76 protein-coding genes and 10 pseudogenes are annotated in these 82,806 nt (G+C 67.0%); 41 read left to right on the forward strand and 45 right to left on the reverse strand.

The window, feature by feature from the left end; genetic code table 11:
• Together JWP83_RS18405 and JWP83_RS18410 are read right to left on the reverse strand one after the other, a co-directional pair.
• Window positions 1-1,165, reverse strand: a 1,165-nt coding sequence (locus JWP83_RS18405; RefSeq protein ID WP_297732876.1) for an NAD(P)/FAD-dependent oxidoreductase, incomplete at its 3' end; no start/stop codon positions are given.
• 173 nt (window positions 1,166-1,338) lie between these two features.
• Entirely contained in the window at window positions 1,339-2,217 is an 879-nt protein-coding gene (locus JWP83_RS18410) for an SDR family NAD(P)-dependent oxidoreductase (RefSeq protein WP_297732708.1), read from the reverse strand.
• Window positions 2,218-2,809: 592 nt separating this feature from the next.
• On the opposite strand from JWP83_RS18410, the gene JWP83_RS18415 reads away from it, so the two are divergent.
• The 3 genes from JWP83_RS18415 to JWP83_RS18425 all read left to right on the forward strand — a co-directional run bounded on the left by JWP83_RS18415 (window position 2,810) and on the right by JWP83_RS18425 (window position 4,892).
• Window positions 2,810-3,619, forward strand: coding sequence for a SigB/SigF/SigG family RNA polymerase sigma factor (locus tag JWP83_RS18415; RefSeq protein ID WP_297732710.1), 810 nt, complete (start codon window positions 2,810-2,812; stop codon window positions 3,617-3,619).
• Between the two features lie 117 nt (window positions 3,620-3,736).
• Window positions 3,737-4,366 carry a hypothetical protein gene (locus JWP83_RS18420; RefSeq protein WP_297732712.1) on the forward strand — a complete coding sequence of 210 codons (630 nt, stop codon included), beginning with the start codon at window positions 3,737-3,739 and terminating at the stop codon, window positions 4,364-4,366.
• A 34-nt stretch (window positions 4,367-4,400) separates the two neighbouring features.
• A complete protein-coding gene (locus tag JWP83_RS18425) occupies window positions 4,401-4,892 on the forward strand; it encodes a DUF2231 domain-containing protein (protein ID WP_297732714.1) in 492 nt (163 codons plus the stop codon).
• A 9-nt stretch (window positions 4,893-4,901) separates the two neighbouring features.
• Here the strand turns inward: JWP83_RS18425 and JWP83_RS18430 are convergent, their stop codons facing one another.
• Entirely contained in the window at window positions 4,902-6,014 is a 1,113-nt protein-coding gene (locus JWP83_RS18430; protein ID WP_297732880.1) for a sulfite oxidase, read from the reverse strand.
• A gap of 149 nt (window positions 6,015-6,163) precedes the next feature.
• On the opposite strand from JWP83_RS18430, the gene JWP83_RS18435 reads away from it, so the two are divergent.
• Window positions 6,164-7,105 carry a LysR family transcriptional regulator gene (locus tag JWP83_RS18435; protein WP_297732716.1) on the forward strand — a complete coding sequence of 314 codons (942 nt, stop codon included), beginning with the start codon at window positions 6,164-6,166 and terminating at the stop codon, window positions 7,103-7,105.
• Window positions 7,106-7,214: 109 nt separating this feature from the next.
• On the opposite strand, the gene JWP83_RS18440 is transcribed toward JWP83_RS18435, so the two are convergent.
• Window positions 7,215-7,691 (reverse strand): nitroreductase family deazaflavin-dependent oxidoreductase, encoded by a 477-nt coding sequence (locus JWP83_RS18440; RefSeq protein ID WP_297732718.1) that lies wholly within the window; start codon window positions 7,689-7,691, stop codon window positions 7,215-7,217.
• Between the two features lie 156 nt (window positions 7,692-7,847).
• Between JWP83_RS18440 and JWP83_RS18445 the strand changes: the two are divergent.
• The 4 genes and pseudogenes from JWP83_RS18445 to JWP83_RS18460 all read left to right on the forward strand — a co-directional run.
• Window positions 7,848-7,991: pseudogene (locus JWP83_RS18445) on the forward strand (TetR family transcriptional regulator); the annotation flags it as partial.
• A pseudogene (locus tag JWP83_RS18450) lies at window positions 7,986-8,141 on the forward strand (cytochrome P450); the annotation flags it as partial. The pseudogenes JWP83_RS18445 and JWP83_RS18450, both read left to right, overlap by 6 nt.
• Before the next feature lie 32 nt (window positions 8,142-8,173).
• Window positions 8,174-9,418, forward strand: a complete 1,245-nt coding sequence (locus tag JWP83_RS18455) for a Xaa-Pro peptidase family protein (protein ID WP_297732720.1) — start codon at window positions 8,174-8,176, stop codon at window positions 9,416-9,418.
• The gene (locus JWP83_RS18460) at window positions 9,408-10,550 is read left to right on the forward strand and encodes a Xaa-Pro peptidase family protein (RefSeq protein WP_297732722.1); all 1,143 of its coding nucleotides are present in this window, start codon (window positions 9,408-9,410) and stop codon (window positions 10,548-10,550) included. The genes JWP83_RS18455 and JWP83_RS18460 overlap by 11 nt, the downstream gene beginning before the upstream one ends.
• A 2-nt stretch (window positions 10,551-10,552) precedes the next feature.
• Here the strand turns inward: JWP83_RS18460 and JWP83_RS18465 are convergent, their stop codons facing one another.
• From JWP83_RS18465 to JWP83_RS18485, 5 genes and pseudogenes are all read right to left on the reverse strand, one after another.
• The gene (locus JWP83_RS18465) at window positions 10,553-11,914 is read right to left on the reverse strand and encodes an HNH endonuclease signature motif containing protein (RefSeq protein WP_297732724.1); all 1,362 of its coding nucleotides are present in this window, start codon (window positions 11,912-11,914) and stop codon (window positions 10,553-10,555) included.
• 149 nt (window positions 11,915-12,063) lie between these two features.
• On the reverse strand, window positions 12,064-13,035 hold the full coding sequence (locus JWP83_RS18470) for an enoyl-CoA hydratase/isomerase family protein (RefSeq protein WP_297732726.1): 972 nt from the start codon (window positions 13,033-13,035) through the stop codon (window positions 12,064-12,066).
• A 72-nt stretch (window positions 13,036-13,107) separates the two neighbouring features.
• A pseudogene (locus JWP83_RS18475) lies at window positions 13,108-13,284 on the reverse strand (SDR family mycofactocin-dependent oxidoreductase); the annotation flags it as partial.
• Window positions 13,281-14,486 (reverse strand): cytochrome P450, encoded by a 1,206-nt coding sequence (locus tag JWP83_RS18480; protein ID WP_297732728.1) that lies wholly within the window; start codon window positions 14,484-14,486, stop codon window positions 13,281-13,283. The gene JWP83_RS18480 and the pseudogene JWP83_RS18475, both read right to left, overlap by 4 nt.
• Window positions 14,487-14,635: 149 nt before the next feature.
• Window positions 14,636-15,328, reverse strand: coding sequence for a TetR family transcriptional regulator C-terminal domain-containing protein (locus JWP83_RS18485; RefSeq protein WP_297732730.1), 693 nt, complete (start codon window positions 15,326-15,328; stop codon window positions 14,636-14,638).
• Window positions 15,329-15,488: 160 nt separating this feature from the next.
• Between JWP83_RS18485 and JWP83_RS18490 the strand changes: the two genes are divergently transcribed.
• Window positions 15,489-16,088 carry a preprotein translocase subunit SecD gene (locus JWP83_RS18490; RefSeq protein ID WP_297732732.1) on the forward strand — a complete coding sequence of 200 codons (600 nt, stop codon included), beginning with the start codon at window positions 15,489-15,491 and terminating at the stop codon, window positions 16,086-16,088.
• A gap of 1 nt (window position 16,089) precedes the next feature.
• On the forward strand, window positions 16,090-16,902 hold the full coding sequence (locus tag JWP83_RS18495; RefSeq protein WP_297732735.1) for a TIM barrel protein: 813 nt from the start codon (window positions 16,090-16,092) through the stop codon (window positions 16,900-16,902).
• A gap of 33 nt (window positions 16,903-16,935) precedes the next feature.
• Here the strand turns inward: JWP83_RS18495 and JWP83_RS18500 are convergent, their stop codons facing one another.
• From JWP83_RS18500 to JWP83_RS18515, 4 genes and pseudogenes are all read right to left on the reverse strand, one after another.
• A complete protein-coding gene (locus tag JWP83_RS18500) occupies window positions 16,936-17,934 on the reverse strand; it encodes a Gfo/Idh/MocA family oxidoreductase (protein ID WP_297732737.1) in 999 nt (332 codons plus the stop codon).
• Window positions 17,935-18,012: 78 nt separating this feature from the next.
• Window positions 18,013-19,238, reverse strand: a pseudogene (locus tag JWP83_RS18505) (FAD-dependent oxidoreductase).
• 7 nt (window positions 19,239-19,245) lie between these two features.
• Window positions 19,246-20,856 (reverse strand): arylsulfatase, encoded by a 1,611-nt coding sequence (locus tag JWP83_RS18510; RefSeq protein ID WP_297732739.1) that lies wholly within the window; start codon window positions 20,854-20,856, stop codon window positions 19,246-19,248.
• Between the two features lie 102 nt (window positions 20,857-20,958).
• Entirely contained in the window at window positions 20,959-22,491 is a 1,533-nt protein-coding gene (locus JWP83_RS18515) for a D-alanyl-D-alanine carboxypeptidase (RefSeq protein ID WP_297732741.1), read from the reverse strand.
• Between the two features lie 190 nt (window positions 22,492-22,681).
• On the opposite strand from JWP83_RS18515, the gene JWP83_RS18520 reads away from it, so the two are divergent.
• Entirely contained in the window at window positions 22,682-23,701 is a 1,020-nt protein-coding gene (locus JWP83_RS18520) for a nitronate monooxygenase (RefSeq protein ID WP_297732743.1), read from the forward strand.
• Window positions 23,702-23,725: 24 nt separating this feature from the next.
• On the opposite strand, the gene JWP83_RS18525 is transcribed toward JWP83_RS18520, so the two are convergent.
• From JWP83_RS18525 to JWP83_RS18535, 3 genes are all read right to left on the reverse strand, one after another.
• Window positions 23,726-23,950, reverse strand: a complete 225-nt coding sequence (locus JWP83_RS18525; RefSeq protein WP_297732745.1) for a hypothetical protein — start codon at window positions 23,948-23,950, stop codon at window positions 23,726-23,728.
• 159 nt (window positions 23,951-24,109) lie between these two features.
• A complete protein-coding gene (locus JWP83_RS18530) occupies window positions 24,110-25,105 on the reverse strand; it encodes an alpha/beta fold hydrolase (RefSeq protein WP_297732747.1) in 996 nt (331 codons plus the stop codon).
• A 213-nt stretch (window positions 25,106-25,318) separates the two neighbouring features.
• A complete protein-coding gene (locus JWP83_RS18535) occupies window positions 25,319-26,500 on the reverse strand; it encodes a serine/threonine-protein kinase (protein WP_297732749.1) in 1,182 nt (393 codons plus the stop codon).
• 239 nt (window positions 26,501-26,739) lie between these two features.
• Here JWP83_RS18535 and JWP83_RS18540 point away from each other — a divergent pair, with 239 nt between their 5' ends.
• Complete coding sequence (locus JWP83_RS18540; RefSeq protein ID WP_297732751.1) at window positions 26,740-27,042, forward strand: hypothetical protein; 303 nt, start codon at window positions 26,740-26,742, stop codon at window positions 27,040-27,042.
• Here the strand turns inward: JWP83_RS18540 and JWP83_RS18545 are convergent.
• From JWP83_RS18545 to JWP83_RS18565, 5 genes are all read right to left on the reverse strand, one after another.
• Complete coding sequence (locus tag JWP83_RS18545; protein ID WP_297732753.1) at window positions 27,039-28,307, reverse strand: amidohydrolase family protein; 1,269 nt, start codon at window positions 28,305-28,307, stop codon at window positions 27,039-27,041. The genes JWP83_RS18540 and JWP83_RS18545 overlap by 4 nt on opposite strands.
• 109 nt (window positions 28,308-28,416) lie before the next feature.
• The gene (locus JWP83_RS18550) at window positions 28,417-29,190 is read right to left on the reverse strand and encodes a class II aldolase/adducin family protein (protein WP_297732755.1); all 774 of its coding nucleotides are present in this window, start codon (window positions 29,188-29,190) and stop codon (window positions 28,417-28,419) included.
• Window positions 29,177-30,799: a class I adenylate-forming enzyme family protein gene (locus JWP83_RS18555; RefSeq protein WP_297732757.1), complete on the reverse strand. Its 1,623-nt coding sequence runs from the start codon at window positions 30,797-30,799 to the stop codon at window positions 29,177-29,179. The genes JWP83_RS18550 and JWP83_RS18555 overlap by 14 nt, the downstream gene beginning before the upstream one ends.
• A 49-nt stretch (window positions 30,800-30,848) precedes the next feature.
• Complete coding sequence (locus tag JWP83_RS18560) at window positions 30,849-31,166, reverse strand: hypothetical protein (RefSeq protein WP_297732759.1); 318 nt, start codon at window positions 31,164-31,166, stop codon at window positions 30,849-30,851.
• 66 nt (window positions 31,167-31,232) lie between these two features.
• Window positions 31,233-32,714 (reverse strand): PLP-dependent aminotransferase family protein, encoded by a 1,482-nt coding sequence (locus tag JWP83_RS18565; protein ID WP_297732761.1) that lies wholly within the window; start codon window positions 32,712-32,714, stop codon window positions 31,233-31,235.
• A gap of 28 nt (window positions 32,715-32,742) precedes the next feature.
• Between JWP83_RS18565 and JWP83_RS18570 the strand changes: the two genes are divergently transcribed.
• The 3 genes from JWP83_RS18570 to JWP83_RS18580 all read left to right on the forward strand — a co-directional run bounded on the left by JWP83_RS18570 (window position 32,743) and on the right by JWP83_RS18580 (window position 34,575).
• Window positions 32,743-33,171, forward strand: coding sequence for a hypothetical protein (locus JWP83_RS18570; protein ID WP_297732764.1), 429 nt, complete (start codon window positions 32,743-32,745; stop codon window positions 33,169-33,171).
• 440 nt (window positions 33,172-33,611) lie between these two features.
• Window positions 33,612-34,115, forward strand: coding sequence for a hypothetical protein (locus JWP83_RS18575; RefSeq protein ID WP_297732766.1), 504 nt, complete (start codon window positions 33,612-33,614; stop codon window positions 34,113-34,115).
• A 94-nt stretch (window positions 34,116-34,209) separates the two neighbouring features.
• Window positions 34,210-34,575 carry a hypothetical protein gene (locus tag JWP83_RS18580; protein ID WP_297732768.1) on the forward strand — a complete coding sequence of 122 codons (366 nt, stop codon included), beginning with the start codon at window positions 34,210-34,212 and terminating at the stop codon, window positions 34,573-34,575.
• A 141-nt stretch (window positions 34,576-34,716) separates the two neighbouring features.
• On the opposite strand, the gene JWP83_RS18585 is transcribed toward JWP83_RS18580, so the two are convergent.
• On the reverse strand, window positions 34,717-35,457 hold the full coding sequence (locus JWP83_RS18585) for an SDR family oxidoreductase (protein WP_297732883.1): 741 nt from the start codon (window positions 35,455-35,457) through the stop codon (window positions 34,717-34,719).
• Here JWP83_RS18585 and JWP83_RS18590 point away from each other — a divergent pair.
• The 5 genes and pseudogenes from JWP83_RS18590 to JWP83_RS18610 all read left to right on the forward strand — a co-directional run bounded on the left by JWP83_RS18590 (window position 35,447) and on the right by JWP83_RS18610 (window position 38,938).
• Entirely contained in the window at window positions 35,447-36,358 is a 912-nt protein-coding gene (locus JWP83_RS18590) for a DMT family transporter (RefSeq protein ID WP_367185651.1), read from the forward strand. The two genes, JWP83_RS18585 and JWP83_RS18590, sit on opposite strands and share 11 nt — an antisense overlap.
• A 59-nt stretch (window positions 36,359-36,417) precedes the next feature.
• A pseudogene (locus JWP83_RS18595) lies at window positions 36,418-36,978 on the forward strand (hypothetical protein); the annotation flags it as partial.
• Between the two features lie 114 nt (window positions 36,979-37,092).
• The gene (locus tag JWP83_RS18600; protein ID WP_297732773.1) at window positions 37,093-37,662 is read left to right on the forward strand and encodes a carboxymuconolactone decarboxylase; all 570 of its coding nucleotides are present in this window, start codon (window positions 37,093-37,095) and stop codon (window positions 37,660-37,662) included.
• Between the two features lie 2 nt (window positions 37,663-37,664).
• A complete protein-coding gene (locus JWP83_RS18605; protein WP_297732775.1) occupies window positions 37,665-38,660 on the forward strand; it encodes a hypothetical protein in 996 nt (331 codons plus the stop codon).
• A 113-nt stretch (window positions 38,661-38,773) separates the two neighbouring features.
• A complete protein-coding gene (locus JWP83_RS18610; protein WP_297732778.1) occupies window positions 38,774-38,938 on the forward strand; it encodes a hypothetical protein in 165 nt (54 codons plus the stop codon).
• Between the two features lie 119 nt (window positions 38,939-39,057).
• Here the strand turns inward: JWP83_RS18610 and JWP83_RS18615 are convergent, their stop codons facing one another.
• The gene (locus JWP83_RS18615; protein ID WP_297732779.1) at window positions 39,058-41,706 is read right to left on the reverse strand and encodes an FHA domain-containing protein; all 2,649 of its coding nucleotides are present in this window, start codon (window positions 41,704-41,706) and stop codon (window positions 39,058-39,060) included.
• 111 nt (window positions 41,707-41,817) lie between these two features.
• On the opposite strand from JWP83_RS18615, the gene JWP83_RS18620 reads away from it, so the two are divergent.
• A complete protein-coding gene (locus JWP83_RS18620; RefSeq protein ID WP_297732782.1) occupies window positions 41,818-42,009 on the forward strand; it encodes a hypothetical protein in 192 nt (63 codons plus the stop codon).
• Between the two features lie 85 nt (window positions 42,010-42,094).
• Here JWP83_RS18620 and JWP83_RS18625 read toward each other — a convergent pair whose 3' ends face one another.
• Window positions 42,095-43,120, reverse strand: coding sequence for an alpha/beta hydrolase (locus JWP83_RS18625; protein WP_297732784.1), 1,026 nt, complete (start codon window positions 43,118-43,120; stop codon window positions 42,095-42,097).
• Between the two features lie 194 nt (window positions 43,121-43,314).
• Here JWP83_RS18625 and JWP83_RS18630 point away from each other — a divergent pair, with 194 nt between their 5' ends.
• A complete protein-coding gene (locus JWP83_RS18630) occupies window positions 43,315-44,160 on the forward strand; it encodes an SDR family NAD(P)-dependent oxidoreductase (protein WP_297732786.1) in 846 nt (281 codons plus the stop codon).
• Window positions 44,161-44,513: 353 nt separating this feature from the next.
• Here JWP83_RS18630 and JWP83_RS18635 read toward each other — a convergent pair whose 3' ends face one another.
• Both JWP83_RS18635 and JWP83_RS18640 read right to left on the reverse strand, forming a co-directional pair.
• A complete protein-coding gene (locus JWP83_RS18635) occupies window positions 44,514-46,760 on the reverse strand; it encodes a molybdopterin-dependent oxidoreductase (RefSeq protein ID WP_297732788.1) in 2,247 nt (748 codons plus the stop codon).
• 52 nt (window positions 46,761-46,812) lie between these two features.
• The gene (locus JWP83_RS18640) at window positions 46,813-47,238 is read right to left on the reverse strand and encodes a PPOX class F420-dependent oxidoreductase (protein ID WP_297732790.1); all 426 of its coding nucleotides are present in this window, start codon (window positions 47,236-47,238) and stop codon (window positions 46,813-46,815) included.
• A gap of 117 nt (window positions 47,239-47,355) precedes the next feature.
• On the opposite strand from JWP83_RS18640, the gene JWP83_RS18645 reads away from it, so the two are divergent.
• From JWP83_RS18645 to JWP83_RS18655, 3 genes are all read left to right on the forward strand, one after another.
• Entirely contained in the window at window positions 47,356-47,538 is a 183-nt protein-coding gene (locus JWP83_RS18645) for a hypothetical protein (RefSeq protein ID WP_297732792.1), read from the forward strand.
• A gap of 82 nt (window positions 47,539-47,620) precedes the next feature.
• Window positions 47,621-48,073: a nuclear transport factor 2 family protein gene (locus JWP83_RS18650; protein WP_297732794.1), complete on the forward strand. Its 453-nt coding sequence runs from the start codon at window positions 47,621-47,623 to the stop codon at window positions 48,071-48,073.
• Between the two features lie 264 nt (window positions 48,074-48,337).
• Window positions 48,338-49,726 carry a wax ester/triacylglycerol synthase family O-acyltransferase gene (locus JWP83_RS18655; RefSeq protein WP_297732796.1) on the forward strand — a complete coding sequence of 463 codons (1,389 nt, stop codon included), beginning with the start codon at window positions 48,338-48,340 and terminating at the stop codon, window positions 49,724-49,726.
• Between the two features lie 16 nt (window positions 49,727-49,742).
• On the opposite strand, the gene JWP83_RS18660 is transcribed toward JWP83_RS18655, so the two are convergent.
• Window positions 49,743-50,201 (reverse strand): cupin domain-containing protein, encoded by a 459-nt coding sequence (locus JWP83_RS18660; protein ID WP_297732798.1) that lies wholly within the window; start codon window positions 50,199-50,201, stop codon window positions 49,743-49,745.
• Window positions 50,202-50,275: 74 nt separating this feature from the next.
• Between JWP83_RS18660 and JWP83_RS18665 the strand changes: the two genes are divergently transcribed.
• The gene (locus tag JWP83_RS18665) at window positions 50,276-51,145 is read left to right on the forward strand and encodes an alpha/beta fold hydrolase (protein WP_297732800.1); all 870 of its coding nucleotides are present in this window, start codon (window positions 50,276-50,278) and stop codon (window positions 51,143-51,145) included.
• Between the two features lie 53 nt (window positions 51,146-51,198).
• On the opposite strand, the gene JWP83_RS18670 is transcribed toward JWP83_RS18665, so the two are convergent.
• Entirely contained in the window at window positions 51,199-51,684 is a 486-nt protein-coding gene (locus JWP83_RS18670; RefSeq protein WP_297732802.1) for a nuclear transport factor 2 family protein, read from the reverse strand.
• Window positions 51,685-51,796: 112 nt separating this feature from the next.
• On the opposite strand from JWP83_RS18670, the gene JWP83_RS18675 reads away from it, so the two are divergent.
• The 5 genes and pseudogenes from JWP83_RS18675 to JWP83_RS31295 form a co-directional block, all read left to right on the forward strand.
• Entirely contained in the window at window positions 51,797-52,990 is a 1,194-nt protein-coding gene (locus JWP83_RS18675) for an acyl-CoA dehydrogenase family protein (protein ID WP_297732804.1), read from the forward strand.
• A gap of 8 nt (window positions 52,991-52,998) precedes the next feature.
• Window positions 52,999-53,907, forward strand: coding sequence for a biphenyl-2,3-diol 1,2-dioxygenase (gene bphC / locus JWP83_RS18680; protein ID WP_297732806.1), 909 nt, complete (start codon window positions 52,999-53,001; stop codon window positions 53,905-53,907).
• Entirely contained in the window at window positions 53,907-55,379 is a 1,473-nt protein-coding gene (locus JWP83_RS18685; protein ID WP_297732808.1) for an FAD-dependent oxidoreductase, read from the forward strand. Before bphC ends, JWP83_RS18685 begins: the two co-directional genes overlap by 1 nt.
• Window positions 55,380-55,560: 181 nt before the next feature.
• A pseudogene (locus JWP83_RS18690) lies at window positions 55,561-56,379 on the forward strand (IclR family transcriptional regulator).
• Window positions 56,376-56,515, forward strand: a pseudogene (locus JWP83_RS31295) (oxidoreductase); the annotation flags it as partial. The pseudogenes JWP83_RS18690 and JWP83_RS31295, both read left to right, overlap by 4 nt.
• Here JWP83_RS31295 and JWP83_RS18695 read toward each other — a convergent pair.
• Window positions 56,511-56,801 (reverse strand): ferredoxin, encoded by a 291-nt coding sequence (locus JWP83_RS18695; RefSeq protein ID WP_297732810.1) that lies wholly within the window; start codon window positions 56,799-56,801, stop codon window positions 56,511-56,513. The pseudogene JWP83_RS31295 and the gene JWP83_RS18695 overlap by 5 nt on opposite strands.
• Window positions 56,801-57,937 carry a Rieske 2Fe-2S domain-containing protein gene (locus JWP83_RS18700; RefSeq protein WP_297732812.1) on the reverse strand — a complete coding sequence of 379 codons (1,137 nt, stop codon included), beginning with the start codon at window positions 57,935-57,937 and terminating at the stop codon, window positions 56,801-56,803. The genes JWP83_RS18695 and JWP83_RS18700 overlap by 1 nt, the downstream gene beginning before the upstream one ends.
• 102 nt (window positions 57,938-58,039) lie before the next feature.
• Between JWP83_RS18700 and JWP83_RS18705 the strand changes: the two genes are divergently transcribed.
• Window positions 58,040-59,752, forward strand: coding sequence for a 3-ketosteroid-delta-1-dehydrogenase (locus JWP83_RS18705; protein ID WP_297732815.1), 1,713 nt, complete (start codon window positions 58,040-58,042; stop codon window positions 59,750-59,752).
• Here JWP83_RS18705 and JWP83_RS18710 read toward each other — a convergent pair.
• From JWP83_RS18710 to JWP83_RS18735, 7 genes and pseudogenes are all read right to left on the reverse strand, one after another.
• A complete protein-coding gene (locus JWP83_RS18710; protein ID WP_297732818.1) occupies window positions 59,749-60,426 on the reverse strand; it encodes a PadR family transcriptional regulator in 678 nt (225 codons plus the stop codon). The genes JWP83_RS18705 and JWP83_RS18710 overlap by 4 nt on opposite strands.
• Window positions 60,427-60,505: 79 nt before the next feature.
• Window positions 60,506-60,979, reverse strand: coding sequence for a hypothetical protein (locus tag JWP83_RS18715; protein WP_297732821.1), 474 nt, complete (start codon window positions 60,977-60,979; stop codon window positions 60,506-60,508).
• A gap of 336 nt (window positions 60,980-61,315) precedes the next feature.
• Window positions 61,316-61,417: pseudogene (locus JWP83_RS31300) on the reverse strand (DUF2510 domain-containing protein); the annotation flags it as partial.
• Between the two features lie 58 nt (window positions 61,418-61,475).
• Window positions 61,476-61,946, reverse strand: coding sequence for an NINE protein (locus JWP83_RS18720; RefSeq protein ID WP_297732824.1), 471 nt, complete (start codon window positions 61,944-61,946; stop codon window positions 61,476-61,478).
• Between the two features lie 121 nt (window positions 61,947-62,067).
• On the reverse strand, window positions 62,068-62,958 hold the full coding sequence (locus JWP83_RS18725) for an alpha/beta hydrolase fold domain-containing protein (protein WP_297732827.1): 891 nt from the start codon (window positions 62,956-62,958) through the stop codon (window positions 62,068-62,070).
• Entirely contained in the window at window positions 62,955-63,809 is an 855-nt protein-coding gene (locus JWP83_RS18730; RefSeq protein WP_297732830.1) for a hypothetical protein, read from the reverse strand. Before JWP83_RS18730 ends, JWP83_RS18725 begins: the two co-directional genes overlap by 4 nt.
• 82 nt (window positions 63,810-63,891) lie before the next feature.
• Window positions 63,892-64,365 (reverse strand): DUF1003 domain-containing protein, encoded by a 474-nt coding sequence (locus JWP83_RS18735; RefSeq protein WP_297732832.1) that lies wholly within the window; start codon window positions 64,363-64,365, stop codon window positions 63,892-63,894.
• A 251-nt stretch (window positions 64,366-64,616) separates the two neighbouring features.
• Here JWP83_RS18735 and JWP83_RS18740 point away from each other — a divergent pair, with 251 nt between their 5' ends.
• Window positions 64,617-65,741 carry an FAD-dependent oxidoreductase gene (locus JWP83_RS18740; RefSeq protein ID WP_297732835.1) on the forward strand — a complete coding sequence of 375 codons (1,125 nt, stop codon included), beginning with the start codon at window positions 64,617-64,619 and terminating at the stop codon, window positions 65,739-65,741.
• 17 nt (window positions 65,742-65,758) lie between these two features.
• Here JWP83_RS18740 and JWP83_RS18745 read toward each other — a convergent pair whose 3' ends face one another.
• The 6 genes and pseudogenes from JWP83_RS18745 to JWP83_RS18765 all read right to left on the reverse strand — a co-directional run bounded on the left by JWP83_RS18745 (window position 65,759) and on the right by JWP83_RS18765 (window position 72,687).
• Window positions 65,759-66,157, reverse strand: coding sequence for a septum formation family protein (locus tag JWP83_RS18745; RefSeq protein WP_297732838.1), 399 nt, complete (start codon window positions 66,155-66,157; stop codon window positions 65,759-65,761).
• 50 nt (window positions 66,158-66,207) lie between these two features.
• A pseudogene (locus tag JWP83_RS31305) lies at window positions 66,208-66,477 on the reverse strand (peptidylprolyl isomerase); the annotation flags it as partial.
• A gap of 126 nt (window positions 66,478-66,603) precedes the next feature.
• Window positions 66,604-68,505: a serine/threonine-protein kinase gene (locus JWP83_RS18750; RefSeq protein ID WP_297732841.1), complete on the reverse strand. Its 1,902-nt coding sequence runs from the start codon at window positions 68,503-68,505 to the stop codon at window positions 66,604-66,606.
• Window positions 68,506-68,581: 76 nt separating this feature from the next.
• The gene (locus tag JWP83_RS18755) at window positions 68,582-70,405 is read right to left on the reverse strand and encodes a serine/threonine-protein kinase (protein ID WP_297732845.1); all 1,824 of its coding nucleotides are present in this window, start codon (window positions 70,403-70,405) and stop codon (window positions 68,582-68,584) included.
• Between the two features lie 30 nt (window positions 70,406-70,435).
• The gene (locus tag JWP83_RS18760; RefSeq protein ID WP_367185652.1) at window positions 70,436-71,923 is read right to left on the reverse strand and encodes a multicopper oxidase family protein; all 1,488 of its coding nucleotides are present in this window, start codon (window positions 71,921-71,923) and stop codon (window positions 70,436-70,438) included.
• Window positions 71,920-72,687 (reverse strand): helix-turn-helix domain-containing protein, encoded by a 768-nt coding sequence (locus JWP83_RS18765; RefSeq protein ID WP_297732852.1) that lies wholly within the window; start codon window positions 72,685-72,687, stop codon window positions 71,920-71,922. The genes JWP83_RS18760 and JWP83_RS18765 overlap by 4 nt, the downstream gene beginning before the upstream one ends.
• Before the next feature lie 58 nt (window positions 72,688-72,745).
• Here JWP83_RS18765 and JWP83_RS18770 point away from each other — a divergent pair, with 58 nt between their 5' ends.
• The 6 genes and pseudogenes from JWP83_RS18770 to JWP83_RS18795 all read left to right on the forward strand — a co-directional run bounded on the left by JWP83_RS18770 (window position 72,746) and on the right by JWP83_RS18795 (window position 77,614).
• Complete coding sequence (locus tag JWP83_RS18770; RefSeq protein WP_297732855.1) at window positions 72,746-74,026, forward strand: APC family permease; 1,281 nt, start codon at window positions 72,746-72,748, stop codon at window positions 74,024-74,026.
• Window positions 74,027-74,080: 54 nt separating this feature from the next.
• Complete coding sequence (locus JWP83_RS18775; protein WP_297732858.1) at window positions 74,081-74,446, forward strand: helix-turn-helix transcriptional regulator; 366 nt, start codon at window positions 74,081-74,083, stop codon at window positions 74,444-74,446.
• Window positions 74,443-75,934: pseudogene (arsB, locus tag JWP83_RS18780) on the forward strand (ACR3 family arsenite efflux transporter); the annotation flags it as partial. The gene JWP83_RS18775 and the pseudogene arsB, both read left to right, overlap by 4 nt.
• A 36-nt stretch (window positions 75,935-75,970) precedes the next feature.
• Window positions 75,971-76,387 carry an ArsI/CadI family heavy metal resistance metalloenzyme gene (locus JWP83_RS18785; RefSeq protein WP_297732887.1) on the forward strand — a complete coding sequence of 139 codons (417 nt, stop codon included), beginning with the start codon at window positions 75,971-75,973 and terminating at the stop codon, window positions 76,385-76,387.
• 98 nt (window positions 76,388-76,485) lie between these two features.
• On the forward strand, window positions 76,486-76,926 hold the full coding sequence (locus JWP83_RS18790) for a flavin reductase family protein (RefSeq protein WP_297732890.1): 441 nt from the start codon (window positions 76,486-76,488) through the stop codon (window positions 76,924-76,926).
• Window position 76,927: 1 nt separating this feature from the next.
• Window positions 76,928-77,614: a pyrimidine reductase family protein gene (locus tag JWP83_RS18795; RefSeq protein ID WP_297732861.1), complete on the forward strand. Its 687-nt coding sequence runs from the start codon at window positions 76,928-76,930 to the stop codon at window positions 77,612-77,614.
• A 7-nt stretch (window positions 77,615-77,621) separates the two neighbouring features.
• On the opposite strand, the gene JWP83_RS18800 is transcribed toward JWP83_RS18795, so the two are convergent.
• The gene (locus tag JWP83_RS18800; RefSeq protein WP_297732864.1) at window positions 77,622-78,107 is read right to left on the reverse strand and encodes an SRPBCC family protein; all 486 of its coding nucleotides are present in this window, start codon (window positions 78,105-78,107) and stop codon (window positions 77,622-77,624) included.
• 238 nt (window positions 78,108-78,345) lie between these two features.
• On the opposite strand from JWP83_RS18800, the gene JWP83_RS18805 reads away from it, so the two are divergent.
• Both JWP83_RS18805 and JWP83_RS18810 read left to right on the forward strand, forming a co-directional pair.
• Window positions 78,346-78,684 (forward strand): hypothetical protein, encoded by a 339-nt coding sequence (locus tag JWP83_RS18805; RefSeq protein ID WP_297732867.1) that lies wholly within the window; start codon window positions 78,346-78,348, stop codon window positions 78,682-78,684.
• A 209-nt stretch (window positions 78,685-78,893) separates the two neighbouring features.
• Window positions 78,894-80,726 (forward strand): protein kinase, encoded by a 1,833-nt coding sequence (locus JWP83_RS18810; protein WP_297732870.1) that lies wholly within the window; start codon window positions 78,894-78,896, stop codon window positions 80,724-80,726.
• A 78-nt stretch (window positions 80,727-80,804) separates the two neighbouring features.
• Here the strand turns inward: JWP83_RS18810 and JWP83_RS18815 are convergent, their stop codons facing one another.
• The gene (locus tag JWP83_RS18815; protein WP_297732873.1) at window positions 80,805-82,736 is read right to left on the reverse strand and encodes a serine/threonine-protein kinase; all 1,932 of its coding nucleotides are present in this window, start codon (window positions 82,734-82,736) and stop codon (window positions 80,805-80,807) included.
• Window positions 82,737-82,806: the final 70 nt, after the last annotated feature.

Below are 82,806 nucleotides of genomic sequence, written 5' to 3' on the forward strand. Positions count from 1 at the left end.
GATCGATCGCCGCCGACATCCGGCGGTGACTCGTCCACCGCAGAAACGTGGTCAGCATCCAGGTGTGTATCCGGTCGGGGATCATCGCCGCCGGTCGCAGCACGGGCTCACCGTGGGCCACCTGTAGCGATGCGATCCGGGACACGGCCCCGACCCGGTGTCGCCGGGCCTTCTCGTACCGGCGCAAGGCCGCGGATAGTTCTCTCGAGAGGTCGCCGGCGCCGGCGTTCACCCAGTCGCGGACATCCGAAAGCGCCCTGCACAACACCATGGTGTCGAGCAGCGCCTGGTTGGTTCCTTGCGCGAGGGTGGGCGGCATGGTGTGGGCGGCGTCGCCGAGCAGCGTCACCGGACCGGGGACCAGCGGGGGAAGCGTCGGATGCCGAAAGTGCGGGTAGGGCGAACCCGAGAGGTCCTCGTCCGTCAGTCTTGCCAGGACAAGGTCGACGCTGTCGGACCAGCCGGTGAAATTGGACCGGATCATGTCAATCGGGCGCCGCGGCCTGACGAAGTCGTAGGACCATGGCAGGTCGAACCACCACTGCACATCGGAACCTCCAGCCGGCCATACGCCGGCGTTGCCCCGCTCGCCGATGACGATCAGCGCCACGCGCGTGTCGGCGAGCCCGGGAAGGGTGGCGAGTCCCTGCCAGCTGCACCAGCCGGTCGGCTCCGCGCCGGGGGCGCCGACGACATCGCGAACGATCGAGTGCAGACCATCGGCGCCGATCACCAGGTCGCCCCGGGCCAGGCTGCCGTCTTCGAATTCGACGCGGACGCCGTCGGGGGTCGTCACGACCCCCACCGCGCGGGAGCTGCAGCGGATGCGATCGAGCGGGAAGCCGTCCAGCAGCCGTGCCAGCAGGACGCGGCGCGGGACCATCCGGACGGGTGCACCCAGCCGGTTCACCATCGCGGTCACGTCCAGCGTCGCCAGCTGGTGCCCCCGGGACGTCAGCACCCGCACGCCGGAAAGCAGTTGGCCCGCCCCGTTCATGCTGACACCCAGCTGCCGCAGCACCGTCTCGCCGTTGGACCAGATGGTCACCGCGCCACCTCCCGCGCGCGCATCTTTACGCTGGTCGAAGACGGTGACGTCATGGCCGTCTCGCAAAAGTCCGCGCGCAACGGAAATGCCGCTCACGCCGGCGCCGATGACGAGTATGCGAAGCGGGCGCGTTTCCGAATCTTTGCGGCCGGGGGTGTCTCGGTTCGACTCCAGGGCACTGCCGATATGCCCTCGGTGCGCGAGCGATCCGTCCGGTCGGTGACCGGACGCCTCCCTACGGCTCGTCACTTAATTGGATACGTACGCGCGCGCCCATCGGTTCAAGGATCTCAGCCTGGCAGGCCGATCATCTTGTGCAGGTCCTCGACCGACCACGGTTCGGCGCCATGGTGGTCGCGATAACCCAAAACGCGCGGCGCCGGCCGATCGAAGCCTCCGACGAATCCGCCCGCGCCGACGAAGATTTGACCCGTCACTTCGCGCGACAGGTCGCTGGCGAGATAGGCGTAAAGCGGCGCCACGAATGCCGGCGGGGCACTGTCCAGTGAGGCGCGCATCGTCATCTCGTCGAGCAGCCCGCGCTGGTAGAGGCCATCGATGTGCTTTTCGTACTCGGCGCCTGTGGACAGCCGCGTCCGGGCGCCCGGGCAAACCACGTTGGCCCGCACCCCGTAGGCCTTGAGCTCCGCCGCGATGGCCATTGTCAGTGCGTTGACGGCGCCCTTGCCCGCGGGGTAGCCGGTGCCGCCGTAGTCGCCCAGAAATGCGACCGAGCCGGTGTTGACGATCGCCCCGTGCCCTTGTGAGGCCATGACGCGGGCCGCGACCCGGCAGGTGTGAAAGGCCGTGCCGAGGTGTGCGCTTATCAGGCGGTCGAATTCCTGCGGCGAGATATTGAGGATCGACGAACCGGCGGGCTCGGCGATTCCGGCGCAATTGATCAGGGCGTCCAATCGCCCGAACGTGCTGATGCATTCGTCGATGAGCGCGCTCGCGGTGCGCTCATCGTCCGCGGCGCCGACCACCGCGGCGGCTCGTCCCCCGGCGCCCGATATCGCCGCGACGGCCTCCCCCACGACGTCGGCGTCGCGCCCGTTGACGACCACACCGGCGCCGAGATCGCACAGCAGTTCGCTGACCGCGCGTCCGACGCCGCGGCTGCCACCCGATACCACCACACCGCGCCCGTCCAGCAGCGGATGAGTCATCGGCATGCGCTTCGGAATGGTCGGAATGCCCTGTGCGCGCGGTCTTCTCGACGGCGATCAACAAGAACGCGTGTGGGGTCCACCAACATGAGCCGAACAGTACCCAGCCGGTACGAGAATGAGAAGGCCGTAACTGAGACGCATCCCGGCTATCCGCGCGGCCATTGCCGGCACCCGCACACCCAGCGATAAGGCTTTGTCGCGGGGCCGCCCAGCGAACTTCAAAAACTGAACAATGATTCGCTCCCGATGGCTCTGAGCGGAGCGATCGCGGGCTGGTCCCGATGGGGCGTATAGTCGCCACTGAAGTCCGTTTCTGGACGTGTCGCCGTTTAGCTCAAAGCGGTCAGTCAGCCGCACGGCTGCTGGATTGGCGTGGTTCCGGCGATAGCACCCCCCTCGTCACCCTCCTCGTTGTAACTGCGTGCGCTGATCACCGACTCGTCCGGCGGATACGGGTGCAGCGGAGGCTACTGTGCGCATGCCTGCGATGCCTCGCTGGAGACGACCCAGAAAGTGGACCAGCAATGCAAACCCTCTCCTGCACATATGTTTTCGCGATGCGTCGCATCCGGACCCCGCGTTCTAGCCGATGACCGGCGTAGCGACCCCATCCCGACGTGCTCGGCAAGCCAGCGCACTAACGGACGATTCCTATGACGACGTCGTCGAGATGTTCGTCGCGCTGCACCAGATGCCGGCCGAGTCCCACGAGTACGGCCGGCAACGCGAACGCATCGTCGCCCGATGCCTACCCCTGGCTGACCACGTGGCCAGCCACTTCGCCCGGCGCGGCGAAGGCCTCGACGACCTGACTCAGGTCGCCCGTCTGGGGCTGATGAACGCCATCAACCGGTTCGACCCGGACAAAGGACCCAGCTTCATCGGGTTCGCGGTTCCCACCATGATGGGCGAGGTTCGGCGGTACTTTCGCGACTACAGCTGGGGCATGCGGGTACCGCGACGATTGCGTGAGTTGCATGTCCAGATCAGCAGGACGACAAGCGATTTGGCTCAAAAGCTGGGGCGCGCCCCCACCGCAGGCGAGCTATCTCGGGTGTTGGAAGTCCCGCGCGAGGAAATCGTCGAATGCCTTGTTGCCGGCGATGCCTATCGGCTCGATTCCCTGGACGCACCGGCTGGCGCCGACGGCTCGGGCAAGCCACGCCTGGTGGCCGACGCGGTCGGTGGCATCGATCCGCAGATCGAACACATCACCAACCGCGAAGCCGTGCGTGCCATCGTCGGCGCGCTCCCCGAGCGCGAACGTCAGGTGCTGCACATGCGGTTCTTCGAGTCGATGACCCAAAGCCAGATCGCCGAGCGGATCGGCGTATCGCAGATGCAAGTCTCTCGCATCCTGGCCCACACCCTGCGCTGCCTGCGCGACCAATTGGAGTAGCCCCTTCCCGGCCCGGCGCGGCCCAGCAGGAACTCCGGTGACACAAAGCGATGTACTGTGCGATTCGGGAACGGGTCGACTGTGTCGCCGGAATCAGCCTGGAAGGAGCGCGATGCAATGAGGGTTTCTCGGGCGGTGGCCGCCACCGTTGCGGTGCTCACGGCGCTGACGGTGTCGGTGGCCGGCTGCGGCCACAAGCCGGCTTCATCGACTGCGTCGACGTCGAAGTCGGGCTCGTCCAGCCCGGCGACGAACACCGGCAGCTCAGCGCCGAGTTCCTCGGCCTCAGCACAGCCGAGCGACTACACGGGGCTCTTGATCAAGGCAACCGATATCAACGCACCGATACAGTTCACGGCCGGACCCCCGACGAACAACCCGAATGGCCAGCCGGGCGCTGCCATAACATTCAGCACCGACGACAACAGCCATGTAATCAAGGACACCATCCAGGTGCTCGCGGACCCCGGCGCTGCCACGAACGCACTGAACGCGGCGAAGGCCACGCAGGGGAATAACGTCAAAAATCCGATAACGGATTCGTTCAATGTCGGAACCGGCGGAACGACCGTGTCCGGCAACTCACCGGACAACTCCAAGGGCGTCTTGATACTGATGTTCACGGAGGGCAAGTCGTTCGTCACGCTGGAATTCGACGGCCCCGTCGACTCGCTCCCACCGCAGGACTTCGTCACCGACGTGGCCCAGAAGCAAGACGCGGCCGTGAAGAAGGGGCTTGGCGGCTGAGCCGGGCGCCTGGCACAGTCGGCCGAGGAGTTCCATGAACGTCGTCAACGGCCTGCCGGCTCATGCCCTTTGGCTGCACCTGGTGGTGGTGCTCGTGCCGCTGACCGCCCTGCTGGAGATCGTGTGCGGCTTATGGGCGGCGGCCCGGCGGGGCCAGCTGATGTGGCTCACGCTGGTGCTGGCCGTCGCCACGATGGTGGTCACGCCCATCACCATCAACGCCGGGGAATGGCTCTATGACCTCAGGACCAAGCCCGGCCCCATCCTGCAAGAACACGCCGAGCGCGGCGGCACGATGGTCTATTTCGCCGCCGCACTGCTGGTGGTCGCGGTCGGGCTCGTCGTGCTGCGCTTGGTCGAACGCCGATCCGACAAGCGCCGGGTCGTCGCCCGCGTCGTCGCCGGAATAATCGTTCTCGCCGTTGGCATCTCGTCGACGATTCAGGTCTACCGCACGGGCGACGCGGGCGCCCAATCGGTTTGGGGCGGCGAGATAACGCGCCTGAAGAAATCCAACGGAACCTAGCGCTCCGCCTCACATCACGCGCAAGGCGACGCGTGCCCACGCATTGTTGGCGTATCCGCGCGGATTCCACAGGGATGCCGCCCACTCCGGCTGAGTGGTGCCGGTGTCGTCCCAGGCGCGGGCGGTAATGCGCAGTGGTCCGGGCGCGACGTCGACGACCAGCGACCACGGCCGCCACGACCATTTGCTGGGCGCCCGGTGCAGGTCGGCTTGCCGCCAGGTGCATCCCTCGTCGAGCGATACATCGACGCGCTCGATGCTGCGACCGTCGCCGGCGATGCCGTAGCCGCGAATGGTCAACCGGCCTCGCGGCACCCGGTCGTCGTCGGTGGGATCGAGAATGTCGCAATTGAGCGCCAACGACGACAGCGGAATGCCCTCGCCCGCCGCGACGGTGTCGGCGTCGGCGTCCGAAGGCAGGATGCGGTAGTCGTGCGCCTGGAAGTAGTTGTCCGACGGACGGGGTTGCACGGTGATGGCGCTGACCCACTTGACGCTGCGCGCACCGATGTATCCGGGCACCACCACCCGGACCGGACCGCCGTGGACGCGCGGAAGGGGTTCGGAGTTCATCCGCCATGCCAGCAGAACTTCCGGCGACATCGCCTTGCCGAGCGGAATCGAGCTGCCGTAGGGCTGGGCGGGCCGAGCTTCCGGGGCGACGTCCGGGGCTTGGAAGGCGACGTGCAGCCCGTCGTCGTGATGTGCTCCGGCGGCCGCGAGGACGTCCGCCAGCCGGACACCGCGCCACTCCGCGGTTGAGATCGCTCCGTGTGCCCACGGATCCTTGCCGGGTATGGGCCGCAGCCGCAGCATCTCGGCGCGCCGATTGCCGGCGCATGCCAGCGTCGCCACCACGTCGTGTTGATCGAACTCAGTGGTCAGCTGCTCGTACGTCAACGTGAGCGGCCTTTCCACCCGCCCGTCTAGCGCCAGCCGCCACTGCTGCGGCGCGATATCGGGGAACCGGCCGTGGTTGCGGGCATAGAACGCGTCGATCGGGGTGATGTCGCTGCCGGCCAGGACCGCGGTCGGCGGTTCGGCGTTGTATGGGAGGTGTCCGCGCACGATCATGTCGTCGCGCTTGCCCCACAATGCTGTGGACGGCGCCATGGTGCTCATTGTCACCGCTTCCTCCTCGGGTGGGGATATCTGGAATCGTTCCGGAGTTGAGGAGCCACGACCAGAGGGGTAGGTTTTGTGAGCTCACAAGCTTTACTTGTGTCTTGACCGCATCTCACAAGGCTTCCTTGTTTCCCGGGAGGATCGTCATGCCGCTTAGTTCCCACATGCCCGACCTGTCCGCGTTCGAGGTCTTCTTGGCGATCGCCCGGACGGGCAGCCTGGGTGCAGCCAGCAGGGAATTCGGGCTTACGCAGCAGGCCGTTTCGGCACGACTGGCATCCATCGAGGCGCAGACCGGCGTCGCGCTGGTCATCCGGACCCCCCGCGGTTCGCAACTGACACCCGCCGGAGTCGTTGTCGCGGAATGGGCGGGCCGGCTGCTCGACGTTGCCCAATACGTGGACACCGGGTTGGCCTCACTGCGATCCGAAAGGCGCAAGCGCGTCAAAGTAGCGGCCAGCCTCACGATCGCCGAACAGCTCATGCCGCGCTGGCTGGTATCGCTGCAGGTCGCGGCTAGCCGGCTGGGCGCCCCCGCTCCCGAAATCATCATGACCGCCACCAACAGCGACCAGGCGATGACCGCCGTGCGCGAGGGGAAGGCCGATCTCGGGTTCATCGAGACTCCATTCTTGCCAAAGGGATTGCGCAGCAAGGTGGTCGGGCACGACGAACTCGTGCTGATCGTGCCCGCCGGCCACAAGTGGGCACAGCGCCAGCGATCGATAACCGCCGCCGAGCTGACTCAAACACCGCTTGTGACACGCGAGCCGGGATCGGGGACGCGCGATTCGTTGACCGCCGCGCTGCGCCGCGCTCTGGGCGACTCGTCACGACAAGCGCACCCGGTCCTCGAACTCTCCTCGGCCGCCGCGGTGCGCGCCGCCGTGGCCGCGGGCGCGGGGCCCGCCGTGATGAGCCGGTTGGCCGTTGCTGACGACCTGGCGATCGGACGGCTGCGGACGGTGGCGTTGCCCGAGCTGAACCTGAGACGCCAACTGCGCGCCGTCTGGGTGGGCGGCCGCACACCACCCGCGGGCGTCGCACGGGACCTGCTCACACACATCACCAGCCAGGCCGCCGGTTAACGACGTCGCCCGCAGCCAGACCGTCGCATATCTTGCGTTCGTTGTGACGAGCGTCATTCACGGACGCTGCCACGACGGCTTCGACAAGGTCCGGGCGGCTGAGCACCGATCATGCGATGGGCGTGAGCACGAACAGGCGAAACCGGCGCCCGCCGGCGCGGTCTTGGGCGATCTGATAGTTCGGCCAGTGCGCCACCACCCTGGCCCATGCTTTGTCGCGTTCCTCCCCGGTAAGCAACCGCACCTTCGCGGTAAAGCGGTGCCCGCGTCTGCGAACGGTGACCCGTTCTGTCGCTTTGAGATTCGCTGACCACGACGGGTGCGGGGCGAGGCCCCAGTTGGAGCCGACCACTATCAGCCCATCCCCGTCGGGCACGCACTGCATGGTGGCGGTCCGGGCAATGCCCGTTTTGCGCCCCGAGGTGGTGACCTGGACGTTGGGCACACCGGTCAGGTCCAGGACGCCGACGCGGCCCTTGCTTGCGAACCGTAGCAGGGCTTCGACCCGTTCGGCGACCGGTCGGCCCCTCAGGACCAGCCAGCGGTATGCGGTCGGGTTTCGCGCCACCCGCTGCAGCGGATTCACACGCGTACTTTATTCCCGGCCCGTCTCGCCACGGCAGCCGGACGATGAAATCATCCTGACCACTCCGGATTTCGGTCGAGGCGGTTCGTCCGTCAGGCACCAGCGGTCCATCTCGTCCCGAGATCAACTGAATTAATGGATTTAATCCGATGCGCGGTGTTCACTGAGGCGATGACCGCCGAGCGGATGGCTCGCTCCGAGAGGTCGACGAGCACCCGCGAGGCGATCTTGTCGGCCGCTGAGGTGCCGTTCGCCGAGCGTGGCATGTATGCCGTGTCCAACCGGCAGACCAGCGTGGCTCCCTTCGCGCCGCCGCCAGAGGCCTTGGAGCTCAACAACACCAAGCAGCTGAGCAGGGTGCGCATCTGGGACGGCAGCGCCCCCTGGCTGATCCACGGCCACGACGCGATACGCGCGTTGTTCACCGACTCCCGCGCCAGCGTCGACGACCTTCACCTTCAAGCTCTTTCTGGGCGTCTAGGATGACCAACTCACTCACCGCGCGCGGCTCGATTCTCGACATCCCCGACGAACCGGACTTCGTGCGCATGCGCGCCGAGACCGGCGCGCGACTTCGCGCCGCGATGGCCGACCACGGGGTGGACGCGCTCATCCTGCTGATGAATGGCTATGTCGGGTACGCGACGGGCGCCAGCTGGCCCTTGCTCGACGCGGGCCTCTCGCACGTGGAGCGCCCGGTGGCCGTCGTGCTGGTCGACGACGAGCACCCGCATCTGTTCATGCCGTTTCGTGCCGGGGCTTCGTTAGAACCACCCGGTCCACCGGTGCCCGACGATCATCTGCACGGTCCTGTTTATCTGGAATTCGACCAGGGGGTACAGGATTTCGCCCGGACGCTGGCCGGCCTGATCCCACGGGGCGCAACCGTGGCCGTCGACGAGCTCACCGGCGCGATGCGGCGGTCGGCGGCCACATTGTTCCCCGGCGGCCCGCCGTCGGATGCGGCGATCGTGGTCGGCGCGGCGCAATTGGTCAAGACGCGGGACGAGCTTTCCTGCCTTCGCCGGGCCTGTCGGATCACCGAACAGGCGATTGTTGATGTGCAAGAGGCGTTGGCGCCGGGCGTTCGGCAGATCGATCTCTCGGCCAAGCTGGTTCGTCGTGCGTTCGAGCTGGGCGCCACCAGCAACATGCTCGATGCCATCTGGCAGGTGATGCCCAGCTCGCGGGAAGCCGGTGTGTGGACGACCCACGGCGACCTCGCGTTGCCGCTGCTCCCCTCGGCTCGCGAGCTGGCTGCCGGTGACGTGCTGTGGACCGACATCAGCATCAGCTACGCCGGATACTGCTCGGACTTCGGGCGAACCTGGCTGGTCCGCGACCGACCCACGCCGCGGCAGCAGGACCAATTTCGCCGGTGGCGAGCCATCCTGGACGAAGTGCTCGAGGTGACCAAGGCCGGTGTCACGTCGGGTGATCTCGCACGCGCGGCGATCACCGCCAACGGTGGTCGCAAGCCGTGGCTGCCACACCTCTATCTGGGACACGGCATCGGCACCTACCCCGCCGAGGCCCCGATGATCGGAACGGACCTCGGCGAGGAGTTCGACGACAACTTCGTCTTTCCGCCCGGCATGGCGCTGGTGCTCGAACCGGTGGTGTGGGAGGACGGCACGGGCGGCTATCGCAGTGAGGAGATCGTGGTGATCACCCAAGACGGCTACACGCCGATCACCGACTACCCCTATTCCCCTTATGGCGACTGAGATTTCGCCCGATCCCCTGCGATTGCGGACGGGGCGTCGGGAACGGGCGCTGGCCCAGATGGACGCACACGACCTCGACATCCTGGTGCTGGGTCGGCAATCCAATATTCGCTACGTCACCGGCGCCCCCCAGCTGTGGATAGCCGGGACGCGACCGTTCGGTCCGATGTGCGTCGTGGTGCGCGCCAGCGGGGACATCTACCTCAACAGCACCGATGACGAGGGGGTCCCCGAAGAGATCGGTCACGAGCACCTCTACGGGTTGGCCTGGAACCCGATGACCCTGATCGACGTGTTGAAAAAAATCCATGGGGCCGAAACGGCGCGCCGCGTCGGAACCGATGCCATCACACCGACTTTCGCGGCGCTGCTGCCCGAGGCCTTCCCCCACGCCGAGCTCGTCGACGGCGAGCCGGCCATGCGGACGGCGCGCCGCATCAAGACGCCCGACGAGATCACGGCGATGGCCCCGGCGCTTCGCGTGGCGGAACACGGAATTGCGGCCGCGGTCGCCGAACTGCGACCCGGGGTGTCCGAGCGGACGCTGGCCGGGGCCGCGCTGGAAGCCATGGCCGCCGGCGGCGTCAGCACGCCGGCCACCCAGGACGTCGCGTGGGTCACCTCGCGGGACCACCCCTGGCGACGCGGCCACAGCGAGGTACAGCCTGGTGACCTTGTCGTGTTCGCCGCCGGTGCGCTGGCGGACGGGTACGTCGCCGAGGTGGGCCGGACCCGGCCGGCTGACCATGCCGCCAACGGCTCGACCCAGAAGCTGTTCGGACGCTCGGATGCCTTGTTCGACAAGATGATCGCGGCCTGTCGCCCCGGCGCATCCGCGACCGGGCTGCTCGCCGCCTACGAGGCGGCCGGAGAGCCAACACCGCCCACGCCCGTCGCGCATGGGTTGGGGTTGGGTTTCGATCCGCCCGTCGTTTCCGAAACACTTTCGGCCGCAGGCGAAGACGACCGCCTCGACCCCGGGATGGTGTTGGCGATCACCGGCTATGTGTGGCAAGAGGGCGTCGGGGCGGTGCTCCGCCGCGACACCGTCCACATCACCGACGGCGGCACCGACGTGCTGACCGCCAGCCCGTCTTGGGGTGACGAGGCGGCACGTCGAGAACTGTCCTGACGTCAAACGGGTTCGTCGTCGTCCGTGTTGCGTAGGAATCTCTCAGGGTGGTGATAGGGGTTCGTTCGTGGTTGTCCGTGATCCAAGTGCGGCGGCGGGACCCATTCGGTGTCGCCGTGGGCGTTGGTGCGGGTCCAGCCCTTCTCTGCGAGCCGGTTGTCAATCCCACATGCCAGGGCCAGGTCGTTGATGTCGGTACGGCGGGTGGCTGTCCAGCCCCGGACGTGGTGGACCTGGCTGTGGTAGGCGGGGGCGTCGCAGCCCGGTTTGGTGCAGCCGCGATCCTTGGCGTAGAGCACGATTCGTTGTGCGGGTGAGGCCAGCCGCTTGGTGTGATACAGCGCCAGCGCCTTACCCTGGTCGAAAATCGCCAGGTACTGGTGAGCGTGGCTGGCCCAGCGGATCACATCGGACATGGGCACCAAAGTTCCGCCACCGGTCAGTGCCTTGCCGGCGGCGGCCTCCAGATCCTTGAGCGTGGTGGTCACGACGATCGAGACGGGCAGCCCATTGTGCCGGCCCAGGTCGCCCGAGGCGAACAGGGCGCGCAGTGCAGCGTGCAATCCATCGTGGTTGCGCTGGGCTTGGGATCGGTTGTCGCGGCGCACCGCATCCTCGCCGGGTGTCGCATCGACCACTGGGGTCTCATCCTCGGGGTTGCATGCGCCGGGGGCGGCCAGCTTGGCAAGCATGGCCTCGATGGCGGCCCGCAACTCCGGGGTCACCATGCCGTTGATTCGCGACATCCCGTCGAATTCCTGCTTGCCGATTGTGAGGCCGCGCTTGCGCGCCCGCTCCTGGTCGCTGAATTCCCCATCGGGGTTTAGCCAGTCCATGATCCGCTGGGCGTATTTGGCTAACTCATCGGGGCGATATTCGCTGGCCTTGCGGGCCAGATCGGCTTCGGCGGCTTCCCGGGTGGGCAGGTCCACCTCGGCGGGCAGGTGTGCCAAGAAGCTGCGGATTAACCGCACGTGCCCATCGCCGATCAGCCCCTCGCGTTGGGCGGTAGCGGTCGCGGTCAATTGAGGCGCCAACGACTCGCCGGTGAGCGCCCGGCGTTCCCCGAGGTCAGCCGCTTCGTCGATCCGCCGGCCAGCCTCAGCCTTGGTGATACGCAACCGGTCGGCCAGCGCCGAGCGCAATTTGCCGCCGAGTTCTTCTTCGCTGGCCTGCGCGTCGAGCTGATTGATCAACGTGTGCTGGGGGACCCTCAGCCGGCGTGCCGCGCATTCGAGTCGCTCCAGGGCCCGCAATCGTTCCGGGGTGGTGAACACGTCAAAGGACAACTTGCACAAGCGGTCCAGGTCCGCGCGGAGCGCGTCGAAGACCTCGACGATCTCTTCGCGACTGCTCGAACCCATAGCCCAGATTTTACGAACGACCACCGACAAGAAGCGCTGCTCTGTTACTGCTGAAGCTACTGTGACACACGGGATTACGAATACAGCCGTCTACGCGACACGCCCCTCCGGAAGCCCGTCAGTGCGGACCGGGCGCCGTCTCGAAGCGGTCAGGGCTTCTTCCGGGCCGAGCGGCTCAAGCGCCATTCCGGCGGGAAGTTCAAGTCGTTGTCCTTCACCACGTTGTTGAGGCCCTTATCGAAGGTCCCCTCGGTGAGGTCGACCTCGTTCTCCTGGTCGTTGGCGATCAGCGGCAGCATGCCCTCGACCATGCCGGCGAGCAGGCTGCCGAAGTATTCGCCCTTGTGCTGCTTGTACAGCTCCAGGAAAGTCTTCTGCACCGCGACGGTGTCGGTCGGGCGAGAGCGCGAACACGCCATCGCATACTTCAGTGTCTCCGCTTCCAGCTTGTCGCGGGGCACCACGCTGTTGACGAAGCCGCACTCGTACATTTCCTTCGCGTTGAACGGCCTTCCCGTGAAGAGCATTTCGGAGAACTTCCGCAAGCCCATCGTCTCCGCCCACCACCACAGCCGTGGTCCCCAGCCGACGTAGCGAAAGGCCGGGTGCCCGAAAAGCGCGTCGTCCGAGGAGACCACCAGGTCGGCGTCGCCAGCCTGGTAGAAGTGCCACCCGTAGCAGTAGCCCTTGGCCTCGATGATGCTGATCTTCCGAAGCTCTTGCAGCGGACGGTTTCCCGCCCGCGCTTTGGCGTAGAAGTCCGTGACGGTGGACAGGTAGCGGTACGAACCCCCCGGCGGGTACTTGACGTCGTCGTCGTTGATCGCGAGCTCATGCAGCAGCGGCAATCCGGGGTTCTCCAGCATCGGGCGCTGCTCGGGCAGGTCTCCACCGCTACCGAAATCCTCGCCCTCGCCCCGGATCACCACGACCTTGACGTCGTCGTCCACATTGCACTTATGGATCAGATCGGCGTAGTTCTGCCGCATGCCCAAGGTGGCGGAGTTCTGCGCCTGGGGGCGATCGAAGGTGATGTAGGCGATTTTGTTCTTCTTGTCCTTCTCGAACTTGATGTACTGCTCTGCTTCCTTCTTCAACTCTTCGTAGTCGTATTCAGGCATGGGTTCTCTCCACTTTCCTTATTTGAGCAAAGCACCCGCGTCGACGGGTAGCGAAACGCCGGTGACATAACGAGATTCGTCGAGATCGGCTGGAGTGAAATGCGGGTGGGCCAAGTTGTCGATCGGTCCGCAGACGTCGATCGCGATCATGTCTGCGCGCTCCTGCGCCAGGCGCACCGCATGGCTGCGGCCCTGACCGCGGGTCGCGCCACTGACAACCGCGACCCTGCCCGCCACCCGGCCGGTCATCTTGGCACCAATGTCGGCAGGGTTTCCCAGCCCCGCACCGTCGACGTCGGGCTCAGCCTGGCGTTGGCCAGCTCAAGATCCCACTCCGGGAAGCGTTTGAGGATTTCCTCCAACGCCACCCGGCCTTCCAGCCGGGCCAGCGCCGATCCCAGGCAGAAGTGAGTGCCCACACTGAACGTGAGGTGCGGCCGGGCGTCGCGATGGATATCGAATTCACCTGCGTCTGGGCCGAACTGGCGCTCATCGCGGCACGCCGCCCCGAGGAGCATCATCATCACACTGCCCTCGGGCACCGACCGGTCATACAGAGTGACGTCGCGGGTCACATACCGTGCCATGTGCGGTGCCGGCGGCTCGAAGCGCAGCAGCTCCTCGATCGCCTGCGGGATCAGCGCGGGGTTTTCGACGAGCTCGCGGCGCTGATCGGGGTCCTCCGCGAGCACCTTGCCCGCCCAACCGATCAGGCGCGTTGTCGTTTCGTTTCCCGCTCCGGCAACGACGTTGAGGTACACGAGGATCTCCTCGCGGGTCAGGCGCCGCGTGGTGCCGGTCTCGTCGACGAACTCGACATTGAGCAGATCGGTCATGATGTCGTCGGAAGGATTCTCGGCGCGCCAGTCGATGTAGGCCTCGAACTGTTCGCCGACGGACAAGCCCTGCTCCGCGGCCTTCATGGGCTTGCCGGCCTCGGTGCGCAGCTGCGCGTTGCCCCGGTCCCGGATGTACTCCTGATCGTCTTTGGGGATGCCGAGCAGCATGCTGATGACCTTCATCGGCATGATCGCGCCGAGGTCGGTGACAAAGTCGAATCGCCCCGAACCCACCAGTGGATCGAGGAGTTGCGCGCAGAAGTCCCGGATCATCGGCTCCAGTGCGTTGACCTTGCGCGGGGTGAACATGCGCGACAGCAGTTTGCGGTGCACGTCGTGGATCGGCGGGTCTTCGAAGATGAGCATGCCCGAGGGGATTTCGAGGTTGGCCTTGATCAGCTCGAGGATCACGCCCCGGGCGGAGCTGTAGGTGCCGTGGTCGACGAGCGCCTTGTTGACATCGGCGAACCGGCTCAACGCGTAGAAGTCGTATTCGCCGTTGTAGTAAAGCGGCGCCTCGTCTCGCAGGCGGGCGAACATCGGATACGGGTCGGCGATCAGCTCGACATCGTATGGGTCGAGATGAATATCGCGATCCGTGCTCGCGGTCACGAAATCCCTCCTACGGCTGCCATTTTCGTTTGATCATCGAGATATCCGCCGTGCGCAATTTATACGCTTCGCTTAAATACGTCGGTTCACTCTATTCTCGTAGAGAATCATATGGCGGGTACTCTGGCAAGACCCTGTCCGGGAGCTCATCAGGATGCGCCGACCCGGCGGCGACGCGCTCGACGCAGGCCGCCGGTCTCCGTTAGCCGGCCCTTGTTCGGGTTCTTCAGGATGCCGGTGGCGATGGCCGCCAAGATGTCGTCGAGCTGCTCGGGGCTGTCGACGATTCGGTCGCCATGGGCGAAGCGCAGCAGCAGCCCGTTGATGAAGGTGAGCGTGACGTTACTCAGATCCTCCACAACGGCCGGTTCCAGCTCGGCGCCGCGCGGCATCAGCTGCACCAGGATTTCCCGGTGCAGCTTGGTGAATCCGTCCGTGGCCTGCTGCAGGATTGCGGCGAGCGCCTGATCGCGCGTGGCCTGCATCGTCAGCTCGTAGCGGGCCTTGGTCCGCGACAACTGCGGCTCGTTGCCGGCCTGAATCACCACCTCCGACAACCGGGAGGGCGACGGCTGGTTTCGGCGACCGTCGGCGCCGTCGGCCCCGTCTGCCACGGACTGCAAGGTCGCCAAATCGAGCTCCGCCAGCCGCTCCGCCGCGGCGCGCAGCAGCGCCGAGCGGGTCCGGAAATAGAACGACGTCGTGCCGTCCGGGACCCCGGCCTGGCGGTCGACCTTGAGATGGCTCAACCCCTTGGCCCCGTCGTGGGCCAAGAGATGGATCGCCGCATCGCATAGGTCGCGGCGGCGTTCCGTGGGGTTGGGCTTTCGTCGTTTGTCCATCGCAGGGCGTCTCGGAGCGAGAGACTACTCTATATTCGTAGTGACCCTAAACGGTAGCCCCGGCGCCGGCTCGCAAGGGATGCGAATCGCGGGCTGATGCAACGGGTTCCGGCTGAAAGTGTGGTGAAATGGTTCATTGTGGATCCCATCGACGATTGCCATGGCGGACGTCCGGGCGCGTAAGCCCTTGATGGGCGCCCGCGGCCTCACGAGCACTCTGTTACTCGGTGCGGTGATGTGTGGCTGCCACTCGCCCCAACACCGCGCCTCCCCCACCACGTCGACCACCGCCGCGCCGACCACGACGACCCAAGCGGCGGCGCCCGCGGTCAACATTCAGCCGTTGCCGGTTCGGCCGGTGCAAAAGTCACAGCCGACCACCCTCAACAAGTGCTCCGCGACGAATCCGAGCGCGCCGGTGGCGCCGGCCAATGTTCTGGTTACCTGTGACCTCGCCCGGACCACCCTCTATACGTTGGGTCCCGAGACGATGCGGCTTGGGCTGACGCACGTGGACCCGCCCACGTCACTCTCGTCCGGTTTCTACGAGGTGAGCCTGACAATGGACCCGTCGTCCGCGGCGGCCTGGGCCGCCTTCACCGCCGCCCACCTGCAAGACCACGTCGCCTTCATCCGTGACGATCTCGTTCTGGAGGCGCCGATCATCGAAGAACAGGTGACCTCCGGGAAGATCGCGTTGACCACCCAAACAGCCCAGGCCTCAGACCAGTTGGCCCAATTGGCGGGCCGCCCCGCCTAGCATGGACCGGCTCGGTATCGGTTTCCTCGGCGGATTCGGCCTTCCGCCTGTGGAATTCGTCAACCTCACGGCGGACCTAAGTTGCGGGTACATGTCGGCCGTTGTGCGGGGGCTCCCGTTGGTACCGCTCGGCTATCAGCCCTTCTCGCTGAAGGACGCGGCACTCAGGCGAGGCATGCTGGCCGCGATGAATCACCGTGGCGTGACGATCTCGCTCGGCGACGGGTTCCTGGTCTTGCCCGGCGCCGAGATGCAGGAATTCACAGGCGATCTCGACGCACTGGCCGAGCTCGCCGTTCCCCGGATCAACGTCGTGAGCCTCGACCCCGACCTTGGCCGCACGTTCGACCAGTTCGCGATCCTGACGGAACTCGCCGCTCAACGCGGCATCCAGACCGTCGTCGAACCGGTACCGGGCCTGACCGTGGGCGACCTGCCCACCGCGCTGGCCGCCCGGGAGCACGTCGCCCGGCCCGACTTTCGCTTGTTGATCGACACCATGCACCTGGTGCGATCGGGTTCCGGCGCGGCCGATGTCGCGGCCATCGACCCCGACCACATCGGGTATGCCCAAGTCAACGACACGACGCTGCGGCCACGCTTCGACAACTACATGGAGGAAGCCATGTTTGAGCGCATGGTTCCCGGCGAGGGCGAATTACCGCTGCACGACATCCTTTCGGCGCTTCCGCCCGACATCGTGATCGAAATCGAGGTGCCGAGACGATCGTTGGCGCTGGCCGGCGTCAGCCCGATCGATCGCCTCCGCCCCTGCGTCGAGGCGGCGCGCCACTTGTTGGCCGACGTCCCGTGAGTCCTCAGCCGGCCGCCGGGCCGATGGGCTGGGTCAGCTTGGTTCGCGGAGCGGAAGACCGGCGGCGCGATAGATCGCGTCGATCACGGTCATGTTCTCGACCGCGTCTTGTGGGGTGGTCTTGACGGGTTCCCCGCGCAGCACCGCGGCGGCGAAGGCGTCGAGCTGATAGGCGTAGGAGGGGCGCCGCGAAAAACGCTCGACGCGCCGGCCGTCGGGTGATCGGATCGTGAGCCGGTGGAAAACGCTCGGCATTACGGGATTGAAAATCCGCAACTCGCCCTGTTCGCCCACCACGCGGGCGCTGATCTGCAGCAGCCGCGACGACCACATCGAGCAGCGGACCCGGCCGGTGTGCCCGCCGGCGAACTTGACCTCGGCCGTCATGGCGCGGTCCACCTGCGGACCGCGCAATTTCGCCTCTGCCCAAACGACTTCCGGCGTCGAACCGCCGTAGGTGCGGACCATGTGGACCGCGTAGCACCCGGCGTCCATGAGCGCGCCGCCGGCAAGTGAGTAGTTGTAGCGGATATCGGAGAACTTCGGCAATGGGAAGCACAGGGCGGCCTCAACCCGCTTGAGCTTGCCCACCTCGCCCGAGGCGATGATTTCCTCAACGCGCCGGGTCAGCGGGTGGTAGCGATAGTGGAAGGCCTCCATCACCACCCGATCCGAATTCGCTGCGAGCTCGGCGATCTCGCGCGCCTCGGCGGCGTTGGCGGTGAACGGCTTTTCGCACAAGACGTGCTTGCCGGCGGCCAGTGCGGCCCGGGTCCACCGGCCGTGCAAGCCGTTCGGCAGCGGAATGTAGACCGCGTCGAGCTCCGCGTCGGCGATCAGCGCCTCGTAGCTTTCGTGCACCCGCGGGATGCCGTGTTTGGCGGCAAAGGCCCGCCCACGCGCCGGATCGCGGGCCGCCACGGCGGCTACCTCGACCTGGCTGTGTTCCTTGGCGGGGGTGACGAGGGCCAAAGGTGCGATGCGGGCCGCACCCAAAATGCCGATGCGGATCGCGTTCCCGTCTCCTGACACGGACCCGACGCTAGCATCCGGCCACCGCCTGCCGCGGCTATCGCCGAAATCGGCGCCCAGCTACCGACCGAGCGCCCTTTAGCTGCCGGTTCCGCGGCGGGCGAATGCCGGCGCGTGCTCGGGCCGGATCCCGACGCCGATGAAATACGCGGGCACAACCGACAGCCACGGCAGCCGCTCCATCACGCTTAGCAGGGCCGCCGGTGGTGTGGGGTCCGCGCCGCGAAGCAGCGGGCCCAGCAGCCGTCTTTGCAGCACCCGTTGCACCGCTTGGGTCACCGCGGTCGGAAACAACCGCCGGCGGCGGACCGCCGCCAGGTCGCGATGCGTGACCCGGTGCTGCCGCAGTGGTTCGGCCAATATGGTCGCGGCCGCGACGGCGTCCTGGACCGCCAGGTTGATGCCGACCCCTCCCAGCGGGGACATCGCATGCGCGGCGTCGCCGATGCACAGCAGCCCACCGATGTGCCAGGGACGCAGCCGATCCACCCGGACGTCGAGGTGCTTGATGTCGTCCATGGACGTCAGCGTCGCCACCGGCTCGAGCGCCTCGGGCACCAGCGCGCCGACCTCCCGGCGGAACGCCTCTATCCCTCGCGCGCGCAACTGGGCGTCGGTCCCTTTGGGGCCGAGGTAGGCGATCTGGTTGTAACCCTCGCGTGGAATCACGCCCAGCGCCTTGCCGGGTGCAACACGAGGCAAGAAGGAGAATTGCGCGGCGTCGTGGCGCGGCAGCCTGAACCACCAGACGTCGAAGTTCACCGGGTATTCGCGTGTCTTGAAACCGGCCTCCCGGCGAGCGATCGACCCCCGGCCGTCGCACGCGACGGTCAACTCCGCTCGCAGCTCGCCGGGGCCCTCGGGTCCCTGGTAGCGCACTCCGGTGACCCTGCCGCCCTCCCGCAGCAGCCCGGTGGCCTCGCTGTCATCCTCAGCGTGAAGCTCGGCTCGGATTGGGCGACATCGGCGAGCAGGTTCAGCAGGTCCCACTGCGGCACCATCGCGACGAACGGGTGGGGCTGGCGCAGGCGCCCGAAGTCGACGTAGGTCACCGAGCGCCCGTCCGACTCGAATTTCGCGTTGCTCAACGCGGTGAACGGCAACTGCGCGAAGCGCTCCCACAAGCCCAGCTCGTCGAGCAACCGCATGGTGGTCGGGTGCACCGTGTCACCGCGAAAGTCGCGCAGGAAGTCGCCGTGCTTTTCGAGCAGGGTGACCTCCACGCCGGCCCGGGCCAGGAGCAGCCCGAGGACCATCCCGGCCGGGCCGCCGCCGACGATCGCGCACGTGGTCGTCTCAACCATCAGGGGTCTACAGGTCAGCGTCGAAAACCGAAACGGGATCGAGGATCACGCCGGTCTCCTCGACGTAGCGGTCCCACAGCGCCAGCAGCTCGGCCAGCTTGTCGGGCCGCGAGGCGGCCAGATCGTCGATCTCGCCCGGATCGTCGGACAGGTCGTAGAGCTGCCAGGCGCCCGGACCGTACGGCGCGGGCAGATAGACCGCCTTCCAGTCGCCCTGACGAATCGCCCGGCGCCCGAACAACTCCCAACCGGTGCCGGTGTCCGCGCCGTGCACCTCCGCGCTGTCGCCCGACAGATACGCCACCAGGGAGCGGCCCCGCATGGGTTCGACGTCGCGGCCCCGGTAGGCGGTGCCGGGATGCGCGATGCCGGCCAGCTCGAGCACCGTCGGGGCGATGTCCATGACGGTCGTGAAGGCCGTGCCGATTTCAGCCTGCCGGGTAAAGCCAGGCCAGGTGACGAAGCCCACCACCCGGATCCCGCCTTCGGTGGTGAACGCCTTGTGCAGGCGCGACGGCGCGGTGGCCGCTTGGGCCCAGCGTGGGCCGTACCAGACGAACGAGGTGGGCCGGCCAAGGTTGTCGAGGCTGTTGTCGCAGTACTTTTCGATCTGCGCGACGATTTGGGCGCCGCGCAGCGGCATCGCCTCGACCATCGCGCCCTCCGCGCCGTTGTCGGACAAGAAGATCACGACGGTGTCGTCCAGTTCGCCGCTGTCGGCCAGGTAGTCGAGCACTCGGCCGATGTTCTGATCCATCCGGTCCACCATCGCGGCGTAGACCTCCATGCTGCGGGCCGAACGCGCGCGCTCGTCGTCCGTCATGTCGGCCCATTCGGGGGCGCCGTCGGCCACGACCGGGTGCGCCACGACGTCGGGCGGGCACAGGCCGAGCTTCTTGAGCGCCGCCAGGCGGGCCTCGCGCAGCGCGTCCGGTCCGGCGTCATAGCGGCCGTGATAGGTCGCGATGGATTCGTCGGGCGCTTGCAACGGCCAGTGCGGCGCCTGAAAAGGCAGGTAGGCGAAGAACGGTCGGTCGTCATCTTCCGGATCTTGGGCGCGCTCGCCCAGGTAGCGCAGCAGCGTGTCGGCGTAGAAGTCGGAGGAGTAGAAGTCGTCGCCGACGGTGACGAACCGGTCATCCTCGGTGTAAAGCGTTGCCACGGGCGAGAATCCGCCGCCCGTGGCTGGACCGTAATGGCTGGCACCGGCCGGCAGCAAGGCGAACGAGCGCTCGAACCCGCGGGCCCACGGCGACGTTTCGATGGTGTCACCCAGGTGCCACTTACCCGACATCAGCGTCAGATATCCGGCGTCGCGCAGCAGCTCGGGCAAGGCCACGACGCGGTCGTTCAGATAGCCCTCGTAACCGGGGGCGCCCCGGAATTCGGGGATCGCGACCTCGAGCATCGTGCCGATGCCGGCGATGTGGTGGTCGGTTCCGGTCAACAGCATCGCCCGGGTGGGTGAGCAGGCCGGGGCGGAATGGAAATCGGTGAACCGGACGCCGGCGTAGGCCAGCCGGTCCAGGTTTGGCGTATTGATCTCGCCGCCAAACGCGCCGATATCGGAATATCCGAGGTCGTCCGCCACGATTACTAGAAAGTTGGGCCGCTTCACGCTGAACGATTCTGTCTCACTCTCCGGCGAGAGTGCGTGTCGGTACGCCGACACGCCGACAATCGCGGCAATTTGCGCACGCTCGCGGCGGCTGGGATGCCGTCAGCTGACTCGTTGCATCTGATTCAGCACCTTTTCGGTGTTGGGCAGGTCTTCGTCGAGACCTTCGCTGACGGTGCGATATGTCCCGTTGAGGGCGTAGACGGCCACCACCGCGTCCTTGCCGCTGGCCGTGGTCATGTAGCCGGCCTGGCCCGCGGCCACGAACATGGCTGGCATCGGGCCCATTTCGGGTCGCGCCGACAGGCCGCTTTTCACCATGATCTTGCCGTCGTGGTCGATGTCGGGCAGGCCCGCCTTGAATACTGCGGCGAACGACTGGGCGTGGATATAGCCGAGCCAACGCGTCATTGCGGCTGGGGTCGCCGAGGCCGGATCGGAGCCTTCCCCGTCGTAGATGTTCACCGTTCCCGGCTCGATGTTGGCCTTGGCGAACTTGGAGATCACCACGGGCATGCCCCCGGAGTCACAATCCCGCGACCCAGCCTTCTTTGCCAAAAGACAGAGCAGCGTCTCGGCCCCTCGGTTGTCACTGATCTTGGTGACCAGCCTCGTCAGGATGCTCGTCGGCGGCGAGGTGAGCGATGCGACCTTGTTCGCCGCGGTGTAATCACTATCCGGCGGAAGGGTTCCCGTGGATGCCTGCAGGGGCGTGTCCACGGTGACCCCGGCGCGGCGCAGCGCCTCGATGAACAGCGCCCGCGCGTACGCCGCGGGGTTGGGCGCGAACTGCGCGAGGTCCTGTTGCGGGGCACCCAGCGGAAGCCGGCCGGCTATGACCACGCGGTTATCCGGTTGCAGGGTTGCGGTCAGCGTCGACTGACCACCGGCGGCGGCCGTGGTGGCGTGATTGTCGACGGTGAAGAATTGCGTGCTGGGAATCGTGCTCATCTTGACGGGATCGCCCATGCTCGCCCCGGGGTTGATCAGGATGTCGAGCAGGTTGTCGTTGACCATGATCGAGGTGACGACGCCCTCCTTGGTCGTGAACGGGTTCCACAGCTTGTCGTTCACCAGCACATCGCCGTTGATCGACGTGATGCCCGCGGCCGTGACCTCTGCGGCGAGCCGGTCGAGACCGGCCAGCGGGTTGGCGGCGACGGGCTTCACCGTCGGCACCGCATATGCGTAGACATGATCGGGTTCGGTGTATTGCAGCTGTCCGTCCAGCACTCCCCGACCGCCGAGAATAAAGTCTCCTGAACCCACCAAGACCAGGTCACCAGTCAGTGTCCCGCCGGAACGTGTTCCCGTCGCATACACCGGCGTCTCCAGCGTCGAATCAGCCCCGAACTCTTCGTAATACGTGCCGACGGTGAACAACTTTGTGGTTGAACCCAGAAAGTTGAGCTTGTTCTCGTTGCTGGCAAATAACATCTTGCCGGAACCGAGCTCGACGGCATCCCAGCTCCACGAACCGTGTGCATACTGCGCTGAGTTGATGATCGCTTGCGCCTCGCTCGGCATCGCAGGTGTGGTCGGATTGCTCGCGCAGGCTCCGATCAGCAGCGTGCACAACGCGAAGGCAGCACCGCACGACGCTTCGTAACGGTTCGCAAAGTTAGGCCGCTTCACGCTGAAGGATCCTGTCACCGCGAGCGGGCGTGTTGGTCCGGCGACACGCCGGTAGACACGGCATTCTGCGAACGCTCGCCGGCGGTTGGCCGCGACCGAATTCCCGGCGATGCCACTACCGCCGATATGGTCATGATTAAGCTCGATTCGGCGCAACACTGCACTCGGACACCAAAGAGGGGGCACAAAGATGTTGGCGCAATTCGGAATGTCCATTCCCCTGGTCGCTGCCCCGATGGCGGGTGGCCCCACCACGCCGGCGATGGTGTCGGCCGCGAACCAGGCGGGCGCCCTGGGAATGCTGGCGGCCGGGTACAAGACCGTGGAGGCCGTCGAAGCCGAGATCACGAAGATCCGTGCCGAGGGAATCCCTTTCGGAATCAACGTGTTTGCGCCCAATCCCCTGCCCGTCGACCCCGACAGCTACCGCACCTACGCCGCAGTCGTTCAGAAGGACGCCGAGCAGTTTGGCCTGACTCTGCCAGCCGAGCCGATTGACGACACCGACGGGTTCGACGAGAAGATCGCGCTGTTGCTCGACGACCCGGTGCCGATGGTCTCCTTCACCTTCGGGATACCGCCGCGCGACGTGATCGCCGCCCTGCGAAAGGCCAATAGCGTTGTGGTGCAGACGGTGACGACGCCCGACGAGGCGGCGCAAGCGCGCGACGCCGGGGTCGACATGCTTGCCGTGCAGGCGGCGACGGCCGGCGGGCATTCGGGCACGCTCTCGCCGCGCAAACCGTTGACGCCGGTCCCGATCGTCGACCTTGTCAAGCAGATCGTCGCGACCGTGCCGCTGCCGGTGATGGCCGCCGGCGGGCTCGCCACGCCCGCCGCGGTGGCCGAGGTGATCCGCGCCGGCGCGGCGGCGGCCGCGGTCGGGACGGTTCTGCTACGCGCCACCGAAAGCGGCGCCTCGGCCACCCACCAGGCGGCCCTCACCGATCCCGCTTACACCGAGACGGTGATCACCCGGGCCTTTACCGGCCGCCCGGCCCGCGGCCTGCGCAATGCGTTCATCGACGCCCACGAGGCGGAGGCGCCGCTGGGCTATCCGGCGATTCACTACCTCACCAGCCCGATGCGCAAAGCCGCCGCTGCCGCGGGCAAACCCGACTACGTCCATCTGTGGGCGGGCACCGGGTATCGGCACGCCACCGCCGAGCCCGCGGCCGACATTCTGCGGCGATTGGCCTCCGGCCTCTGACCGTCTACCGGCCGGTCGGGGAATTCAGTTGCTCAGGTACAGGTACCACAGGCCGTCGGGATGCTCGACGCAGGAGAAATGGGTAAAGGTGCCGGGATGGTTCACCTCGACGTGGGGGCCGTCCACCATGCATGCGGCTTGAGTCGAGTAGTTGCCCTCCACTTGGATTTCGTCAGCGTTGCTGATACCTACGCCGGTGGTCATCAGTCCACAGAACGCCAGGACACCGGCGGCAACGGTCTTCCTCATCAGGCACCTCCAGTGCGCTTCCACCCTTGAGGCAAGGGATACAGCCAATTGCTGATGGTCCGACGTTAGCGAGCCGCGCCCGTTCCCGCACAGCAAATGAAAAGAATTTGCACGGCCATAATATTGAGCGCTCCGCGTTGGGACTTTCGGCGACCGCATTCAACTGGCCGCACCCCGGGCGGGCCGACGCCGCATGGACATCACGCCGTCGATCGCGTTGCTGACGCACTGTGCGTCCTCTTCGAGCAGCATGTGCCCGGCGGTGGGCCGGCGCAGGTGCGTGGCACCCGGGATGGCCGCCGCAAGGTCGCGTGCGTGGTCGGCCGGGGTGGTTCGGTCCGCTCCGCCGCTGATGACGACCGTGTTGGCGGCGATCGCGGCCAGCGCGTCGTACTGGTCGTATCGCTTCAGGCTGGGAAGGAAGCCGGCCGCGGTCGTCAATGAAATGGTGCGGATCGCGGATTGGGTGACCGCCGCGGCGCCATACCGCTCGACGCCGGAATATTTGATGATGCCTTCGCAGAAGGGCCGCACCAGCCCGTTGATCGCCTGGTCCGTCGCGCGTCGGGGCATGTGGTGCACGAGGTCGAACAGCGCTCCCGTGGCGCGGGTGGCCAGCAGGCGGCCGAGCCCCCGTTCGGCGAGTCGGCCGGCCGCGCTGGCGACCAGGACGAGGCCCTGCGGTTCCACCGGGCGATCGGCGGCGGGGCGGCCCAGGTAGGCCAGCGCCGTCATCCCGCCCATCGAGTGCCCCGCCAGCGTCAGCGGCCCGTTCACGCGCAGAACCGTCAGGACGTCGGCGAGGTCGGCGGCGAGCCGGTCGATCCGGTAGGTGTGCATGTCGGCGCCGGTCGAACGGCCGTGTCCGCGCTGATCGTAGGTGATGATTCGCACGCTGTTGCCCCACCGGCGGACCAGGTGACGGACCTGAAGTGCCCAGCTGGACTGCGTCAGGCACAGGCCGTGCAGCAGGACGACGGTGTGTTCGCGGGTACCGGCGGCGCCGTAGTCACGGACCGCCAGCCGCACGCCGTCACTGGCGATCACCGTGCGCTCGACATAGCCATCGCACGTGGCGGGCAGTCGTTGCGGGCGAGCGGCAGTTGTCCCACCGTACGCGTTTGATCCCGTAGTCAGTTCCGGCTGAGTGAACACGGTGGGCTCCTGGTCGGTGTCTATGTCGAGGGGATCCCGACACCTTGTTGCACTCGAAGCTACGGATGGACGACGGCGCTGGCGCTCTTGTGCGCAATAGCCACGCAACAAGCGATTTTGAGCTATTTGCGGATTGTGCTCAGTGCGGGTCGTCGGCTGAGGCGCCAGCAACCAGATTCCTTGCCGCACTGGCATTTAGCAGCTCGCGGAAGCCTAATCTCCGCCGTCGCCGCCGTGTCCCTTGCCGTGGCCTTTACCAGGGCCGCGCCGTGGCGGAACCGGGGGTTGTTCGGTGGGTGGGGGCGGGGGCACCGGATTGCTGACGGGCACCGGCGACGGACTGCTCGTGGTCACCGGATTGGCGGGTGCGTGCGAGGGCGCGGGATCGAACGCGATCGCGAACGGGACAACGATCATTGCCGCCAAGACCGCGAGGGCTGCGAGCACCTTCTTTGTGCGGCCTGCCATCCGTGGAACCCGTGGGGGCACAAACGGATTGGCTACCGGCGGCGGCAGCGGCATCTCGAGCACCTTGGTGGCCGGGCGCCGCGGCGCGGCGACCGGCACGCCGGGCGTGCTCGCGGTCCGACGGCCGTGCAGGACTTCCCGCATCTCCCCGGCGCTGCCGAACCGCTGTCGGGGATCCGGCGCCATCGCGCGTTCGATCACGGTGATCAGGGCGGCATCGACGTCGGGTCGTAGCAGGGTGAGTGGCGGCGGGCGGTCATGCAAGATGGCGCGGGCCAGTGCGGCCATATTGTCGTGTGGGAAGGGGCGATGGCCCGCAAGTGCTTCATAGCCCACCACCCCGACGGCGTAAAGGTCGTCGGCCACACAGGCGGGCGCCCCGGCGAGCCGCTGGGGGCTCAAGTAGGCGATCGTGCCCACGACCTGGCCGGTCAGTGTGAGGGCGGCCTCCCGGGTCTTGGCGATCCCGAAGTCCGCGACCTTCACGATCTCGCCGTCGGCACCGACCAGGATGTTTCCGGGCTTGATGTCCCGATGCAGGATGGCCGCGCAATGCGCGGCGGTCAGTGCGGCGAGAACGTTGTCGAGCGCGGCCCGGACCTGCGGGTATGGACGGGGACCGCGAGCTATCTGGTCGGCGAGGGTGTCGCCGGGCAACCGTTCCATCACGATGAAAGGGATGCCGTCGTGCTCGCCGCTGTCGTAGACCGCGACGATGTTCGGTTGGTTCAGCGCGGCGGCCGCGCGCGCCTCCCCGTCGAATCGGCTCCGAATGTCGGGTTGCGCGTTGAACGCCGGGTGCAAGAGCTTGATGGCGATGGGGCGATTTAGTCGGGTGTCCCAGCCGTCGCGAACCTCGGCCATGCCACCGAGGCCAAGCCTGCCCCGCACCTCGTAGCGGCCAGAAAGCAACGCGAGGGTGTTCATTCGCCCTGCCAATCCCCACAGCTTTATAGACGATCGGGCACTGGACGCGACGACCGACGTGCCCGGTCGGCTACCCAAAGGTCGGCGGTTCAAAACGCATGCGCGCGACGACCAGCGCTTTTACGCGTCGCGCTCAGCGGGCGCGACATTTTCGCAATCCGATCGAGGCGTCGCTCCGAAGGACTATCGAGCAGTAGTTGTGGCGGGGACGCCGTAGGTCGAAGAGGAGGCCTGTCTTGATGGGAATAGCGACGTTCAAAACGGTTGCTGCTGGCGATGGTTCACCGCAATCCGCATCCGAATACCGCTACTACCTGCTGGTCCACGCGATCGCGACGGCGCTGCTGTTGATCGCTTTGGTGGCCGCAATATGGCAGTTCATGGACTGGATCGTGGCGCCGGCATGCCCGAAGGACGCCTCCCTGCCGTCGGCGTCGTCGTCGACGGTGGCCGCGTCACACCGCTATTCGGGCGGCGCCGAGTCGGCGCTCTACGAGGCCGACTGCCCCTGCCCCCGCGAGCGTCAGCGCGAGAAGGTTTAGAACGCCTCGGGATTGCGCTGGACCTCGACCGGCACCGGGTGGCGGTAGAGCCGAGACGCGTTCTCCCAGCTGAACTTACGTATCACGTCCGGCGGCAGATCGCCGATCTGCTCGTGGATCGTTTCTTGGGTGTGCGGCCAGGTGGAGTCGCAGTGCGGGTAATCGGCTTCCAACATGATGTTGTCCACGCCTATCCGGTCGCGCTGCACGAACGACGACTTGTCCTCCACTGCGCAGAACCAGAAATTCCGGGTGAAAACCTCTGCGGGAGTCAAGCTTTCGCCAAGGGCTTGCCAGGTGCCGTACATCGCGTGGTAGCTGAGCATGTGGTCGAGGCGATCCAACAGCCCAGCAACCCAGCCGATTCCGCCTTCCGACAGACAGATTTTCAGGTCGGGGAACCTGCTGGGCAGGCCGGAATACAACCAGTCGACCGCCGCGGAAATGGCGTAGGCGAAGAACAGCACGCCCTGGACATCCGGCGGCGCATCGTCGGTGGTGGACGGCGAGGATCCCGACGACCCGATGTGCAGGTTCACGACGGTGTCCGTCTCGGCGCACGCGGCCATTATCGGGTCCCAGTGGCCGGAGTGAATGCTCGGCAATCCGAGCATCGCCGGGTTCTCGCTGAAGGTGACGGCGTGAAAACCGCGTTCGGCGTTCTCATAGATCATCTTCGCGCCGAGCTCGGGGTCCAGCAGCCACGGCAATTGGCAGGGAATGATGCGTGCGGGATATGAACCCGCCCAGACCTCGAGGTGCCAGTCGTTCCAGGCCCGCACGGAGGCCAACGCCAGGTCGCGATCCTTGGTGACCTGCTGCAGCCGCTGGCCGGCGAACCCCGGCAGGAACGAAGGAAAATTGAGCGAGGCGTATATGCCGTTCAGATCCATGTCTGTGACACGCGCGTGGATATCCCACGCACCCCTGCGCATCTCGTCGAACCGGACCGGCTCGAATCCGTACTCCGCCACCGGCCGCCCGACCACGGCGTTGAATCCGACATTGGGCAGTTCCCGGCCGTCGTAGACCCAGGTCTGTCCCCCGTTCCCGGTCTCCACGACCTTTGGGGCGCGGTCGGCGAACTTTCGCGGCAGGCGGCCGGTGAAGGTATCCGGCGGTTCGACGATGTGGTCGTCCACCGAGATCACCGGGTAGCGGCGCCGCGCCCGCGGCGGATCCGGCAGCAAAGTGACCGAGCGATCATGCCCGGTCTTTGCCGTGGTGAAGTTCAGGTCACCCGCCAGCTCATCGATCGATTTCACTCGTCACTCTCCTTGCGGGCCAGGGTCGTGCAAATCGAGCGTGCGATGACGGCTTTCGGTGGGCGCTGCCAGCGACGTCGGTCGGCGTGTCGCCGCCCCGCGTGCACACTCACTTGAGGACATCGGGACCGGCCTTGATGGTCATCCGCGCCGCCCCCGCCCAGTACACGTCGGCGGCGCGTTCGATCAGCGACCGTTGCATGCCGGCCATGTCCGACCAGTTCATCTTCGCCGGCTCCCGGCCGGTGAGCATGACGTCATAGGCCAGCTTGCATACCCGTTCGATCGACGCCGCCCGGTAGACGGCTTCCGGCAGGCTGCGACCGGTGGCGATGACACCGTGGTTGGCCAGGATCGTGAGGTTCGCGCCCCCGATGCGCGCGGCGAGGTCCGCCGCGCGGGCCGGGCTGTCGATCTCCCCGTCGTACGTGTCGACCAGGCACAGGTCGTCGAGGTATAGCGAACCGGTTTGGTGGACCAGTTCGGGGAGCCTGCCCAGCGCGGCGAGCACGCATACGTAATAGGGGTGGTTGTGAATGACCACCCGGGCGTCGTCGCGGACGCGGTGCAGTTCCGTGTGGATGTGGATGGCCGGGGTGACATCCCATCGACCTCGGACCACCCTTGCGTCGCTGTCCACCATGCAGATGTCTGAGGCGGTGAGCTCCTGCCACCACAGCCCCCACGGATTGACGAACATGTCCGTTTGGCCGTCGAGCTGCCACGTGATGTGTCCGGCCATGTTCTCGGCGAATCCGATGGCGGCGAGGTGCCGGAAGGCGACGGCGAGCGCCTGCTCGTTGGACAGCTCGACGCCGATCGGGGGCACCACCGATGGCGACCAGACCTCGAGGCCACCTCGACGTGCGTCAGGAGCGTTCATGATCCGCCTCCGTCCTGATTCGAATATCCTCGCGGAGCTGGCCTTTGGCAATCTTGCCGCCGGACGACCGGGGAAGCTCGTCAACCACGATGAGTCGTTCGGGCAGCAGTTCCTTGGAGACTCCCAGCGCCAACAGGTGCCCGACGAGCTCGGGCAGGTCGATGGTCTGGGAGTCGGCGAGTTCGGCGTAAAGGCAGACCTTTTCACCGAACACCGGATCGGGCATTGCGACCGCTGCCGCTACCGCGATCGCCGGGTGGGTCGTGACGGCGTCCTCGACCTGCGCCGCGCTGACGTTCTTTCCGCCGCGCAGGATGAAATCGGAGGTGCGGCCGGTGACGCTGAGATAGCCGTCCGCGTCGATCTCGCAGATGTCGCCCATGCGCATCCACCCGTCGGGGGTGAATAGCTTGTCGTGGTCGGTCCCGCCCAGGTACCCGAGGCTGGTCGCCGGGCCCCGGCACGCGGGCTGGCCGCGCCCGGTCTCGGTGACGTCTTGATCGCCGTCGAAGAGCCGGACCGCCATTTCGGGAACGATCCGGCCGCCCGTGCGGAGCCGGCGTTCGCGGGGGTCGTCGACCGTGGTCGCGCTGAGCAACCCAGTCTCGTTCGAGCCGTAAAACTGCAGGATCTTCGCGCCGGTGAGTTCCTCGAACTCCGCGGCGGGCCGGAACGGCAACGCCTCGCCGCCGCCGAAAACGACACGCAGCGAACTCAGGTCGTGATCGCGGCAAGCCGGGTGCGCCATCAGCATCGTCAATTGCGTGCTGACACAACACAGTACGGTGACCTTGTGGTGGGCGATCGCCTCACACGCCGCACGCGCGGTGAACCGCGGCAGGATCACCGCGGTGGCGCCGAGATAGATCGGCGTGGTGTGGCTGGTCCATATTCCAAACCCGAACGGCGTCGGTATGACCGGCAGGAAGACGTCGTCCGAAGTCAGCAACCCGTTGGCGACCGCCTTCTGGTGAAAGTAGTACCAACGGTTTTGTGTGTGCACCACGCATTTGGGCAGGCCGGTCGTCCCGGAAGTGGAGTTGATCAGGAACACGTCGTCGGGCCCCAGCTGTGATTCCACGCCCACCGCCCTCGGCTGCGCGTGAACGCTCAGCCGCAGCGCACCGGGATCACCGTCCAGGACCAGCGCGGACAACGGCGATTCGCCGGCCACACCCGCCGCGGCGGGGCTGCGCTGTGGATCGCTGATCAAGACCTTTGGCCGCGAATTGCGCAGTATCTCGGCGACCTCGCGGGTTCCGGCGCGTGCGCCGATACCGACCACGACGGCGCCGCACCGTTCGATCGCGACGAACAGCACGTGGATGGCGGTGGAATCGCCATGCCACACCGCCACCCGATCCCCGCGCACCACACCGACCCCGGCCAGCAGCTCGGCCAATTCGCTTGCCGCATCGTCGAATTCTCGCCAGCTGAGCGACCGTCCGGGATGGTCGACGTAGCCGGGAAGGTCCGGCGTCGATTGGGCGTTACGACGTACCGCGTCGGACAGCGTGGCATCCGACCACCAGCCGGCGGCGCGAAACAGGGCCGGGTCCTCGTCGGTGAATGCCGGCGAGCCTACGGTATCCAGCCCACCGGTGCTCATGCCCAAATGATAGGAAAAGCGTTCGTCGTTCAGTCGGGAAGTCCGGTCGCTAAGGATTCTGCGGGGCCGGTGCGTTGTGTTGGTTGGCGTCACCGGTGCCCGGACGCGCGTGCGGCGTCGGGCAGGTGCGACGCGGAATGCAGCCACAGTTCAGGCCGATGATGCAGCCGCCCCCGCCAACGGGTTGCACCGAAATCGCGCCGCCGCCGTCGCCGGCGGTGGGCGCCACGCTCGACGACGGGGCCGTTACGCCGCTCGGTGGCTCGTCAGCACCGGCCTGCCCGCCACGGAAGCCCAATCCAACCGCAAATACCACAGCGGCGCCACCGCAGACCGCGGCCGCCGTCCTGGCCACGCGAATCGTCACGGCCACCAACTGTAGTTTCATATCGCGGGATGCGCACAGCGACACGGAATGTGTCGCGACCACGAGTCAGGGCTTTTGAACCGGGGTTGATTTCTGGCGCCGGTTTGGGTGGTGGGCGTCCTGTTCCCGATAGATCGACGCGAGCGTCGTCAACCCGGCGCGGATCGTCGGCTCATCGATAGCGCCGTAGCCCACTACGAGTGCCGGTGGAGCCGAGCGCGGAACCGACCAGTGCCAACTGGCTCCCTCGATGACGAGGCCTCGCTTGTAGGCGGAGTCAACCAGACACAACTCGTCGCACCAGTCCGGTAGTTGCAAGTACAGGTGAAGACCCGCCCCTACGCGCTTGGGCACGGCGTCGGGCATCGATACCGCGAGTGCGCCGAGCGCAGTGCCGAGTCGGCGACGATAGATTGGACGCACCCGACGGAGATGTCGGGTCAGGCCACCGGTGTCGATGAATCGCGCGAGCGCAATCTGTTCGAGCATGGTGGTTCCCATGTCATCGAGCAGCTTCTGTTGAACCACGTCCTCGACAATCCGGCCGGGCAGGGTCATCCAACCGAGTCGGAGTGCGGGAGTTAGGGTTTTGCTCGCGCACCCGGCATACACAACACGCTCGGGTGCGAGTCCCTGGAGGGCACCAATGGGCGCGCGGTCATACCGGAACTCGGCGTCGTAGTCGTCTTCGATGATCAGCGCATCCTTGGTGTGAGCCCATTCGATGAGAGCTGTCCGCCGCGCCGGGCTGAGAAGTGCGCCGGTCGGGTAGGAGTGTGCCGGCGCGACGAGCACGGCGGCGACGTCGTGTTCGGCCAGCCCGACAACGTCGAGGCCTTCGTCGTCTACCGGGATGGGCACCACTCGAAGACCGGTGTTGGCGATCGCCTCCCTGTGGAACCCAAAACCGGGGTCTTCGATCGCGATCGCTTCGGCACCGCGCTTCCGCAAAGCTCGGCATAGCAGCACGATCGCCTGAGTCAGGCCGGATGTGATCAGTAAACGGTCGGACCGGGCGACGGCGCCACGTACGCGAGTGACGTAGTGGGTGAGCGCTTCTCGCAGCGATGCCTCGCCAAGCGGGCCCGGGTAACCCAACCGCTGATTGGGCACGGTGCTGAGCGCCCAGCGGTAGTGGCGAAGCCATTCGGCTCGCGGGAAGAGAGCGGGGTCGGGCAAGCCGCCGACGAGACGGACCGTGTGCGGCGCTGCGGCGTGGAGCGTGGGATCGGCGAGAACCGGTTTGGTGGTGGGCAACACGCGTGTTCCGGATCCTTGCCGGGCGCCCAGATAGCCTTCAGCCGCGAGCTGTTCGTATGCGTCGACGACAACGCTCCGTGCAACCCCGAGTTCGCGTGCCAGTGTTCGCGACGGTGGAAGCGGTGCAGCGACCGGTAATCGACCCTGCTGGATCGCCAGCCGCAATTGGTGCTGCAGCTGCTCGCGCAGCCCCCCTCGCCCAGATCTGTCCAACGCGAGCAGGATGTCCGGAAAGCCCGGGACGGGCGAATTGGTCCGTTCAGAAATATCTGAATTGGATCCTGACACGAACCAATCGTACGGCCAAGCTGAAAGGGTGCAACGAACAAACACCGCCGCCACTGCGCTGGCGGTCCCGGTACTCACCCCGTGGATGCCTGGGCCGGTCAACCCGCTCGACAGGCCCGTCGTTGTCAGCGTCACGGAATTCGCCTCCGATCATCTCCGTGATCTGCCTGGGGTGGTGCTCAAAGGCCTACGGTTGCGCATGGGCTGGTACGCCATGCCCGGAGCTGTCGGGCTCTGGTTATGGTCGCTCCCCGCAAGAGCAATCGGTGGTTCGATATCGGTTTGGCTGGGCCAGGAAGACCTGGAGCGGTTCATCGGTTTGCCCCAGCACGTCGGCATCATGCAGCGATACGGTCCCAGGGGCACGGTTCGATCCACGGAATGGCACGCGGACAGATTTGATCCCGATCTCATCGTCGAACGCGCGCGCATCTGGATCACCGGGCGGTCGCGGTGAATCCCCTGACCTTGTACGCAACAGGCCGCGTCCTTTTCGGTGTGGCCGCGCTAGTCACTCCCGGGACCGCGGGGCGGATACTCGCGGGCGACGGTGGTGCAGCGCCCGACGCCCAAGCATTCCTGCGCGGTATGGGAGGACGTGAAATCGGTCTCGGTCTTGGCCTTCTGGCGATGATCCGCACCAATGGGCCCGTCAAACCATGGCTCGCGGGCGCCCTGCTCGCGGACTGCAGTGACATCGCGGGGATCGGGGGCGCGTGGCAGCATATGACGCCATCAAAACGCTTGCTCGGCTTGGGGACCGCCGGTGGCGCCGCGGCAACAGGAGCCATAATTTTTGGAACGCTAGGCCGAAAATCGATTTCTGCTTAATTCCCACCACTACTGCCATGATTGGTGTTCGCCGACCGAATCGGGCCGCACGTGAGGTGGTGGGCAATGAAAACCACTCGAATCTCGGGGCTTTGGCCGGGACTGCTGAGCGGCGCCGCCGCCGGGGCCGCCGGCACCACCGCGCTCGACGTGATCACCTATCTGGACATCGCGGTGCGGGGCCGGCCGACGAGCTCGACGCCCGAAAGAACCGTCGAAGCGATGGCGAGACTGTTTGGCCTGACGGTGCCGGGAACCGGTGACGTCTTGGCAAACCGGTTGCTCGGCCTTGGCGCGCTGACCGGGTATGCCGCGGGCATCGGGATGGGCCTGATCCTCGGGCTGGCCTACGCGCTGGGGTGGCGCCCGCGGCTATTCGTGGCCACGCTGGTCGCGACGGCGATCGCCCTCATCGGGACCAACGGACCGATGACCGTGCTCGGGGTGACCGACCCTCGAACCTGGGGCGTCGTCGGCTGGATCAGCGATTTGGTCCCGCATTTCGGCTACGGGGTGGTCACCGCCCTCGTGCTGCATTACCTCTACCCGCGAAGCCGGGCCTCGACTTGACCGCCGGTTGTTGGGATCGGTAGCCACGCACCCGGTTTCCACTTTGCCGCATAGCCGCTGCAGCGGGCAGCGATCGGCAAGGAGGAATTCGCGCATGAAGACAAAGGCCGCAGTCCTGCTGTCCGGGGCGTTGGTCGCTTTGTTGCTCCTGTCGCGCTATTTCGCGCTGAGCCGAGCCGGCCTGCCGCTGGGGTGGATGCTCTACCTCGGGCTGCCGATCACCGTGGCCGGCGTGCTGTTTGCGCTACGCCTCATCAACCTCGGCGCGGGATGGGGCGGTAGGGACGTGAGCCGCGGCTTCGGGGCGCCCGCGCGTCCCGTAGCGCTCTCGCAGCCGGAATCGGCGGCTCAGGCGTCGGTTTCGGAGCGCCTCAGGGAACTCGAGGCGTTGCGCGCCGCGGGCGCGATCTCCGACACCGAGTACAGCGCGCGGCGCCTCCACATCATCTCCGAGCTGTGAGGCGCCAGCTTCGCCATCGCGGTCACCGATGGCGGCCATCAAGAATGCGGAGCCAATCCTGTTGCCCGCCAAGCTTTTCCTCCAAGAGGACTAGCCAGAAGAAATCGCCGACGGGGTTCATCGCGTCGCGACTGAACGCTCCTAGCCCTGGGCCGTGGGGCGAAGAACGATCTCACCGATCTCGACCTCGTGGGGTTGTTCGATGGCGAATGCGATGGCTCGTGCGACCGCCGCCGGTGGGAGGCCGAAGTCGTTCATGGTGCGTCGGATCTGCTCACGCTGCGCTGCATCGTCGATGGAACTGTCGAGCTCCGTGTCGACGAATCCCGGCGATATCGAGGTGGTTCGTAACACACCGTCGGTTGACTCTTGACGCAGGCCTTCCATGACAGTCCGAACGGCGTTCTTGGTGGCCGCGTACACCGCCATGGTGGGCACGACTTTCAGCCCGGCGGTGGATACGGTCGTCACGAAGTGCCCGCGGCCCTGCCGGCCGAATACCGGTAGCGCCGCGGCAATGCCATGCAGCACTCCGCGCAGGTTGACGTCGATCATCGCCGACCAGCCGCCGACGTCGAGATCCGACACCGGCCCGATCTTGCTGATTCCGGCGTTGCTCACCAGGACATCAAGCTGACCGAACTCGTCGATGGCCGTTCCGACGAGCCGCTCGAGGTCCGCAGGGCGCGTGACATCGGTTGGACGGGTGGCGACCGCGCCCCCGCGGCCGCGAATGTCACGTGCGATGCCGTCGAGGCGCTCGGCGCGACGCGCACCGAGGACCACGCTGGCGCCGCGCTCGGCGAGCAGACGCGCGGTCGCCTCGCCGATCCCGCTGCTCGCGCCGGTGATCGCCACGACTTTGCCCTCGATGTCGTCCATCCCCGTCCCTTCATACGGCAAACCCGTTGATGTCTCGTATTGTCGGTCTGTGCTCATCGGGTTCCTGCTCGCGCTGGGTTGCTCGGTGTGCTACGGGACCGCCTCGGTATTGCAGGCCGTCGCGACACGATCGGTCGAACCCGCAAGCAAGTCGGGCGTTGACGCGGTCTTGCTGATGCGCGCCGCGCGGCAGTGGCGCTATCTCGCCGGCATCGGTCTTGACGGCCTCGGTTTTCTGCTTCAGGTGATGGCGCTGCGGTTGGTGCCGATCTATGTCGTCGCCGCGGCGCTGGCCGCCTCCATCGCGGTCACCGGCATCGTATCCGCGTGGGTGCTGTCGGCGCGGCTTTCACGGGCCGAGTGGACGGCGGTCGGGGTGGTCTGCATGAGCCTCGCCGTGCTGGCCTGCGCGGCCGGGCCGGGGCACTTTCGTCACGCCCCGGCCGGACTCGGCTGGGCGTTGATCGGTGTGGTCGCCGGAGTATTCATCGCTGGTGCCGCCGCAGGCCGGTTGCCTGATCGCGAGCGCGCGCTTGCCCTTGGCCTTGGCGCCGGAAGCGGGTTCGGGGTCGTCGAGATCGGCGTGCGCCTGGTCGACGTGATCGATCCGACCAAGGCCGCCTTCTACACCCAGCCGGCTCTGTACGCGGCGGCCGGAGGCGGCGCCGCGGGATTCCTCTTGCTCACCTCCGCCTTACACCGCGGATCGGTGACCACCACTGTGGCCGCGATGGTCGTCGGTGAAACGATCGCTCCCGCGATCGTCGGGGTCGTATGGCTGGGTGACACCGCTCGCGACGGTCTCGGCTGGCTGGTGATCGCGGGATTCGTTGTGGCGGTGTCCGGAACACTGGTTTTGGCACGGTTCGGCGAAGCTCCCACGCCTGCCGAGTCCGGTTGAGCCAGGGCGTCACGCGCGGTCACGTTCTCCTGGAGGAATTCGGAACCTCGGTCAGTCACTTGGGCGATACCTACGGACGGATCGGTGGCGAGGACCAGCCGCCCGAGCGGGTGTATCTCGCGCTCGAGGAGCACTACCACACCCGCCTGCTGGCCTACGTGCTGGACATGTTCGGTCTGCCGTTCCAGGTCGTGGTGCCGCCATTCGTAATGCGGCAATTCGTCAAGATGGAAGTCTTTCTGCCCGAGCGAATCGGATTCCCGTTCGTGGGCGCGGCGGAAATGGCGGGCTGCATCATGTTTGACGAGTTGCGCAGCGCAGGCGTCGAGTTGTTCGCCGACGAGCCAGACGTGGCCGCTCGGATCGACCGGCTTTACACCGAGATACTCACCGACGAGCTGGGCCACGTCGGCTACTGCTCAGCACGCTGCGCCCGCTCCGAACGATCTTTAATGCGTTGGCTCTACCCGCTTTTCGGACGCATGTTTGCTCGCCAGACCGCTGAGATAAGCCTCCTCATCGACCCCGCGAAGCTGCACGCCCGCCTCGACGAGCCGTTCGATGTCGAGGGGCTCGCCACCAGCGTGCCGAACGAAACGTTCGTCGCCGCGCACCCTTGATCGAATCGAGTCGCAGCCTGCGACCGTTTGACCCGTTTCAGATGGGTGGCCGCCAGTGTGCGCGGTGCTGACGATCCTGTTTCGAGTGCCCGGCACCGCGGTAATTCTGATCGGATGACTGACACATCCGACTTCGGCACGTTCGGCCGGTTCGTCGAAACACCGGTCGACGAGATGTCACCACAGATGAAAGAGGCGTACGACTTCACCCGCGAACTGCGGGGGCTGGTCCCCGGTCCGCACAGGATATGGCTCGCGAACCCCACGCTGTCCAAGACGATCGTCCCGACCGGTGCGTACTTCCAGCGTGATTCGACGTTGACGAAGGCCGAGATCGAGATCGCGACCACCATCGTCAACGCCCGGTGGCGCAGCGCATACGCCAACTATGAACACGAGATCATCGCCGAGCGCGATGGACACCTGCACCCGCGGCGTGTTGAAGCGATGATCGCCGGGCTGCCAACGTCTTTCGACGACCCGCGCCAGCAGGTGGTCTACGAGCTGGCATCGGCGTTGGTCGCCGCTCGTGTCGTGCCGCTCGGCCTGTACCGGCGGGCCAAGGAGTTGCTTGGTGACGCGGGCGTCGTGGACGTCGCGGTGCTGCTGGGCTGGTTCACCATGGTGTGTATGACGCTGGGCGCCTTCGACGTTCCGGCCTCCGCCCGGGGATTGGAGCAATAAGCATGGCGCTGCCCCCGCTGCCCACCGTCACGATGACGCCCGCCGCGTTCTTCCCGCAAAAATACTTCCTGGAAAACCTCGCCGTGCGTGCCGACGGATCCGTCCTCATCACCGCCGTCCTGCAGAAGGAACTGTGGTGGGTTCCACCCGTAGATCCCGCTGCGGTGGCGGAACCCGTCCTGGTGCACCGCTTCGACCACCCGGTCACCGGCATCACGGAGGTCGCGCCCGACGTGTTCGTCATCAACCTCACAGAGGCCTATACCACTCACGAATCGCATTTGGTCCGAATCGATTTCGCCGCATGGACACCGGGTGCGCCGATGTCACCGGAGGTCATCTACACCTTCGATGACCGTGTCCGCGGCCTCAACGGCAGTTGCCTGCTCGGGCCGAACGTGCTGGTGGTCGCGGACTGCTTCGCCGGACTGATCTGGCGCGTAGACCTCGCCGGCGACGCCCGCGGCGCGACGGCCCGGGTATGGCTCGCCGACGACAGCATGGCCGATGATCCCGACAGCGGCGTGCCGCCACCGCCGCAGCCGGGTGTCAACGGTGTGCGGTACGGCGCACAGACCGGTTATCTCTACTACACGTGTACCGCGCAGCAGGTGTTCATGCGCGTCCCCGTGGATTCGTCCAGCCTCGATCCGGCCGGGCCGCCACAATTCGTCGCCGCCATCGACAACGCCGACGACTTCTGCCTCGACGAGGACAACGGATTCGCTTACGTCACAAGGCATCGCACCAACACTATCGATCGGGTCCCGCTGGCGCCGAGGCACGGCAGCGAAGTCCGCCACATCGCCGGCGACCCGTTCGACGAAACGCTCGTCGGGCCGTCCAGCGCCGCATGGGGGCGCGGTCCCCAAGACCACGGCCGCGTCGCCTACGTCACGACCGACGGCGGGACCACCGCGCCCCCGCACGGCATCACCCGCCGGGCCGCGCTGCTGCGCGTTGAGTTCGATTACGTTCACCCTCGCCTCAACCAATAGGCACCTGATGTAAAAACGCTGTCAATCTCCCGTAAAAACGCTTCGCTGCCATCGCGGATGCCCGTACACACTGCGAGAATTTGTCGAGTCCCCTCGCGTATTAGGAAGTAATCATGCCCACCCTTGAGACACGCCTCCGCCAGGAGTTGCGCGATTGCGCCCTTGAGTTACGGCAATTGGCCTACACGGTGCCGCACGGGGTCGGCGAGCATGCCCTGCTTCAATTGTCGGACCGGATGCGCGTCGCCGCCGAACAGGTGGTCCGCAAAGGGGCGTAGCGGGCCGGGCCGAGTGGGCGTCTAGGGCTTTAAGTGTGCGTCTAGGGCGTGGATTTCGCGATTTCGCCGCCCTGACCGCACGCCCAGAGCCGTCAGCGCACACCAAAAGCCGCGAGCGATCAGCCGCCCCTGAGCCGAATCTTCCATCGCACGAAGCCGAGATAGACAGCGCTGAGCAGTATCAGCATGCCCATGTCGAACCACCATGCGCCGGCCGTGTGATGCCAGTGCCAGTCCTTTGGCACCGACGGGACTTTGCCCTCCAAGCTGAGCAGGTCGACGGTGGAGGCTGACGACGCGAAGCCCCATCTCGCCGGCGTGGCCCAAGACATCTGGTCCAGCCCGACGCGCCCGGTGACGGGAATCATGCCGCCGGAGAACACCAACTGCGACATGACCGCCACGACGAGCAGGGGCATGATCTGTTCGTTGGACTTGGCGATGGACGACAACGCCAGCCCGAGCATCGCCGAGGCGACGGTGGTCATGGCGACGTCGACGAACAGCTCCAGATTGGGAATGCCCAACGCCACGGCACCCTGCGTCGGGCCGCCCTTGCCGACGATAGCGATGACGGTGACGATCGCGGACTGAATGACCGCGAACACCGTGTAGACGAACACCTTCGCGAGCAGGTACGCGGACGTGGACAACCCGACCGCCTGCTCGCGCAGGAAGATGGCGCGCTCGCCGATCAGGTCGCGGATCGTCAGCGCCGTTCCCATGAAGACCGCACCGACGTTGAGCAGCACCAGAATCTGCCCGGGCTCGGTGGGCGCGGAGCCCATCGGGTTCGGTCTGCCGAAGCCGACATCTCCGGGCACCGACATCGACAGCGAGCCCATGATGAACGGCAGCAGCGCCAGGAAGATGAAGTAGCCGCGGTCGGACACGATCAACCGCACCTGCCGCCGCGCGATCGTGGAGAACTGCCGGAACAGGCTCGTGTGCGACGGATCGCCGATCTCGGCGGGTTGCTCCGCCGGAGGTGGTGGCGGGGGTGGGCCCGTCCGCGCCAGGTATCGCGCCTTGGCGCCGTCCGGGTCGCCCGCGACCGTGCTGAAGATGTCGGCCCAGTTCGTCGTGCCCATCGCCGGCCCGATCTGGTTGGGCGGCCCGCAGAATGCGGTCTTGCCGCCGGGCGCCAGCAGCAGGACCTGATCGCAGACGTCCAGGTAGGTCAGGGAGTGGGTGACCACGAGCACCACGCGACCGGCGTCGGCGAGCTGCCGCAGCATGGTCATGACCTGGCGGTCCAGCGCCGGGTCCAGGCCGGACGTCGGCTCGTCGAGGATCAGCAGCGACGGCCCGGTCAGCAGCTCCAGGGCCACCGACGCACGCTTGCGCTGACCGCCCGAGAGCTTGTCGACCCGTGTGTGCAGGTGCTGGGTCATCTCGAGTTCCTCGAGCACCCGGGCCACCACCTGCGCGCGGTCGTCCTTGGTGGTGTCCGGTGGCAGCCGCAGCTCGGCCGCATACATCAACGCCTGCTGCACCGTCAGCTGCCCGTGCACCACGTCGTCCTGCGGGACCATCCCGATCCTGCTGCGCAGCGAGGCGTATTCGGCGTGAACGTTGTGGCCCTCGAACGACACCGTGCCCTTGGTCGGGTGCGTGTAGCCGGCCACCAACCGGGCGAAGGTCGACTTTCCCGCTCCGGACGGGCCGATGACGGCGGTCAGCGTTCCGGGCCGTGCGCCCAGCGAGATGTCGTCGAGCAGGACCTTGTTGTTATCGATCGTCCACGTCACCCCGCGCACGTCGAGGCCGCCGCTGCGCGTCGCGGTCGCGGACTCGTCGCGGCGGGCCAGCGTGCCGCCGGCGAAGACGAGGTCGATGTTGCCGATCGTGACGACGTCGCCGTCGCGCAGCACGGCCGAGTCGACCCGCACGCCGTTGACGAAAGTGCCGTTGATGCTGCGGTTGTCACGGATCTCGGTGCCCTGCGGCGTGGGAACCAAGGTGGCGTGGTGGCGTGATGCCAGCACCTCGGGAATGACGATGTCGTTGTCGTTGGCCCGGCCGATCTTGACCGCGCCCGGCGACGCCACCATCGCCGTTCGACCCGGCCGCAGGATCTTCATCATCGACGTGGCGATGTTCGCGGCATCGCCGCCGTGGCCCATCTCGGCGGCCGCGTGCTCCGCGAAGCGGCCGGTCTCGGGCCGCGCCGGGGGCACCTGCATGGGTTGTGCCCGGTAAATCTTCGGCGGCTGCTGCGGTTCGCTGGGCACTCCCGTCGGATGTCCGCCGATCGGCTGTCGCGGCCTCGGCCCGCTCGGCGGCTGCGCGGGCTGGCGGACCGGGGCCGACGGCGACTGCTGCGGCTGGCCGGGCCAGTGCGTGCCGACCTGCTGCGGCTGGCTCTGGGACGCGGGGGCGCTCGGCTCGCCGGCGGGATTGTAGATCGGTATCGACGTCGTCAGGGGCGGCCGCCCGGCCGAACCCTGGTGGCGACCGACTTCGAAGGTCAGCGCGGGACCGTCCGGGTTGCCGATGTTGACCCGCAGGCCATCCTGGATGTCGACGACCGGCACGCGACGGTTCTGGACGTAGAGCCCATTGAGGCTGCCGTTGTCGATGGCGACCCATCGGCCCTGGTCGAAGCGCACGATGAGGTGCGTGCGGGAGGTCAGCGGGTGTGCGACGCGAACGTCCGCGCGGAGATCACGCCCGATTACGACGTCGGTGCCTGCTGCGAAGGTGCGCTCCGATCCCTCGTACCGCACGGTCAGCACTGGCGGGGCTGGTGGGCTCACGATGACCAACTGTATCGGCCGCGGGCCCAATTGCAGGCCAAGGAGTCAACGCCGTTCACGACCTCGACCCACGAACGCGGACGACGTTTTGGTGACGGAGCCCCGGGTAACCCGCCGTGCATGGATGACAGCGACGGCCCGTTCCCCGACGACGTGCCCGTCGCCGACGCCGTCGAGCAACAGCGACCGACCGCCGACCTGCCGTCCGACGACGAGCAGGACACGGGCGTGCCGCTAGAGGCGCCCCCTTCCGACTGGCAGGAACAGCACGAAACGGTCCTCATCGACCCCGAACTCGAGGAATTTGAGTAACACGAATGACGGCCCGATATGCGGCCGCCACATGGTTCGGTGGTTTAATGCGAACAAGTCGGTGGCGTCGGTTTCCAAATACCGACTAACCCGCTGCCGCGGCGACGCGCGCGCTACGGTGCCCGGTGCTGAGTTTGCGGCTGTGAGGCACACTGCTCGCCGCCCCGGTGACCTCCCGGATGAAATCCCCGAGATATCGAATGGCCCGCCTTCCTTCCGGCAATATGTCGGCCGCCAGCGGGAAGTCGTGAATTTGGCCGTCCCATAGGTGAAGGTCGCAGCGAACTCCGCTGAATTGCAACCGTTCCGCCATGAGCTCGGCATCGGGCAGCAACAACTCGTCGGAGCTCGCGTGAATGGCGACCGGCGGTAACGAGGAGAGGTCCGCGTCCACCGGCGACTCGACGCGGCGCGCAGACGTTCCCGTGCCCTTCGGAATCCGCACCTCGCCGAGATACGTGGCGAACATCGACAACGCCCCACGGGTGAACATCGAGCACCTGCGAGCGTTGCGGTGCCGCAACTTTCGGGTCGGATCCGCGTCCGTGAACGGCGAGATCACCGCAACGCCGGCCGGCCTGAGGAGCCCGGTCCGGATGGCGGCCAGGGTGGTCATGAACGCGAGATATCCGCCGGCCGAGTCGCCGGCCACGACCAGCTGGTCCCCGTCGTAGCCACGGTCCTGCAGCCAGCGAAGCCCGCACATTCCGTCTTCGATCGCGTCGGCTATCTGATGCGACGGCAGCTTTCGGTATCCGACGGTCAGCACACCGGCATCCGCCGCCTTCGACAGACGGGTCACCAAGGACCGGTGCGTGTTGAGGCCACAGGTAAGGAACGCGCCACCGTGCAGGTAAAGAATCGCGCGATCGGAGGAGACGCCCGGTGCGCGAACCCATTCGGCGTCACAGGCGTCAAGCCGTATCGGTTCGATGCTTGCCGAGGACGTGAAATGCGGCAGCAAACCCACCAAGCCGTCCACACGTTCCAAGGGCCAATGCAAATTCGGCTGAATGGCCCACGCACGCACCGCGTTCTTCACGATTATCCGGCTGGCAAGCGACACCGCGACCGACCGCACACTCTGGCGATGGTGAATTCGCCGGTTCATTGCCTGGCTTGGCAACAGACGGCGTTGATCTGGCTTCGTCGGCATTGTGTTCAACTTTCGTCGAGGTAACGCGTACCCCCGTGAAAGCGCGGAAAACGGTCGGTGAATCCCGGGCAAATGTCGGCTTCGTCACTGTTTGATGCGCCGGGATCGTGGGTACCGCCCACGCTGTCGGAGTGCCTCAAGATATGACCATGGGAGAGGCAACAGACGCCGCTGCGCTGCTGACCGAGCGGGTCGCGGTGGTGACCGGCGGCGGCGGCGGTATCGGTGCGGCAACCGCGCGACTGTTCGCTACGCACGGCGCCCGGGTGGTCATCGCCGATATCGACAACGAGCTGGCTCAGGGGGTCGCCGACGAGATCACGGCGTCGGGCGGCTCGAGTCTGGCGGTCGTGGCCGATGTCCGCGACGGGGAACAGGTCAGCGGCTTAGCGCGATCGGTGCTGGACCGCTATGGCCGAGTGGACGTGCTGGTGAACAACGTCGGCCACTGGCTTCGCCATCCGGGCAACTTCGTCGACACCGACCCCCAACTGTGGGACGACCTCTACCGCATCAACCTGCACCATGTTTTCCTCGTCACGCACGCCTTCCTGCCCGCGATGATCGACCAGCGGGCCGGCGCGATCGTCAACGTCTCGTCGGTCGAGGGGCTGCGCGGCTATCCGGAGGATCCGGTCTACGCCGCATTCAAGGCGGCCGTCATCCACTTCACCCGCAGCCTCGCCGTGCAGGTGGGTCGCGACGGGGTGCGCGTCAACGCGATCGGCCCCGACGTCACCGAGTCGCTGCAGGTGCCCTACTCGCAATGGCTGTCCGCCGAGGAGCGGACGCAATGGCCGCAATGGGTTCCGCTCGGACGGATGGGGCTGCCCGAGGACCAGGCCCGCGTGATCCTCTTCCTCGCCTCGGACTTGTCGGCGTTTGTCACCGGCCACACCATCCCCACCGATGGCGGCACCGGCGCGGCGGGCGGATGGTTCCGCTCGTCGCGCCGGCCCGACCGGGAGTGGACGAATCGTCCGGTCGCACCCTGATCGCGCCCGGCTATCTCCCTGGGCGGCCGGGGCACCAGCATCCAGATACGCCCCGGAGCCGTTGCCGCGAGGCGGCTTTCAGCTTCCAGACACTTCGACGGCGAGTGCATCGATCAGTCGGTTCATCACCGCACCGGCGTCCCGGCGGGCCTGATCGTGTTCCTCGGCGCGAGCAATGTAAGCGTAGCGCCAACGGTTTTCGTGCCGTCGGGTTGCGCAGTGTGGAACAGCGCCGGCATCGCGAACGTCGCGACGCCGGCGAAAAACGTTTCAACAATTATGATCTGCCTGTTCGCCGCCATCCCGCACTGCGGCGGGTCCGTGTTATCGGCAAGCTGGATCGTGGCTAGAGCTCACTCGGTTCGCGCGGGCCGAAATCGGGCTTGCTCATCCATGATCGTCACCGGGATGCCGTTGAGGGCGCCGTTGCCCGACGGCTCGTCGATGAACGTCGGCGGGGATAGCACGTTGGTATTGGCTCCCGGTGAACCGTTGGCCACCGACATGCGGGTGCCCGGCTTGCCATGCCCCCAGCCGTGCGGCATCGACACCACGCCGGGCTTGATCGCATCGGTGACCTCGACGGGCACTTTGATCTCGCCGGCCGCCGACTTGACCGTGACGACGTCGCTGTCGCCGATGCCGCACCGGGCCGCATCGTCCGGGTGCATCAGCAACGTGCACCGGTCCTTGCCCTTCATCAGCGCCGGCACGTTGTGCATCCAGGTGTTGTTCGATCGGAGGTGTCTGCGGCTCACCAGGACTAGCGGCTCGGCCGGCCGCTCCATGCGCGCCGCCAGTCGCGGCAAGTCATCGAGCAGATATTGGGGCGCGAGGCGGATTTTCTTGTCAGCTGTGCCGAGCACGTCGGGCAGTTGCGGCACCATCGGCCCGAAGTCGATTCCGTTCGGATTGGCCTTGAGCATGTCCAACGTGACCCCGCCGGGATTTTCGCCATATCGGTCCCCGAAGGGGCCGGTACGCAGCGTGAGGTCCAATATCCGCTCGGGCCCGCCCTTCACGCCGGCATCGTCGTAGAACTTGCGGATCTCCGCGCCGTCGACTCCCCGCGTGAAGGCCAGGTAATCGAAGAACCCGTCGTCGATCGCGGCGACGTCGACGTCCTCGGCCGGTGTGCCGGCGCACAGTCCGGTCAGCCGGATCAAGATCTCCCACTCGTGCGGGCGGTCGCCCGGGTCGAATACCGGAGCCGAGTAATTGGCGATGCTGTGGATCGCAAACTGCAGGATGAGGTCGTCGTGGTGCGGCTGCTCGAGCGGGGACAGCCCGGGCAGGATCACATCCGCGTGACGCGTTGTCTCGTTGAGCCAAAGGTCAACGGAGATCATCGCTTCCAGCATCGGCAGCACCTCGTCGAGCTTGTCGCCGCCGGGCGTGGACAACACCGGGTTGCCGGCGACCGTGATCAGCGCCTTGAGCTGCCCGTCGCCGGGTGTGGCGATCTCTTCGGCCATGCACGAGACCGGCGCCTGGCCCAGCACCTCCTTGGCGCCGCGAACCCGGGTGCGCCAGCGGCCGAATTCGGGTGCGCCGTCCTCCAAACCCGGCAGCGGCTGCGTGGTGATCGACCAGGCCGCGGGCTTCGGGAACATCGCGCCGCCCGGGGCGTCGAAATGGCCGGTCAATATGTTGGTCACGTCGACCAGCCAGCTGGCCAGACTCCCAAACTCCTGATTGCACAACCCAATTCGGCCGTAGACCACCGATCGCTCGGTGCCGGCGAGTTCGCGGGCCAGCCGGCGGATGCGGTCTTCGTCGATACCGGTGGCCGCGCTCACCCGGCTCGGCGGCCAGTCCGCGGCGACCCGGCGCATCGTGTCGAGACCGTCGACGTGTGGGCCGGGATTGACGAGGTCCTCATCGAGGAGCGTGTGCGCCACGGCCAGCAGGAGCGCCGCGTCGGTGCCGGGCACGATCGGAAGCCACTCGTCGGCGTGGGCGGCGGTGAGGGTGCGCACCGGGTCGATCACGATCACCTTGCCGCGCTTGCGAATCGCGTCGATCAATCCCATGACGTCGGGCGCGGCCAGCAGCGAGCCCTGCGACGCGGCGGGGTTGGCGCCCATGATCACCAGCAGGTCGGTGCGCTCGATGTCGGGCACCGGGAAGGTCCACCAGCCGCCGTACATCAGGTGCGACGACAGGTTCTTGGGCCATTGGTCGACCGTTCCCGGCGAATAGGTGATCGGCATCCCCGACATGCCCAGGAGCACCCCGGTGTAGCGGGCCAGCGAGAAGGAGTGCGCCAGCGGGTTACCGGTGTAGGCGGTGACCGCCCCGATCCCGTACGTGCGGATCACCGGCGTCAGCAATTCGGTGCAGCGACGAAACGCCGCGTCCCAGCTCACTTCCTGCCAGTTTCCGTCGACCTTGATCAGCGGGCGGCGAATGCGGTCCGGGTCGTCGTGCACGCCGGCTAAAGACACGCCCTTCGGGCAGAGGTGTCCGCGGCTCCAGACGTCGTCGCGATTGCCGCGGATGCTGGCGACTTTGCCGTTGTCCACCTGAATTTCCAAGCCGCACATGGCTTCACACAGTGGGCAGGTGCGCAGATGCCTGCCGTCATCGCCGGTCGCCACCCACCCACTGTATTCCGCTACTGCCGGTAGCGGAAGTGGCAAATATGTGTGGTCAGGATGCCCAGGGGCCGATGCCGCCGACCTTGTCGATGCGGATGCGGGTGAGGAACCCGGGCGGCGCGCCCTCCGGCGGGAACTTCATGTTCGGGTCACCCAGGATCGGGTTGAGCTCCTTCAGGAGCTCGGGCGCCCCGCCCTCGACGATTCGCGCGGTTCCGGTGACGGAGAGGTAGGGCCGCATCCCCGCGCCGGCCCCGCTGAGCGACACGATCGTGACGGCGACGCGGGGATCGTTGCGGATATTGCGCACCTTCTTGTGTTCGGCGAGGTGCGCGGTGACGAGTTCGTCTCCGTCGGGTGTCGATTGCAGCGCAACCCAGACCAAACTCACTTGGGGGCTGCCGTCCGGATTGAGGGTGACCAAGGTGCCGTCGGCACCCTTGCCGATGAGGTCGCGCGCGGCGTCGTTGAGTTTCATGCGTGCTTATACCGTCGCGCGCGACGATTCATTCCCGTTCGTTCGGTCTCAATGAAATTTGAATATGGCCAGTTGGCTGTACAACCGCCGGGCGCCGCTCTTAGCGTCGTTCACGATATGACCGACCATCAGCAACCGGCGGGCATCGAGCACCTCCGGCGCGAATTGCTCGACCGACTAGACGCGCAACCGTTCGACGACTGGTCCCCGGCCCTCTTGCGTGCCCTGATCGCCGTCTTCGACCTGAACGGAGTCACGCCGGCGGCCCGACACGGCTTCCGGCCCTACCTCGTCAGGTAAGCCTTCGCGAAAGTGCAACTGCCGACACGTTTCCCGAGAGGGGTGGTCGGCAGTTGCACTTTCGCGGATTAGGCTCACGACGGTGGAGACCTGGGAACTGGTCGCCCGTGAGCAGATCCGCGACACGCTCGCGCGGTACAACTGGTCGGGCGACGCCGGCCGGCTCGACGGCCTCGCGGAGACGTTCTGCACGGACGGCGTGCTCGAGATCCGTGGTGTGGAGCCGCTGTGCGGGCGGTCGGAGATCGCGGCGTTCCTCGGCGGTGTCACGGGCGACGTGGCCCGCAATGTTGACGTCAAGCCCGTGGTCCGACACAACGTCGCCAGCGTGCTGTTCAGCGCGCTCACCCGCGACGCGGCGCACGTCTCGTCGTACTTCACCGTCGTCACCCATATCGGGCTCGACCATTTCGGCCGCTATCGCGACATCCTGGTTCCCGACGGTGACCGCTGGCTGATCAAGCATCGCAAGGTATCGACCGACTGGGCGGCCCCCGACTCGGCCATGGCCCGCCGGCCGACACCGAACGTGTAGTCACTGCGACCGCCACTGGCGTGTCGTCGCCGCGGTTACACGTTCGGCGGGAAAACCCCGAGCGGCCGGTCCACGAAGATGAATATTGGTGGCGATTTCGTTAAATGTACCGCCGAAATGTTTGCCGCTACCCTCTCACTGGCTACAGATAGGGATCATATAAAGAGATTGCGGTCCTCTTCTGACGCCGTGCGCCTGTAGGGCCTGGAGTTGACCGCCGGTCATGTGACCAGGGGTCACGGCCGCCGAAACGAGATGGGCGGGATGCAGCGACTCAGTGGGTTAGACGCGTTCTTTTTGTACCTGGAATCACCGACGCAGCCGTTGAACATTTGCTGTGTCTTGGAGGTGGACCCGGAAACGAAGCCGGGTGGCTACACGTTCGACCGGTTCCGTGAGGCGCTGTCGGTGCGGGTGGACGCAGTGCCCGAATTCCGTCTCAAGCTGGCCGACAGCCAACTGAACTTCGACCATCCGGTCTGGGTCGATGACGATCGCTTCGACCTTGACCGTCATCTCCACCACGTCGCCCTCCCGTCGCCCGGCGGACCAAAGGAGTTAGCGGAGATCTGCGGTCACGTCGCCGGCCTGGCACTCGATCGCGATCGTCCGCTGTGGGAAATGTGGGTCATCGAAGGCCTGCACGGCGACGACGCGCTCTCCGTCGTCCTCAAGGCCCACCACGCGTTCGTCGACGGGGTCGGCGGCGCCCGCCTACTGGGCCGGCTGTGCAGCACCGCGGCCGACGCCCCGCCGCCCAAACCGGCTGACCGCACTGGCGGTGCGAATCCGCTTCAGATCGCCGCGTCGGGCCTGATCGGGGCCGCGTTACGGCCCTGGCGGCTGGCCAAAGTGGTGCCGGCAACCGCGCTGACGCTCGCGCAAACCATCCTGCGCGCCCGGGGCGGTGGGCACACCATGGCCGCCCCGTTCGCGGCGCCGCCGACGGCGTTCAACGGTCCGTTCACCCGGCGGCGCAACGTCGCCCTGACCACCGTGGACCTCGAGGACGTCAAAGCGGTCAAGAACAGGTTCGGTGTGACTATCAACGACGTGGTGGCGGCACTATGCGCGGGCGCGCTGCGGCAATTCTTGGTGGACCGGCAGGAACTGCCGGACAGCCCGATGGTGGCCAGCGTGCCGGTTTCGGTGCGGGGCCGGTCCGATCGGCCGGGCCGAAACCAAACCACGTGGATGCTGTGCCGGCTCGAAACTCAAATCGACGACCCGGCCCGCCGACTGTGCAGCATCGCCGACGGCAACGCCTCGGCCAAGGACCACGCCTCAGCGATGGGTCCGACCCTGCTGCAGGACTGGACGCAAGTGGCCGGGCAGACCATGTTCGGCGCCGCGATGAAGCTGCTGCCGCTCATACCCCTGCCCGAGAAGCCGCCGCACAACCTGGTGATGTCCAACGTGCCCGGCCCGCAGGAACAGCTCTACTTCCTGGGTTGCCGGATCGACGCCATGTATCCGCTCGGTCCGATCATCGCGGGCGCCGCGCTCAACATGACCGTCATGTCGCTCAACGGCCGACTCGGGGTCGGCATCATTTCCTGCCCCGACCTCGTTCCGGACCTGTGGGAGCTCGCCGCCGCGTTTCCTGCGGCGCTCAAGGAATTGATGGATTGCGGCGAGCCCTCCCAGAGCTAGCGACAGTTGTTGTGCCTCAGTGGTTTGGCGCCGAGGCCCCAATCGTCGCGACGCTGAGCCGGCACCCCTCCGGTCCCGCGCGCCAGGCGTGGTCGACGCCCGTGATCACCGCGCTGTCGCCGACGGCGAGGGGGTGCGCGCCGTCGTCCAGGACCAGATCCACCGAGCCCGAAAGCACGACGTCGAAATCGACGGTGTCCGTGTGGTGCATGGAGAATTCCGCACCCGGCGCGTACTCGATCACCGTCCAGCGGATCGCGCCGGGCGGGACGACCAGGTCGAGCAGGTCCGCCGCCCGGCCGCCGCCGGTCGAAATGGACGGCAGGGACGGCGCCGCGTACAGCACCGAATAGAGCAGGCCGCCAAGACCGGCGTCCCCTTGCAGCGCGACGGGTTCGTCGCGCACTGCGCACGATCGCCCGGACGCGTCGACCCCGGTGATCAGCAAGCGCCCGCCCGTCGGCCCGTCTGACATGCCCCCAGACTTTAGAGGACCAGTCGGAGGAACATCGCTCCCGCTCGCCGCGACGGCATGGCATGGTGACATGCGTGGCCAACACATCTGAAACGACCGTCGAGCAAGACTTGCGCGAAATCGGAACTCCCAAGGGCGCTTTGCGCTACTACGACTGCGGCCCGGACTCCGGGCCGGTGCTGCTGTTCCTGCACGGTTCGGGTCCGGGGGTCACCGGCTGGCGTAACTTCCGCGGGGTATTGCCGACATTTGCCGAGCACTACCGCTGCCTGATACTGGAATTCCCCGGTTTCGGAGTCAGCGACGACTTCGGCGGCCACCCGATGGTCACGGCATTCGGCACCGTTTCGCCTCTCCTGGACGCGCTCGGCGTCGAGAAGACGCACATCGTCGGCAACTCGATGGGCGGCGGCGTCGGCATCAACTTCGCCATCCAGAATCCGGACCGCATCGAGCGGCTGGTGACCATCGGCGGCATCGGCACCAACATCTTCAGTCCCAGCCCCAGCGAGGGCATCCGGCTGCTGCAAGAGTTCGTCGAGGACCCCACCCGTCAACGGCTCGTCGACTGGCTGAAATCGATGGTGTACGACCAGTCCCTGGTCACCGACGAACTGATCGAGGAACGCTGGCAGCTCGCGACCGATCCCGCGACCCTGGCCGCGGCCCGCCGGATGTACGGCAAGGCGGCGTTCGCCGCAATGAACGCCGCCATGGCGTCCTCCGACAGGCCGATGCCGTGGGCGGCCATGCACAAGCTGGCGGCGCCGACCCTGCTGACCTGGGGCCGGGACGACCGGGTGAGCCCGCCCGATATGGCGCTCATCCCGATGCGCACCATCCCCAACGCGGAACTGCACATATTCCCCAACTCCGGGCACTGGTCCATGATCGAGGCCAAGGAGGCGTTCGAAAGTACAGTGCTGGCCTTTCTGTCCCGCTAGGCGGCGATCGCGAGCGCGGCGGAGCCGGGCGAGGCGGGTCGCCGCCATCAGGGCTAGGCGGAACCCGCGAGGCCCCTCGTCAACAGCGCATGCGCATCGGGATTGCCGTCGAGCACCCGGCTGGTGCGGGTGGCGATCTGCCAGCGGTCGTCTATCCTCCTCAGCACGAAATGGTGCGCGGTTGCCCGCCAGACCCGATAGCCCCCTTTATCGGAGCCGTCGCGGATCAGCACCAGGGATTCGCAGACCGCCACCGCCTCGTCGCCGGCGAGCGTGACGACGCAGGGTCCGAGGAAGTGACAGCAGCCCGTGGCCACCAGCTTCTGGTGGGCCTCCGAGCTGATCATGGCGTGGACGTCTGCCCGGCTCTCCATGCGCCAGCCGTCCACGTCGTAGACGCCGTCCGTCGCCCACAGCCGCGCGGCGGCATCCGGGTCCCCGGCGTCGACGGCCGGACCGTACGACGCGATCAACTGCCTGATGTCGCGGTCGTCCTCGAACCGGCGCAGCCGGACCGCCAAGTCCTCGATGTCCGTCATCGGTTGTCCTCCTCATCTGAGCCGCCTTTGTGTCCGCTCATCGGGAAAGCCTTCGGGTCGGGCACGAACTGCGGTAGACCATTACTAAGCCCCCATACGTAAGGACGACAACATGAGCGAGCGGGTACTCGACGGGGTAGTTGCGATGGCCGACCAGTTGCGTGACCAGGCCGCCGAAGCCGAGAGGATCGGCCGACTCACCGACGACACCGTCAAGCTGATGAAAGGGGCCGGACTGATCCGGCTGCTGCAGCCGAAGAGCTACCAGGGTTTCGAGGTCCACCCCCGCGAGTTCGCCGAGACCGTGATGGCCACCGCGGCACTGGATCCGGCCGCCGGGTGGATCGTCGGCGTGGTGGGCGTGCATCCCTACCAGCTGGCCTATGCCGATCCGAAAGTACCCGCCGAGGTGTGGGCCGACGACGTCGACACGTGGATGGCCTCCCCCTACGCGCCGCAGGGCGTGGCCAAGCCCGTAAACGGCGGGGCCGGCGGCTATATCTTCAACGGCCGCTGGCAGTTCAGTTCGGGCACCGACCATTGCGACTGGATCATCCTGGGCGCGATGCTCGGCGACGAAAAAGGCATTCCGTTGATGCCGCCGCAGATGCTGCACATGATCCTGCCGCGCAAGGACTACGAGATCGTCGAGGACTCGTGGAATGTGGTGGGGCTGCGCGGGACCGGCTCCAAGGACGTCATCGTCAAAGACGCGTTCGTCCCGACCTACCGGACCATGGACGCGACCAAGGTGATGGACGGCACCGCCCAGCGCGAGGCGGGCATGACCGAGCCGCTGTACTTGATGCCGTGGTCGACAATGTTCCCGCTGGGCATTTCCGCGGCGACCATCGGCATCGCCGAGGGTGCACTGGCCGCGCACCTGGATTATCAGCGGGAGCGTGTCGGCGCCACCGGAACCGCGATCAAGGACGACCCCTACGTCATGCACGCGATCGGCGAGGCCGCCGCCGACATCAACGCCGCCCGCCAGGAACTGCTGGCCAACGCCGACCGCGTTTACGACATGGTCGCGGCCGGCAAGGAGGTGTCCTTCGCCGACCGCGCGGCCGGTCGCCGGACCCAGGTTCGCGCGGTATGGCGCGCGGTGTCGGCGGTCGACGAGATTTTCGCCCGCTCGGGCGGCAATGCGGCCCGGATGGACAAGCCGCTGCAGCGCTATTGGCGTGATGTGCATGTGGGCCATCTGCACGCCATCCACGTCCCCGGCACCACCTATCACGCGTCGGCGCTGAGTTCGCTGGGCATCGACCCACCGGAAGGCCCGCTGCGGGCCCTGATCTAGGAGTGGCAGTGAGCGACCTGAAAAGCCTTGGTTACATCACCATTTCGACGAACGACGTCGACCGCTGGCGGCATTTCGCGTTCGACGTCCTGGGCTTCGCGGAAGGGAAGGGGTCCGACCCGTCGGCGCTGTACCTGCGTATGGACGAACGTGCGGCCCGGATCGTCGTCGTTCCGGGCGAGACCGAGCGGGTGCTCACCGTCGGCTGGGAGGTGCGCGATCATGCGGCGCTGCAACGGGTCAAGGCGACCCTTGACGGCGCCGGTGTCGCGTTCAAGCAGCTGTCGGTCGATGAGGCCGAGGAGCGCCGCGTCGAAGAGGTGATCGCGTGCGAGGATCCCGCGGGCCACACGCTTGAGGTGTTTCACGGTCCGGTGCTTGACCACAGCCCGGTGATCACCCCGTTCGGCGCGAAATTCGTCACCGGCGATCAGGGCCTCGGCCATGTCGTGGTGCCCGCGATGGATCCCAACGGGCTGTTCGACTTCTACACCGAGGTACTGGGTTTCCGTTCGCGTGGCGCGTTCCGGGTGCCGTTGCCGAAAGAGTTCGGCCCGGTGCGGGTTCGCTTCCTCGGCATCAACGAGCGGCACCACAGCCTGGCGATCGTTCCGGCCGCGCATCTGCGAGACCCGCGCGTCGTTCACATCATGGTGGAGGTCGACACCCTCGACGCGGTGGGCCGAGCGCTGGACCGGGTCAATGCCGAGGGCTTCCAGTTGTCGTCCACGCTCGGCCGCCACACCAACGACAAGATGATCTCCTTCTACGTCCGGGCGCCCGGCGATTGGGACATCGAGTTCGGCACCGACGGTATGCGCGTCGACGAAACCTATTACACCGCAGAGGAAATCACTGCGGACAGCTACTGGGGTCACCAGTGGGTCGGCGAGATGCCCGCGGCAATGCGGCTGTGATGTCCAAGGCACCCGGCCAGGACGTCACACCCATTCCGGCCTCCTCGATCACATCGTGGGACCAGGAGGCCGACGTCGTCATCGCCGGCTACGGGGTCGCCGGCGCCGCCGCGGCGGTCGAAGCGGCCCGGTGCGGTGCCGACGTGTTGGTTTTGGAACGCACCGGGTCGTGGGGCGGGGCGGCGGCAATGGCCGGCGGATTCATCTACCTCGGCGGCGGCACCGCGCTGCAAAAGGCCTGTGGCTTCACCGATTCCGTCGACAACATGGCGGCTTTCCTCAACGTGGCGATGGGCCCCGGCGGCGACGAGAACCGCATCGCCGATTACTGCGCGGGCAGCGTCGCCCACTTCGACTGGCTCGTCGGTTGCGGGGTGCCGTTCAAAGCGGAATTCTTCTCCGAGCCCGGCTGGGAACCGATGGGCGACCAGGGCCTGATGTACAGTGGCGGCGAAAACGCGTACCCGTTCAACACAATTGCCACGCCCACCCCGCGCGGGCACGTCCCGCAGATGCAGAACAAGAAGCAGGGCGAAGCCAGCGCCGGCTACATGCTGATGAAGCCGCTCGTCGAGACCGCCACGGCGGCCGGCGCGCGGGCCCTCTACGACGTGCGCGCGCAAAGCCTGATCGTGGAATCCGACGGCAGGGTCGTCGGCATCCGCGCCCGCCAGTACGGCACGGATATGACGGTTCGGGCCCGCGCCGGGGTTGTGCTGGCGACCGGGAGCTTCGCCTACAACGACGCTATGGTGGCGCGCTACGCGCCGCGGATCGCCGGGCGCCCGGCCGCCTCGATCGAGCAACACGACGGTCAGGCGATCCGGATGGCGCAGGCGCTGGGCGCCGATCTGGCCCACATGGACGCCACCGAAGTCGCGATCTTCATCGATCCCCAGCAACTGGTGCGCGGCATCCTGGTCAACGGCCGCGGCCAGCGCTACGTCCCCGAGGACACCTACCCGGGCCGGATCGGGCAGCTGACGCTGTACCAGCAGGACAACATCGCGTACCTGATCATCGATGACGATGCGCAGCAAGAGGCAATGGCCTCGTGGTCGCCGAAGTTCATGCTGCGGCCGGCGACGTGGGTGGCCGACACCGTGGCCGACCTGGAACGCGACATGCGCCTGGCGCCCGGTTCGCTGCAGGCGACCGTGGCCGCCTACAACGAGGGCGCCGCACGCGGGGAAGACCCGCTGCTGCACAAGAAGGCCGAGTGGGTGAAGCCGATCGGTTCCCCGGTCGGCGCCATCGACCTGCGGGAGAACACCGGCGGCTTCACGCTGGGCGGGCTGGCCACCACGCTGGAGGCCGAGGTTCTGCACGTCAGCGGCGAGCCAATCCCGGGGCTCTTCGCCGCGGGCCGTTCGACCGCCGGGCTGGCCGCGTGGGGTTACGCGAGCGGCATCTCCCTCGGTGACGGCAGCTTCTATGGCCGCCGCGCGGGAAGGTCGGCCGCCAAGGGCTGACCAGCTATTTTTGCCGCGAGCTGGGGACCTCCCGCCTGCGGGCGAAACGCCACTGCGAAATATCGTGGCGAAATTCGCCATACGCAAGCCTCGCGGACTTCGGCATCTGGCCAGGCCGCCGGCTATGTGCTACAGCTATTCCTAATAGGAATATGGCAGCCAGATACAATCGGAGGACGCGATGCCAGCGCCTGTCGAATCGACTACCCCCACGGCCGTCATCGACCGCATTTCCCTGATCCTCGACGCATTCGACGGGCCGGGACGCCTGACGCTGGCCCAAATCGTCCGCCGGACCCGGTTACCGCGTTCGTCGGCGCACCGGATGCTCGAGCGCATGGTGCAACTGCGCTGGCTGCGCCGCAGCGGCCGGGACTACGAGCTGGGCATGCGCCTGGTGGAGCTCGGCTCGCTTGCCGTGCGCCAGGACCGCCTGGTGCGGGCGGCCGGGCCGCTGCTGGGCGAATTGCACCGTGCCACAGGGCTTGTCGTCCACCTTGCGGTGCTGGACGGCGCCGACGTCGTCTACCTCGAGAAGATCGGTGACCAGAGGATCCCTACGCGGGTCGGCGCTCGGCAACCCGCCCACTGCACGGCCGTCGGCAAGGCGATCCTGGCCTACCGCGACGACGACACCGAGCTGGACCTGCGGGTTCGTAAGACGAAGTACTCGATCTCGAGCAGCGCGCAGCTCGCCGTCGAATTGGCGAAGGTGCGGGCCCATGGCGTCGCCTTCGAGCGTGAGGAGTCGCTGCTCGGATTCGGTTGCGTCGCAGCCCCGATCGGCTGCCCCGGTGAGGCCGTGGCCGCGGTGTCGCTGTGCGGTCCGATGAATCGCATGATGTTCGATCAACGGCTGGCGGCCCCGGTCCGGATGACCGCGATGGGCATCTAGCGCAACGCCGAAGACGGCTCGCAACGGGTCGCGCCGACCCTACAACCGCTGCGTCCCTTGCGGCCGGTGCGTCCCGCGTCACGGCCCGCCCTGCAGTACGCGTGAATCCGTTCTGCGGCGGCGCCGCAGTCATTACGGCGCCGGCGCGGGCATCGGCGCGGGACTGGCCCGCCACGCCGCCGCATCGGGAATGACGGTCGTGCTGGCCGACATCGACGCCGACGGCATCGCCGCAATTAGGTTGCCGCGCCGACGGTTTCGTCGACGATGGACAGGTCGCCGTGTCGCACCGCGTCCAGAATCGACTCGCTCAACGCCGAGCACGCCAGGAAGACGCCCCGGCTGCCGGGCGCGGATATCTGCTGCGCTTCCGCGCGCTCGGAACACCGAGCCGTCGCGTCGGCGTTCCACTGCACGCTGGTCTGGTTCCAGCTGCTCTTGCGGGCCAGCACCCGTGCTCCGCAGTTGCGGCACGCCACGGGCATCATGCGCATTTCGTCCAGGCGGTCGTCGGCTCTGACCGACATCACACCGACCCCGCTGCCTGGGCGGCCATGTTCGCCTCGACCTCTCTCATCCACGCCTCATAAGGCCGGGTGGTGTCGAGCTCAAACTCGAAGCGGTCCACCATGTCCGGCTGCACGCCGGCGGCATCGACGTAGAACTGCTGATACCAGCGACGCAGCTGGTAGACCGGGCCGTCCTCCTCGACGAGTAGTGGGTTGTCGATGCGGGCCTTGTGCCGCCAGATCTCGACGTCCTGCTCGAAGCCGATCTTGACGAAGTCACCAAGACTGATCGCGGTCTGCGTAGCCTGGTCACCCGGCAACGAGTCCGATTTCTTCACGATGATGCCGTATTGCAGCACAAAGGAATTCGAGTCGATCGGATAGTGGCAGTTGATCAGGATTGTCTTGGCGTCGCCGTTCGTGTAGTGATACGTCAGGTCGTCGATCATGAAAGACGGCCCATAGTAGGACGCCACCGACGTGGTGCCGAGCATCGTGGTCCCTTCGGGGCTGCCCAGGTCGGGCCGGCTCCCGCCGTTCATGTACTGCGTCGCCACCTGCCCTTCGAAGATGTTCTTGAAATACGTGGGCAACGAGCCGTGGATGTAGAAGAAGTGCGCCATATCCACGACATTGTCGATGATTTCGCGGCAGTTGCTGTTGACGACGGTGGTGTACCAGTGCCAGTCGGTCCACTCGTCGCTCGTGGCGCCCTCGATGTGCGGGATCGTGACCTCCGGTGGCGGCGGTTTGCGCTCGGGGTCGTTCCACACGAACAACATGCCGTCCTGCTGCAAAGTGCTCCAGGCCGCCGTGCGCGCCAGCTTGGGCGTGCGCCTGCTGTAGGGCACCCTCTTGCATCGCCCGTCGCCGCCCCACCGCCAGTCGTGGAACGGGCACGCGATCTCGTCGCCCTTGACCTCGCCCTGCGAGAGGTCACCGCCCATGTGCCGGCAGTAGGCGTCGAGGACGTTGATGTTGGCGTCCCCGCTGCGAAACACGACCAGCTTCTGCCCGAAGGCGTTGATCGCGTGCGGCTTGCCGTCACCGAAATCTCTGATCAGGCCCAGGCAGTGCCACCCGCGCGCGAATCGCGCCGGCGCGGCCTGGGCTTCAATGAGCCGAACTTCGTCGATATCAGACTGTGCGGTCATGGGGATGATTTAACTCCTGCGGCCCGGCTCGTGGGGGTTAGCTGTTCCACTGATCAGGACGAGACTTCTATTTCCCCGCCGCACCGGCATACGGTTCTGGACGTGGCCCCGCGCAACGCGACGATCCCTGCCGGCCTTGCGGTCGCCGACACGACCGTGGATCTGCTGGTGGTCGGCTCGGGTACCGGCATGGCCGCGGCGCTGGCCGCCCATGACCTCGGGTTGTCGGTGCTGATCGTCGAGAAGTCGTCGTGCGTGGGCGGCTCGACCGCTCGGTCCGGTGGCGCGCTGTGGCTCCCGGCCTCCCCCGTGTTGCGCGAGGCTGGCGCCGCCGACACGGTGGAGCGCGCCGGCACGTACCTGGACTCGGTGGTAGCGGGGTCGGCGCCCGCGCAGCGATCGGTTGCCTTTCTCGAACATGCGTCCGCGTTGGTCGAAATGCTGAGGCGGACGACCCCGCTTCGGCTTTTCTGGGCCCGCGACTACTCCGACTATCACCCGGAAGCGCCGGGTGGCAGCGCGGCGGGCCGCACCTGCGAGTGTCGCCCGCTGGACACCTCGATTCTCGGCGAGTACCGCACTCGGCTGCGGCCTGGCGTGCTGGAGGCCGGCTTCTCGATACCGACGACGGGTGCCGACTACCGGTGGATGAACCTGGTGGCGCGGGTGCCGCGCAAAGGCATCCCCACGTTCGGAAAGCGGCTGGCGCAGGGCGTGGGCGGGCGGCTGGTCGGCCGGCGCTACGCCGCCGGCGGCCAAGGCCTGATGGCCGGGTTGTTCGCGGGTGTGCTGCGCGCCGGCGTCCCGGTGTGGACCGACACCACGCTGCTGCGCCTCTCGAATACTCCAGCCGACCGTGATCGCGTGACCGGCGCGGTCGTGAACCATAACGGGCGCGAGGTGACAATCACCGCCCCTCGCGGGGTGGTCCTGGCAACCGGCGGGTTCGACCACAGCATGGACATGCGGTGGAAATTTCAGTCGGAGTCGCTGGGCAACAACTTGAGCCTGGGCGCCGAATCCAACACCGGCGACGGGATCCGCGCGGGGCAAGAACTCGGCGCCGACATCGATTTGATGGATCAGGCGTGGTGGTTTCCCGCCATTGCGCCCCTGCCCGGCAAGGCGCCGGCGGTGATGCTGGCCGAACGGTCGCTTCCCGGCTGCCTGATCGTGAACCAGCACGGCCGCCGGTTCGCCAACGAGTCGGCGGACTACATGTCGTTCGGCCAGCGGTTGCTCGGGTTGGAGCGGTCGGGCAGCCCCGTCGAAGCGATGTGGATCGTCTTCGACCAGCAATACCGCAACAGCTATGTCTTTGGCGCCGAACTGTTTCCGCGGATGCGAATCCCGCAGAGTTGGTATCAGGCCGGCATCGCCGTCCGCGCCGACAGCCTCGGCGGACTGGGTGCGCGGATGGAAGTTCCGGTGCCGGAGTTCTTCAACACGATGACCCGCTTCAACCAAAACTCCTCCGCGGGTGAGGATCCCGACTTCGGCCGGGGTCGCAGCGCCTACGACCGCTACTACGGCGACCCGACGATAAAGCCGAACCCCAATCTGCGTCCGCTGGTCAAAGGCCCGTACTATGCCGTGAAAATGGTCCTCAGCGATCTGGGCACCTGCGGCGGGTTGAAGGCGGATGAGCGTTCGCGAGTGCTCCGCGAAGACGGCCGCGCGATCGCCGGGTTGTACGCGATCGGCAATACCGCAGCCAATGCCTTTGGCACGACGTACCCGGGGGCGGGTGCGACGATCGCGCAGGGACTCGTGTACGGCTACATCGCGGCCCTCAACGCGGCCGGCGTCGGTTAGTCGGCTTCGCGCTTGGCCTGGACTTGCTTTTCGACCTCGCGCCAATAGCCCGGCTTGGGGCGCGGCTTGCCGAACCCACCCTTGGCGGATTTCTGCAAGATGGCGTCGGCCTCGTCGATTTCCTTCATGAGTTCCAGGGCGAACTCGCGCTCGGCGGCGTAGTACTTGGCCGCCCAGCGCAACGCGATTACCGAATAGGCCCAGGCCGGTTCGACCTCGGCCCCCTCGGCGTCCTCGACGGCTTTCCGGTGCCTGGCCTCCGCGTAGGCCACGTGCTCCTGCAGCAGTTCCTTCAGCCGGGCCGGATTACTGAGGTGGCCAAACGTCACTCGTAACAGCACGCTGTGCTTGAGCACCGGCGGATCCACCGGCGCCTCGTTGGTCCACTCGGTGACGGCCGCCATCCCGGCCGGGGTGATCTTGTAAAGCCGTCGGCTGCGGGTGCCCTCGTCGTGCTCGACGCGCGACGTGACCAGCCCCAGGCCCTCGAGCTTCTTCAGCTCGCTGTAGATCTGGCTGTATGACGGGCTCCAGTAGTACAGGTCGACGCTCCAGTCGGTCCATTTTTTGAGGTCATACCCGGAGACTTCCTCTTCGTAGGACAACATGCCCAGCAGAGCCCAACTGGTGGCGGCGAGCGCCGACTTCACCGACTTGTCGCTGGACTCCTCCATTTCGCCAGGTTAACAACACCGGTCAGCCGATTGCGCGAACAGGACCGCTGGCCGGGAAGTCGAATTGCGGCGGCCCCTCCTACTCCTGTTTGATCTTTGATCGATCGATCCAAAGCAGCACGACACCCACGGCGGTGACAACGACGGCTGCCCCGTACACCATCAGCCCGAACGCCGGCGTGACGTCCACGAAGCCTTCGCCCTCGTTGTTTTTTGTAGACACGGTGTGGAACCAGACGAACGTGAGGCCACCAAGCAGGCCGGCCACAACGCTGAGTCCGATGAGCCGGGCGACCTGCACCAGGGATCCGAAGAGGGCGGGAAACGCCAAAAACACGGCCACGGCGGCCAATACGATGACGACGAGCTTTGCCGCACCGTCGGCGGAAACCTCGTGCGAACCCAAAGTTCTCCCGAACAGCTTGATGCTGACCGTCGCAAACGGGAGGAAGATCGCGATGACGGTGACGACGAGTCCCCCGAGAACAACCCAGGCGGCGACCGACATCTTGCCGGCGAAGCCCTTAACCGTCGCGAGGCCGTCAGACGCCATTTGGGCGCCGGCGCCCGGATTTTGGGGACCGGGCGGGGGCCGCTGTTGGGAACCCGGCTGCGGGGGGAGATCAGGCCGCTGACGCGCTCCGGGTGATGAATAGCCCGGCGGGGGCGGCAGATTGGGCGGTGGAGGCGGTCGCAGGGGCGGACGCGCGGCCGGGCGCGAAGGAGGCGGCGGCGGAGGCACGGCCCGGGTAGGCGCCACCGAGGGCGGCGGCCGATTAGGCGGGGATGAAGGAGGCGGTAGAGCGGTGGCCTGGGTGGGCGCCGCAGAGGGCGGGGGAGGCGGTTGCTGCGGTGGCGTGACCGGTGGTCGCGCGGCCCGCACATTCGGTCTTCGCCGTCGGTGCGGAGTCCAGCTTTGACCATCCCAGTACCGCTGGGCGTTGGAATCTTGTGGATCGTCGTACCAGCCGGGCTGGTTGGGTGTCGTCATGGGCAGATCCTCCCGGTTGACCGAACTGCACCCGTGAAAGCGAGAATAGCGCGGTAATTCAGTCGCGACTCCCCCTCAAACCCGGTGCGAGCCATGCGCGTCGATCGCGTAGCGTGCGCCCCTCCGCGTCGGGCACCTTGCCGGCGATGATCATGAATCCGTCGATCAGCGGCCAGATGACACCGATCCCGCAGGTCAGAAAGGACACCGCGATTTGGGCGAGACCGATGTTGGTGTAGCCGAGGTAAAAGCGGCCGACGCCGAAACTGGCCAAGAAGATTTGCAGCAGCCCGGCGACGAGCCTGCTCTTGTCCGATAGCGGTCGCCCGTAGGCGTCGACGCCAAACGGCGCGTTACCGTACGGAGCGACGCCCGAGGCCGCGCCGGGGGCGTTCGCGTGCCATTGCTGGCCATCCCAATACCTTTGACCGGGCTGACCGCTCGGGTCCGGATACCACCCGGCGAGCTGGGCAGCGTCCGCCGTCGGCCTGAATGGCGCTGCGGCCCAGTCGATTACCGCAGCCGTCATAGCCGGCATGCGTCATCATCCCGTCTTCGCAACCGGGCAATCGATCGCCAGCGATCAATGATGACGGCAATCATCGCATCGGCGACGCGGATTTGTCTGGTATGGGCGACGAGATTTTTGCTCAGTTCGCACACAGACGTTCGGCGATGATGGCCCGCGCGGCGCGGCCTTCCGGCGTCGGTGTGAGCGGGTAGACATGCACCAAGCCGGGTTGTTCGTGGTAGTCGATCTCCATGCCGGCCGCCGCGGCCTTTTCGACCAGTAGTCTCGCGTCGGGGTTGAGGATGTCGCGGGTGCCGCTGAAGACCGTCAGCGGTCCCAGGCCGGACAGATCGGCGTTCAGTGGGCTCACCATCGGGTCGGTCATCGGCAGATCACCACACCAGCGCCTCGCGAATTCCCGCAGGCCCACCCGCGTCAGCCACGGATCGCGGACCGCGTCGATCAACGGGTTGCTCAGGGACACGTCGAGAACAGGCGAGATCAGCACGGTTTGGGGCAGGACCAGGCGGTGCTCGTCGCGCAGCATCAGCGCCGCCGACAAGGCCATCTGTCCCCCGGCGGAATCCCCGGCCAGACACACGCTGTGATCGGGGGCCACCTTCTCGGCCGCCAGTTGGGCGATCGTGGGCACGACCTCGGCCGCGGTAGTGAACGGCACCAACGGATAAATCGGCACGACCACTTGCACCCGCGCGTCGGCGACGATTTGCGCGGCCAATTGCCAATGCTGCGAGGTGATTTCGTTGACCCAGGCTCCACCATGAAGGTAGACGACCGTGCGCTGCGGCGCGTGGGAGGCCTTGGAGGTCAGCGTGTAGATCGGCCAGCCCGATCGCTGTTCCATGTGCAGGACCACGTCGGAACGCAGCCCCGGCGGTGGCCCGAAGGACTGCGGGCGCAACGCGCGTTGATCGATGTGATCGCGGGCGCTTTGCGCGCTGCGGTAGGTGCGCCCCCGCGTCAGGTGAATAACAGCGGGCAGGGCCCGGCTCCTCCAGCTGAGGCTCACCTGATCTGCACCCCCCGCTTGCGCACCCACACCACCGCGGCGACGGTTCCCGCGATCCACACCCCTATTGCGATGGCCAGATGCACCAAGCTCTTCGTGTCGCGCCCGAACATCGGCCAGATCAATGCGGGTACCCGCGTCCACAGCAGGCGGTGCTCTACTCCGTTCATCGGGTCGGCGACGTAGTACAGCGCATAGGGCAGCGTCAGCGCCAAGATCCAGCCGCCGGTGCGGCGGCGATCGCCACGCTGCCGCCACCGCCGAATCAGCGGCTCGACGCTCACCGGGTGCAGCACCGACATGAGGTTACCGATGCCCAGCCAGGACACGATGGGCACCGCGACGGTGGGGGCCGTCACCGCCAGGCGCGCCGGCGTCTGAAACCACAGCGTGAGGGCCATCGCCGTCACCAACGTCGGCAGCCCGACGATCGCGAGCAGCGCCAGGTTCTTGATGAAGAGCAAGCGCCAGAACGGCACCCCGTCGGACAAAGCCTGTCGGACGCGGTAGTGGTCGGCGCCGAGCAGGTTGGTGGTCGTGACGTCCGCGAGGACCCACGACGAGAAGTACGTACCGACCAGCACGGCCCAGTCGTGGTGGTGGCGGCCCGGGGTCAGGGGCTGCACCAGCAACCACGCCGCGGCGAAGACGACGTTGGCCACCACCCCTGTCAGCCAGGTGCGCGGCGGCGTGAACGCCCAGCGGATCTCGGCACCAACCGCCGTCCACAGGTTTTGCTGCAAATCCTTGGCGGCCCGTTTCGCCGCCGCTGGACGAGGGGCCGTTGCACGCACCGCGGCTCGCAGCGCGGCGTCCACATGCGGACGCACCGTCGCCTGTAATTCCAACATCTGCTCCCCCACATTAGAGCGGTAATTCGTGCGACCACCCGCTCTGCCAACGCTTTTCGCCGCGTGTCGAAGTCGATATCCCTTAATTGGGAGGTGCGGAGCCCGCGACCCCCGACGCCGGCCGGATAAGGCGTCTATGCAATTCCTCGGTCAGGACGTGGATCTCACGAGTGAGTTGGGTGTTCGTCTTCAGCTCCAATTCCTGGGTCTCGAAGTCATGGTCGGCGCGGGCCTGCTGGAAGGCCGACTGACGGTTCTGACCGATCATCACAAAGGTCGATAGGAAGATCGCTTCGAGTGACACGACCAGGGTCAAGGTGGGCCATGGATTGCGTTCTAGGAGCAGCATCCATACGCCGAACAGGACCGCATGTATCCAGACGAAGTTCATCGACCCGGCAAACGCGGTTATTCGGTCGGCCAGGCGCAGCTGAAGATCCGCGCTCCGCCTCCTGGCCTCGTCCACGACGGCCGGGTGATGCACCTGTCCGCCTCGCAGGAGCCGGCGCGGAATCAGTTGCGGGCTGTGGCGATGGGCGTCGGCCTGTGTCGTCATGTGAGCCGTTCCTTTCGGGTCCGTGGCGGTACGTCGGTTGCGCGCTATCCGACGTGTTTGGGCGGGTGGAGGCGCCGCTGGCTAATGCTACTGACACGGCTTCCGCGCGGACCAACGCCCAATGGCGCATCGGTAGAACGTGTTACAGTTTGCCCACCACGGCGGAAGGAGGCCCGCATGGATGCCGTCGTACCCGGCTGGCCGGCCGAAAACTGCAGCGGCAGAAGCAGACCCATAGCGCGCCGCGCGCGATGAACCGCAAGCGCGTCGTTGTCGCCGGACTGGGAGACGTCGGTGTCCTGACCGCCATCCGCCTGGCCCGGCACGCCGACGTCGTCGGAATCTCCGTCAAACCCGCGCTGGTGAGCGGCCAGGAACTCGGCATCCGGCTCTCCCGTCCGGAGGACTGGGCCCGCGACTACTGGATCCCGTTCGACAAGTTCCGCCGTCTGGACGGGGTGCGGACCGTGCAGGCGTCGCTAACGGGGCTGGACCTCGCGGCCCGCACCGTCGTGGGCCGGCGCGAAGACGGCGCACCAATCGCCGAGGAGTACGACGCGCTGGTCATCTCGACCGGCGTCAGCAATGGCTTCTGGCGCACGCCTACCCTGCAGTCGCCCACCGAGATCGGCGCCGACCTGCACACCGCCCATGATCGGCTGGCCGCCGCGGATGCGGTGATCGTCGTGGGCGGAGGCGCGGCCGCGGTCAGCAGCGCCGTCAACATGGCCACCACCTGGCCGGACAAACGGATCGACCTGTACTTCCCGGGAGAGCGCGCTTTGGGCGAGTATCACCCGGCGACGTGGAAGCGCATCCGGGACCGATTGATCGAACTCGGCGTGGGCCTGCACCCGGGCCACCGCGCGCGGGTCGCCGAGGGCTTCTCGGGTGACGAGATCACCGGCGAACCGGTCCACTGGAGCACCGGACAACCCCCGGCTTCCGCCGACGCCGTGCTCTGGGCGATAGGCCGGGTGCGACCCAACACCGATTGGCTGCCGCCGGAACTCCTCGATGAACGCGGGTTCGTTCGCGTGACACCGCAGCTGCGGGTGCCCGGTCATCGGCATGTTTACGCGGTCGGGGACGCCGCGGCCACCGACCCGCTTCGCAGTTCCGCCCGCAATCGGGGGGATGCGCTGGTAGCCCGCAACATTCGCGCCGAGTTCGCGGGCCGCGAGCTGCGCAGCTTCCGGACACCGGGGCGGCGGTGGGGTTCGTTGGTGGGTACCCAGCCCAACGGGCTGGAGGTCTTCTTCGCCACCGGCCATTCGCTCCGGTTCCCGTCATGGTCGGTCGAACGGGTGGTGATGCCGTGGGTCGTCAGGTGGGGCATGTATCGCGGGGTGCGCGAAAACCAGCCGCTCCGATAGCGGCCAGTGGTGAGGGCTCAGCTCTTGATCGACCCGGTTCGCTTGTTGGTAAACGTTGCGACGCACACCATCTCGCGGTCACCGCGCTGCCACGAATCTCGCGTGGGAGGCATGATCGCCAAGTCGACGTCCGGATCCAGCACCGCCATGGGCGAATACGACGCCAGCGAGTCCTTACACTTCTTGCCGTACGTACCGAATCCGGACTCGCCCGGGAACGGTCCGTCGGGAACGGTCACGACCCCGGACACCTCCGCCGCGTGGGGTCGGTCGCAGCTGACGGTGTCCACCGAGGAGATCCGGTTTCCGGTTGGCAGCTCGGCGAAGCAGTCCCCGACCTTGTTGTCCCGGGCGCTGACCGTCTGAGTCGGCGACAGGGCGAGCGCAGCGATGGCGACGGCGATGCGACCGCCCAAACGCCGGATAGCACGAGCCCGCCGATTGCCAGTCCCCGGCCGCGCTGCCCGCCGGGTTTCGTTTTTCCCAGAGCGATAAGGCCGAAAATGACGCTGAGCACAATTCCACCCACGGCGCCGAACACCAGTGACGCGATGGCAAATCCGCTGGTGCTCTGGCCCCGCGGCGGCGGTGCGTACCCTGGCGGCGGGTAGGGCGCGGGGTAGGGACTCGGCGGGTACGGCCCCGCGGGGTAGGGCCCCGGGTAAGGCGGCGGGTATCCACCCCCAGGTGGCGGTTGGTACGGGGGTGGCGCTCCTCGGCCCATCGGATGCGACATGCCTCACTGTACGGCCGTCGGCTACGCTACCGCTTCGCGAGCGTAACGTGGTGGCGATTTTTCGCGTGGATTTTCGCCGTGGCGTTACGCCCGCGGCGGCTTAGGGCCGCGGCGGATCAAAGTGCCCTAATCGCCGGTGCGCGTGAATGTTTCGTCATAGTCCACGCTCCGTTGGCAGTCGGGCCGGCCCGACGACTCGTCGAGGTGATCGTGGCCGACGAGCTGCGTGATGGGATCCTGTGGTGGTTGCGGCAGCGCATACTGCCCGGTGGTTCTCGCGTAGACCGCCCCGCCACAGCTTGGATCGTTGTCGTCGTGCTCGACGTGCAAGGTCCAGTTTCCGCCGTCATACACCAGCGGTGTATCAAGCGTTTTCGAGTGGAAATAGCTCATGCACCGGTCGCCGGTGCGCAGGCAGTCGGTAATGACGGCCTGGTCCGCCTGCTGTGCGGGGATCCCTCTTTTGAACCTTCGCGTGGCGTGGTAGCGGCCGTGCAGCGCTTCGGCCGCCGACCCCACCCGCGGCGGTAGGGTGCTCGGGTCGGGGAGCCTAGTGATGTCGACGTCTCCGGAGCGGCTGAAGGTCACTGTCCGCCTTTCGTTGCAGGCGTTGGCCGAAGCCCCGCGATATTCGCCGGCGAGGGTGCCGTCCGGCCGCGCCTGAAGCGTCAACACCTGCCACACTTCGGCCGGGGTGTCTCGGCACTTGTCCGAGCTGAGGGTCACAGCCACCCAGCGCCCGTCTATCTCGTCGAAAACCGCGCTCGATGCGAGCCGCAGCTCGCCGCCGACGCGTTGCGCGGTCGCCCGGCAACCGGTCGGTCCGCATTCCGAGCGGACGTCGTACGTGTCCATTTCCGGACCCGCACCCGGACCCGGGACGTCGTCGAGGGTGGTGCCCTGGCCGAAGTGCACACGGTAGACACCGGTGAAGGGTCCGGTGTTCGGCGCCGCGGCCGCGGTATTTCCGGGCGCGGCGGCGGGATTGTTCGCCGCGGTGCGGCCCGGGTCGTGGTGCCGGAGGAGTTTCACGCCCGCGAAGACACCACCGGCGACGACGAGCAAGGCGATGCCCGCCAGCGCGCCGATCAGCGCCCGGGGACGGCGCCGAGGCCGCATCGCGGGGATGGTTGCGTCGATCGCAGGTTGGGTGTCCGGGAAGGCGACGTCACCGTGCTGGCCGAAGCCCGGACCCAGCTCCCGGGCCAGTTGGTCGGCGAATTCCCGGCAGCTGCCGAACCGTTCGGATGGCTCCTTGGCCATCGCGGTGGCAAACACGGAATCCAGCGCGGCGAGCTCCGGCCGGCGGGCACCGATCGAGGGCGGGGCGGCGCCGATGTGCTGGCTGATCACCACGGCGGGGTTCGAGTCGGCGTATGGCGGCGCCCCGGTCAGCATGTGAAACGCGGTGCAGGCCAACGCATATTGATCGGCGCGCCCGTCGACCGGCTCGCCCTTCAACTGCTCGGGCGCGACATAGGCCACCGTGCCGACCGTCATGTTGGTCGCGGTCAGTCCGGTCGCGTCATCGATGTGGCGCGCGAGCCCGAAGTCGGCGAGGTAAACCCGCCGCGCCTGACCGTCGGGGTCGGTCAACAAAATGTTGGCCGGCTTGACGTCGCGGTGCAGCAACCCTCGGCCGTGCGCGTAATCCAGCGCCGAGCCGACCGCCGTAATGATCGCCACCACCTCTTCGAGTGGCATCCCGCCCGGGTGGCTTTCGCGCAACAGCCGGCCCGCATCGGTGCCGGCCACGTAATCCATCGAGATCCAGAACCGGCCATCCTCTTGGCCGCGGTCATGGATGGTGACGATGTGCGGATGAGACAACCCGGCGGCCAACTCGGCCTCACGCATGAAGCGGCCCCGAAACTCCGGATCGCCGGTCAGCTCCGCGGGCAGGACCTTCAGCGCATCCTCGCGCGGCAATCGTGGATGCGCCGCCAGGTACACCTGCCCCATCCCGCCCGCGCCCAACTCCCGCACGATCTTGAACCCGGCAAACACCTGACCGCTCTCGAGCGACATGGCCAAATCGTAGATGCTGAAGCCGCAGCCGCACCCGCAATTCGCCCCGGACACGACTCGCTGCCGCGCCTTCCCCCTAATCGCCGGTGCGCGTGAAGGTTTCGTCGAAGTCCGTGTTGAGCGCGCACGGCGCGGTCTGTTCCTGGTGAGCGCGGCCGGTGAGCTTCGCGATCGGATCCCCCGGCGGTTGAGGGAGCGGATACTGCCCGCTGGATTTCATGTGCGCTGTGTCGCCGGAATGCGGGCACGTGATGTCGGCGTCGACGTTCCAGGTCCAGCGTCCGCCTCCGAATACCAGCGGTTGGTCGGCCGATGGTTCGTGGAAGTAGCTCATGCAGCGATCACCGGTGCGCAGGCAGTCGGTCCCGACAGCGGTGTTCAACTGCTGCTGTGGGAGCCCGTTCGTGAAAGTCCGCATCAGGCGGTAGTGACCGCGCAGCCCCTGGGCCGGCGACACCACCCGCGGCGGTTGGGTGCCCGGGTCGGGAAGGCTGTTGACGTCGACGTCGCCGGTTCGGGTGAAGGACACGGTGCGCTTGTTGGCGCAGGCGTTGGCGGCAGTCGTGGTGTACTCGCCGCCGAGGCCGCCGTCGGGGCGGGGGCGCAGCGTGAACACCTGCCAGAATTCCGCGGCTGCCTCGCGGCACTTATCCGGCCCGACGGTGACCGCCACCCAGGTCCCGCCGATCTGGTCGAACACCATCGTCGGTTGAGCGACGGTTTCCCCGCCAAGGCGGGACGCCGTCATTACGCAGCCGGCGGGGCGGCACACCGAGCGCAGCCCGTACGTGCTCGTCAGCGCGGGTGGCGCGCCGGCATCCGGGACGTCGTCGAGGGCGGTGACCGGCCCGAACTCGGCCCGATAGGTGCCCGTGACGGGACCCGCGGGCGGGGCCGGGTTGTGCTGTCCGGTGAGCTTCAGGGTCGCGACGACGCCGGCCGCGACGAGCGACGCGATGCCCGCCAGGGCGGCGATGAGGACAGCGGGGCGGCGGGCCAGTTTCGGCCGCTGCAACGCAAGCACGGTCGCATCCAACGCCGGCTGGGGATGCGAGGGTGCCGCGCTGAGCTGCCGACCCAATTCCTGGGCGAACTCCCCGCAGCTGTTGAACCGGCCGGCAGGGTCCTTGGCCATCGCGGTGGCAAACACGGGATCCAGGCCCGTCAACTCCGGCCGGTGGGCACCGATCGACGGCGGCGGGGCGCTGACGTGTTGGCCGATGACGACCGCGAGGTTGGGGCCACCGTACGGCGGCGCGCCGGCCAGCAGGTGAAATGCGGTGCACGCCAAGGCATATTGATCGGCGCGGCCGTCGACGGACCCGGCCATCAACTGCTCGGGCGCCGCGTAGGCCACCGTGCCCACCGCCATCTTCGTCGTGGTCAGCCCCGCCGCATCATCGACGCGTCGCGCGATGCCGAAGTCGGCCAAGAAAATTCGGCGCGGCTGGCCATCCGAATCGGTGAGGAGAATGTTGGCCGGCTTCACATCGCGGTGCAGCAAGCCTCGATGGTGGGCGTAATCGAGCGCCGACGCGACCGCGGTAACGATCGCCATCGCGTCCTCGACCGGCATCCCGCCCGGGAATTGCTCACCCAACAAACGGGCCACATCGGTGCCGGCCACGTATTCCATCGAGATCCAGAACTGGCCTTCATATTCACCGCGGTCGTGGATCCCCACGATGTGTGGATGAGACAGCCCGGCGGCCAACTCCGCTTCCCGCTCGAATCGCTCCCGGTACTGGAGATCGGCGGTGACTTCGGTCGGCAACACCTTGAGCGCGTCCTCGCGCGGCAACCGTGGGTGCCGGGCCAGGTACACCCGGCCCATGCCGCCAGAGCCCAGCACCCGCAGGATGGTGTATCCCGCAAACACCCGGCCGGTCTCAAGCGACATGGCCAAATCGTAGATCCAGTCAGTCGCGCGTCAGGCGCTGTTGAGCAGGAGCATGAGCCCGTAGTCCATGTGGATCTGCTGATGGCAGTGCAGCAGCGACAGGCCGGGTTGGTCGGCGACGAAGTCGATCTCCATGCTCTGGTAACCGCCGAGCATCGCGACGTCCTTGCGCACGCCGGCGGTCGGCGTGCCGGCGACGCGGGTGATTTCAAAGGTGTGCCGGTGCAGGTGCATCGGGTGCAGGTCGTCGGCGGCGTTGCGGAAGCGCAGCCGATAGCGCTTGTCCCGCTGCAAATTGAGCACGGGCTGATTGCTGTCCATCGAAAACGCCGTGCCGTTGATCGTCCAGACGTTGAAGCCGTTGTCGGCGGCGTTGCGCTTCTCGATCAGCATCTCGATGGTTCGATCGGGCGGCGGCACGGGCGCGGGGCCGGGTGACGCGAACAGCCGGTAATCCCACTTGAACGGCGGGGGCGCCGCCCATTGCGGGTCGCCGCCGCGCCCGGCGTATTCCACGACCGCGCCCATTCCGTGGCCACGGTCGTCGTCGGAAAGGTCGCCCAGCACCCACACGCCCGGGTTCGTCATGTTGACGAACGCCGAAATGCGCTCGGCCGCACCGAGCCACAGCACCGGCACCGGCACCGGATTGGGCACCGGGTTGCCGTCCAGCGCGATCACGTTGAAGGTATGGCCGGGCAAGGCCAGACTGCGGGTTTCGGTGGCGCTGCCGTTGAGGACATGCAACAGCACCCGTTGACCGGGTTGGACGCGGATGGGGTCGCCGTGGCCGAGCATGCGCCCGTTGACGGCGAATGCCGCGTAACCGACCTCGTAGCCATGTGGGTCGCCGCGGCCCAGCGAGGCCGTCATCGACGACTCGCCCTTCTCCTTGAGGTCGGGGTCCTGCTCGCCGGGCAGGAAATCGCTGGCCATGTCGCCCCCGCGGCTGAAACTGGGCTCGAATTCTTTGAGCGTCAAGAAGATCTCTTGGTCGTAGGCGCCCGGGCTCTGCTTGGGTTCGATGTAGACCGGGCCGACCAGGCCGCTGTACTGGCCGCGGGACAGATCGGCCCGCGGCACGACGTGGGTGTGATAGAAGCGGAAGCCCGACGGGCCCGGGACAAACGAAATGCGCCGCATACCGTGTGCCGGGACGTAGGGCGTTCCCTCCTCGGCCGCGCCGTCGACGTCGACGCCCACCTGCTGTCCGTGCCAGTGCAGCTGCTCGGGGGAATCGGTGTCGTTGAAGATGTCCACCCACGTCCGTTGCCCCTCTTTGAACCGCAGCAGCGGGCCCGGGAACTGGCCGTTGTAGGTCAGGGTCGACGCGATGTGGTCCGGCGCCAACTCCACCGTTCCGGTGCCGATCCGCAGGGTGTAGTCGGGCCTGCCGTTGGGCGGGGCGGGCGGCGCGGTCCGCGAACAGGCCGCCGCGACGCCGGCGCCCCCGCTCGCGGTCATCAAGGCCAGCCCACTGCCTTGGAGGAATCGACGCCGGTCGAACGGCATGATCATCGCTCCCGAGGGGACGGGTGGAGAGCGAGAACGGGCAGCAGGAATTCGATGCGTTCATTCAGTTCGGCTGCCACGCGCCGAAATTCGGGGTAACTCGCCCTACCGGCGGCGACCGACGGGTCGGGCAGGCTCCAATGCATCGCCGTGGCCACGCCATGGTCGCGGGCGTATTCGCGGACCTTGTCGCACAACGTGATCACGCAATCGAAGCGCCGACGGGCGACCGCGGCCAACGGCCGTGGCCGGCTGCCACCAAGGTCAATTCCGTACAGGTCACGCATGATCCGTACCGCGTTGGGATGTATCTGCGGTTTGGGATGACTGCCCGCGCTTGCGGCACGGATGCGACCCCGCGTCTTCTCCCGCAGCAGCGCCTCGGCCATCGGCGAGCGCGCGCTATTGCCGGAACATAAAAACAGCACCGACCGGGCCTCGGATCGCACCGCCGGCTCGGCCTTGGGCACGGGCGCGAGCGCGGGGTGCAATGCGGTTGCCGCCCCGGCGAATTCCGCCGCGCACCTCGTCAAGTCCAGGTGGTAGTAGGTGTCGCGGGCATCGAAATTGCTGCGCCGCGCGTCGATGAGCCCCGCCAAGCGCAAGAGCCGCAGGTGGTACGAGACCAGGTTTTGCGGCTCGTCGATGGCGGTGGCCAATTCCCGTACCCGGTGGTCGCCGGCCGCCAGTTCGGCCAGCAGCGCCCAGCGCACCGGGTGCGACGCCATCTGCATCAGCGGCGGAACCACCGCCCGCTCGATTGCCGCCACCCTTCGGACAATACATCAAACAAGTTTGATAGGTTGGCGTGCGCGATAAGGAGACCGAGTGCCCGAAAGCAACGCCGTGACAAACGATGAGCTCCGTCGAAGCCTGGGCGTGTTCGACGCGGTGGTGATCGGACTCGGCTCCATGATCGGCGCCGGCATCTTCGCGGCGCTGGGCCCCGCGGCACACGCCGCCGGCTCCGGGCTGCTCCTGGGCCTGGGGTTGGCGGCGGTGGTGGCCTACTGCAACGCCACCTCGTCCGCGCGGCTGGCCGCCCTCTATCCCGCCTCCGGCGGCACCTATCTGTATGGCCGCAAGCGGCTCGGCGATTTCTGGGGCTACTTGGCGGGTTGGGGCTTTGTCGTCGGCAAGACCGCCTCGTGCGCGGCGATGGCCTTGACCGTCGGCTCATACGCATGGCCGTCGCAGGCGCACCCGGTCGCCGTCGCCGCGGTGGTCGCGCTGACGGCGGTGAACTACGCCGGGGTGCAGAAGTCGGCGTGGCTGACCCGCATCATCGTCGCGGTGGTCCTCGCGGTGCTGGCCGCAGTGGTCGTCGCCGTGTTCGTGTCTCGGAGCGTCAGCGCCGATCACCTGCACCTGGCGGGTGCCACCGTCGGCGGCGTCATCCAGGCCGCGGGCCTGCTGTTTTTCGCCTTTGCCGGCTATGCGCGCATCGCCACGCTGGGCGAAGAGGTGCGCGATCCGGCGCGCACCATCCCACGGGCGATCCCCCTGGCACTGGCCATCGCCCTGGCCGTATACGCGCTGGTGGCGGTCGCGGCGCTCACCGCGCTGGGCCCCCGACGTCTCGCCGAGGCCTCCGCGCCGCTGTCCGAGGCGGTGCGGGCGGCGGGGACCGGCTGGCTGGCGCCCGTCGTGCAGGTGGGTGCGACCGTGGCGGCACTGGGCTCGCTGCTGGCACTGATTCTCGGGGTCTCGCGCACTACCTTGGCGATGGCGCGCGACCACCACTTCCCCCACGCGCTGACCGCCGTGCATCCGAGGTTCGGGGTGCCCCACCGCGCCGAGCTGCTGATCGGTGTCGTCGTGGCGGCGTTGGCCGCGACCGCCGACCTGCGGGGGGCGATCGGTTTTTCCTCGTTCGCCGTGCTGATCTACTACGCGGTCGCCAACGCCTCCGCGTTCACCCTCCGGCCCGACGAGGGCCGGCCGCGCCGCGCGATCCCGGTGATCGGACTCGTCGGGTGCGTGGTCTTGGCGTGCGCGCTGCCGCTGTCTGCGGTGCTGTCGGGGACGACGGTGCTGGGCGTTGGCGTCGCGGCGTACGCGATTCGGCGCCTAACGCGCCAAGTGATGCGACCCGCGGATGACGCGTGACGCCGACTGCGAGAACCACTTGCGGACTGATTCGATGAATGTTTATATAGAAGAATGTCGAATCAGGCACCTGCGTGTTGCCCGACACTCGGAGCGGCCGCCATGGATGAACCGCAGGCCGCGGATCTGGCGGCGATGTTCAAGGCGTTGGGCGACCCCGTGCGCCTGCGGTTGATGAGCCTGATCGCCAGTCACCCCGGCGGCGAGGCCTGTGTCTGTGAAATATCGGCGACATTCGACGTCTCCCAGCCAACGATTTCCCATCACCTCAAGCTGCTGCGCTCCGCCGGGCTGCTGGACTGCGAGCGGCGGGGCACCTGGGTGTACTACTGGGTGATCTCCTCGGCATTGCAGCAGCTTTCGGCGGTCTTACGTGTCGAGGACTGCCCGCCCGCGACCACTCCCGGGTGCGGTCCGTGACCGCGGCCCCGACGCGGGCGACCGACCCGGAACCGGTAGCGACCCGGCTCTCCACGCTGGACCGGTTCCTGCCGGTATGGATCGGCGTGGCGATGGCCGCCGGCCTGCTGCTGGGCCGACTCATTCCAGGTCTCGGATCGGCGTTGAGCGCCATTGCGGTCCAAGGAATTTCACTGCCAATCGCGATCGGCCTGCTGGTCATGATGTATCCGGTGTTGGCCAAAGTCCGCTACGACCGACTCGACGAGGTCACCGCCGACCGCAGCCTGATGGTGAGCTCGTTGCTGCTCAACTGGCTGATCGGGCCCGCGGTGATGTTCACCCTGGCGTGGCTGTTGCTGGCGGATCTGCCCGAGTATCGCACGGGGCTGATCATCGTCGGTCTGGCGCGCTGCATCGCGATGGTCATCATCTGGAACGACCTCGCCCGAGGCGACCGCGAAGCCGCAGCCGTGCTGGTCGCGCTGAACTCGCTGTTTCAGGTCGCCATGTTCGCCGCACTGGGCTGGTTCTACCTGTCGGTGCTGCCCGGCTGGCTGGGCCTCCCGCAAACCGGGATCGACGTCTCGCCGCGCCAGATCGGCGAATCCGTGCTCATCTTCCTCGGCGTTCCGCTGCTCGCCGGATACCTGTCGCGCCGCCTCGGTGAACGGCTCAAGGGCCGGCACTGGTACGAGACCCGGTTCCTGGCCCGCATCGGGCCGTGGGCGTTGTATGGGTTGCTGTTCACCATCGTCATCCTGTTCGCCCTGCAGGGCCACCAAATCACCTCCCGGCCATGGGATGTCGCCCGCATCGCGATCCCACTGCTGGCCTACTTCGCCGTCATGTGGGCCGGCGGATATGCCCTTGGACTCGTACTCCGGCTCGGCTACGCCCGCACCACGACGCTGGCGTTCACCGCCGCCGGTAACAATTTCGAATTGGCGATCGCCGTGGCGATTGTCACCTACGGCGCCGCGTCGGGGCAGGCCCTGGCCGGGGTCGTCGGACCCTTGATCGAAGTGCCCGTGCTTGTCGGGCTGGTCTACGTTTCCCTCGCGCTGCGTCCCCGCCTGTTCCGAACCGAGCCAGACTGAGGAGCCGTCGCCGATGGCCGACAAACCCAGCGTCCTGTTCGTCTGCGTCCATAACGCCGGCCGCTCGCAGATGGCCGCCGCCTTGCTGAGCCGCATGGCCGGAGAGCGCATCGAAGTCCGCTCCGCGGGAACCGAACCCGCCGGTGAGGTCAACCCTGTCGCCGTCGCAGCCATGGCCGAACTCGGTGTTGACATCGCCGCGGCCACCCCCACAATCCTCACCACTGACGCGGTGCAGATCAGCGACGTCGTGATCACGATGGGCTGCGGTGACACCTGCCCCTACTTCCCGGGAGTGTCCTACCGCGACTGGCAACTGCCCGACCCCGCCGGTCAACCCCTGGCCACCGTGCGCGCGATCCGCGACGACATCGCCGACCGCGTCCGGGCCTTGATCACCGAGCTCGTGCCCACGACAGCCCCGCACCCAGAGGAAGGACCCACCATGTCGCGTGTGCAGTTAGCCCTCAACGTCGACGACCTCGACGAGGCAATCGCGTTTTACTCGAAGCTGTTCAACACCGAGCCGGCGAAGGTCAAACCCGGCTACGCGAACTTCGCCGTCTCCGAGCCCCCGCTCAAGCTCGTGCTGCTCGAGAACCCGGGCCACGGCGGCACCCTCAACCACCTCGGCGTCGAAGTCGCCTCCAGCGACACCGTGCACACCGAAATCGCCCGGCTCACCGAGCGGGGGCTCGTCACCGAAGAGGAGATGAACACCACCTGTTGCTTCGCGACCCAGGACAAAGTTTGGGTCACCGGGCCCGGCGGCGAACGCTGGGAGGTCTACACCGTCATAGTCGACTCCGAGGCCTTCGGACCAAGCACCGGCGAAGCCGACGAAGCCTGCTGCCAGGCGTAGGTTGTCCCACCGCGATTCCGGCCGATCCGAAGGGGAAGACTGAGCCGGTGGCCGGAACCGACGCGTTCGAACGACTGGTGGCCGTGCTGAACTATCCGATGTTCGTCGTCACCACCCAGGCCGACGGCGTCTTGGCCGGCTGTCTGGTCGGCTTCGCCAGCCAGGCCAGCATCCATCCACCGCGTTTTCTGGTCGGTTTGTCCACGAAGAACCACACGTTCCGGGTGGCCGCCGGCGCCAGCCACCTGGCGGTGCACGTGTTCGATCGCGAGCACCTCGCCGTCGCGGAGTTCTTCGGCAGCCAGACCGGCGACACCATCAACAAGTTCGACCGCTGCTCCTGGCATCGCGGCCCGGCGCAGTTGCCGATTCTCGACGACGCGGCCGCCTGGTTCGTCGGCAAGATCCTCGATCGTTTCCCCCTCGGTGACCACGTCGGGCACCTGCTGGAACCGGTGGACGGCCGCCCGCCGAAGAAGCTCGAGCACTGGGTGTCCTTCGGCGACGTCCGCCACCTGGAACCGGGCCACGAGGCCTGACGTGAGCCGCTCTCCCCGGGTGGGCGCCGTCGGCGACATCAACGAACTCGCGTCGTTCTACGCCGATCCCCCGCACGGGGTGCGTGCCAACATGATCTTCAGCGCCGACGGCGCCGCGGCCTTCGCCGGTCGCGCCGGTCCGCTGTCCTGTCCCACCGATCAACGGCTGCTGAGAATCCTGCGGGGCTTCGCCGACGTGGTTCTGGTCGGCGCGGGCACGGCGCGTGCCGAGAACTACGGCCCCGTGCGACTCACCGATACGCGACGGGCCACGCCGCCGCCGATCGCCGTCGTCACCCGAACGGGGGAACTGCCGACCAGACTGTTCAGCGACCCCGACCAGCCCCCGATCCTGGTGACCGGCGCGCGCTCGGCCGCCGAGCTCGGCAACGACCCACACCGGCGGATCCTGGTGGCCGGCGAGGATTCCGTCGACCTGACGCGCGCCGTCGCCCTGCTGCGCGCACAGGGCATGGAGCGCATCCTGTGCGAGGGCGGGCCGACGCTGCTCGACGAGCTGGTGGAGGCCGACGCCGTCGTCGAAATCTGCGTGACGCTGGCCCCCAAACTCGCCGGGCACCAGCCCGTGGGCAGCCGGCGGCCCTCACGGCTGTCCGTGCCGGTGCAGATGCGGCTCGAGCACGCCTTGGCCTACGACGACTACGTTTTCCTGAAGTATCGCCGCTGAGCGGCGGTCAGGCCCGGGAATAACCGCGGCGGACCGTGCGATCGAGAATGCCCAGGGTTGCCCGCAACGCGCCCTCGGAAAGCACCGGAAAAATCCCGGCGTCCCGCCACTTCGGGTCGATGTTCGACCAGTCGTAGAACGAGGTGACCACGGTGGACGCGCCGTCGTCGGCCGGCTCGAGCAGGTAACCGTAGACGTGGCCGATCTCCGGGCGGATCTTGCCCAGAACCGTCCACGAGATCAGCCGATCCTTCTCGAACTCCTTGATGTTGACGGTGACGTCATATTTGCCTAATTGCGGAAAGTCGTTAAGCGACTCGCGGTCCATGTGGACCACGAAGCTGTCCCCCACCGCCGTCACCGGGTCGCCTTCGGCGTCTTGGAGCATGCCCGAGGAATCGATGGACACGTGGCCCTGCGGGTCGCAGAGTACCGCGAAGACTTCGGGCGCCGGGGCCGGGATCGTGCGACTGGTCTCGATGCGTTCGGTCATGGGCCCTCGCAGCCAGCGGAGGTAGACCTGATTTGCCTCGCTCACTCTACGTCGCTTCGGCCGGTAGACGTCGGTGCCGTCGCGATTGCTGGACGATCGCTCGGCATGCAGCGACTGACGAGGCTTCCTATGATGAAAGCTTGGGAAAGATTTCATCGAATTGCCTGCGCGACACAATCTTCAGTCCATCGTCGTCCAACTTCTTCTCGCGGGCATAAAGAGGAGGATCACCGGCCCCGTGAGCGATCCAAACGACGAGGACGAATACCGCAATCTGGCGGTGAACCGACTGCGGCCCAGCGAGCTTCGTTGGGCGCTGAACCACGATTCCGTGCACGGGATCGCCTACGCATTCCGCAACCCCGTCGCCGTCGCCGATTCCATCGACGATCCGCAGGACGATCGGAAGACCTACCTGATCCGGGTCAGGCGCGACGACTTGGCCCTTGCGCTGGGAAAGATCAACGATTGGATCGTCAGAAATCCCGGCCCGGCGGGGATGCAGGCTTACGGCTTCGTCAGGGCGCTGTCGCGGGAGGGGCTGAGCGAAAAGACCGGCGACGAGGAATGCTGCTGATCGCGCTCCGGTCCGCCGGCCCCGACGCGTCGTAGCCAGGAGACCGGGAATTAGCCGGCTTTCTGGCTATTCAGCGTGCCCCATGGTTGCCGAAACCATTAGCCTTATGCCTGGCACGCCACCGCGTACTCGCTTCCGGCGCAGGCAATGGCCGGGCGCGCGAGGCGCTTCTTGGTTTGCGGCGCGTTGCGGCGGATGAGGAGACGGCGATGGGTGACACGACCGCGGATTCGCGGGAGGGTTCGCAGTTCGGGCCGTATCGGCTACGGCGGCTGGTCGGTCGCGGCGGCATGGGCGACGTCTATGAGGCCGAGGACACGGTGCGGGAACGCATCGTGGCGCTGAAGCTGATGTCGCAGACGCTGTCCAGCGATCCGGTCTTCCGCTCGCGCATGCAGCGCGAGGCCCGCACCGCGGGGCGGCTGCAGGAACCGCACGTCGTGCCGATCCACGACTTCGGCGAGATCGACGGGCAGCTCTACGTGGACATGCGCCTGATCGACGGGAAGAACCTGGCGACCACGTTGAGCCACTTCGGGCCGCTGTCCCCGCCCCGGGCGGTGGCCGTTGTGCGCCAGATCGGCTCGGCGCTCGATGCGGCACACGCCGCCGGGGTGATGCATCGTGACGTGAAACCGGAGAACATCCTCATCAGCGCCGATGATTTCGCCTATCTCGTCGATTTCGGGATCGCCAGCGCCACGTCAGACGAAAAGCTGACCCAGTTCGGCACCACCGTGGGCACCGTCAAATACATGGCCCCGGAACGGTTCAGCGAAGCCGAAGTCACTTATCGGGCCGACATCTACGCACTGGCCTGTGTTTTGTATGAGTGCTTGACCGGATCCCCGCCGTACGCGGGCGACACCATCAGCGTGATGGGGGCTCACCTCAACCAGGCGATCCCGCGTCCGAGTGCGGCGCGCCCGAGCATTCCGCTGGCCTTCGACGGCGTGATCGCCCGCGGCATGGCCAAGGATCCCGCCGCCCGCTATGCCACTTGCGGTGATCTGTCGGCGGCCGCCTACGCGGCGCTGGCCACACCTGATCAGGATCGCGCCACCGACATCTTGGAGCGCAGCCAGGTGGCGAAGCTGCCGGCCGCGTTTGCCGCCCAGCCGCCCAGCGGCTTCGCGCCCATGCCCCCGCCCGTCATGGCGAACAACGCGCCGCAGGCTCCGGGGTGGCCCATGGGATCGGCTCCCGCGCCACCGGTCCTCGGGGGTGCACCGGTGCCGCAGCCGACGGGGTGGCCGGGCACTCCTACGTGGGGCACGAGCGATATGGGTAGCGTTCCAGCCCCGCTGTGGGGGCAGCCGCCCCGGAGCAGTCGTAAGCCCTGGCTGTGGATCGGCGCCGCCGTGGCGGTTGTGGTGGCCGTCATGGCTGGGTTGGCCGTCGTTGCCGCTCATCCGTGGGATTCGTCGTCCCCGTCGCCGGGGTCCTCCACGCCGAAGTCGGCGGCGCCCACACCGGACGCTGTAGAGCTTCGGCTCCTCGATGACGGTGTGTCAGTCGGCAGCTCGGCCGCACCGACGACGATCGACATTTTCAACGAGCCCATCTGCCCGCCGTGCGGCAGCTTCATCCGGTCGAATACCGGCGATATCGACAGCGCGGTGAACAACAAGAAGCTGGCGGTGCGCTATCACCTGCTCAACTTCCTCGACGACAAGTCGCACAGCAAGAACTACTCGACCCGCGCGGTGGCCGCGACGTACTGCGTTGCGGCGCAGAATGATCCGAAGCTCTACATGAACTTCTATTCCGGCCTGTTCGCCAGCAATTTTCAGCCCGCGGAGAACGCCCCCGAAGACCGCACCGATGGCGAACTGGCCCAGCTGGCCAAAACCGTCGGCGTTGACGCCAGTGTGATCGATTGCATCAAGGCAGGCGATGACGTCGGCACCGCGAAGGCGAAGGCCGCGGCCGGGGACGCGACGCTGACCGGGCTCAACGCTACGGGCACGCCCTTCGTGTGGGACGGCACCAGGTCCCTGAACTATCAGGACCCGACCTGGCTCACCAAGCTGATCGGATAGTCGGCGGAGTTCGGTTGCGTTACGGACTATGGGTCCTAGAATGCCGGGCTAAACCGTTGCGTGCCTTGACGACCGGCGTCATTCTCCGGTGCGCGCAAACTTGATGTCGACGTCGGTGCTCTTGCAGGGCGACGGCGGGCCCGTCACGTCCTCGTGGCCGTGGCCGCTGATGAGCGCGATCGGATCTTGCGGCGGCTGGGGCAACGGAAACTGCGCGACGATCCTCGTGTGTTGCATGGCACCGCCCTTCGAACAGCGCATGTCGAACTCGCGGTCGTAAGTCCACATCCCGCCGCCGAACACCAGCGCCATGGCCGTCGCCGGTGGTATGTGGAAAAAGCTCATGCATCGATCACCGGCGCGCAGGCAGTCCGTGCGGACCACAAAGTCGTCGTTCCGCTCCCGGTAACCGTTTGGCTGAGAGCCCGTCTCCTGGTAGCGACCGTGCAGCGCCTCGGCCGGTGACACCACCCGCGGCGGTAGGGTCTTCGGGTCGGCAATGCTGTTGACGTCGACGTCCCCGGTGCGGGTAAACGTGACGTTTCGTTTGTTGGCGCAACCCTTGCCCATGATCTCGGTGGCCTCCCCCGCGAGCGTGCCATCGGGGCGTGGTTGCAGCGTGAACGTTTCCCACACTTCGCCGTCGACGTTGTTGCACGTGCTCGAGCCGGCGCTGACGGCCAGCCAGCTTCCGCCGACCTGATCGAGCACGATCGTCGGGACCTGCATGGTTTCGCCGGTAAGGCGCGTCGCGGTCGCCACGCAGCCGGTGGGGCGGCACGCCGAACTGACACCCCAGGTCTCGGTCGCGGGCGCGGCGCCCGGCGGCGGCATGCCTTCGATGCTGGTGATTCGGGCGAAGTCGGCCCGGTAGACGCCCGTGAAGGGACCCGTATTGGGCGCCGGCGTCTTGGGCCCCGGGGCGGCGGTGGGCGCCGGCCTGTTCACCGGTTGGTGGGACCCGGTCAGCTTCCCGGAGGCGAAGACACCGCCGGCAATCAGCAGCGCGACAGCCGCCAGGGCGGGGATCAGGACCGCCGGGCGCCGGCCCAACCGCTTCCAGGCGGGTGCCTTCGGCTGCAGCGGGACGGTAGGCGCGGCTACCCCGAGCGACGGCCGGGTGATTTCGCTATCCGGGCGGACCGGAATCTCACCGGCATACGCGAAGCTCGGGGTCGGCTGCCCGCCGAGGCGGGCGGCGAACTCCGCGCAGCTGCCGAACCGGCCGGACGGCTCCTTGGCCATCGCGGTGGCGAACACCGAATCCAGGGAGGCCAACTCCGGTCGCTGCGCGCCGATCGAGGGCGGCGGGGCATTGACGTGCTGGCTGATCACCACGGCGGGATTGGAGTCGACATACGGCTGCGCGCCGGTCAGCAGGTGAAACGCGGTGCAGGCCAAGGCATATTGATCGGCGCGCCCGTCTATCGGCTCGCCCTTGAGCTGCTCGGGCGCCGCGTAGGCCGCCGTGCCGACCGTCATGTTGGTCGCGGTCAGTCCGGTCGCGTCATCGATGCGCCGGGCGACGCCGAAATCGGCCAGAAAGACCCGCCGCGCCTGCCCGTCGGGTTCGGCCAACAAGATGTTGGCCGGCTTGACGTCGCGGTGCAGCAGGCCCCGGTGATGCGCGTAATCCAGCGCGGCGGCGACCGCGGTGATGATCGGCACCACCTCGTCGAGCGGCATTCCGCGGGGATAGTTTTCTAGCAACAACCTGCCCGCATCGGTGCCGGACACGTAGGCCATCGAGATCCAGAAATGGCCGTCCGCTTCGCCGCGGTCGTGAACCCTCACGATGTGCGGATGCGACAACCCCGCCGCCAGGTCCGCCTCGCGCACGAATCGGGCCCGAAACTCGGCGTCGGCGGTCAATTCCGGTGGCAGCACTTTGAGCGCGTCCTCGCGCGGCAATCGCGGATGCGCCGCCAAATACACCTGGCCCATGCCCCCCGAACCCAGCAGCCGCAGGATCGTGTATCCCGCGAACACCCGGCCAGCCTCGAGCGACATGGCCGAATGGTAAGTCGTTTCTTCTGGGCTTTTCGGCACTTCGTGTCCTTTCCGCTCTCCTCGGGGCAAG

Origin of the sequence: Mycobacterium sp. (assembly GCF_025965855.1) — a bacterium.
In the GTDB taxonomy this organism is placed as follows: domain Bacteria; phylum Actinomycetota; class Actinomycetes; order Mycobacteriales; family Mycobacteriaceae; genus Mycobacterium.

What these genes read in the sequence shown, in the direction of transcription:
- JWP83_RS18700 (WP_297732812.1), bottom strand. Translation starts at nt 57,937, where the DNA reads ATGACCGCACAGTCTGATATCGACGAAGTTCGGCTCATTGAAGCCCAG.
- JWP83_RS18620 (WP_297732782.1), top strand. Translation starts at nt 41,818, where the DNA reads ATGGATGACAGCGACGGCCCGTTCCCCGACGACGTGCCCGTCGCCGAC.
- JWP83_RS18465 (WP_297732724.1), bottom strand. Translation starts at nt 11,914, where the DNA reads ATGGGTTCGAGCAGTCGCGAAGAGATCGTCGAGGTCTTCGACGCGCTC.
- JWP83_RS18645 (WP_297732792.1), top strand. Translation starts at nt 47,356, where the DNA reads ATGACCGACCATCAGCAACCGGCGGGCATCGAGCACCTCCGGCGCGAA.
- JWP83_RS18485 (WP_297732730.1), bottom strand. Translation starts at nt 15,328, where the DNA reads ATGGACAAACGACGAAAGCCCAACCCCACGGAACGCCGCCGCGACCTA.
- JWP83_RS18800 (WP_297732864.1), bottom strand. Translation starts at nt 78,107, where the DNA reads ATGACCGAACGCATCGAGACCAGTCGCACGATCCCGGCCCCGGCGCCC.
- JWP83_RS18435 (WP_297732716.1), top strand. Translation starts at nt 6,164, where the DNA reads ATGCCGCTTAGTTCCCACATGCCCGACCTGTCCGCGTTCGAGGTCTTC.
- JWP83_RS18670 (WP_297732802.1), bottom strand. Translation starts at nt 51,684, where the DNA reads ATGACGGACATCGAGGACTTGGCGGTCCGGCTGCGCCGGTTCGAGGAC.
- JWP83_RS18590 (WP_367185651.1), top strand. Translation starts at nt 35,447, where the DNA reads ATGTCGTCCATCCCCGTCCCTTCATACGGCAAACCCGTTGATGTCTCG.
- JWP83_RS18760 (WP_367185652.1), bottom strand. Translation starts at nt 71,923, where the DNA reads ATGATCATGCCGTTCGACCGGCGTCGATTCCTCCAAGGCAGTGGGCTG.
- JWP83_RS18660 (WP_297732798.1), bottom strand. Translation starts at nt 50,201, where the DNA reads ATGTCAGACGGGCCGACGGGCGGGCGCTTGCTGATCACCGGGGTCGAC.
- JWP83_RS18535 (WP_297732749.1), bottom strand. Translation starts at nt 26,500, where the DNA reads ATGAACACCCTCGCGTTGCTTTCTGGCCGCTACGAGGTGCGGGGCAGG.
- JWP83_RS18525 (WP_297732745.1), bottom strand. Translation starts at nt 23,950, where the DNA reads ATGAGGAAGACCGTTGCCGCCGGTGTCCTGGCGTTCTGTGGACTGATG.
- JWP83_RS18655 (WP_297732796.1), top strand. Translation starts at nt 48,338, where the DNA reads ATGCAGCGACTCAGTGGGTTAGACGCGTTCTTTTTGTACCTGGAATCA.
- JWP83_RS18735 (WP_297732832.1), bottom strand. Translation starts at nt 64,365, where the DNA reads ATGACGACACAGGCCGACGCCCATCGCCACAGCCCGCAACTGATTCCG.
- JWP83_RS18430 (WP_297732880.1), bottom strand. Translation starts at nt 6,014, where the DNA reads ATGAGCACCATGGCGCCGTCCACAGCATTGTGGGGCAAGCGCGACGAC.
- JWP83_RS18610 (WP_297732778.1), top strand. Translation starts at nt 38,774, where the DNA reads ATGCCCACCCTTGAGACACGCCTCCGCCAGGAGTTGCGCGATTGCGCC.
- JWP83_RS18460 (WP_297732722.1), top strand. Translation starts at nt 9,408, where the DNA reads ATGGCGACTGAGATTTCGCCCGATCCCCTGCGATTGCGGACGGGGCGT.
- JWP83_RS18730 (WP_297732830.1), bottom strand. Translation starts at nt 63,809, where the DNA reads ATGTTGGAATTACAGGCGACGGTGCGTCCGCATGTGGACGCCGCGCTG.
- JWP83_RS18630 (WP_297732786.1), top strand. Translation starts at nt 43,315, where the DNA reads ATGGGAGAGGCAACAGACGCCGCTGCGCTGCTGACCGAGCGGGTCGCG.
- JWP83_RS18685 (WP_297732808.1), top strand. Translation starts at nt 53,907, where the DNA reads ATGTCCAAGGCACCCGGCCAGGACGTCACACCCATTCCGGCCTCCTCG.
- JWP83_RS18740 (WP_297732835.1), top strand. Translation starts at nt 64,617, where the DNA reads ATGAACCGCAAGCGCGTCGTTGTCGCCGGACTGGGAGACGTCGGTGTC.
- JWP83_RS18675 (WP_297732804.1), top strand. Translation starts at nt 51,797, where the DNA reads ATGAGCGAGCGGGTACTCGACGGGGTAGTTGCGATGGCCGACCAGTTG.
- JWP83_RS18605 (WP_297732775.1), top strand. Translation starts at nt 37,665, where the DNA reads ATGGCGCTGCCCCCGCTGCCCACCGTCACGATGACGCCCGCCGCGTTC.
- JWP83_RS18775 (WP_297732858.1), top strand. Translation starts at nt 74,081, where the DNA reads ATGTCGAATCAGGCACCTGCGTGTTGCCCGACACTCGGAGCGGCCGCC.
- JWP83_RS18555 (WP_297732757.1), bottom strand. Translation starts at nt 30,799, where the DNA reads ATGAGCACCGGTGGGCTGGATACCGTAGGCTCGCCGGCATTCACCGAC.
- JWP83_RS18750 (WP_297732841.1), bottom strand. Translation starts at nt 68,505, where the DNA reads ATGTCGCTCGAGAGCGGTCAGGTGTTTGCCGGGTTCAAGATCGTGCGG.
- JWP83_RS18540 (WP_297732751.1), top strand. Translation starts at nt 26,740, where the DNA reads ATGGGAATAGCGACGTTCAAAACGGTTGCTGCTGGCGATGGTTCACCG.
- JWP83_RS18715 (WP_297732821.1), bottom strand. Translation starts at nt 60,979, where the DNA reads ATGGCGTCTGACGGCCTCGCGACGGTTAAGGGCTTCGCCGGCAAGATG.
- JWP83_RS18810 (WP_297732870.1), top strand. Translation starts at nt 78,894, where the DNA reads ATGGGTGACACGACCGCGGATTCGCGGGAGGGTTCGCAGTTCGGGCCG.
- JWP83_RS18470 (WP_297732726.1), bottom strand. Translation starts at nt 13,035, where the DNA reads ATGCCTGAATACGACTACGAAGAGTTGAAGAAGGAAGCAGAGCAGTAC.
- JWP83_RS18455 (WP_297732720.1), top strand. Translation starts at nt 8,174, where the DNA reads ATGACCAACTCACTCACCGCGCGCGGCTCGATTCTCGACATCCCCGAC.
- JWP83_RS18415 (WP_297732710.1), top strand. Translation starts at nt 2,810, where the DNA reads ATGACCGGCGTAGCGACCCCATCCCGACGTGCTCGGCAAGCCAGCGCA.
- JWP83_RS18640 (WP_297732790.1), bottom strand. Translation starts at nt 47,238, where the DNA reads ATGAAACTCAACGACGCCGCGCGCGACCTCATCGGCAAGGGTGCCGAC.
- JWP83_RS18580 (WP_297732768.1), top strand. Translation starts at nt 34,210, where the DNA reads ATGAAGACAAAGGCCGCAGTCCTGCTGTCCGGGGCGTTGGTCGCTTTG.
- JWP83_RS18600 (WP_297732773.1), top strand. Translation starts at nt 37,093, where the DNA reads ATGACTGACACATCCGACTTCGGCACGTTCGGCCGGTTCGTCGAAACA.
- JWP83_RS18550 (WP_297732755.1), bottom strand. Translation starts at nt 29,190, where the DNA reads ATGAACGCTCCTGACGCACGTCGAGGTGGCCTCGAGGTCTGGTCGCCA.
- JWP83_RS18585 (WP_297732883.1), bottom strand. Translation starts at nt 35,457, where the DNA reads ATGGACGACATCGAGGGCAAAGTCGTGGCGATCACCGGCGCGAGCAGC.
- JWP83_RS18420 (WP_297732712.1), top strand. Translation starts at nt 3,737, where the DNA reads ATGAGGGTTTCTCGGGCGGTGGCCGCCACCGTTGCGGTGCTCACGGCG.
- JWP83_RS18495 (WP_297732735.1), top strand. Translation starts at nt 16,090, where the DNA reads ATGGACCGGCTCGGTATCGGTTTCCTCGGCGGATTCGGCCTTCCGCCT.
- JWP83_RS18625 (WP_297732784.1), bottom strand. Translation starts at nt 43,120, where the DNA reads ATGAACCGGCGAATTCACCATCGCCAGAGTGTGCGGTCGGTCGCGGTG.
- JWP83_RS18695 (WP_297732810.1), bottom strand. Translation starts at nt 56,801, where the DNA reads ATGTCGGTCAGAGCCGACGACCGCCTGGACGAAATGCGCATGATGCCC.
- JWP83_RS18785 (WP_297732887.1), top strand. Translation starts at nt 75,971, where the DNA reads ATGTCGCGTGTGCAGTTAGCCCTCAACGTCGACGACCTCGACGAGGCA.
- JWP83_RS18410 (WP_297732708.1), bottom strand. Translation starts at nt 2,217, where the DNA reads ATGACTCATCCGCTGCTGGACGGGCGCGGTGTGGTGGTATCGGGTGGC.
- JWP83_RS18425 (WP_297732714.1), top strand. Translation starts at nt 4,401, where the DNA reads ATGAACGTCGTCAACGGCCTGCCGGCTCATGCCCTTTGGCTGCACCTG.
- JWP83_RS18720 (WP_297732824.1), bottom strand. Translation starts at nt 61,946, where the DNA reads ATGACGGCTGCGGTAATCGACTGGGCCGCAGCGCCATTCAGGCCGACG.
- JWP83_RS18575 (WP_297732766.1), top strand. Translation starts at nt 33,612, where the DNA reads ATGAAAACCACTCGAATCTCGGGGCTTTGGCCGGGACTGCTGAGCGGC.
- JWP83_RS18755 (WP_297732845.1), bottom strand. Translation starts at nt 70,405, where the DNA reads ATGTCGCTTGAGACCGGCCGGGTGTTTGCGGGATACACCATCCTGCGG.
- JWP83_RS18815 (WP_297732873.1), bottom strand. Translation starts at nt 82,736, where the DNA reads ATGTCGCTCGAGGCTGGCCGGGTGTTCGCGGGATACACGATCCTGCGG.
- JWP83_RS18490 (WP_297732732.1), top strand. Translation starts at nt 15,489, where the DNA reads ATGGCGGACGTCCGGGCGCGTAAGCCCTTGATGGGCGCCCGCGGCCTC.
- JWP83_RS18790 (WP_297732890.1), top strand. Translation starts at nt 76,486, where the DNA reads ATGTTCGTCGTCACCACCCAGGCCGACGGCGTCTTGGCCGGCTGTCTG.
- JWP83_RS18710 (WP_297732818.1), bottom strand. Translation starts at nt 60,426, where the DNA reads ATGGAGGAGTCCAGCGACAAGTCGGTGAAGTCGGCGCTCGCCGCCACC.
- JWP83_RS18520 (WP_297732743.1), top strand. Translation starts at nt 22,682, where the DNA reads ATGTTGGCGCAATTCGGAATGTCCATTCCCCTGGTCGCTGCCCCGATG.